This window comes from Pseudomonas sp. S2_A02, assembly GCF_054668495.1.
The window spans coordinates 6,030,441-6,145,783 of record NZ_CP162776.1 but is presented as its reverse complement, the minus strand read 5'-3'; the positions used below and the strand labels follow the sequence as shown (position 1 = coordinate 6,145,783).

The 115,343-nt window shown below is 58.0% G+C and carries 98 protein-coding genes and 10 pseudogenes (2 of these 108 cut by a window edge); 50 read left to right on the top strand and 58 right to left on the bottom strand.

Annotated features, from left to right (window positions below; all coding sequences use genetic code 11):
- Window positions 1–368: the 5' portion of a hypothetical protein gene (locus AB4O41_RS28045; protein ID WP_460145528.1), read on the bottom strand. It extends 103 nt beyond the left edge of the window; the window shows 368 of its 471 coding nt (coding positions 1–368); it begins with the start codon at window positions 366–368; its stop codon lies off the left edge, out of view.
- A gap of 409 nt (window positions 369–777) precedes the next feature.
- Here AB4O41_RS28045 and AB4O41_RS28040 point away from each other — a divergent pair, with 409 nt between their 5' ends.
- The gene (locus tag AB4O41_RS28040) at window positions 778–1,026 is read left to right on the top strand and encodes a hypothetical protein (protein ID WP_460148444.1); all 249 of its coding nucleotides are present in this window, start codon (window positions 778–780) and stop codon (window positions 1,024–1,026) included.
- 157 nt (window positions 1,027–1,183) lie between these two features.
- Window positions 1,184–1,414, top strand: coding sequence for a hypothetical protein (locus AB4O41_RS28035; RefSeq protein WP_460145527.1), 231 nt, complete (start codon window positions 1,184–1,186; stop codon window positions 1,412–1,414).
- Window positions 1,415–1,571: 157 nt separating this feature from the next.
- On the opposite strand, the gene AB4O41_RS28030 is transcribed toward AB4O41_RS28035, so the two are convergent.
- Complete coding sequence (locus AB4O41_RS28030; RefSeq protein WP_460145526.1) at window positions 1,572–2,150, bottom strand: hypothetical protein; 579 nt, start codon at window positions 2,148–2,150, stop codon at window positions 1,572–1,574.
- Window positions 2,143–2,775 (bottom strand): hypothetical protein, encoded by a 633-nt coding sequence (locus AB4O41_RS28025; protein ID WP_460145525.1) that lies wholly within the window; start codon window positions 2,773–2,775, stop codon window positions 2,143–2,145. The genes AB4O41_RS28030 and AB4O41_RS28025 overlap by 8 nt, the downstream gene beginning before the upstream one ends.
- 280 nt (window positions 2,776–3,055) lie before the next feature.
- Between AB4O41_RS28025 and AB4O41_RS28020 the strand changes: the two genes are divergently transcribed.
- Window positions 3,056–3,295, top strand: coding sequence for a DUF2789 domain-containing protein (locus AB4O41_RS28020; protein WP_007907886.1), 240 nt, complete (start codon window positions 3,056–3,058; stop codon window positions 3,293–3,295).
- 66 nt (window positions 3,296–3,361) lie between these two features.
- Here the strand turns inward: AB4O41_RS28020 and AB4O41_RS28015 are convergent, their stop codons facing one another.
- The 14 genes and pseudogenes from AB4O41_RS28015 to AB4O41_RS27950 form a co-directional block, all read right to left on the bottom strand.
- Complete coding sequence (locus AB4O41_RS28015) at window positions 3,362–4,585, bottom strand: methyl-accepting chemotaxis protein (RefSeq protein ID WP_460148443.1); 1,224 nt, start codon at window positions 4,583–4,585, stop codon at window positions 3,362–3,364.
- A gap of 632 nt (window positions 4,586–5,217) precedes the next feature.
- Window positions 5,218–5,622, bottom strand: a complete 405-nt coding sequence (locus AB4O41_RS28010) for a TraR/DksA family transcriptional regulator (protein WP_007907888.1) — start codon at window positions 5,620–5,622, stop codon at window positions 5,218–5,220.
- A 327-nt stretch (window positions 5,623–5,949) separates the two neighbouring features.
- The gene (locus AB4O41_RS28005; RefSeq protein WP_008012126.1) at window positions 5,950–6,972 is read right to left on the bottom strand and encodes an ABC transporter permease; all 1,023 of its coding nucleotides are present in this window, start codon (window positions 6,970–6,972) and stop codon (window positions 5,950–5,952) included.
- Between the two features lie 57 nt (window positions 6,973–7,029).
- Window positions 7,030–8,596: pseudogene (locus AB4O41_RS28000) on the bottom strand (sugar ABC transporter ATP-binding protein).
- Between the two features lie 69 nt (window positions 8,597–8,665).
- Window positions 8,666–9,592 carry a sugar ABC transporter substrate-binding protein gene (locus AB4O41_RS27995; RefSeq protein ID WP_460145524.1) on the bottom strand — a complete coding sequence of 309 codons (927 nt, stop codon included), beginning with the start codon at window positions 9,590–9,592 and terminating at the stop codon, window positions 8,666–8,668.
- 367 nt (window positions 9,593–9,959) lie between these two features.
- On the bottom strand, window positions 9,960–11,012 hold the full coding sequence (locus tag AB4O41_RS27990) for a Gfo/Idh/MocA family protein (protein ID WP_460145523.1): 1,053 nt from the start codon (window positions 11,010–11,012) through the stop codon (window positions 9,960–9,962).
- 134 nt (window positions 11,013–11,146) lie between these two features.
- Window positions 11,147–12,007, bottom strand: coding sequence for a sugar phosphate isomerase/epimerase family protein (locus tag AB4O41_RS27985; protein ID WP_460145522.1), 861 nt, complete (start codon window positions 12,005–12,007; stop codon window positions 11,147–11,149).
- Between the two features lie 142 nt (window positions 12,008–12,149).
- Complete coding sequence (locus AB4O41_RS27980) at window positions 12,150–13,175, bottom strand: Gfo/Idh/MocA family protein (RefSeq protein ID WP_460145521.1); 1,026 nt, start codon at window positions 13,173–13,175, stop codon at window positions 12,150–12,152.
- Between the two features lie 31 nt (window positions 13,176–13,206).
- A complete protein-coding gene (iolD, locus tag AB4O41_RS27975) occupies window positions 13,207–15,138 on the bottom strand; it encodes a 3D-(3,5/4)-trihydroxycyclohexane-1,2-dione acylhydrolase (decyclizing) (protein ID WP_460145520.1) in 1,932 nt (643 codons plus the stop codon).
- A 154-nt stretch (window positions 15,139–15,292) separates the two neighbouring features.
- Window positions 15,293–16,114 carry a TIM barrel protein gene (locus AB4O41_RS27970; protein WP_460145519.1) on the bottom strand — a complete coding sequence of 274 codons (822 nt, stop codon included), beginning with the start codon at window positions 16,112–16,114 and terminating at the stop codon, window positions 15,293–15,295.
- Between the two features lie 26 nt (window positions 16,115–16,140).
- Window positions 16,141–17,643, bottom strand: coding sequence for a CoA-acylating methylmalonate-semialdehyde dehydrogenase (locus AB4O41_RS27965; RefSeq protein ID WP_460145518.1), 1,503 nt, complete (start codon window positions 17,641–17,643; stop codon window positions 16,141–16,143).
- Between the two features lie 44 nt (window positions 17,644–17,687).
- Window positions 17,688–18,530, bottom strand: coding sequence for a 5-deoxy-glucuronate isomerase (gene iolB, locus AB4O41_RS27960; RefSeq protein ID WP_460145517.1), 843 nt, complete (start codon window positions 18,528–18,530; stop codon window positions 17,688–17,690).
- Complete coding sequence (iolE, locus tag AB4O41_RS27955) at window positions 18,527–19,420, bottom strand: myo-inosose-2 dehydratase (RefSeq protein WP_460145516.1); 894 nt, start codon at window positions 19,418–19,420, stop codon at window positions 18,527–18,529. The genes iolB and iolE overlap by 4 nt, the downstream gene beginning before the upstream one ends.
- A 199-nt stretch (window positions 19,421–19,619) precedes the next feature.
- Window positions 19,620–21,557, bottom strand: coding sequence for a bifunctional 5-dehydro-2-deoxygluconokinase/5-dehydro-2-deoxyphosphogluconate aldolase (locus AB4O41_RS27950; protein ID WP_460145515.1), 1,938 nt, complete (start codon window positions 21,555–21,557; stop codon window positions 19,620–19,622).
- A gap of 311 nt (window positions 21,558–21,868) precedes the next feature.
- Between AB4O41_RS27950 and AB4O41_RS27945 the strand changes: the two genes are divergently transcribed.
- Complete coding sequence (locus AB4O41_RS27945; RefSeq protein WP_460145514.1) at window positions 21,869–22,789, top strand: MurR/RpiR family transcriptional regulator; 921 nt, start codon at window positions 21,869–21,871, stop codon at window positions 22,787–22,789.
- Between the two features lie 90 nt (window positions 22,790–22,879).
- Window positions 22,880–23,491: a glutathione S-transferase gene (locus tag AB4O41_RS27940; protein WP_460145513.1), complete on the top strand. Its 612-nt coding sequence runs from the start codon at window positions 22,880–22,882 to the stop codon at window positions 23,489–23,491.
- A 153-nt stretch (window positions 23,492–23,644) separates the two neighbouring features.
- On the opposite strand, the gene AB4O41_RS27935 is transcribed toward AB4O41_RS27940, so the two are convergent.
- From AB4O41_RS27935 to AB4O41_RS27925, 3 genes are all read right to left on the bottom strand, one after another.
- Window positions 23,645–24,184: a hypothetical protein gene (locus tag AB4O41_RS27935; protein WP_460145512.1), complete on the bottom strand. Its 540-nt coding sequence runs from the start codon at window positions 24,182–24,184 to the stop codon at window positions 23,645–23,647.
- Between the two features lie 233 nt (window positions 24,185–24,417).
- Window positions 24,418–25,371, bottom strand: a complete 954-nt coding sequence (locus tag AB4O41_RS27930) for a hypothetical protein (RefSeq protein WP_460145511.1) — start codon at window positions 25,369–25,371, stop codon at window positions 24,418–24,420.
- A gap of 190 nt (window positions 25,372–25,561) precedes the next feature.
- The gene (locus AB4O41_RS27925) at window positions 25,562–25,882 is read right to left on the bottom strand and encodes a YdcA family protein (RefSeq protein WP_460148441.1); all 321 of its coding nucleotides are present in this window, start codon (window positions 25,880–25,882) and stop codon (window positions 25,562–25,564) included.
- 161 nt (window positions 25,883–26,043) lie between these two features.
- On the opposite strand from AB4O41_RS27925, the gene AB4O41_RS27920 reads away from it, so the two are divergent.
- Window positions 26,044–26,727 carry a response regulator transcription factor gene (locus tag AB4O41_RS27920; RefSeq protein WP_052966859.1) on the top strand — a complete coding sequence of 228 codons (684 nt, stop codon included), beginning with the start codon at window positions 26,044–26,046 and terminating at the stop codon, window positions 26,725–26,727.
- A complete protein-coding gene (locus AB4O41_RS27915) occupies window positions 26,705–28,099 on the top strand; it encodes a sensor histidine kinase (RefSeq protein ID WP_460145510.1) in 1,395 nt (464 codons plus the stop codon). Before AB4O41_RS27920 ends, AB4O41_RS27915 begins: the two co-directional genes overlap by 23 nt.
- 148 nt (window positions 28,100–28,247) lie before the next feature.
- Here the strand turns inward: AB4O41_RS27915 and AB4O41_RS27910 are convergent, their stop codons facing one another.
- Window positions 28,248–28,754, bottom strand: coding sequence for a DinB family protein (locus AB4O41_RS27910; protein WP_460145509.1), 507 nt, complete (start codon window positions 28,752–28,754; stop codon window positions 28,248–28,250).
- An 89-nt stretch (window positions 28,755–28,843) separates the two neighbouring features.
- Window positions 28,844–29,962 (bottom strand): NAD(P)/FAD-dependent oxidoreductase, encoded by a 1,119-nt coding sequence (locus AB4O41_RS27905; protein WP_460148440.1) that lies wholly within the window; start codon window positions 29,960–29,962, stop codon window positions 28,844–28,846.
- Window positions 29,963–30,413: 451 nt separating this feature from the next.
- Here AB4O41_RS27905 and AB4O41_RS27900 point away from each other — a divergent pair, with 451 nt between their 5' ends.
- The 6 genes and pseudogenes from AB4O41_RS27900 to AB4O41_RS27875 all read left to right on the top strand — a co-directional run bounded on the left by AB4O41_RS27900 (window position 30,414) and on the right by AB4O41_RS27875 (window position 36,932).
- The gene (locus AB4O41_RS27900) at window positions 30,414–30,710 is read left to right on the top strand and encodes a hypothetical protein (protein ID WP_460145508.1); all 297 of its coding nucleotides are present in this window, start codon (window positions 30,414–30,416) and stop codon (window positions 30,708–30,710) included.
- A 281-nt stretch (window positions 30,711–30,991) separates the two neighbouring features.
- Window positions 30,992–33,712, top strand: a complete 2,721-nt coding sequence (gene mgtA / locus AB4O41_RS27895; protein ID WP_460145507.1) for a magnesium-translocating P-type ATPase — start codon at window positions 30,992–30,994, stop codon at window positions 33,710–33,712.
- Window positions 33,713–33,907: 195 nt separating this feature from the next.
- Entirely contained in the window at window positions 33,908–35,563 is a 1,656-nt protein-coding gene (locus tag AB4O41_RS27890) for a Na/Pi cotransporter family protein (protein WP_460145506.1), read from the top strand.
- The gene (locus AB4O41_RS27885; RefSeq protein WP_460145505.1) at window positions 35,551–35,910 is read left to right on the top strand and encodes a DUF2493 domain-containing protein; all 360 of its coding nucleotides are present in this window, start codon (window positions 35,551–35,553) and stop codon (window positions 35,908–35,910) included. The genes AB4O41_RS27890 and AB4O41_RS27885 overlap by 13 nt, the downstream gene beginning before the upstream one ends.
- An 18-nt stretch (window positions 35,911–35,928) precedes the next feature.
- Window positions 35,929–36,534 (top strand): annotated as a pseudogene (locus tag AB4O41_RS27880) (hypothetical protein); the annotation flags it as partial.
- A gap of 101 nt (window positions 36,535–36,635) precedes the next feature.
- Window positions 36,636–36,932, top strand: a complete 297-nt coding sequence (locus tag AB4O41_RS27875; protein ID WP_008012177.1) for a DUF2388 domain-containing protein — start codon at window positions 36,636–36,638, stop codon at window positions 36,930–36,932.
- Between the two features lie 69 nt (window positions 36,933–37,001).
- Here the strand turns inward: AB4O41_RS27875 and AB4O41_RS27870 are convergent, their stop codons facing one another.
- Window positions 37,002–37,934, bottom strand: a complete 933-nt coding sequence (locus AB4O41_RS27870) for a pyridoxal-phosphate dependent enzyme (RefSeq protein WP_460145504.1) — start codon at window positions 37,932–37,934, stop codon at window positions 37,002–37,004.
- Window positions 37,935–38,205: 271 nt separating this feature from the next.
- On the opposite strand from AB4O41_RS27870, the pseudogene AB4O41_RS27865 reads away from it, so the two are divergent.
- Window positions 38,206–38,864, top strand: a pseudogene (locus tag AB4O41_RS27865) (methyltransferase family protein).
- Between the two features lie 122 nt (window positions 38,865–38,986).
- Here AB4O41_RS27865 and AB4O41_RS27860 read toward each other — a convergent pair.
- Together AB4O41_RS27860 and AB4O41_RS27855 are read right to left on the bottom strand one after the other, a co-directional pair.
- Window positions 38,987–39,655, bottom strand: a complete 669-nt coding sequence (locus tag AB4O41_RS27860; RefSeq protein WP_460145503.1) for an HAD-IA family hydrolase — start codon at window positions 39,653–39,655, stop codon at window positions 38,987–38,989.
- A 133-nt stretch (window positions 39,656–39,788) separates the two neighbouring features.
- Window positions 39,789–40,196: a response regulator gene (locus AB4O41_RS27855; RefSeq protein WP_460145502.1), complete on the bottom strand. Its 408-nt coding sequence runs from the start codon at window positions 40,194–40,196 to the stop codon at window positions 39,789–39,791.
- 202 nt (window positions 40,197–40,398) lie between these two features.
- On the opposite strand from AB4O41_RS27855, the gene AB4O41_RS27850 reads away from it, so the two are divergent.
- Window positions 40,399–41,337 (top strand): class I SAM-dependent methyltransferase, encoded by a 939-nt coding sequence (locus AB4O41_RS27850; RefSeq protein ID WP_460145501.1) that lies wholly within the window; start codon window positions 40,399–40,401, stop codon window positions 41,335–41,337.
- Window positions 41,338–41,495: 158 nt separating this feature from the next.
- On the opposite strand, the gene AB4O41_RS27845 is transcribed toward AB4O41_RS27850, so the two are convergent.
- Window positions 41,496–42,269 (bottom strand): helix-turn-helix transcriptional regulator, encoded by a 774-nt coding sequence (locus tag AB4O41_RS27845; protein WP_460145500.1) that lies wholly within the window; start codon window positions 42,267–42,269, stop codon window positions 41,496–41,498.
- 111 nt (window positions 42,270–42,380) lie between these two features.
- Between AB4O41_RS27845 and AB4O41_RS27840 the strand changes: the two genes are divergently transcribed.
- The 11 genes and pseudogenes from AB4O41_RS27840 to AB4O41_RS27790 all read left to right on the top strand — a co-directional run bounded on the left by AB4O41_RS27840 (window position 42,381) and on the right by AB4O41_RS27790 (window position 56,465).
- Window positions 42,381–43,484: a polyamine ABC transporter substrate-binding protein gene (locus tag AB4O41_RS27840; RefSeq protein ID WP_460145499.1), complete on the top strand. Its 1,104-nt coding sequence runs from the start codon at window positions 42,381–42,383 to the stop codon at window positions 43,482–43,484.
- A 165-nt stretch (window positions 43,485–43,649) separates the two neighbouring features.
- Window positions 43,650–44,782, top strand: a pseudogene (locus AB4O41_RS27835) (DmpA family aminopeptidase).
- 495 nt (window positions 44,783–45,277) lie between these two features.
- Window positions 45,278–47,035: an L-lactate permease gene (locus AB4O41_RS27830; protein WP_460145498.1), complete on the top strand. Its 1,758-nt coding sequence runs from the start codon at window positions 45,278–45,280 to the stop codon at window positions 47,033–47,035.
- Window positions 47,036–47,262: 227 nt separating this feature from the next.
- On the top strand, window positions 47,263–48,636 hold the full coding sequence (locus AB4O41_RS27825) for a glutamine synthetase family protein (protein ID WP_460145497.1): 1,374 nt from the start codon (window positions 47,263–47,265) through the stop codon (window positions 48,634–48,636).
- Between the two features lie 9 nt (window positions 48,637–48,645).
- Entirely contained in the window at window positions 48,646–50,037 is a 1,392-nt protein-coding gene (locus AB4O41_RS27820; protein WP_460145496.1) for an aldehyde dehydrogenase family protein, read from the top strand.
- A 3-nt stretch (window positions 50,038–50,040) separates the two neighbouring features.
- Window positions 50,041–51,201, top strand: a complete 1,161-nt coding sequence (locus AB4O41_RS27815) for an iron-containing alcohol dehydrogenase (protein ID WP_460145495.1) — start codon at window positions 50,041–50,043, stop codon at window positions 51,199–51,201.
- 157 nt (window positions 51,202–51,358) lie between these two features.
- Window positions 51,359–52,924: an amino acid permease gene (locus tag AB4O41_RS27810; RefSeq protein WP_460148439.1), complete on the top strand. Its 1,566-nt coding sequence runs from the start codon at window positions 51,359–51,361 to the stop codon at window positions 52,922–52,924.
- A gap of 306 nt (window positions 52,925–53,230) precedes the next feature.
- A complete protein-coding gene (locus AB4O41_RS27805; RefSeq protein WP_007906519.1) occupies window positions 53,231–53,419 on the top strand; it encodes a DUF1843 domain-containing protein in 189 nt (62 codons plus the stop codon).
- Window positions 53,420–53,460: 41 nt separating this feature from the next.
- The gene (locus AB4O41_RS27800) at window positions 53,461–54,105 is read left to right on the top strand and encodes a DUF1842 domain-containing protein (RefSeq protein ID WP_460145494.1); all 645 of its coding nucleotides are present in this window, start codon (window positions 53,461–53,463) and stop codon (window positions 54,103–54,105) included.
- Between the two features lie 54 nt (window positions 54,106–54,159).
- Complete coding sequence (locus AB4O41_RS27795) at window positions 54,160–54,741, top strand: DUF1842 domain-containing protein (protein ID WP_460145493.1); 582 nt, start codon at window positions 54,160–54,162, stop codon at window positions 54,739–54,741.
- Window positions 54,742–55,001: 260 nt separating this feature from the next.
- Window positions 55,002–56,465, top strand: a complete 1,464-nt coding sequence (locus AB4O41_RS27790; protein ID WP_460145492.1) for a GDL motif peptide-associated radical SAM/SPASM maturase — start codon at window positions 55,002–55,004, stop codon at window positions 56,463–56,465.
- 136 nt (window positions 56,466–56,601) lie between these two features.
- On the opposite strand, the gene AB4O41_RS27785 is transcribed toward AB4O41_RS27790, so the two are convergent.
- From AB4O41_RS27785 to AB4O41_RS27775, 3 genes are all read right to left on the bottom strand, one after another.
- Complete coding sequence (locus AB4O41_RS27785) at window positions 56,602–57,531, bottom strand: LysR family transcriptional regulator (protein WP_460145491.1); 930 nt, start codon at window positions 57,529–57,531, stop codon at window positions 56,602–56,604.
- Window positions 57,532–57,559: 28 nt separating this feature from the next.
- Window positions 57,560–58,534: a quinone oxidoreductase family protein gene (locus tag AB4O41_RS27780; protein ID WP_460145490.1), complete on the bottom strand. Its 975-nt coding sequence runs from the start codon at window positions 58,532–58,534 to the stop codon at window positions 57,560–57,562.
- Window positions 58,535–58,618: 84 nt separating this feature from the next.
- A complete protein-coding gene (locus tag AB4O41_RS27775; RefSeq protein ID WP_460145489.1) occupies window positions 58,619–60,034 on the bottom strand; it encodes an MFS transporter in 1,416 nt (471 codons plus the stop codon).
- A 128-nt stretch (window positions 60,035–60,162) separates the two neighbouring features.
- On the opposite strand from AB4O41_RS27775, the gene AB4O41_RS27770 reads away from it, so the two are divergent.
- Complete coding sequence (locus AB4O41_RS27770; protein ID WP_460145488.1) at window positions 60,163–61,056, top strand: LysR family transcriptional regulator; 894 nt, start codon at window positions 60,163–60,165, stop codon at window positions 61,054–61,056.
- 168 nt (window positions 61,057–61,224) lie between these two features.
- Here AB4O41_RS27770 and AB4O41_RS27765 read toward each other — a convergent pair whose 3' ends face one another.
- Window positions 61,225–61,596, bottom strand: coding sequence for a hypothetical protein (locus AB4O41_RS27765; RefSeq protein ID WP_460145487.1), 372 nt, complete (start codon window positions 61,594–61,596; stop codon window positions 61,225–61,227).
- 549 nt (window positions 61,597–62,145) lie between these two features.
- On the opposite strand from AB4O41_RS27765, the gene katG reads away from it, so the two are divergent.
- A complete protein-coding gene (gene katG, locus AB4O41_RS27760; protein WP_460145486.1) occupies window positions 62,146–64,434 on the top strand; it encodes a catalase/peroxidase HPI in 2,289 nt (762 codons plus the stop codon).
- A 96-nt stretch (window positions 64,435–64,530) separates the two neighbouring features.
- Here katG and AB4O41_RS27755 read toward each other — a convergent pair.
- The 3 genes and pseudogenes from AB4O41_RS27755 to AB4O41_RS27745 form a co-directional block, all read right to left on the bottom strand.
- A pseudogene (locus AB4O41_RS27755) lies at window positions 64,531–65,147 on the bottom strand (LysE family translocator).
- Window positions 65,148–65,572: 425 nt separating this feature from the next.
- A pseudogene (locus AB4O41_RS27750) lies at window positions 65,573–66,165 on the bottom strand (NADPH-dependent FMN reductase).
- On the bottom strand, window positions 66,162–67,016 hold the full coding sequence (locus AB4O41_RS27745) for a sterol desaturase family protein (RefSeq protein WP_460145485.1): 855 nt from the start codon (window positions 67,014–67,016) through the stop codon (window positions 66,162–66,164). The pseudogene AB4O41_RS27750 and the gene AB4O41_RS27745 overlap by 4 nt, the downstream one beginning before the upstream one ends.
- A gap of 67 nt (window positions 67,017–67,083) precedes the next feature.
- On the opposite strand from AB4O41_RS27745, the gene AB4O41_RS27740 reads away from it, so the two are divergent.
- From AB4O41_RS27740 to AB4O41_RS27730, 3 genes are all read left to right on the top strand, one after another.
- Window positions 67,084–68,046, top strand: a complete 963-nt coding sequence (locus AB4O41_RS27740; protein ID WP_460145484.1) for an AraC family transcriptional regulator ligand-binding domain-containing protein — start codon at window positions 67,084–67,086, stop codon at window positions 68,044–68,046.
- Window positions 68,047–68,326: 280 nt separating this feature from the next.
- Window positions 68,327–68,839 carry a type VI secretion system amidase effector protein Tae4 gene (locus AB4O41_RS27735; RefSeq protein WP_460145483.1) on the top strand — a complete coding sequence of 171 codons (513 nt, stop codon included), beginning with the start codon at window positions 68,327–68,329 and terminating at the stop codon, window positions 68,837–68,839.
- Entirely contained in the window at window positions 68,836–69,069 is a 234-nt protein-coding gene (locus AB4O41_RS27730; RefSeq protein ID WP_460145482.1) for a hypothetical protein, read from the top strand. Before AB4O41_RS27735 ends, AB4O41_RS27730 begins: the two co-directional genes overlap by 4 nt.
- A 69-nt stretch (window positions 69,070–69,138) precedes the next feature.
- Here AB4O41_RS27730 and AB4O41_RS27725 read toward each other — a convergent pair whose 3' ends face one another.
- Entirely contained in the window at window positions 69,139–69,513 is a 375-nt protein-coding gene (locus tag AB4O41_RS27725; RefSeq protein WP_460145481.1) for a tautomerase family protein, read from the bottom strand.
- A gap of 108 nt (window positions 69,514–69,621) precedes the next feature.
- On the opposite strand from AB4O41_RS27725, the gene AB4O41_RS27720 reads away from it, so the two are divergent.
- A complete protein-coding gene (locus AB4O41_RS27720) occupies window positions 69,622–70,515 on the top strand; it encodes a LysR substrate-binding domain-containing protein (RefSeq protein WP_460145480.1) in 894 nt (297 codons plus the stop codon).
- Between the two features lie 246 nt (window positions 70,516–70,761).
- On the opposite strand, the gene AB4O41_RS27715 is transcribed toward AB4O41_RS27720, so the two are convergent.
- The 6 genes from AB4O41_RS27715 to AB4O41_RS27690 form a co-directional block, all read right to left on the bottom strand.
- Window positions 70,762–71,412, bottom strand: coding sequence for a LysE family translocator (locus AB4O41_RS27715; RefSeq protein WP_460145479.1), 651 nt, complete (start codon window positions 71,410–71,412; stop codon window positions 70,762–70,764).
- A gap of 92 nt (window positions 71,413–71,504) precedes the next feature.
- Entirely contained in the window at window positions 71,505–72,386 is an 882-nt protein-coding gene (locus tag AB4O41_RS27710) for a phytanoyl-CoA dioxygenase family protein (RefSeq protein ID WP_460145478.1), read from the bottom strand.
- Between the two features lie 509 nt (window positions 72,387–72,895).
- Window positions 72,896–74,491, bottom strand: a complete 1,596-nt coding sequence (locus AB4O41_RS27705) for a DHA2 family efflux MFS transporter permease subunit (RefSeq protein WP_460145477.1) — start codon at window positions 74,489–74,491, stop codon at window positions 72,896–72,898.
- Window positions 74,488–75,585 (bottom strand): HlyD family secretion protein, encoded by a 1,098-nt coding sequence (locus AB4O41_RS27700; RefSeq protein ID WP_460145476.1) that lies wholly within the window; start codon window positions 75,583–75,585, stop codon window positions 74,488–74,490. The genes AB4O41_RS27705 and AB4O41_RS27700 overlap by 4 nt, the downstream gene beginning before the upstream one ends.
- Before the next feature lie 95 nt (window positions 75,586–75,680).
- A complete protein-coding gene (locus tag AB4O41_RS27695) occupies window positions 75,681–76,094 on the bottom strand; it encodes a cupin domain-containing protein (protein WP_460145475.1) in 414 nt (137 codons plus the stop codon).
- 82 nt (window positions 76,095–76,176) lie between these two features.
- Window positions 76,177–76,938, bottom strand: coding sequence for an SDR family oxidoreductase (locus AB4O41_RS27690; protein ID WP_460145474.1), 762 nt, complete (start codon window positions 76,936–76,938; stop codon window positions 76,177–76,179).
- Between the two features lie 244 nt (window positions 76,939–77,182).
- Between AB4O41_RS27690 and AB4O41_RS27685 the strand changes: the two genes are divergently transcribed.
- The gene (locus tag AB4O41_RS27685; protein ID WP_460145473.1) at window positions 77,183–78,772 is read left to right on the top strand and encodes a winged helix-turn-helix domain-containing protein; all 1,590 of its coding nucleotides are present in this window, start codon (window positions 77,183–77,185) and stop codon (window positions 78,770–78,772) included.
- Between the two features lie 131 nt (window positions 78,773–78,903).
- Here the strand turns inward: AB4O41_RS27685 and AB4O41_RS27680 are convergent, their stop codons facing one another.
- The 8 genes and pseudogenes from AB4O41_RS27680 to AB4O41_RS27645 all read right to left on the bottom strand — a co-directional run bounded on the left by AB4O41_RS27680 (window position 78,904) and on the right by AB4O41_RS27645 (window position 87,977).
- Entirely contained in the window at window positions 78,904–79,269 is a 366-nt protein-coding gene (locus tag AB4O41_RS27680; RefSeq protein ID WP_460145472.1) for a hypothetical protein, read from the bottom strand.
- Window positions 79,266–82,040, bottom strand: coding sequence for an RHS repeat-associated core domain-containing protein (locus AB4O41_RS27675; protein WP_460145471.1), 2,775 nt, complete (start codon window positions 82,038–82,040; stop codon window positions 79,266–79,268). The genes AB4O41_RS27680 and AB4O41_RS27675 overlap by 4 nt, the downstream gene beginning before the upstream one ends.
- Window positions 82,041–82,064: 24 nt before the next feature.
- On the bottom strand, window positions 82,065–83,597 hold the full coding sequence (locus AB4O41_RS27670; protein ID WP_460145470.1) for an RHS repeat domain-containing protein: 1,533 nt from the start codon (window positions 83,595–83,597) through the stop codon (window positions 82,065–82,067).
- Between the two features lie 452 nt (window positions 83,598–84,049).
- Window positions 84,050–84,208, bottom strand: a pseudogene (locus AB4O41_RS27665) (DUF6124 family protein); the annotation flags it as partial.
- Window positions 84,209–84,384: 176 nt separating this feature from the next.
- Window positions 84,385–84,954: a DJ-1/PfpI family protein gene (locus tag AB4O41_RS27660; protein WP_460145469.1), complete on the bottom strand. Its 570-nt coding sequence runs from the start codon at window positions 84,952–84,954 to the stop codon at window positions 84,385–84,387.
- Between the two features lie 265 nt (window positions 84,955–85,219).
- Window positions 85,220–86,648: pseudogene (locus tag AB4O41_RS27655) on the bottom strand (IS1182 family transposase).
- Window positions 86,649–86,846: 198 nt separating this feature from the next.
- Window positions 86,847–87,458: a hypothetical protein gene (locus AB4O41_RS27650; RefSeq protein WP_460145468.1), complete on the bottom strand. Its 612-nt coding sequence runs from the start codon at window positions 87,456–87,458 to the stop codon at window positions 86,847–86,849.
- A 48-nt stretch (window positions 87,459–87,506) separates the two neighbouring features.
- Window positions 87,507–87,977 (bottom strand): hypothetical protein, encoded by a 471-nt coding sequence (locus AB4O41_RS27645; protein ID WP_460145467.1) that lies wholly within the window; start codon window positions 87,975–87,977, stop codon window positions 87,507–87,509.
- Between the two features lie 525 nt (window positions 87,978–88,502).
- Between AB4O41_RS27645 and AB4O41_RS27640 the strand changes: the two genes are divergently transcribed.
- From AB4O41_RS27640 to AB4O41_RS27630, 3 genes are all read left to right on the top strand, one after another.
- Window positions 88,503–88,907 carry a hypothetical protein gene (locus AB4O41_RS27640; protein WP_460145466.1) on the top strand — a complete coding sequence of 135 codons (405 nt, stop codon included), beginning with the start codon at window positions 88,503–88,505 and terminating at the stop codon, window positions 88,905–88,907.
- Between the two features lie 161 nt (window positions 88,908–89,068).
- Window positions 89,069–89,563: a hypothetical protein gene (locus AB4O41_RS27635; protein WP_460145465.1), complete on the top strand. Its 495-nt coding sequence runs from the start codon at window positions 89,069–89,071 to the stop codon at window positions 89,561–89,563.
- Between the two features lie 547 nt (window positions 89,564–90,110).
- Window positions 90,111–90,377, top strand: a complete 267-nt coding sequence (locus AB4O41_RS27630) for a hypothetical protein (RefSeq protein ID WP_460148463.1) — start codon at window positions 90,111–90,113, stop codon at window positions 90,375–90,377.
- On the opposite strand, the pseudogene AB4O41_RS27625 reads toward AB4O41_RS27630, so the two are convergent.
- Both AB4O41_RS27625 and AB4O41_RS27620 read right to left on the bottom strand, forming a co-directional pair.
- Window positions 90,321–90,527 (bottom strand): annotated as a pseudogene (locus AB4O41_RS27625) (transposase domain-containing protein); the annotation flags it as partial. The gene AB4O41_RS27630 and the pseudogene AB4O41_RS27625 sit on opposite strands and share 57 nt — an antisense overlap.
- A gap of 174 nt (window positions 90,528–90,701) precedes the next feature.
- Window positions 90,702–90,995: a muconolactone Delta-isomerase family protein gene (locus AB4O41_RS27620; protein WP_095055732.1), complete on the bottom strand. Its 294-nt coding sequence runs from the start codon at window positions 90,993–90,995 to the stop codon at window positions 90,702–90,704.
- Window positions 90,996–91,102: 107 nt separating this feature from the next.
- Between AB4O41_RS27620 and AB4O41_RS27615 the strand changes: the two genes are divergently transcribed.
- The 5 genes from AB4O41_RS27615 to AB4O41_RS27595 all read left to right on the top strand — a co-directional run bounded on the left by AB4O41_RS27615 (window position 91,103) and on the right by AB4O41_RS27595 (window position 96,638).
- Window positions 91,103–91,987: a LysR family transcriptional regulator gene (locus AB4O41_RS27615; RefSeq protein WP_460145464.1), complete on the top strand. Its 885-nt coding sequence runs from the start codon at window positions 91,103–91,105 to the stop codon at window positions 91,985–91,987.
- 220 nt (window positions 91,988–92,207) lie between these two features.
- Window positions 92,208–93,248, top strand: coding sequence for an alpha/beta hydrolase family protein (locus AB4O41_RS27610; RefSeq protein ID WP_460148438.1), 1,041 nt, complete (start codon window positions 92,208–92,210; stop codon window positions 93,246–93,248).
- Between the two features lie 142 nt (window positions 93,249–93,390).
- The gene (locus AB4O41_RS27605) at window positions 93,391–94,131 is read left to right on the top strand and encodes a response regulator (RefSeq protein ID WP_460145463.1); all 741 of its coding nucleotides are present in this window, start codon (window positions 93,391–93,393) and stop codon (window positions 94,129–94,131) included.
- The gene (locus AB4O41_RS27600; RefSeq protein ID WP_460145462.1) at window positions 94,128–95,441 is read left to right on the top strand and encodes an ATP-binding protein; all 1,314 of its coding nucleotides are present in this window, start codon (window positions 94,128–94,130) and stop codon (window positions 95,439–95,441) included. The genes AB4O41_RS27605 and AB4O41_RS27600 overlap by 4 nt, the downstream gene beginning before the upstream one ends.
- Window positions 95,442–95,708: 267 nt before the next feature.
- On the top strand, window positions 95,709–96,638 hold the full coding sequence (locus tag AB4O41_RS27595) for an alpha/beta fold hydrolase (RefSeq protein WP_460145461.1): 930 nt from the start codon (window positions 95,709–95,711) through the stop codon (window positions 96,636–96,638).
- Window positions 96,639–96,949: 311 nt separating this feature from the next.
- Here AB4O41_RS27595 and mqo read toward each other — a convergent pair whose 3' ends face one another.
- From mqo to AB4O41_RS27575, 4 genes are all read right to left on the bottom strand, one after another.
- Entirely contained in the window at window positions 96,950–98,596 is a 1,647-nt protein-coding gene (mqo, locus tag AB4O41_RS27590; RefSeq protein ID WP_460145460.1) for a malate dehydrogenase (quinone), read from the bottom strand.
- Window positions 98,597–98,914: 318 nt separating this feature from the next.
- Entirely contained in the window at window positions 98,915–99,625 is a 711-nt protein-coding gene (locus AB4O41_RS27585; RefSeq protein ID WP_460145459.1) for a GNAT family N-acetyltransferase, read from the bottom strand.
- A gap of 60 nt (window positions 99,626–99,685) precedes the next feature.
- Window positions 99,686–100,255, bottom strand: coding sequence for a YceI family protein (locus AB4O41_RS27580; protein WP_460145458.1), 570 nt, complete (start codon window positions 100,253–100,255; stop codon window positions 99,686–99,688).
- 126 nt (window positions 100,256–100,381) lie between these two features.
- Complete coding sequence (locus AB4O41_RS27575) at window positions 100,382–101,713, bottom strand: aminotransferase-like domain-containing protein (protein WP_460145457.1); 1,332 nt, start codon at window positions 101,711–101,713, stop codon at window positions 100,382–100,384.
- Between the two features lie 88 nt (window positions 101,714–101,801).
- On the opposite strand from AB4O41_RS27575, the gene AB4O41_RS27570 reads away from it, so the two are divergent.
- Window positions 101,802–102,698: a DMT family transporter gene (locus AB4O41_RS27570; RefSeq protein WP_460145456.1), complete on the top strand. Its 897-nt coding sequence runs from the start codon at window positions 101,802–101,804 to the stop codon at window positions 102,696–102,698.
- A 145-nt stretch (window positions 102,699–102,843) separates the two neighbouring features.
- Window positions 102,844–103,388, top strand: a pseudogene (locus tag AB4O41_RS27565) (Hsp20/alpha crystallin family protein).
- 85 nt (window positions 103,389–103,473) lie between these two features.
- Here the strand turns inward: AB4O41_RS27565 and AB4O41_RS27560 are convergent.
- The 3 genes from AB4O41_RS27560 to AB4O41_RS27550 form a co-directional block, all read right to left on the bottom strand.
- The gene (locus tag AB4O41_RS27560) at window positions 103,474–104,391 is read right to left on the bottom strand and encodes a universal stress protein (protein WP_460145455.1); all 918 of its coding nucleotides are present in this window, start codon (window positions 104,389–104,391) and stop codon (window positions 103,474–103,476) included.
- Window positions 104,392–104,535: 144 nt separating this feature from the next.
- A complete protein-coding gene (locus AB4O41_RS27555) occupies window positions 104,536–105,774 on the bottom strand; it encodes an MgtC/SapB family protein (protein ID WP_460145454.1) in 1,239 nt (412 codons plus the stop codon).
- 43 nt (window positions 105,775–105,817) lie between these two features.
- On the bottom strand, window positions 105,818–106,060 hold the full coding sequence (locus AB4O41_RS27550) for a hypothetical protein (protein ID WP_460145453.1): 243 nt from the start codon (window positions 106,058–106,060) through the stop codon (window positions 105,818–105,820).
- A 320-nt stretch (window positions 106,061–106,380) separates the two neighbouring features.
- On the opposite strand from AB4O41_RS27550, the gene ftsH reads away from it, so the two are divergent.
- The 6 genes from ftsH to AB4O41_RS27520 all read left to right on the top strand — a co-directional run bounded on the left by ftsH (window position 106,381) and on the right by AB4O41_RS27520 (window position 113,991).
- Window positions 106,381–108,207 carry an ATP-dependent zinc metalloprotease FtsH gene (gene ftsH / locus AB4O41_RS27545; RefSeq protein ID WP_460145452.1) on the top strand — a complete coding sequence of 609 codons (1,827 nt, stop codon included), beginning with the start codon at window positions 106,381–106,383 and terminating at the stop codon, window positions 108,205–108,207.
- 129 nt (window positions 108,208–108,336) lie between these two features.
- A complete protein-coding gene (gene fnr, locus AB4O41_RS27540; RefSeq protein ID WP_460145451.1) occupies window positions 108,337–109,083 on the top strand; it encodes a fumarate/nitrate reduction transcriptional regulator Fnr in 747 nt (248 codons plus the stop codon).
- Between the two features lie 34 nt (window positions 109,084–109,117).
- On the top strand, window positions 109,118–110,101 hold the full coding sequence (locus AB4O41_RS27535) for a zinc-dependent alcohol dehydrogenase family protein (RefSeq protein ID WP_460145450.1): 984 nt from the start codon (window positions 109,118–109,120) through the stop codon (window positions 110,099–110,101).
- A 305-nt stretch (window positions 110,102–110,406) separates the two neighbouring features.
- Entirely contained in the window at window positions 110,407–110,970 is a 564-nt protein-coding gene (locus AB4O41_RS27530) for an N-acetyltransferase family protein (protein ID WP_460145449.1), read from the top strand.
- A 39-nt stretch (window positions 110,971–111,009) separates the two neighbouring features.
- Window positions 111,010–111,936: a universal stress protein gene (locus AB4O41_RS27525; RefSeq protein WP_460145448.1), complete on the top strand. Its 927-nt coding sequence runs from the start codon at window positions 111,010–111,012 to the stop codon at window positions 111,934–111,936.
- A gap of 237 nt (window positions 111,937–112,173) precedes the next feature.
- The gene (locus AB4O41_RS27520; protein WP_460145447.1) at window positions 112,174–113,991 is read left to right on the top strand and encodes a DAHL domain-containing protein; all 1,818 of its coding nucleotides are present in this window, start codon (window positions 112,174–112,176) and stop codon (window positions 113,989–113,991) included.
- 147 nt (window positions 113,992–114,138) lie between these two features.
- Here AB4O41_RS27520 and AB4O41_RS27515 read toward each other — a convergent pair whose 3' ends face one another.
- A complete protein-coding gene (locus AB4O41_RS27515; protein WP_460148436.1) occupies window positions 114,139–114,957 on the bottom strand; it encodes an aldo/keto reductase in 819 nt (272 codons plus the stop codon).
- A gap of 268 nt (window positions 114,958–115,225) precedes the next feature.
- Between AB4O41_RS27515 and AB4O41_RS27510 the strand changes: the two genes are divergently transcribed.
- Window positions 115,226–115,343, top strand: partial view of an alpha/beta hydrolase gene (locus tag AB4O41_RS27510; RefSeq protein WP_460145446.1) — the 5' end (the start) only. 671 nt of this gene lie beyond the right edge of the window; 118 of the gene's 789 nt are visible here — the first part of the coding sequence; it begins with the start codon at window positions 115,226–115,228; its stop codon lies off the right edge, out of view.

Here is a 115,343-nt window from a genome sequence, read left to right as displayed (position 1 = left end):
TGGGCCGCGAACACCATCACTACGCTATGACCTTCCTTGAACACAATGCCGTGGCCGTCTGCGGCGGTCACGAACGCGTAATCCCCCAGCCCATACACCGTCAGCTTGATTTCGCGGAACTTGATGTCCAGCTTGCCGCCTTCGCGACTGGGCAGTACGGAGGCGCTGAAATGATCGCCGACCTTGAGTTTAAGTCCTGGTTTGTCATCCACCACCAGCGCTGATTCAGTGTCGAGTTCGGCAATGTAAATGCCTTCGGCGTTCTGTTCGGTGATGTAGACGAAACGTGACTGAAACTGTTTAACCAGCTTTGCGCGCAAATCACCCAGTACAAACAAAGCATGCATATCGAGATTACTTACTGCCAAGGAAACATCCCCACATCTGAAAATGACGCCGTACGCGGGAAACGCGCACAGCAGAAAAAAGCGGCAATGCCGAGGTGTAGCCAAATGACCCGGGTCGAATCCTGGAATGAGCAGAGGGCTCATTCATCGCGAGGTTTGAGAAGATTACTGGAACATCCCTCACGTCGTCTTGCCTGGCGGTCGTCAGATGTTGAAGGAAAACGCCCTTCTGACGGCCAGAGAAAACCGGATTACCAACTTTAGGGAAAAATCTCTTTAAAAAAGCACTTTTCCGACATATCGCCAGTAAAAAATTGCTTTAGATGGGCATCAATCGCCAACCATTGATGGCGATTCTAGAGCAGCCATGCTCACCGAGACTACCCATAACAACGTACACACGTCGGTAAAACCACGAAAAGGACTTCATATGTGCACACTGACTCACTTTGCCCAGCTTCACACACGGCACACAAACGGCTCGTCACCTCTGCATTCGAGGGTGCTCCGCCAGCAGGACTTCCTGCCTGAAGAGCGTCTGCTCCCGCGTTTCCGGGTGATATTGGCCGGCAACGCCTTTTTCCACATCAGGGAAATATCCACCGGACGTGTAAGAGGTTTCCGCGGCAATCATAACGAAGCCTGCGCCCTTGCCCGCTCACTCGAGGCAAGCAGTTGAGGTACCTCCAGCATTCACTTCCATAGACGTTTCGTCACACCGGCGACTTAACTCAGCCGCCGGCAGGCAACTACTGCCATACTGCCCGACCAATGAAACCCGTCCCCAGGACGGACGGCATTCAACACAACAACTATTTCCAAGGGAAGACTGCTACGTGACGGAATTTGATATCGGTGAATTTTTTATCCGGGGCGAAGCCAGAGAGGTCGAAGGCGAATTCCAGGCAGTCATTATCATGCGCGCCAAACCGCCGTTGACCACTGTGACGTATCACCAGGTCGAAAAGGATCGCTGGTTCAAGACCGCGGATGTCGCGACCATCGCCGCCCAGGAAGCCGCGAAAGCCCTGAAGCTTGCCGTCGATGAAGGGGCATTGAAAGCCTGAGACGGATGTCGACGACGCTCAGGTACTAGCGGGGGCCAGCGCGATGTTCATGGTCGCCAGCGCAGCGAGTCAGGCCTGAACAGCCTACATCCCGGCCTGAAGTGTCTGCGGCGTGCCAGCCTTGCACAGATAGCACGCCTTTTATCTCGAAAATCGGTCAGATCAGCTTGCGCTTGACCGCTTCATCCAGCGTGCTTTGGGTCAGGTGCTTGAGCACCGTGTCCCCACGTTCATTGAACGGCAAGCCGACAATCAGCAAAACCTGCATCCAGGTACGAGTGCTCTCCTGCTTGACGATTTTGCCCAACACGTTGCCTTCCCGATCCTTGAACACTGTTTCCAGCGTGAAGGTGTTGCTGAACGTTGTCGGGATCACGAAGAGCGTGAAGCCCGTCAGCCAGGCACTCGCGACATTCCCCTGCTCGTTATTGGTCAAAGTACTCGTCAGGTACAGGCTCGAGTCGACCTTGTCTGTGGTCACGCTCTTGAACTGCCCGGACTCCTTGAAGGTTTCCAGCATCTTCTGCTCCACCAGCGCCGCATTGCCGACGCCACCCGACAGTTCGCCGTTGAACTGCTGCTGGGTGGTCACGTGCAGATAAGCACTGGGCTTGTCCTGCCTGGCCTGCGCTGGCGGCCATTGGTCCAACGGGGCCAACTCATGCTGGGAGTAGGAAATACAGCCTGTCAGGGAGCTGCTGAGCAAAATCAGCAAAACCAGAAGATATTTATTCATGTGCAGCCAGTTCCTTTGACGGAGTACGCAGTTGAGGGGTGGCACTGGCCAGCAAATGGGCGATCAGATCGCGCAACTGGGAACCCCCTAGACGCGGATTGAGGTAGTCGGCGTTCCACAAGCCGACATTTTTGTCGAGCTTGACCTGCTCGACCGACCTGGCCAGTTGCTTGCCCTGACGGTCTTCGATGATCAGTTCGCCGGCCAGGTCGTATTTGTCGACGTAAATCGGCCCATCGACCCAAATCCAGATAGTCAGCGTTACCAGCGCGCCGGGGATGTAAGCCGGGTGCACGGTACGTTTTCCTGCCAGTGAGGTCAGGTTGAACTTGAGCACCACGTCGTCTTCGCCAGCCTTGGCCGGGAACACCACGATTCGCTTGAAGTAGTCGCTTTTATCGACATAGGCGCTGACCTGCTCGGTCAGTTGTCGGCTGCCGGCGACACGCACCTTGTCGTCCAGCTCGGGGGCGGAAATCACCACCTCACTGATCTCGGCGCTACGATCGAGGGTGGAGGACGCGGGCTTCAAGGGCTCGCCAATGGGACCCAGCGGCGTGAAAGACACACAGCCGGTCAACGACAGGCCAAGTGCAATGGCCATCAGATAAACAAGACGCTTCACTGCATACATCCTTTTCATGCGGGATCGGGGGCGGGGCGAGTTGAAAGAGATCACGCAATGGATGGTCAAATCGGCACCGCAAGGCGCTGAGTCTGGGACGACAACATCCATGTACGGACACTTTTAATGGCGGCTTGGTGACGCCAAAAACGCGCGGCATCGTAATCGCTGGAACAACGACAGGCAATAGCTCATCGCTATCATCGGTGGCGAATCCGGAAAAAGCTGCTAAACCCCTATCGAACTCTTGGCGCGACAGATTATCTGCAAGGAGATGAAGATGGATTCACCCACACATGATTTGAAAGGCTTGTTCGACCAGCTCGGCCTGGACTCCAGCGAGAAGGCCATCGACGATTTCATTGCCCGTCATTCCCCCTTGGCCGATGACAAGAAACTCATCGATGCCGAGTTCTGGACCCCGCAACAAGCCGGCTTCCTCAAGGAACAACTGCGTGAAGACGCCGATTGGGCGCATGTGGTCGATGATTTGAACCTGCGCATGCACCAAATCCACTAGCTGAGTTCAATGCAGGCTGTCGGGCACTTCGACACCCAAGCGCCCGGTAAACAATCGACTGAGCTTTCAGCGAGGGCTTTCCGGCTTGTAACCCAGGCGCAAACCACCCCAATGCCGGCCCTTGAGCATGATCGGCACCGACAGGTCGTGCATCAGTTCACCGGTGTCGCGGGTGTAAGTCTGCAACAACACGGCCTGTTGATGGCTACCGCAGCGGATCCCGGTGCGGTCGGCGAATTTGCGCTTGGTGCGGTTTTGCAGGGTATCGACCTGCACATCACCGGTCAGCGGTTTGCTGAACACGGTGTTATGGGTCGGCACATAACCCTGCTGCGTGCAGGCGATGGCGAACACCAGGCCCTCATGGCGCGGCAACAACGGTTCCTGGATCGCCGGCAATACCTGATCGGTGTAGCGGTCGAAACGGGTCTGGTATTTGGCCGGGCTGGTGTTGGGGATCGTTTGGTAGTTGCGATCAAACAGGTCATCGAGGCTGATCCGGCCCTGATCGATATCCGCTTCGAAGCGTGCCGCGATCTGACTCGCGCCTTCGCGGGCCAGATCGTAAATCCGCTGGTGATAGTCATCCAGCCCGACTGCGGCGAGGCGTTCGCTGATGGTTTCGGCCTGCCCTTCCATTTGCACCGCAGCCTGGGCGAGCCGCTGAGTCTGCTGGTCGCTGATCGCCAAATCGCTGCGCATCTGTTCGATAGCGTGGAACAGACTGTCGAGTTGTTCGCGGTTGGTGTCCGCGCCTTGAGCGATTTCCCCGACCTGCCTTTCAACGCCAGCGGCCAGGCGCGCGATGTTTTCCAGGTGCTGTCCGGTGTGCTCGACTTGCGCAACACCGGTATTGAGATCGCTCGCCAGTTGACGAATCTGTTCCACCACTTGCGCCGTGCGTTGTTGAATGTCGGCGACCATCTCCCCGACTTCACCGGTCGCCGTCGCCGTGCGCGCAGCCAGCCCCCGAACCTCATCGGCCACCACCGCAAAACCGCGACCGTGCTCACCGGCCCGCGCCGCTTCGATGGCCGCGTTCAGCGCCAACAAATTGGTCTGGCTGGCGATAGACTGGATTACCAGCGTTACTCGCTGGATATCGTCGCTGCGCAGGCTCAGGGCTTCGATCAACTCGCGGCTGCTGCTGGCGCGCTGACTGAGTTGATGCATGCGCGCAATGGACTCGACCAGTTCCGTACGCCCGGCCGCGCTGCTCTGATGAGCTTCACTGGCTGCGCTCAAGGCTTCCCGACTGAGTTTCGATGTAGCGTGCTCGGTGGCGATCATCACTTCAGCGCTGCTGACAATCTGCGCCGCGGCATTGAGTTGCGATTGCAGTTTGTCTGCCAGTTGCTTAACCGAATAGGCCACGCCGGCGGCTGACAAAGCGTTATGACTGGTGGTGTAAGAGAGATCGCGAGTCAATCCGGCGATGGCGCTGATGCTGTCCGCAGCGGTTGCCTCAGGGAGAGTGCGCGAGCGCAGGCGCGGGAGCCAGATAATCAGCACGGCCAATGGCAGGCCAAGGTAAAGCGACCAGCCAGCCAATGCCATGCCGCACAGCAATAGCATCAGGGCGATGCTTTGCAGGGTCGGCGTCAGCCAAAGGTTTTTCGGCAAAAGTACTGGTGCAGGCATTGCCTCAACCAGAGATCCGTCCCTCGTCATCTTCGTCACCCCACGCGTCTTCTAGTTGTTGTGATCGCATTAAACGCCACTACAAAGCCATTATCCATGGTCCATTAGTAGTGGGGGGTTGAAGCAGATCAATAGAAGTGCGGGGGTGTTTTCACAGACGTCGAAAAGCAAAGATCGCAGGCTTCGGCAGCTCCTACAGAGGTTCGCATAAACCTGTAGGAGCTGCCGAAGGCTGCGATCTTTTCAGGGGCAACCAGTTATTAACTGGTTGCCCCACAGAATCAGGCCTGACGCTGGTGCTTGTCGATCTGCTCGTGACGCTCTTGAGCTTCGATGCAGTACTTGGTGGTCGGGCTGATCAGCAGGCGTTTCAGGCCGATGGCCTCGCCGCTATCGTCGCACCAGCCAAAACTGTCTTCCTTGATACGTTCCAGGGCTTGTTCCAACTGAGGCAGCATACGCTGATCGCGATCGATCGCGTTCACCAGCCAGGTACGCTCTTCTTCGACGGAAGCCGCGTCAGCCGGATCGGCCGGGGTGTCCAGGCTCTCGATGGCGATGCGATTCTGTTCGATGCGCTCATGGGTTTCGACTTTCATGTTCTGCAACAGCTCGGAGAAAAAAGCATGTTGCTCGGCATTCATGTAGTCATCCGCCGGCATGGCCAGCAACTTGTCCTTTGTCATTGATATCTCTATAAAAAAACGTGCATTAAGGCGAATTAGGGAGCGATCCGTTGAACCTGAAGCGGTCATTGGAAAGGCGCCGTTTATTCCAAGCGCCACCCGGCACTCAATTTACGAGGGGCGGCAGTCTAAGGCCGACTTGAGGCCTCAGCAACTGAAAAGACAGCAAATCTGTCCGACAAAGCCGTGAAAGTGAGCTACGGCAGGCTTTGAGCCGCTTATCGGAGTGCGTTTATAGCAAGAAATTCAGTCGAGCGGCTGTATATAGAAGACAAACGGCTGCGCCACGCGGGTCAGGCGTGGCGCATTTTCGCGTTTAGTCCGGCTTCAGCGCTTGAGTTTGCGCTTGTTGCGGTACTGGTCGATGACCACCGCCACTACAATAATCAGCCCTTTGATGATGTCTTGAATATAAGCATCAACACCGACAAAGGTAAAGCCGCTGGCCATGACCCCGAGGATCAACGCGCCAATCACGGTGCCGGTGATCCGCCCTACGCCACCGGCCAGGCTGGTGCCGCCGATCACTGCTGCGGCAATCGCATCCAGTTCATAAGACATGCCCATCCCGGCCTGCCCGGTCGCGGCCCGTGCCGACGCCACCACTCCGGCGAGGCCTGCAAGCAAACCGGCAATGCTGTAGACGATCACCAAATGCCGCTTGACGTTGATCCCGGAGGTACGCGCCGCCTGCATATTGCCGCCGATGGCGTAGGTGTACTTGCCGTACTTGGTGTAGCGCAGGGCGATGTGAAAGATCACCGCCACCACCAGAAAGATGATCACCGGCATCGCGCCGTGTCCGATGGCCGTGTAGGAATCCGAGAGCATGCTCACCGGCTGACCTTCGGTGTAATAGCGCGCCAGGCCGCGGGCCGAGACCATCATGCCGAGGGTGGCAATGAACGGTGGAATCCCGGTGATCGCAATGATGCTGCCGTTGATCGCCCCCGCCAGCAATCCCACCCCAAGCCCGACGATCACTGGAATCCACACCGGCAAGTCAGTCAGGGACGGAAACACCGCCCGAGCAAAGTCAGAGGTCTGGGCCAGGCTGGCGGCAATCATCGCCGACAGCGCCAGCACCGAGCCGGAAGACAGGTCGATACCGGTGGTGATAATGACCTGGGTCACCCCGATCGCCAGCAGGCCGATGATCGACACTTGCAGGATCATCAGCACCAGTCGCTGAGAGTTCATCAGGAAGCTCTGGTCCCGCACGATCCAGCCGAACATTTCGAAGACCAGGCCAATGCCGATCAGCACCAGGAAAATACTCAACTCGGTCGGAAAGCGCCGACGACTCTTGACCGGTGCCACCGCAGGCTTGTTTTCCAGTATCGCGTTCATAACCACTCACCCTTCTATTGCGTCGCCGACGGCGGCCAAGGCCACCACTGGCATCCATTAGTGAACCGCGGACATGCCCGAGGCCAGTTGCATCACTCGTTCCTGGGTCGCTTCGCTGCGGTCGAGCGTGCCCATCAGGTCGCCCTCGTGCATGACCATGACCCGATCGCTCATGCCCAGCACTTCCGGCAACTCCGAGGAAATCATGATCACTGCCATGCCTTCGCAGGCGAGGTAGGAAATAAGCCGGTAGATCTCGGCCTTGGCACCCACATCGATGCCCCGGGTCGGCTCGTCGAGAATCAGGATGCGCGGATTGGTCATCAGCCAGCGCGCCAGCAAGGCCTTCTGCTGATTACCGCCGGACAGCGTGTCGATGCATTGCTCCAGCGAAGGGGTTTTCACCCGCAGCTTCTTGCACATGTCTTCACACAACGCCCGCAGGGCTTTCTGCTGGATGAAACCGTTGCCGACGTAATGCGGCAAGACGGCCATTTCCATGTTCTCCAGCACCGACAGGCACGGGAACAGGCCGCTGAGTTTGCGATCTTCGGTCAACAGCGCGAAGCCCTTCTCGATCGCCATGTGCGGATCGCTGATGCGCACCACTTCCCCGTCGAGGCGGATTTCGCCACCATCGCTTGGGGTGATGCCGAAAATCGCTTCGGCGACGATTGGTCCGCCCCGAGCCCATCAACCCGGCGATGCCAAGGATCTCACCGGCGTGCAGGTCGAAGGAGACGTCTTTGAAAATGCCCTCCAGCTTGAGGTCGCGTACCGACAGCAACAGATCGCCGATCGGCTTCTCGCGTACCGGGAACAACTGGCTCAGCTCGCGGCCGACCATCATCGAGATCAGGCTGTCACCGTCCATGCTGTCGGCCCGTTGCAGGCCGATGTAGGCGCCGTCACGGAACACCGCCACTTCATCGGCGATGCTGAACACTTCGTTCATTTTGTGGGTGATGTAGATGATGCCTTTGCCCTGGCTCTTGAGGTCGGCAATGATCGAGAACAGATGCGCGACTTCTTTATCGGTGATGGCCGAGGTCGGCTCATCCATGATCAGGACGTCGGAGTCATAGGACACAGCCTTGGCGATCTCGACCATCTGCCGTTCGGCGATGCTCAGGTTGCCCACCAACTCTTCCGGGTCGAGGTTGATCCGCAGACGCTCCAGCAGTTTGGCGGTGCAACGGTGCATTTCGCGGTGATCGATCATGTGCAGACCGTTGAGCTGTTCGCGGCCGATCCAGATGTTCTCGGCGATGCTCATGTGCGGCATCAGGTTGAGTTCCTGGTGGATCATCGCGATCCCGGCCTGGAGCGCAGCCAGTGGTGTTTCAAAGACCACCGGCTTGCCCCGCAGGCGCAACTCGCCGGCGTCCGGCTGGTAGATGCCGGCAATGATTTTCATCAGGGTGGATTTGCCGGCGCCGTTCTCGCCCATCAGCGCCAGCACGGAACCGGGACGCACCCGCAGTTGTACGTTAGACAAGGCCACCACACCGGGAAACCCCTTGCTGACGTTGATGATCTCCAGCAGGTACGGCTCATCGACAGGTGTTGCAGTTGGCTGGACACCCATTAACGGGGTGCTCGAAGCAGTCGCTGAAGCGAACATGATCAGGTACTCCATCAGCAAGGTCGCGTTGCAACCTTGCGTGCTTATTGTTGTTATCGAACGGACGGACTATTTGAAGGTGTCGACGTTTTGCAGCGTGATCAAACGATATGGCACCCACACAGCCGGCTCGACCGGTTCGTTCTTGGCCATTTTCACCGCCGTGTCGATCGAACCGTCCGCCTGCCCCTTGGCGTCCTGGAACACCGAGACCAGCAGAGAACCCTTCTTCACCGCGTTCAAACCGTCGGGCGTACCGTCGACACCGGCGATCAGCACACTGCCTTTGGCGACGCCGGCCTGTTGCAGGGCCATTGCCGCGCCAATCGCCATCTCGTCGTTGTTAGAGACCACCGCGTCGAATTTGCGGCCTTGGGTCAGCCAGTCGTTGACCAGGGTCATGCCCTTGTCCCGCGACCAGATGCCGGACTGCTCTTGCTCGATCTTGATGTTCGGGTACTTGGTCAGCACCTCTTTTACGCCCTTGGTGCGGTTGGTAGTGGAGTTGTTGGCCAAATCACCGAGCAGAATCACGATGTCGCCCTTGCCGCCCATTTTGTCAGCCAGGTACTGCATCTGCATCTGGCCGGCCTCCAGATCGTTGGACGCGACAGTGACCACGCCTTTGGGCAGGTTCATGTCATCGGGACGACGATTGACGTACACCAGTGGAATACCGGCCTTGACCGCTGCTTCAGTGATTTTTTTGGTGGCGGCGGTATCGACCGGGTTGACCACGATGGCGTCGACCTTCTGGCTGATGAAGCTTTCTACCTGGCTCAACTGCCTGACCACGTCGCTGCGGGCGTCTTCGAACTGCAACTTGACGCCATCGGGATAGGACTTGGCTTTGGTGTCCATGGATTCGCGCAGGTAGGTCAGCCAGGTGTCATCGAACTGCGACATGCTGACGCCGATCTTCATGTCAGCGAGTGCGGCGCCGCTGGCGAACATCAGGGACAAGGCCAGCGAGGCGAAACGGATCTTGGTCTTCATGAAAAGTCTTTCTCCACATTCTTGTTGGTTTTATGGATAAGGCGTGACGATTTCAGTGAGTGGGCAAGCGGACAATCGGTGCACCCGGAATACAGCAGACCAGGGCGCCGTTGCGTTCGACGCAAAGCAAGCGAAAGAAGGAATGAAACGAGACGCGAGGCAGGTCGCGAGAGAGGTGCAGCGCGGAACGTAAAGCATGCAAAGCAGAGTTGAAGGTTTTCATCGACGGTACCTGGCTTTTGTTTCTTGTTTTTGGTGCGTCCTTCACCCGTTCAAGGCCTGCTTGAACGTGATCGGACGTTGATAGTCGGCAACCTGGAAATGACTTTATTGGAAAATAATTTCTATATCAACTCATTTTAGAATTTTATTCTGATTTTATTCCATGACTCTCGAACGGGCTCAGTGCCACCACTTGATGCCGCTCGAAACTTAGCCGCGCAGCGTCTAGTACGCGGGTGGTCGCCAGTGCATCACGGGCGTCGACCGGCAGTGGGCCACCGCTCTGTAACGCGGTTTGTAGCTGCAAATAGAACTGGTTCCAGCAGCCACGCTCGGACGGCACCCGCTCACGCACCTCGCCCTGCTCGAACCAGCCCCAACGCCGGTGCTCTTCGACGCCCCAGCGCTCGCCTTCGGATTTCGGCGTGAGCCCGGCAAGGGAAGACGCCTCCTGCCCATCCAGACCGTCGACGCTGTAGCAGCCCTGGGTGCCGGTCACGCGAAAGCGCGGGCCGGGGGTGTTTTGCAGGCAACTGCCGCCCAGGTGCGAGATCACGCCATTGGCATGGGTCAGGGCCATAAAGAAGCCGTTGTCGAAGGTCTGGCCTTTTTCGAGGTAATCCAGTTCGGCATAAACCCGGGTAACGGGGCCGAACAACAGGAGCGCCTGATCCACCAGATGGCTGCCCAGATCGCGCAGGAAACCGCCACCGCTGCCATTGTTCACCGACTGCGGCGAATAGCGCTCGATCCGTGATTCGAAACGGGTGACCTGACCCAGCGCACCGGACTCGATGAGTTTGCGCACGGTGAGAAAGTCCGAGTCCCAGCGCCGGTTCTGGTAGACGCTCAGTTGCACGCCTTGGCGCTCGGCCATGGTGATCAAGGTTTGCGCCTGTTGTGCATCAGCAGCAAACGGCTTGTCGCTGACCACCGCTACCTCATGTTCGATGGCGTCCAGCACCAGCGCCGGGCGCCCTTTGAGCGGCGTGGAGATCACCAACACATCGACCCCGGCTTCGACCAATTGGCCGATGCTATCGAAGGCCGGCACACCGGGATGGTCCACTGCCAGCAGTTGCCGGCGCTCGGCGGAACGGGTGACCACGCCCACGAAGGTCGCCGCCGGCAAACTGCTGATCAGCGGAGCATGGAAAAACCGGCCGCCATGGCCGTAACCGACAAGTCCGATACGCATGAATCAACTCCTCTTATGATCGTTCCCACGCTCTGCGTGGGAATGCCGCCATGGACGCTCTGCGTCCGCTTTGTGACGCAGAGCGTCACGGGATGCATTCCCACGCGGAGCGTGGGAACGATCGGTTACGGGGGTTATTGGCAGAGTTCTCGGGTCACGCATTCGAGCATCATGCGATTGGACTCGTCCGGCCGGTCTTCCCAGGCGAATACCGAGACGGTAGCGATGCCGTCGAACTTGATTTCGCGCAGGGTGCCGAAAAACGCTTCCCAGTCGACCTCGCCCTGGCCGATGTCCAGATGCTGGTGCACGGTGGCGGTGACGCCCGGCGGGTTGACGATGTAGCGCAAGCCCGAGGAAGCCTTGTGGTTGTAGGTATCGGCGATGATCAGGTGGCTCAGCTTTGAGCCGGCGTACTTGAGCATCGAGGCGATATCACCGACACCGTCGTCATAGAAAAATGTGTGCGGCGCGGCGTAGAGGTAGTTGATCCAGTCCCGGTCCAGACCGCGGATGATGTCGACCGACTCGTTATTGCGCTCGCAGAAGTCGTAAGGGTGGGCCTGGATATCGAGCTTGACGCCTTCGCGCTCAAACTCGGGGATCAGCTCGTCCATGGAGCGCATGAACTGGCTTTCGCACACCAGCGGGTTGTCCGACTGGCCGGTGAACTCGGTGTTGACCAGTTCGCAGTCCATCTCCACGGCAATCTGGATCGCGCGCTTCCAGTTACGCACGGCGGCCACACGCAAACCTTCGTCGGCAGCAGCCCAGTGGTACATCGGTAATAAGGAAGAGAGTTTGACCCCGGTGTCGCTCAGGGCTTTGCGGAATTCCTTGATCCGCGCCTTGTCGACCCGCGGGGCTTTATAAAACGGCAGGAAATCTTCCCGGGGCGACAGCTCGATGTGTTCGTAACCGAGTTCGGCAACCTTGTCGACCATCTTGCCCAGGGACAGGTTGCGGTACATGTAGGGGTCTAGTGCGATGCGCATTAGTGTTGTTCTCCTTAGCCAGAAATCGACACCGTCCCCGTAGGAGCGAGGCTTGCCCGCGAAAGCGTCGGCACATTCAACATTGATGTCGGCTGAACGTCCGTCTTCGCGGGCAAACCTCGCTCCTACAGGGGGATAGGGGTTAGCCGTAGAAGCGGGGGCGGTCTGGCAGGCCGACTTTTACGATCTGGCCATTGTTCTGCGCTTCGATGCAGGCATCCGCCGCCACCGCTGCCGCGAAACCATCCCACGCCGACGGCCCGCCGACCTGCCCGGCCCGCACGCCATCGATGAACGCCTGCAACTCGACGTCATACGCGGCGATGAACCGGTCCTTCCAGTCCATCAGAATCGCATTGGACAGTTTCGCCCCACTGCGCAATTGAACTTGCGACGGTTCCGGCAGTTTGGCGATGCCGGTCTCCCCCACCACTTCGCACTGGATGTCGTAGCCGTACTGGCAGTTGACGAACACCTCCACATCGATGCGCGTGCCCTTGGCGGTTTCCAGCAGCACGATTTGCGGGTCTTTCAAATGGGCATGGGCCTTGCTGGTCTTGCGCGGGAACACCACTTGCACCGACACATAATCGTCGTCGAGCAACCAGCGCAACACGTCCAGCTCATGGATCAGCGTGTCGGTGATCGCCATGTCGGTCTTGTAGTTTTTACCCACGGTCGGGTTGCGGTGGGCGCAATGCAGCATCAGCGGCTCGCCGATCTGGCCGCTGTCGATCACTGCTTTCAACGCGCAATAACCTTCATCGTATGGGCGCATGAAACCGACCTGCACCAGTCGTTTGCCGTGGGCCACTTCGGCCTCGACGATCTTGCGGCAGCCTTCGGCGGTGACCGCCAGCGGCTTCTCGCAAAACACCGGTTTGCCGGCGGCAATCGCCGCCAGCACGAACTCTTCGTGGCTCGGGCCCCAGGAGGTCACGAGGATTGCTTCGACTTCCGGTGCCTTGATCAGCGCATGACCGTCGGGATAGACCTCGGCAGTCAGTTTCAGATCGGAAACGACCTTGGCCGCTTGCTGCAAATTGATGTCGGTGACCGCGACGACCTGGCTGTTGAGCAAGGTCTGGCTGCAACGACGGATATGATCCTGGCCGATGGCCCCGGTGCCGATAACGCCGATCCGCAACGAATTGGAAAGCAAAGACATATAAACACTCCTGTGGGTTCGTTCAGGGCAATCAGTATTGACGGGCCTTGGCCAGTCGTTCGTTGAGGGTCTTGGCCACCGCGTCGGTGCGGGCGCTGGTGGAGACTTGCGCCACGCCGACCCGCCACCACGACAGGTATTTGTGAATCATGGTTTTGGGCAGGACCTTGATATCGATCAGCGTCGACACCGTCTGCAACCGCGCATCCGCCAACGCAGCTTGCAACGCTTCAACGGTGTTCACTTTGTAAGTCTTGCAGCCGTAAGCCGCCGCGCTCATGGCGAAATCCACCGGCACGAAACCGCCATCGAGCTTGCCGGTTTGCGGATTACGGAAACGGAACTCGGTACCGAAGCTGTCCATGCCGTGTTCCATTTGCAGGTTGTTGATGCAGCCGAAGGTCATGTTGTCCAGCAGTACCACGTTGATCTTGCGTCGCTCCTGGATCGAGGTCGCCAGTTCCGAGTGCAGCATCATGTAGGAGCCGTCGCCCACCAGTGCGTAGACCTCACGCTCAGGCTCGGCGAGCTTCACGCCCAGTGCGGCGTTCACCTCGTAACCCATGCACGAATAACCGTACTCGACGTGGTAAGTGTTCACGCCCTTGCTGCGCCAGCTGCGCTGCAAGTCACCGGGCAAACTGCCAGCGGCGGCGACGATCACGGCGTCATCGGCCAGGGTTTCATTGAGCACGCCGAGTACCCGGCTCTGGGTCAGGCAGGAACCGGTCAGCTCGATGAATTCGCGCAGCACCGCCGGGTCCATGTGGTCGTTGATTTCCGGGACGAAATCCTCGGTCTGATACTCAACCTGATAGATGCGATCCACTTCCTCATCCAGCTGCACCTTGGCCTGGCGGGGTTGATCGCCCCAGCTCGAGCGATAGTCGCCCAACACATCGGCCAGGGCGCTCAAGCCGGTTTTGGCGTCCGCCAGCAGCTGCATGCCGTCGAGTTTCAGTGCGTCACAGGGGCTGATATTGAGGTTGAGGAATTGCACCTCCGGATGTTTGAACAAGGATTTCGAGGCCGTGGTGAAGTCGCTATAACGGGTGCCAACACCGATGATCAAATCAGCATCCTTGGCCAACAGATTCGCCGCCAGGCAACCGGTTTCGCCGATCCCGCCGACGTTCAGCGGATGGCTGGACACCACCGCGCTCTTGCCGGCCTGGGTTTCGGCGAAGGGAATGTCGAAGCGTTCGGCGAACGCCTGCAACGCTACATTGGCGCCGGAATATTTGACCCCACCACCGCAGATGATCAGCGGTTTGCGCTTGCCTTTGAACAGCGCCAGCGCATCACCGAGCATCGCTTCGGTGGCCGGGCGGCGCTCGATGCGGTGCACGCGTTTTTGCAAGAAATAATCAGGATAGTCGTAAGCCTCGGCCTGCACGTCTTGCGGCAAGGCCAGGGTCACCGCGCCGGTTTCGGCAGGGTCGGTGAGCACGCGCATGGCGTGGATCGCCGCGGTCATCAGTTGCTCGGGACGGTTGATCCGGTCCCAGTATTTACTCACGGCCTTGAACGCATCGTTGGTGCTGATGCTCAGGTCGTGGAACTGCTCGATCTGTTGCAACACCGGGTCCGGTTGGCGGCATGCATAAACGTCGCCGGGCAACAGCAGCAAGGGAATACGGTTGGCAGTGGCCGTCGCGGCAGCGGTCAGCATGTTCGCCGCACCCGGGCCCACCGATGAAGAACAGGCGTAGATCTTGCGCCGCAGGTGTTGCTTGGCAAAACCGATGGCGGCGTGGGCCATGCCTTGCTCGTTGCGGCCCTGATGGACGATCAGGTCGCCGCTGTCCTGCTCCAGGGCTTGCCCCAGACCCAGCACATTACCGTGGCCGAAAATGGTAAAGATCCCGGCGACGAATTTGCTCTGAACCCCATCGACCTCGATGTACTGGTTATCGAGGAATTTCACCAGGGCCTGGGCCATGGTCAGTCTTGTTGTGGTCATGCTTGCACCTTTTTGTGAATGCAAATCCGATCAATGTGGGAGCGGGCTTGCTCGCGAAAGCGGTGTGTCAGGCGACTTCAATGTTGAATGTGCCGCCGTCTTCGCGAGCAAGCCCGCTCCCACAGTTGATCTCCATCAGTCCCGATAACAGTGGTCAGGCCAGGGATTTCTGCAGGTGATCCATGCTCGCGCCAATCGCCGTCTGGATATCCGCCAGGCCATGGACGCTGTCGGCGAACGGTTCGAACGACAGGTAACCGCTGTAGCCAGTAGCGAGCAAGGTTTCGATCTGTGCCGCGTTGCCGAGGATGTCGCCCTCGCCCACCAGCACCCGATGGCCGTCGCGGATGGTCGCCAGCGGTGCCTCGGCATCTTCGACGCCGGAGATGTGCACCAGCCCGGTCAGCTCGGGGAAGAACTCATGTTCGCTGGCCAGGTGATGGTGAAAGGTGTCATGCACCAGACGGAACACATCCAGCCCACCGATGGCCTTGATTGCATCGACCGCGGTGCGTTTGCGCCGCAGCGAGCATTCTTCGAACCCCAGCGGCTCGATGAAACCGAGGATGCCGTGATCACGCAGAATCGGCGCCAGTTCACTCAACGCTGTGCGCAGCCCGGAAGCACGCTGCGCCTCGGTTCGTAGATCGGCACGGTCGTTCAACGGGCACATCACTAAACCCTGCGCGCCGCAATCACGGGCATAAGCAGCAAGCTTTAGCGCGTGTGCGCGGCGCTCGTCATTCCAGACATCGAACGGATACAGCGCGTTGATCGACAGCACGGTGATGCCTTTGACCGCGCACAATTCACGGACGTATTCGGGTGCGGTGCCGTCCTCGATCTCGACGCCCTTGAGGTCGTTGCGGATCTCGATGGCATCGGCCTTGAGCGTCACCGCCAACTCGATGAACGCGGGCAGGGACAAACGTGGGGCAACCATACGGTTCAGGGCGAAACGCAGGGGTTTGCTCATTTTCTGTTGTTCTCCGCACACGTGGATTATTTGGCAGTCGGCATGCTGAATTCAGGGCCCTTGGCGATGCTGTCAGGCCAGCGCTGCATCACACTTTTGTAGCGGCTGTAGAAGCGAATGCCTTCTTCACCGTAAGCGTGGTGATCACCGAACAGCGAGCGCTTCCAACCGCCGAACGAGTGCCAGGCCATCGGTACCGGAATCGGTACGTTGATGCCGACCATGCCGACCTTGATGTTGCGGGCAAACGAGCGAGCAATGCCGCCGTCGCTGGTAAAACACGACACGCCGTTGCCGAACTCATGGGCATTGATCAGTGCCACGGCGCTGGCGAAATCCGGCACGCGCACGATGCCCAGCACCGGTCCGAAGATCTCTTGCTGGTAGATGCTCATCTCGGTCGTGACGTTGTCGAACAGCGTCGCGCCGACGAAGAAACCGTTCTCGGCCCCCGGCACCTTGAAGTTGCGCCCGTCGACAATCAGCTGCGCGCCCTGGGTCACGCCTTCGCCGATAAAGCCTTCGACCTTGGCCTTGTGCTCGGCGGTCACCAGCGGCCCCATATCGCTGTCGCCCTGCATGCCGTTGCCGACTTTCAGTTGGTCAATGCGCGGCAGCAGTTTGGCAATCAGTTGGTCGCCAACATCACCGACTGCCACGGCAATCGAAATCGCCATGCAGCGCTCACCGGCCGAACCGTACGCAGCACCGATCAATGCATCTGCCGCTTGGTCCAGATCGGCATCGGGCATGACGATCATGTGGTTCTTCGCCCCGCCCAGCGCCTGTACACGTTTGCCGCGCGAGGTCGCTTGCTGGTGGATGTATTCGGCAATCGGCGTCGAGCCGACAAAGGAAATTGCCTCGATGTCCGGGTGTTGCAGCAAGGCGTCGACCGCGCTCTTGTCACCCTGGACCACGTTGAACACACCGTCCGGCAAACCGGCTTCGGTCAATAATTTCGCCATCAGCAAACTGGCCGACGGGTCCCGCTCGGAGGGTTTGAGGATGAAGCAATTACCGGTGACCAGCGCGATCGGGATCATCCACAGCGGCACCATCACCGGGAAGTTGAACGGGGTTACGCCGGCACAAACGCCCAACGGCTGGCGCAGGTTCCAGTTGTCGATGCCACCGCCAATGTTGTCGCTGAACTCGGTTTTCAACAGGTTCGGCGCACCGCAGGCGTACTCGACGATTTCGATGCCGCGCGTCACTTCGCCCTTGGCGTCCGAGAACACTTTGCCGTGTTCGCGGCTAATGATTTCCGCCAGTTCGTTGTGATGGCGGTCGAGCAGTTCCTTGAACTTGAACATCACCCGCGAACGGCGTAGCGACGATTGTTCGGACCACGCCGGGAACGCCTTCAAAGCCGAGGCGACAGCTTCATCAATGGTCTTCTGACTGGCCAGCCCGACTCGCGCCTGAACGCTGCCGGTGGCCGGGTTGAAGACATTGCTGAACCGCTCGCTGCCGCTGTCTTGCACCTGACCGTCGATGTAATGGCCTATTACCTGGGCGTCGCTCATTGTTCTTGTTCTCCGTTCGAATGTGGGAATTCAGGCTTTTTAGTTCAGAGATCAAGCAGCCAACTGTGCTGCGGATCGTTATGGAACTGCCAGACGCGTTTCGGGCCGGCCATCACGTTCAGGTAATACGACTCGTAGCCGTAGGGCACGCTGACCGGGTGATAGCCCTTGGGCACGACCACCAGGTCGCTGTTTTCCACGGCCATGGCCTGGTCGATGCTGCGATCGTCGGTGTACACCCGCTGGAACACGAAGCCTTGGGGCGGGTTGATCTGGTGGTAATAGGTTTCTTCGAGAAAGCTCTGGTGCGGCAGATCGTCGGTGTCGTGCTTGTGCGGCGGGTAGCTCGACGAGTGTCCGGACGGTGTGCGCACTTCCACCACTAGCAGCGAATGGGCTGGCTCGGTGTCTGGCAAAATGTCGCAGACGTAACGGGTGTTAGCGCCCTTGCCGCGCATGCTGCGTTTCATGCTGTCTGGCTTGATCAGCCGTGGGCTGTAGGAGCTGCCGAAGGCTGCGATCTTTTCGCTTTTAGCTTCCGTAGTGGAGCCAGGCGCAGAGCAGACGGCAATCTGCACATCGCTGAGCGCGACCACTTGCGCCTGACTGCCCGGTGGCAAGTACGCGGCGAACGGCGATTTGTCTTCGAACACCGATTGGCGATCGCCGATGTTGTCCCAATCGAACGCACCCTGCCCCGGCGCTTCACCCTTGATGCTGACCCGGCCGCTGAGCAGCACCAGGCACAGTTCCTTGTCGTCGGCGCTGACCGGCAGGATTTCGCCGAGGCTCAGGCGGTAAGCGGCAAAACCGACGTATTCCAGCTCACCCTGCCCCAACTCGACCATGGTCCGACCGCGAGCATTGCTTTTGACCAACAGGCTCATTGCGCGGTCCTCTCGTTGAGCAAGGCACGTAAGGTGTCGTAGCCTTTTTTGGCGTAGACGTAACTCGGTGCCACCGCCGGATCCTGTTCGGCCTCGACCACCAACCAGCCGTGGTAATCGGCGCCCAGCAGGACGTCGAGCAAGGCGCCGAAATCAATGTCGCCATCGCCGGGCACAGTGAACGTGCCGTTGATGATGCAATCCGGGAAGCTCCACAGGTTGTTGCGCGCCAGTTGCACCACCGGTTTGCGCACGTCCTTGAAATGCACGTGGCAGATGCGTTCGATGTGTTTGCGCAACACCTGCAAAGGTTCACCCCCGCCCATGTAGCAGTGGCCCGAATCGAACAGCAGGCCGACTTCACTGCCAGTCAGCGCCATCAGTTTGTCGATGTCCGCAGGAGATTCGACGTAGGCGCCCATGTGGTGGTGATACGCCAGCCGCACGCCCTGGGACAGGGTGAAGCGTGCCAGTTCGGTGAGTTTGTCGGCGTATTCCTGCCACGCCTGCTCGGTGTGAGAACGCGGGCGCTCGACCAAGGGAATGCGCTGGCCTTGAATCGAGTCGGCGACTTCGCCATAGACCAGCACCTTCGCGCCGTTCTTCGCCAGCAGCTCGACATGGCTGGCGATGGCGTCGATTTCCTCGGCCACGGAACGGCGGGCCAGACGGCTGGAATACCAGCCGGAGACCAGCGCCAGGTCGTAGGGCCGCAGCACGTCGCCGACGCCTTTGGCATCCTTGGGGAATTTACCGTTGAGTTCGAAGCCTTCGTAGCCGATTTCCTTGCCTTCGCTGAGGGCGGTGCTCAACGGCGTCTCGCCACCGAGGGACGGCAAGTCGTCGTTGCTCCAGGAGATCGGGTTGATGCCAATTCGGATAGCGGGCATGGCTGCACCTTTTATGTTTTCTTAAAATGTTCAACCGATCACCTGTGGCGAGGAGCTTGCTCCCGCTCGACTGCGAAGCAGTCGCAAACCTGTGAATGCGGTTTACCTGATACACCGGGCCGGTTGATTTGGGACTGCTTCGCAGTCCAGCGGGAGCAAGCTCCCTCGCCACAAAAGCCCGATCAATCGGCCAATTTGTTCAGCTCCGAGCAGTGCGCCAGGCGTCGATCAATTCGACGAACGTGCCCTGCACCTGGCGGATCAGCGTTTCGTCGTCGATTTCACCGGCCATCCACGCGCGGCTCGGTTCCTGGAAAATCGTCCGGCCCACGGCAAAACCTCGGCAGGTCTGGCTCTGGCTAGCTTGCTGAAACCCTTCGGCCAAGGCCGCCGCTGGCGCATTCAGCCCCAGCAGCACCACGCCACGGCAATACGGATCGCGTTGTTGAATCAACTCGTCGAGTTGTTTCCACTCCTCGGCACTTTGCGCTTCGATCTTCCACCACGCTGGGTAGATGCCCAGGTTGTAGAGGCGTTTCAGCGCGCGATACAGCACGTCTGGATGGGTTGACGGGTGATCCTTGGGCGGAATGATTTCCAGCAGCAGTTCATGACCGCTGACTTGCGAGGCCTGATACAAACCCTTGATCTGCGCTTCCTGCTCCAGACGCAGCAGCGGCTCGTCGTCAGGATGGAATTGCACCAGGCATTTGATGATCTGTTCTTGCGGCCAGGCGATCAGGTTGCTGCCGATCGAGCGCCCATGTTCGAACGCCAATGGCCGCGAACCCTGCACTTCCACCGGCCGTGCCACCCACCAGCCGCGACCGGTGGCGGCGTTCAGCGCGTCCTGACCGAAGCGTTGATCGGCCAACAAGCCGACATCAGCCTCGACGCCCTGTTCACGCAGATCCGCCTCGACCCGCTCCACGGCTTTGATAAAGAGTTGTTTGAGTTCGCCAATAGCGTTCAGGTCGCGCCCGCCCTTGTGGGCCAGCTCCACCAATTGCCCGCGATGGTCGAAGGCGAAGATGAACAGTTGCTTCCACTGTTTGCGCGGCACGCTGACCTGATGCAGACGCTGCAACACGGCGTCCTGATCCGGCCGGGTGATCGGCACCGGGCTGTTGAATAGATAGTCGAGTTCGGCACGGGTCGGCATCGCCGGGGCGCAGGCATGGCGCGACACCACCAGACCGCCGCAGGCATTGGCCAACTGGCAGCAGCGTTCGTCGCTGGCGTCCTCCAGCCAGCCGCTGAGGAAACCCGACATGAAGGCATCGCCGGCCCCCAGCACATTCAGCACTTCGACGCGCACGCCGGGATAGATCGCGCCGTCTTCAAGACGCGCCGGAATCACCCCATGAATCACCGTGCAGCCTTGCGGGCCGAGCTTGACCACCAACGTCGCCGCGCTCAAGCGGCGGACGTTTTGCAATGCAGTGAGCAAATCTTCGGAACCACCGGCGATCAAAAACTCTTCTTCAGTGCCCACGATCAGATCGAAACGCGAGAGGATTTTCTGCACGTGCTGGCTGACGTTCTGATCGGCGACGAACCGGGTTTCGCCGTCCGCCTTGCCGGCCAGCCCCCAGAGCACCGGGCGATAATCGATGTCCAGCACCCGTTTGACGTTGTGCTTCTCGGCATAGTCCAGCGCCTGGATGCTCGCCTTGTAGACGCCGTCGGTGGAGAAATGAGTGCCGGTGATCAGCAAGGCTTTGCTGGAGGCGATAAAGGCTTCGCTGATGTCTTCGGCGCGCAACGCCATGTCGGCGCAATTTTCGCGGTAGAACACCAGGGGAAAGGTTTCGCGGTCCTTGAGGCCCAGCAGGACCATGGCGGTCAGGCGTTCCGGATCGACCTTGATGCCGCTGACGTCGCAGCCTTCACGGGTCAGCGATTCAACCAGGAAGCGGCCCATGTGGTCGTCCCCTACCCGGCTCAGCATCGCCGACTTCAGACCCAGCCGAGCGGTGCCGAAAGCGATGTTGGCGGACGAACCGCCGAGGTATTTGGCGAAGCTGCTCACATCCTCCAGCCGCGCCCCGACTTGCTGCGCATAGAGGTCGACGCCAAGGCGCCCCAGGCAAATCAGATCCAATTGACGCCCACTGGCAAAACGAGTCTGGCCCATGCTGGCTCCTGTTATTTTTATCAGCCTGCGTTCGGGGCGATGAAGGCGCCGAACACTCTTGGTGGATGCAGACTAAAACGACCCGGACCGAACAATCAATAATTATTCTAAATATTTTTTACGTGGAATATTTTTTCCAATAAACTTCTGCACAAGCGTTCCAGACACAGTGCATCGTTTCAGCAGACCCCATGACGGCCGCAAGCTCAAGATTTTATTCCGGCCTACCCTGTAGACTGCGCACAGCCCACCTATTGTCAGGGGATGACGCGACCTGTCATCTCTATAAGCACAAGCCAGAAGGATTCCTTATGTCCCGCACCGATCAGCCGGCTACGACCGGGAGCACGCCCGACAGCGATCTCGCCAGCCCTCCGATCAATGCCGAGCGTTTGTTGCAGCTGATCACCGATGAATACGAAAGCCTGCCGCGCCAGCTCAAACGCATCGCCAGCTACATGAGCCAGCAGAGCGACCGGATCATGGTCGACCGCATTAGCGATATCGCTCGTGAATGCGAAGTGCACCCGTCGGCCATCGTGCGGTTTTCCCAGCGTTTCGGCTTCAGTGGTTTCAGCGAAATGCAGGCGCTGTTCCGCGAGGCCTACACCCACAAAACCACACCGGTGCAGAACTACCAGCAACGCATCCGCAGCATGATCGCCAACAAGTCGCAGAAGGCCAGCGGCGGCGATCTGGCACGCGAATGCATCAACGCCACTCTGTCGGGCATCGAACGGCTGGGGCTGGAACTCGATGATCAGGCCTTCGATAAAGCCGTAGATTTGGTGGTGAATGCCGACAACATCTACGTGGTCGGGGTGCGCCGCTCGTTCGCGGTGGCCGATTACCTGGTCTACAACCTGCAACACACCAATAAGCGCATCCATTTGGTGTCGGGTCTGGGCGGCAGTTACCGCGAGCAGATGCGCAGCGTGCGCGCCAATGACCTGGTGATCGCCATCAGCTTCACGCCCTACGGCAAAGAAACCCAGCACTGCCTGCGCATCGCCCAGCACAATCAGGCGAAAACCCTGATCATCACCGACAGCAACCTCTCGCCGTTGGCCAAGCGCGCCAACACCGTGCTGCTGGTCAACGAAGGCAGTTCCTTTGCCTTCCGCTCGTTGAGTGCGACCTTGTGCCTGTGCCAGGCGCTGTTCATCGCCGTGGCTTATCGACTGGAATTGAAGGTCGATGAGATTCATGAGCAGGTCGGCTTCGAAGATTAGCCTTTGAGGATTAGCGCGAGGCCGTTTGCAGGTCGCTGAACCTCAGCTAAGGTTGTCCATCCCCCAAGGACCGTCTGAAGGAGAGGCTCAATGAAACTGATCGGCATGCTGGATTCGCCCTACGTGCGGCGCGTCGCCATTTCCGCCAAATGCCTGGGCATACCGCTGGAGCACGAGTCGGTTTCGGTGTTCAGAAACTTCGAGCAGTTCCAGCAGATCAACCCAGTGGTCAAGGCGCCAACACTGGTGCTGGATGATGGCGAGGTGTTGATGGATTCGACACTGATCATCGACTACCTCGAGGCTCTCGCCGCGCCGGGTAAAAGCCTGATACCCAACAATCTGGAGCAACGCTTGCGCTCGCTACGACTGATCGGTCTGGCGTTGGCAGCGTGCGAAAAGTCGGTGCAGCTTTACTACGAACGCAACCTGCGACCAGCGCAGATTCAGTACGCGCCCTGGGTGGAACGGGTCGAAGGGCAATTGGCCGCGGCGTATTCGGCGCTGGAGCGGGAGCTGGAAAAACAGCCGCTGAAGACCGACGGTTCGATTGCGCAGGACGGGATTACCCTGGCGGTGGCCTGGAGTTTTACCAACCTGGTGGTGCCGGATCAGGTGCAGGCTGCGCAGTTTCCGCGGATCAGCGCGTTCACAGAGTATGCCGAGGAGCTTGAGGTGTTTGTCGGTACGCCGATCGATTGAGAATTGCGGCGCCAGTACCGAAGTCTTCGCGGGCAAGCCTCGCTCCTACAGGTAATCAGTGCCCGATGATCGGCGCGTAACCTGTAGGAGCGAGGCTTGCCCGCGAAGGCGTCCTCAAGCCATTTCCTTTTCTGCCGCGCTCGGCACCGATCTTCAGCTGGAAAACACGTAGTGCCCTTTGACCTTCTTCGAACCCAGAAACCCCAGATCCGGGAACAACAGCGTTTTGAGGTAAGCGACAAAAAACACCATGCCCAAAGTGATTCCGGCACCGACGAGCGTCAGCAGCGGATCCTCCTCAAACCCCTGGAACATTCGCGGAAACTGGCTCAGAGACAGGATCACGTAAATGGTGTAGGCCTGCGCAACGTTCTTATAAAACCCCCAGGCGAACAGCAGCGGCACCACGGCGGCAAACAGAGTGAAAAACACGGCGGCACCTGGCCCGATCATCGAGCCGAGGAAGAACCCGAGGACTGCACCGAGCAACGCTTGAGCAATCGTCAGGAAAAGTAATGTCTTGATCTTGCCGGAGTGCCGCTGACACAGCGCGGGGTCAGCATAAGCACCGATCCAGTATGCCAGCACCCGATCCTTGACCTCCCCTCCGGACAGCGTCTTGAAAATTTCGCTCTTCGAATGCCCGCTTTCGAGCATCGCCACCAGTTGCCGTTTGCTTTCCTTTTTGTTCAAGGTATTTCTCCCGTGAAGCAACACAACATTAAAAGTGGAAGCGGATGTGCTCCCGCTGAGGCGATTCTCGCTGCATCAGCGGCGCAAAAGCAAAACGCCGCTTCTACTGCAGTAAAAGCGGCGTAAACAAAGGCCACAAGGAATCAATGCGTGAACAGGGCAATCAGAATGATGATCGGGATTGGTACGCCGAGAAGGAACAGCAATATTGAGCGCATGATTGTTCTCCTGGGTTAGCGAACAGGTGGCAGCGTCGTGGTTGTAGTGGTGGTGGTCACGTAGGCATCGGTTTCCAGGTACTCCACGGCATCCCGACGACGACCGCCGAAAATCGCGGCGAGGCTGGCAAAAAATGCCCCGGCCAGCAGCGCGACGAACATCCACAACGCCGTCAAGGCTGCGACTTTGGCCGCGGTGTCAGCCGCTTGTTGCGCGGCCAGTTTGGCGTCGGCGACGGCTTTTTGGGTGCGGGCATAGACTTCATCGACACGACGTTCGGCGTCCGCTTGAGTGAGGTTGGTCCGTTGGGCGACCAATTGTGCCAGATAGGTCCGATCCTCGGGCGCCAGTTGACCGTCGTTACGCAGGCTGCGCGCGAAGATCCGGGTGACGGTGCCATTGACGGCGTCCTCGCTGATGGCGACTGGCCGATCATCGCGAAACAGGCTGTCGACGAAGTAACCGTAAGGGTCACTGTCGGTATTACCGATAGCGCTGCCGGCAGCCTGGGTCATGGCGCTGGCGGCACCGCCGGCGACCGTGGCCCCGGCCTGCACGCCGCCACTGACGATGTTGCTGACCGAGCCGACCACCAGGGTTGCGGTCACCAGCGTCGCGAGACACCAGGCCAGGAAGCCATGGGCCGTGTCGCGGAAGTAAACCTCATCGCCGTGCATGTAAGCCCATCTCACCCGCAGGCGACCGGCGATGTAGCCGCCAAGCCCGGAAGCCACAATCTGGGTAAAGGCCAGCCAGACAATCGTCGAGATACCCAGGCCCTTGGCACTGACGCCTTCATGGGCCCATGGCGACACCGCCGAAAAACCCAGACCGAACCCAAGCAGCACGAGGATCAGCGACAACGCCGCAGCCGCCGCGGCCCCGGCGAAGATAGCGGCCCAAGACACGCCCGAGAGCGTGCTGAACTCATCTGCGACAGGATAAAAACCATCAGAGGATCTGTTCATAGTTGTAGTGCTCCAGGCAGGTGTTACAACTCGTCAAACGAGCAATTGCAGTCAACGTGCCAGTCGCACTATTTAAACAAATCGTTCTATTTCAAATAGTTGAAAACAATGAACTTCTCAGGGTCATGCAGTTTGCAAGGAGCCGGCCCTGGCGGCGGGTTTTATGCATTGCATTTTGACCGCAAACGAACTACTTGCGCTTGTAACTCTTGTTGCCACTGGGCGTCAGGCAATACACCCCGCCTCTTGGCCCGGTGCAAAACGTACCGGTGCCGCAGGCGCAGCCGCCGGCATCTTGCAACAACGTCTGCGGTCGCGCTTGGTCTTTACTGCCAAACATCGCCGAGCAACTTTTCTTCGAACCACTGATGGAGCCGTCATTGCACAGGAACAGCTCGCCGTCGCAACGGTCGATGCCGCCCTTCTTCCCCGAACATGGCATGTTGGCAGCCCAGGCGGAGGAGTCGAACATGCACAACAGCAAAAACATCGGCATCCAGCCACGAACCATTAAAGTGCGCACAGTGCAGCTTCCCTTTAGAGTTATGGCCGGATGATATCAACGTTCGCGCCAGGCTCACGAGGCAACATGAAAGTTAATTTAAAAAGCGGCGCGTAATTCTTGGCAAAATGAGCCCCACTTCGAATTGAACCGATTATCAGGCAAGCCCTATGACCCGCATCTTGACCATCGAAGACGACGCTGTGACCGCCCGGGAAATCGTCGCCGAACTGAGTAGCCACGGCCTCGACGTGGATTGGGTCGACAATGGCCGTGAAGGCCTGGAGCGCGCGGTCAGCGGCGACTACGACCTGATCACCCTCGACCGCATGCTGCCGGAGCTCGATGGTCTGGCGATTGTCACCACCCTGCGCACCATGGGCGTGGCCACGCCGATCCTGATGATCAGCGCCCTCTCCGATGTCGATGAACGGGTTCGCGGCCTGCGCGCCGGCGGCGACGATTACCTGACCAAACCGTTCGCCACCGATGAAATGGCCGCCCGGGTCGAAGTCTTGCTGCGCCGGCAAAACACCGTGACCGCCCAAGCCACCACATTGCGCGTGGCCGATCTGGAGCTGAACCTGATCAGCCACGAGGCCAGCCGCGACAGCCAGTTGCTGACGCTGTTACCCACCGAGTACAAGTTGCTGGAATTTCTGATGCGCAACACCGGGCAGATTCTGTCGCGGATGATGATTTTCGAAGAGGTCTGGGGTTATCACTTCGACCCTGGCACCAACCTGATCGACGTGCACATTGGCCGTCTGCGCAAAAAGATCGACCCGCCAGGTAAAGTCCCACTGATTCGGACGGTGCGAGGCTCGGGTTATGTCATTGCTGAACCCCTCTAAAGGCTGGCGTTCCTCCAGCAGCCGCTTGCTGGCGCTCTACAGTTCGCTGTTCGTGGCCTGGAGCGGGATTCTCATGGGGGTCATGTATTACGAGGTGTCCAGCTATCTGGACACCCTGGCCAAGCATTCGCTGATGCAACGTCAGCATCTGTTTTCACGCTTCCAGGGCGAACAACTGGAGGATGCCCTCGCCGCCAGCGTGACCTTCGACATTCGCGGCATCGATGCCTATGGCCTGTTCGATGACCAGCAGCGCTACCTCATCGGCCCCTTGCGCCAAATCCCCCAAGGCCTGCCGCTGGACGGCAAGATTCACATCCTTGGCGACTGCGTCGACGCCGACGACCCGACCCTGCCCGCCGACAGTTGCGACGCCGTGGCGACCCGGACCCTGGACGGGCGCTGGCTGGTGCTGGTGCGGGACAACGGTTCGCTGTTTGCCGTGACCCGGATCATCCTGCACGCGCTGCTGTGGGGCGTGTCGCTGACCATTCTGCCCGGCATCGCCGGCTGGCACTTATTGAGACGGCGACCGCTGCGGCGGATCCGGGCGATCCAGGCCAGCGCCGAAGCCATCGTCGCCGGTGACCTGACCCGACGCCTGCCGCTGTCCAACCGCCGTGACGAGCTGGACATGCTCGCCGCCATCGTCAACGCCATGCTCGAACGCATCGAGCGCTTGATGAACGAGGTCAAGGGCGTGTGCGACAACATCGCCCATGACCTGCGCACACCGCTGACGCGCCTGCGGGCGCAGCTGTACCGGATTCAGCAGCAGGCCGATGACGGTTCGACGCTGGCCGTGCAACTGGATTCGGTGCTCGGCGAGGCCGATACCTTGATGGCGCGTTTTCGTGGACTGTTGAGGATTTCCGAGCTGGAGGATCGCCAGCGCCGTTCGGGCTTCGTGCAACTGGACCCGGTGCCGTTGCTGCAAGAACTGCATGACTTTTATCTGCCGCTGGCGGAAGAAGGCGAACTGACCTTTGAACTGCAACTGCCCGAGTCCCTGCCCCGGCTCAATGGCGACCGGGCGCTGCTGTTCGAAGCCGTGGCGAATTTGCTGAGCAACTCGATCAAGTTCACGCCGCCGGGTGGCAAGGTGATTTTACGTGGGATGAATGACGCCGGGCATACACGAATCGAAGTACTCGACTCCGGCCCCGGCATCGCGCTGGCCGAACGGGAGGCGGTGTTTCAGCGCTTCTATCGCGCCGAGGGCGGTAACCCGAAAAGCGGATTCGGGCTGGGCCTGTCGATCGTCGCGGCGATTGTCAGCCTGCATGGGTTTACGCTGGAAGTGGGCAGCAGCGAACTGGGTGGTGCGCTGTTGGTGCTCGATTGCCGACAGAGTTTGATTCCTCAGGCCTGACCCAAATCTCCTGAACTGATACATAACCTGTGGGAGCGGGCTTGCCCGCGATAGCGGCCTGACAGAGAAAACTATGTCGCCTGACACTCCGCTATCGCGGACAAGCCCACAGGGGATTTGTTTGGGGCGGGAATTGGTGGAACTCGATTCAGTACCCCGCAACCTCGCGCAGAAACACCGACAAGTCAGTGATCGGCGGCAGGGCCGGAATCTCGACGTACATCTGGACCACCCAGCCTCGGTGATAACTGGCGTGGTTGACCACATGCAACAGCATCGCGCCGGCACTCATGACCCCGCTGTCCCCCGAGACGGAGGTGAATTCGATGGGTTGATCCAGCGAATCGTCGGTCTGGGCCGAGGCCCATCCACAGAACCATTGATCGATCTCCTGTTGCGCCATTCGCAGCTCGGGGAGTTCGGTATGGAGCAGGTCATGGGAGGTTTTGAAGTCGTGCCCTCGGCCCTCCAAATGCGCTTGCCAGATGCAGTCCACCATGTAGATGTGATTCAAGGTGCCGATGATGTTGCTGAACACCGACACCCGTTTGCGGTTGAGCTCTTCCGGTGGCAGCGCCATGAGGCTGTCGAAGAGTCGCTGATCGGCCCAGCGCCTGTAATCGGCGAGCATGCGGGCAGTGCGTACGTTGATCATCTGAGGTCTCCCATGAGGATGGGCGCATTGCCAAGAATAGCCCTCGCGGTGAATGGCATCACAGACACTGATAACCGGCACCTTCGCTGCTACAAGGAATGCGGAGCGGCTAGTATTTCCACCACCCGTTCAGCCAGCGCCAGGCAACTGGTCAGCCCCGGAGATTCGATGCCGAACAGGTTGACCAATCCCTGCACACCATGCACATCCGGGCCACTGATAACGAAGTCGCTGGCCGGCTCGCTCGGCCCGCTGATTTTCGGGCGAATACCGCTGTAGGCCGGTTGCAGGCTGCCATCGGGCAACGCCGGCCAGTAACGCCGGATCGCCTGATAGAAACTTTCGCTGCGGCGGGGATCGACGCGGTAATCGACGTGCTCGACCCATTCGACATCCGGCCCGAAACGCGCCTGACCGCCCAGGTCCAGGGTCATGTGCACACCCAGCCCGGCGCTTTCCGGTGCCGGGTAAACCAGATGCCGGAACGGCGCCGGACCGCTGAAACTGAAATAGCTGCCCTTGCACAACCAGGTCTTGGGCGCGTGCTGCGTTGGCAAGCCTTCGATCCGGCTCGCCACTTCAGGCGCGGACAATCCCGCGCAGTTGATCAACTGACGACAGCTCAACGTCATCGGCTGAGCGCCGCCCATGTGCAGCTCGAAACCGTGCCCGGTACAACGGGCCGATTCCAATGGCGTGTGAAAGACTATCGAAGTACCGCACGCTTCAGCATCTGCCTGAAGCGCCAGCATCAGGGCATGGGAATCGACGATGCCGGTGGACGGCGACCAGAGCGCGGCAACGCAGGACAATGCCGGTTCAAGCGCCTGCGCCTGCCCGGCATCCAGCCACTGCAGGTCATCGACACCGTTGCGCCGCCCCTGCTCCAGCAATGCCTGCAAGGCATGGCATTGACGCTCATCGGTGGCCACGATCAGCTTGCCGAGACGCTGGTAATCGACGCCGCGCTCATCGCAGAAGGCGTACAGCCGCTGCCTGCCCTCCACGCACAACTGCGCCTTGAGACTGCCACTCGGGTAATAGATGCCGGCGTGGATCACTTCCGAGTTGCGCGAACTGATGCCCACGCCAATGCCCTCGCCCGCCTCGACCAGAATCACTTCCCGCCCGGTCCGGGCCAGGGCCCTGGCCACTGCCAGCCCGACCACACCGGCCCCGACCACCACGCATTCGATATCGACGCTCACCTGCCTTCCGCTCATTCAAGCCATCCCTGGCTCCCGATAATCGACCACACTGAAGATTATCGCCAGCATGACCACGAAGATCCCATCACTTGCATACGGTCCGTTCCATCCAACAGTCATCAAAACGACAACTAACTGTCAATTAGCTGAACCACTGCATACTTCAATAACCGAACCCCGTATAACCGGCCATCAAGTGCACTTTTACGATTGACTTCACCCGCCTCGCTCAGTAAATTGCCCGGGCCGGTAACAACGGCCTTTTATCAACTCACAAAAGAATCCAATGGACACAGTATCTAGTCGCTGTCGGATGACTGCAGATATGCAGGATCTGGCACATAACCCAGACAATGACGGGACTCGACTTTTCGGTCGGGTGAGCTGCGCTAGAGCCTGAGGCTCCACCGTAACTTGCCTCACCGGAATCAGTCCGGCCCAGAGGCATGTTATGAACTTCAAAACCACTGTAATACCAGGCGTACGCGCCTTTGCATTGACCATGCGGGTCAAGCGTTGCCGTGAGCGTCTGTTGACGACCCGGCCCAGTGCCCCGTTTTCCGCCCCTTCTGCCCACGCCAAGGCACAACCTCGTGCCTACTGGCGCGTCTGCCCGACGACGGGCCGGCTTCGGCAACGCTGGAGCTTCGACGAAAGCCAGGAACCACCGAGTCGGCGCATCGCGCGCCTTTTGCAGCAGGCGAGCCTGATGCTCGGCCTGTACGTCGGGGCACGCACTTTCAATTGATTTCAGGCACTTTTAAAGTCCTTCCTGAACGGTTTTCTTAAAATGAAATCCGACAACTTCCTATTGCCTGTTAAAAACAAATTTTATTGGAATTAGTTATGGACGAAGCCAGTAGTCGGTTCGCTGCCTATCACTTATTAGTTGATGGTCAGCGAACGTTAAAACATCAAAACACAATCATCCGACTCGATCGCTTATTTGCGGCTCGACATACGTGCGCTCGTCTTTGATTAGCTGAGTACCTGTGTGTCGTGCCGCAAGCCTGCGGCAGGAGCACAGCAATGACCCTTGTAAAAACCGCAAAGAAAACCACCCGCGGCACCTCCAGCGACAACGCCAAGCTGTCGATGCGCGCCGCCCGGGAAGCGCAAAACGGCCTGGCCGTGACCCTCACCAACCTCAACGCCACCGCTGACGGTTTGACCGAACTCGAAGCCGAAGGCCGCTTGGTGCGTGGTGGCCACAACGAAGTCGCCCACGACAAGCCGCCTCACGCCATCGTTCAGCTGTTCAAAGCCCTGAACAATCCCTTCATCTACGTGCTGCTGACCCTGGCCGGTATCAGCTTCTTCACCGACTACTGGCTGCCGATCAGCCAGGGTGAAGGCGACGACGCTGACCTGACCAAGGTCATTATCATCATGACCATGGTCAGCCTGAGCAGCCTGTTGCGATTCTGGCAGGAATACCGCTCGGCCAAGTCCGCCGAAACCCTCAAGGCCATGGTGCGCACCACCGCCACGGTCCTGCGTCGCCCACAAAAGGACCGCCCGCCGGTGCTGCGCGAAGTACCGATGCGCGAACTGGTGACCGGCGACATCGTGCAGCTCAGCGCTGGCGACATGATCCCGGCGGACATTCGCCTGATCGAATCCCGCGATCTGTTCATCAGCCAGGCCGTGTTGACTGGCGAAGCCTTGCCCGTCGAGAAGTACGACACGCTGGGGGACGTGGCACAAAAATCGGCCACCAGCAGCGCAGCCAATCAGTCCAACCTGCTCGACCTGCAGAACATCTGCTTCATGGGCACCAACGTGGTCAGCGGCACCGCCAAAGCGGTGGTGGTCGCTACCGGCTCGCGCACCTACTTCGGCTCACTGGCCAAAGCCATTGTCGGCTCGCGGGTGCAAACCGCGTTCGACCGAGGGGTGAACAGCGTCAGCTGGCTGCTGATCCGTTTCATGCTGGTCATGGTGCCGATCGTGTTCCTGCTCAACGGTTTCTCCAAAGGTGACTGGAGCGATGCGTTCCTGTTTGCACTGGCAGTGGCGGTCGGCCTGACCCCGGAAATGCTGCCGATGATTGTCAGCGCCAACCTGGCCAAAGGCGCCATGGCCATGGCCAAGCGCAAAGTGGTGGTCAAGCGCCTCAATGCGATTCAGAACTTCGGTTCGATGGACGTGCTGTGCACCGACAAGACCGGCACCCTGACCCAGGACAAGATCATTCTTGAGCACCACGTCGACATCAATGGTCAACGCGACGATTCGCTGCTGGAGCTGGCCTGGCTCAACAGCCATCACCAGAGCGGCCTGAAAAACCTGATGGATCAGGCGGTGGTGCAGTTCGCCAATCGCAACGCGACATTCCGCGTGCCGTTCGCCTACAGCAAGGTCGATGAACTGCCGTTCGACTTCGTGCGTCGGCGCCTGTCGATCATCGTCAAGGACACCCGCGACGATCACCTGATGGTGTGCAAAGGCGCGGTCGAGGAAATGCTGACCATCGCCAGCCACGTCAATGAAAACGGCACGATCGTGGCGTTGGATGATCAACGTCGCCAGGCGCTGCTGGCGCGGGCCTTTGAGTACAACCAGGACGGTTTCCGGGTGTTGTTGGTCGCTACCCGCGAGATCCCGAAGGCACAGACGAAAAACCAGTACGCAACCACTGACGAACGCGAACTGGTGATTCGCGGCTTCCTGACCTTCCTCGATCCTCCGAAGGAAACCGCCGGCCCGGCGATTGCCGCGCTGCGCGACATGGGCGTGACCGTCAAGGTGCTGACCGGCGACAACGCCGTGGTGACCTGCAAGATCTGCCGCGAAGTCGGCCTGGAACCCGGCACGCCGCTGCTCGGCCAAGACATCGAGAATATGGATGATGCCACCCTCAAGGTGCGGGTCGAGGAACGCACGGTGTTCGCCAAGCTGACGCCACTGCAGAAATCCCGGGTGCTCAAGGCGTTGCAGGCCAACGGTCACACCGTGGGCTTCCTCGGTGACGGCATCAACGACGCCCCTGCCCTGCGAGATGCCGACGTCGGCATCTCGGTCGACAGCGGCACCGACATCGCCAAGGAATCGGCCGACATCATCCTCTTGGAAAAGAGCCTGATGGTGCTCGAAGAAGGCGTGCTCAAGGGCCGCGAAACCTTCGGCAATATCATGAAGTACCTGAACATGACCGCCAGTTCCAACTTCGGCAACGTGTTCTCGGTGCTGGTGGCCAGTGCATTCATTCCGTTCCTGCCGATGCTGTCGATTCACCTGCTGCTGCAAAACCTCATGTACGACATCTCTCAGCTGGCGCTGCCGTGGGACAAGATGGACAAGGAATTCCTGCGCAAGCCGCGCAAGTGGGACGCGAAGAACATCGGCCGTTTCATGCTGTGGATCGGGCCGACCTCGTCAGTCTTCGACATCACCACCTTCGCGGTGATGTGGTACGTGTTCGCCGCCAACAGCGTGGAAATGCAAGGCCTGTTCCAGTCCGGCTGGTTCATTGAAGGGCTGCTGTCCCAAACCCTCGTGGTGCACATGCTACGCACGCAGAAAATTCCGTTCTTCCAGAGTACTGCGGCGTTGCCGGTGATCCTGATGACCGGGCTGGTGATGGTGCTGGGCATCTACATTCCGTTCTCGCCACTGGGCACGCTGGTCGGTCTGCAACCGCTGCCATGGGCGTACTTCCCATGGCTGGTCGGCACCTTGCTCAGCTACTGCGTGTTCGCGCAGATCATGAAAACCCTCTACATCCGCCGCTTCAAGCAATGGTTCTGATGGCCTGAACACCGCAATCCATGTGGGAGCGAGTCTGCTCGCGATAGCGGACTGGCAGGCAACACAAGTGTTGAATGTACAACCGCCATCGCGAGCAGGCTCGCTCCCACAGGTTTTTGTGTTCGCCGCATCTTTGCACCATCCTCCGGCTCCCGGGTCGTCAATAAATGCAACACGTAAAAAGGGAGAGTCCTCATGTCGGGAACTACTCTACTGATCAACCTCGCAGGCTCCATCGCCTTGTTGCTGTGGGGCACTCATATGATTTCTTCGGCGTTGTTGCGCGGCTTCGGCACGCCATTGCGTCAATGGCTGGGCCACAACCTGAATAACCGCTGGATGGCTTTGTTGTCCGGCATCGGCATCACCGGGGTCCTGCAAAGCAGCACCGCCGTCAGCCTGATGGCGACTTCGTTCACCGCTGTCGGGACGCTGGGACTGGCGCCGGCACTGGCGGTGATGCTCGGCGCCAACATCGGTTCAACCCTGGTGGTGCAACTGCTCAGCGCCGATGTGTCGATGCTCACACCCATTGTTTTGCTGACGGGCCTGATCGTCTTTCGGCTGCGTGATGACTCGCGCTACGAAAGCGTCGGTTGCGCGATGATCGGCCTGGGGCTGATGCTGCTGGCCCTGCACATGCTCGGTTCGACGCTGGCGGAAGTCGAAGGCACACCGATCTTCCAGCTCATCATGCAGAGCCTCGAGGGCGACCTGCTGATTGCGTTGCTGGTGGCGCTGATCCTCACTTGGCTCTGCCACTCCAGCGTGGCCGTGGTGCTGCTGATCGTCTCGTTGGCCACGACCGGCATGCTTTCGTCCAGCACGATTGTCGCTCTGGTATTGGGGGTGAACATTGGCGGTGCGCTGCCTTCGGTCATCAATGCCGGCTCGAGCATCGGCCGACGCCTGCCGCTGGGCAATCTGCTGGTGCGGACAGTTGGTGCCCTGGTGGTCTTGCCGTTTGCCGGATTGCTCGCTCAGGCGCCGCTCGCGCCCTCGACCCTGGTGGTGTGCCTGCACACCGGTTTCAATCTGCTGTTGGGGTTGGTGTTCATCGGCCTGACCGATGTGCTCGCCAATACCCTCACCCGACTGCTGCCGGCGCCTGAGCGGGATGTCGACCCCGGTATGCCGCGTTACTTGGATGAGGCCGGTCTGGAAGTGGCCAATATCGGCTTGTCGAATGCCGCCCGCGAAGCCTTGCGCATGGCTGACATGCTCTCGGCCATGCTCGGCCGGATGCTCCAGCTGCTCCACACATTGCTACCGGCCTGCGCCGATGAAGTGCGGCGGATCGATCAATCCCTGGACCTGCTCAGCGCGGCGATTCGGGCTTATCTGGCCGACATCGGCAAGGAAGGCATCAGTGACAGCGATGCCGATCGCTCCCAGGACATCCTCACGTTCGTGATCAACCTCGAACATGCCGCGGACATTCTTTCCAGCAGCCTCGCGCAGTTGGCCAAGCGCCGCTTGCGCCGGGGTGAACAATTCTCGGCTTTCGAACTGGGCAACATCGCCCCGCTGCACGACGCCGTGCTGGACAGTTTGAGCCTGGCGATCACCGTGTTCCTGCGCGAAGACATCGCCACCGCGCACCAATTGATCCAACGCAAAGAGACTGTCAGAAGACTCGAAGCAGAAGCCAGCCGCGAGCACTTTCGCCAGTTGCAGGAAGACAAAAATGCCTGGGCGGAATCCGGAGATATTTTCCAGCGGGTGCTGCGTGATTATCGGCGTGTGCATCACCACATCGCAGCACTGGCGTATCCGCTGCTCGAACGTGCCGGTGAGCGCTCGATCGAGAACATCGATCTGGTGAAGGAGAACCCGTCATGCGCCTGCTGATCTGCGCCGGGCGTCATTACGCCGATAAACGTCTGTGCCGACAAGTACTCGACGCCTTCCAACGCATGCACCCGGTGCGTGTACTGATTCATGGCGGTAACCGCTTTCTGGGCGGTGAAATAGAAGAGTGGGCCCGGGAACAAGGCGCCGACATCGTGCGCTACCCGCCCAATTGGCAGCGACACGGCAAGTCAGCCGAACGCCTGCGCAACCACTTCATGCTGCGCGACAGCCGACCGGACGTAGTGATCGCCCTGCCCGGCGGCGAAGACACCGAAGAACTGGTCGCCCAAGCCCGGGCGGGCGGTTTGCAAACCCTATCGGTAGGAGATCGGGGCTGCCCCTGATGCCGGTCAATCAAGCACGACGCCGCGATCAATGCGCCGGGCGAATGCAACATCGACGCCTGGTACCAGAGCGGTCGGCATAATCACTCATCCAGCGACGCAGTGTTGTCCCAGGACTGCACACTCAAGGGGCTGCCCAACCTGCAACTTGGCGCGGCCATACAGCACAGCCGCGATGACGGGGATTCGGAAACTCAATTGAGCCCGCAATTCAAAACCCTACTCTTCTCCCGCGAAGACCTCGGCATTCAATTAGCGCTGGCAGGGTCAGCGCATTTTGCCTTCAATCGTGACCACACCTTCGATGGCGCCGACCTGAACCTGCCATTCACCTATCAACCGATCGAAGCATTACGCCTGAACGTCACCGCCGGCTGGGCCCACGCCTACGACGACGGCGAGCAAAACCATCGCTGGACCTGGGGCACCGGCGTCGAATATGACCTCGCCAAGTCCTTGACCCTGATCGCCGAACGCTATGGCCAGCAAGGGGGCGAACAGGCCTGGCAGGCCGGGCCACGTTTGCACATCGGCGAACGGATCGATGTCGATCTGGTGATGGGGCGCGGCCTGACGGGCGAGCGTGATCAGTGGCTGACGACCGGGGCTACCGTGCGGTTCTGAGCGGTCGACTGTGCATATATCGAATCAGCAGGGAACTCCTGAGCGCTGCCAGGCATCCTAAATTATGTGTTACTTCCTTTACGCTTTCGGAGGACGCCGTCATGCGCCGTCTGTTGCTCATATCTTCACTAGTGCTTTGTTTGCCCGTTGGTTCGGCCATGGCCGATGTAGATGCAAAAGATGTCGCCACTTCGGCCGGGGTCTCCGCATCGCTGTACTCGACGTTCAAGGATGACAAAATCGTGATTCCAGCGCGGGATGATGCCTCTAGCTTCGTGGCGAGTGGCGGTACGATTCGCGGCGTTTATCTGGAGTCGGTGTTAAAGGAAATTCGACAAAATCATCCCGACCTCAAGGCCAGCGACGAGGACTTGGCCAAAGCGATCCTCGCTCAATAAGGTCCATTCAGTCGCTGAAACCTGTAAAAGTCAGCCGTGGGGCTCGCAATACTGGATAGTGTTCGGGCCCTAGGTTGCTTGCGCCCCGGCGGACAGGCGCGCCCAGCCGGCGACCAATTGCGCGCTGATGCTGACACCGCCGCACACCACAATCACCACATCATGGGCCTCGGCAATCGCTGGATGGTCCAGGTACGCCACCGCCAATGAAACGCCACACGCCGGCTCGACCAACTGACGCAGGTCGTTGGCGTAACGAACCACGCCCATGATCGCCTCATCATCGCTGAGCACCACGCACTCGTGCGCAAAGTCGAGGATGTGCTGCACCGGCCAGGCCGCCACCTGCGCTGCGCCAAGTGACGTGGCGACGGTATCGATGCGTGGCAATCTGACCGGGTGGCCGGCACTCACGGCGGCGGCGAAAGACGCTGCGCCCTGGGTTTCGCAAGCAACGATTCGACAATCCATGCGCTGATGACGGATCAATCCAGTGAGCAGGCCCGCCAGCAAACCGCCGCCGCCCACCGACGTCACCAACACATCGACCTGAGGACAGTCCTCGAGGATTTCATCGATCATCGTGCTGTGCCCTTCCCACAACACCGGATGATCGAAGGCCGGCACGTATTCGGTATCCGCGCCCTTTGCGAGTTCTTTTGCCCGTTGATTGGCTTCGTCCCAAACCTTGCCGTGGACGATCACTTCGGCACCGGTTTTCCTGATCCTGTCGCGGGTGGTTTGCGGGGTGGTGTTAGGCACCACGATGCAGGATTTCAACCCAAGACTGGCGGCGGCCACGGCGGTGGCCAGCCCGGCGTTCCCCCCGGAAGGACAGACCACTTTGCGCTTGCCCTGCTCCGCCGCCTGACTGCACAGCAGCCCCATGCCGCGCAGTTTGAACGAGCCGCTGGGTTGCAGGTTTTCCAGCTTGAGCCAGATTCGCCGGGCCGGGGTCGACAGGCCCGGGTGCAGAATCAGGGGCGTTCTGATGTGAAGCATTGTGTGCTCCTTGTGGCGCTCCCGGCTCGTCGAGATTTTCAATGAGCCGGGAGTAAACAGATAGAATCATCCTTATCCAAAGCTTAGTTCACCCAGCCCCCCGGTTACCGTCATGGCGATCACACGGCATTGCGTCGAATGACCGCGCAGGAGCTGCCGCAGGCTGCGATCTTTTGATTTTTGAGCGATATTGATAGGGTCAAAGTCAAAAGATCGTCCGAACGCGGCCCGAGCCTTCGGCAGCGCCTACATATCCTTTGCGAAGTCAGTCATGAAAATCTCGGCCAAACTCGCGTTTTTCACCCTCGTCAGCACCCTTGCCTACCTCGCGCTTGCGGTGTTCGGGCTGGGCGGGTTGACAGCTTTTTCTCGCATCCGCCGCTGGTGGTCATTGCCCTGGCAACCCTGGTGATGGCGATCGTGTCTTTGTTCAGCGAGGGCAACCTGAGCTCCGGCGAGCGTGAAGACAGGGCCAATCGTTGGGTGTTGCCGGTCTTCGGGGTGCTCGGATTGTTGAGTGGGTATCTGCCGGCCTACACCGACCGGATCGACTTCTGGACCTTCGGTGGCGAGGGTGTGCGTTGGCTGGGCGTGTTGCTGTTCATCGGCGGCGGCGCACTGCGGATGTGGCCGGTGTTTGTGCTGGGCAAACGCTTCAGCGGCCTGGTGGCGATTCAGCCGGGCCACCGTCTGGTCACCGACGGGATTTATCGGACCTTGCGCAACCCCAGCTATCTGGGACTGCTGATCAATGGCGTGGGTTGGGCGCTGGCCTTTCGTTCCGGGGTCGGGTTGCTGCTGGTGGCGCTGATGTTGATCCCGCTGATCGCTCGCATTCGCTCCGAAGAAGCGCTATTACGCACGCAGTTTGGCATTGAATACGAGGCTTACTGCACCCGTAGCTGGCGATTGATACCGGGGATTTACTGAACCCACCACAACTCTATGGTGGGAGCGAGCCTGCTCGCGATAGCGATCTTTCAGTCACATCGATGCTGAATGTGCTGACGCTATCGCGAGCAGGCTCGCTCCCACATTAGCTCGCTTGAACTTCAGATTGTGTACAGGCTGATCTGGCTGTGGAGATCCACTCGCACCTCGACCGAGTCATAACCGGCCAAAGTGGCATGCGGGGTCTGGAGCGGATGAACGTGCGTCGCGGTGATGACCATGACGTTGGCACCCGCCGCTTCACCTGCGCGAATCCCCACGGCGGCGTCTTCGAAGATCAGGCAATCGACGGGCTCGACCCCTAACCGACGAGCGGCCAGCCGATAGCCCGCAGGGTCGGGTTTACCGGCACTGACGTCTTCGGCGGTGACCATCACGTCAGGTTCGGGAATGCCTGCCGCCGCCATTCGGCGCAGGGCCAGCGCCCGTGGCGCCGAGGTGACGATGGCCCATTGTTTGGTGGGCAGCGACTTCAGAAAACTCGCCGCGCCGGCCACCTCGACAATCCCTTCCACATCCTCGATTTCCGCCTCGGTGATCCACGCGGCTTCTGCTTCAGCGTTCACCCCGGGCAAGGCCAGACGGGTGATGGTGTCGATAGCGCGAACGCCGTGGATAGTCGGCAGGAAGGTTTCTACATCGACGCCGTGGCGCAAGGCCCAAGTGGTCCAGATCCGCTCCGCGGCAGCGATGGAATTGAGGACAGTTCCGTCCATATCGAACAGAAAGGCGCGGTATGAGGTGTTGAACACGGATGCTTGAACTGACAAAGGACGATTTCCAGACCCAGGCGAATGTTGTCAGGCAATGTACATCACCCGCGTAGGAGCTGCCGCAGGCTGCGATCTTTTGATTCTCGCTTTATTAAAAGCAAAACCAAAAGATCGCAGCCTGCGGCAGCTCCTACATGGTCCGGTTCGAATGCAAGGCGCTTTGCACACAATCGAGCAACTGCCCCACCGCCCAAGGCTTCTTGATGAACGCAACCCGATGTTTGACCCCGGAGCTCTTCGGGGTTTCGAAGCCGGACATGATCATGATCGGTTTGTCCGGCCAACGGTCGCCGAACTGATTGGCCAGGTCTGCGCCATTGAGCTTGCCCGGCATGGTGATGTCCGTCAGCAACAGTCCAACCTCCGGCGCATGCTGCTCCAGAAACTGCGACGCGGCGTCCGCGCTGACCTGCGGTTCAACCGCAAAGCCTTCCTCCTGCAGAATTTCGCAAAGAAACTCCAGAATCAGCGGGTCGTCCTCAACCACAAGAATCAATCCGTCAGACAAGTGCCCGCCCGCCGTCGATACTGGACCCATGACTGTGCCACTCCCTGATTGCATAAATGATTTCGCGGGCTCAAATCCGCCACCTACAGGTATGAACATCGGACTTCGTGGAAAATTCATTTTTGATACACCTGACATGGACATTCGCCGTCCAGGCTGACAAATACGACCGTTTGTCAGCGCATAATTGTGGTTAAAATGCCGCCCCCCCATGCATGGCCGACTTTGCCCGATGAACCCAGATGCCCTCTCCGTCCTCCACGACCATTTGCTGACTGCGCTTGCGGCTGCGCCCGCAGAAACCCGCCGGCTGTTCCACGGCCGTGGCCGCTGCTGGCCGGGGCTGGAGCAATTGACTGTCGACTGGCTGCAGGGCGTGTTGCTGGTCTCGCTGTTCAAGGAACCAGACCCTGCGCAGCTGGAGGATTTGAAGCGGTTGCTGATAGAGATCACGCAGTCGCCAGAGTGGAAACAATCCGGCGCGCGCACCTTGCTGCTGCAACATCGCTATCTGCTGCAAAGCACCACCGAATGGCTGCTAGGGGAGCCAATCGAGGAGATGACGATCACCGAGGGCGGCCTGCATTATCGCGTGGACCTGGGCCGCAAACAGAACACCGGCCTGTTCCTCGACATGCGCTACGGCCGTGATTGGGTGCGGGCCAATGCTCAGGGCAAACGCGTGTTGAATCTGTTCGCCTATACCTGCGGCTTCTCGGTAGCGGCCATCGAGGGGGGCGCGTTGCATGTGGTCAATCTGGACATGTCCAGCCCGGCCCTGAGCCGTGGCCGCGACAATCACCGGCTCAACGGCCATGACCTGAGCAAGGTCAGTTTTCTCGGCCATGACCTGTTCAAATCCTGGGGCAAGGTGATAGGCAAGGGTCCATACGACCTGGTCATCATCGACCCGCCGTCCTTTCAGAAAGGCAGTTTTCTGCTGACCAAGGACTATCAGCGCGTGCTGCGCCGCCTGCCCGAGTTGCTCAGCCCTCAGGGCACGGTGCTGGCTTGCATGAACGATCCGGCTTTCGGTGCGGACTTCCTCATCGACGGCGTCACCCGCGAAGCGCCGAGCTTGCGGTTTGAGCAGCGGTTGGAAAATCCGCCGGAGTTTCCCGATGCCGATGTTGAATGCGGGTTGAAGGCATTGGTGTTCAGGCAGGGTTAGATCAAAAAATCAAAAGATCGCAGCCTTCGGCAGCTCCAGAATTTGTGTTCGACCGATATTTCGCGGGTGGACACGATTCCAATATTCGCCCGACATTGCACGGGTGGACGCAATTCCAATGTAGGAACTGGCGCAGCCTGCGATCTTTTGATGTTGATTCAACGCGGCTGCAACACCAGCGCAAACAACTCGCCATGCCCACTCACATTAAGCTTGTGATAGAGATTGCGCCGATGCACCTTCACCGTTTCCGGGGAAATACCCAGTTGCTGGGCAATGGCTTTACTGGAAAAACCCTGGAGAATCAGCCGCGCCGTTTCAACTTCGCGCACCGACAAACGCGTATCGAAACGATCCAGCAGACTCGCCAGATCGCCGGCCACGGCCTCGGCGGCAGGCCCTTCCGGGGGCATCAGTTGCAAGTGACGGCGCATGGCCGCCAGCACCCAGTCGCGCACGCACAGCAGACGGCCCTGCTCCTCAAGGGTGAACGCCGTCGAGCGCCCCAACGATAAACCGAGCACCGCGCCGTCGACGTTGACCATGAACTGCAACTCGTCGCGACCCACCACCGAGCGGAAGTAGCTCAGGTAATACTCGCTCTGCTGAAACTGGTCGGGAGCCACGGCGGCCAGGCTGTGCAAGCCATCGGCAATACCGGCACAAGCGGCCTGGTAGAACGGATCGAGCAGGTACATGCCAGCGCTGTAGTCCGCCAGTTCTTCATCCTCGTCGGCGCCGCCCTTGGCGTCGAAATCAATCAGCAGCCGTGGCACCCGCCCCGATCGCATTACCGCGACCAACGCGTTATCCAGCGGCACCAATAGCCGTAGCGTGTCCACCAGCGCACGCCAGAACCCGTCCTGACCCAACGCCGCAAAGACCCGCGCCAACCCCTGGTGCACCGGCAATTCTTTGAGCAACGCGTCCACGCCCTACCCCTTTCGAGTAACCCATGATGGGAATGGGTGAGTCCCCCGCCTGCCGATACGCTGCAAGCACCTGATCATCACCGGCCTGCAGCAGGCCAGGAGTGCCGCATCATGAATTGTCATCGCTCGCCTATCAACCTGGGATTGGGCGCCTGTTTGTGCGTTTCGCTTTCGGCGGTCGCCGCTGACGCCCCCACCGTGAACGTCTACAACTGGTATGACTACATTGGCCCCAACACCTTGCAGGATTTCAAGCGCGACACGGGGATCCAGCCGGTTTACGACACCTTCGACAGCGCCGAAGTCCTGGAAGGCAAACTGCTGACCAGCCGCAGCGGCTACGACGTGGTGGTGGCCAGCAACTTCAGCCTGCCGACGCTGATCAAGGCCGGGGCGCTTGCACCACTGCCTCGCGCGCAAATGCCTGACTACAAAAACATGGACACCGCGCTGCTGGCGAAACTGGCCAACAACGATCCGGGTAACCAGTACGCTGTGCCGTATCTGTGGGGCACCAACGGCATTGGCTACAACGTCGACAAGGTCCGCGCCGCACTGGGCGACAAGGCGCCGGTGGACTCCTGGGAGCTGGTGTTCAACGAAGCGAACCTGGCCAGGCTCGGCGAGTGCGGCGTGGCGATGCTCGACTCGCCTTCGGAGATGCTGCCGGTCGCGCTGCATTACCTGGGCCTGCCGCCCAACAGCACCAACCCCGAGGACTACAAGAAAGTCCAGGCGCTGCTGCTCAAGCTGCGCCCGCACATTGCCTACTTCAACTCTTCAAAATTCATCAGCGACCTGGCCAACGGCAACATCTGCGTGGCGGTGGGTTGGTCCGGCGCGATGCTGGAAGCCAAGACCAACGCCGAACAAGCGGGCAATGGCGTGAAGATCGCCTACAGCCTGCCGAAGGAAGGTGCGCCGGTGTGGTTCGACACCTTGGTGCTGCTCAAGGACGCGCCGCATCCGCAGCAAGGCCTGGCGTTCATCGACTACTTGATGCGCCCCGAAGTCATCGCACCGGTCTCCGACCACCTGTCCTACCCCAACGGCAACCGCAGTGCGACCAGCCTGGTGGCCGAGACGACTCGCAACAACCCCGCCGTTTACCCACCGGCCGAAGCCATGGCCAAGCTGTTCACCCTTGAGCCTCTGCCCAAGGCGACCGAGCGCGTGCGCACTCGCGTCTGGAGCACGGTGAAGAACGGTCAGTGATTCCAAATGCCACCAGCCAAGCGCAATCCCATGTGGGAGCGAGCCTGCTCGCGATGGGGCCATCAGATTCAACAATGGCGGCGACTGATCCACCGCTATCGCGAGCAGGTTCCGCACCTGACTGGCATTTGTCAGTAAGCCCCTTTTTTCTGCCACGAATTGAAGATGAGAGAAACGATGAAACCACGAGCCCGAGACCTGAACATTCAGTTCGGCCAACTGCAACCCGGCCCCCTCAACGCCATCACCGATGTGCCCGGCGTACGAGTCGGCCACAGCAATGTGCGAGGACGAACCGCCAGCGGCCGCGACATCTACACCGGTGTCACGTTGATCGAGCCACGCGCCGGTTCCGCCAATCAACAGCCATGCTTCGCCGGCGTCCATGTGCTCAACGGTAATGGCGACGCCACGGGGCTTGAGTGGATTCGCGAGGCCGGTCTGCTGACCAGTCCGATCGCCTTCACCAATACTCACAGCCTGGGCATAGTGCGCGATGCGCTGATCGCTCTGGATCGTCAGGAGCAACCCGACGACGGGCGCCTTTACTGGAACATGCCCGTGGTGCTGGAAACGTTCGACGGTTTGCTCAACGACATCAACGGTTTTCATGTACGTCCTGAACATGTGGCCGAAGCGCTGCGCACAGCCGTCGGCGGCCCGGTCATCGAAGGAGCTGTGGGCGGTGGCAGCGGGATGATCTGTCATGAATTCAAGGGCGGGATCGGCACCGCATCGCGACGGCTGAATGGTGCTCAAGGAGGCTGGACCGTCGGCGCAATCGTCCAGGCCAACCACGGCATTCGTCACGAATTGCGCGTCGACGGTTACCCGGTGGGGCGTTATATGGAGCAGGTCGACTCGCCTTTCCTCAAGGCCTCCCTGCCGCATCCAGGCATGGGCTCCATCGTCGTCTGCCTGGCCACCGACGCCCTCTTTTGCCACACCAATGCACGCGCCTCGCGCAACGTGCCAGCCTCGGTCTGGCCCGCACCGGCGGCGGCAACGAAGACCACAGCGGCGACATTTTCGTCGCCTTCGCCACCGGCAATCAGCACGTGCCGCCGGCCGCTTACGAAGGCAAAGGGGCGCCCACCTGCGACCACCTGAGGATGGTCAACAACGACCACATCAGCGAACTGTTCCTGGCCGCCACCGAAGCCGTGGAAGAAGCCATCATCAACGCCCTGCTGGCCTCGAACACCACCGAAGGCAACGGCCATACGGTGCCGGGCCTGGATGCCAAAACCTTGCTCAAAACACTGCGCCAGGCAGGCTGGCCGGGAGGATTAGACTAATGGTACTTGAGTACCAGCCACCGGCTTCTTACGATGGTTATACGTAGCGGTTGGAGGTTAAAGCCGTTGCGTAGGTGGTGAGTGAACTGAACCCCAATAAGCTCACCACTTGTTTCATGCGCATCTTGAGCCTCTGGGCTCTACTTCCTCCCCATCAAAGAGCTTCGAGGCTCTTTTTTTGCCTGTAAGAATCCCACGAACCATTAAAGCCCGGGATTGGACCGCAATGCTGTTCACTTAAAGCTCGCTCACCAGTCATACCTACCTTTGTGGCGAGCAAGCTCCCTCGCCACAGGCTTCTCTGACTCAAGATTCTCTTAAGTGAGCAGCATGGCGGCATCCGACCGGATTTTCTCATTCACATTGCCGACTGCAAAACAGCCCGTTCAGAGTGAAATAAGCCCCGCCAGGACAGCAGCGTAATGCCACCTATACTACAAACCACCTTCCCCCACGGGGGTCTGCGCTACCAACAATAAAAAGCAGAGGTGGAACATGGTCTGGCAGCAAATCTACGACCCCTTCGGCAACCCGTTGCTATCAACCATCATGGCGGCGGTGCCGGTGGTGGTGATGCTGGTCTCCCTGGCGTTTTTCCACATCAAGGCGCATCTGGCGGCGTTGTTGGCCCTGGGCTCGGCCTTGCTGATTGCGATCTTCGCCTTCGGCATGCCGGCGGACATGGCGGGCTCGGCCGCACTCTACGGCGCCGCCAACGGTCTGCTGCCGATTGGCTGGATAGTGCTCAACATCATTTTCCTGCACCGGCTGACCACCGAGAACGGCTCGTTCAAAGTGCTGCAGGATTCCCTGGCGCGCATCACTGACGATCGACGTCTGCAACTGCTGCTGATTGCCTTCTGCTTCGGTGCTTTCTTCGAAGGGGCCGCCGGTTTCGGCACCCCCGTGGCGGTGACCGGGGCCATTCTGATCGGGCTGGGCTTTTCGCCCCTGGCCGCGTCTGGCCTGGCGTTGATCGCCAATACCGCGCCCGTGGCGTTCGGCGCTTTGGGCACGCCCATTATCACCTTGGCCAAAGTGACCGGCCTGGATGAAATGGAACTGTCGATGATGGTCGGCCGGCAACTGCCGTTTTTCTCGGTGATCGTGCCGTTCTGGCTGATCTGGGCCTTCGCCGGCTGGCGCAAGATGCTGGAAATATGGCCGCCGATTCTGGTCGCTGGGGTGAGTTTCGCCATTCCGCAATTTCTCGTATCCAACTACCACGGGCCGATGCTGGTGGACGTGATCGCCGCGCTGATTTCCATGGCCTGCCTGACCGGTTTCCTCAAGGTCTGGAAGCCGGCCACCGTGCATACCTCCGCCGCCTTGTCCGGCCGGGCCGACAACTCCATGGTGGAGGCGGACCCGAACGAGAAACCCAGCGCAACCTTTGCCCGCGACGCTAAACCCGCCGTCATGCGCGCATGGATGCCGTGGATCATCCTCACAGTCTTCGTCTTTGCCTGGGGCACTCAAAGCTTCAAAAACCTGTTCGATACCCGCCCGGTCATGGATCCGCAAACCCACTCGGCCAAGCTCGATCCCCAAGGCAAGCCGATGCGCGAGGCCAATCCGATCTTTGCCCCGACATTGACCTTCGCCACGATTCACCAACAGATCGAAAAAGTCCCGCCCGTGGTACCCGTGCCTAAAAAAGAGGACGCGATCTACAAGTTCACCTGGCTCACCAGCACCGGTAGCGGCATCTTGCTGGCGGCGATCCTCGGCGGGCTGCTGATGGGTTATTCGATCCCGCAGCTGCTGAACCAATACGTGCGAACGATATGGGTGGTGCGCTACTCGCTCATCACGATTGTGGCCATGCTCGCTTTGGGTTTTATCACTCGCTACTCGGGCCTCGACGCCACGATGGGTCTGGCCTTCGCCGCCACGGGCATTTTCTATCCCATGTTCGGCACGCTGCTCGGCTGGCTGGGCGTTGCCCTGACCGGCTCGGACACGGCCTCCAACGTGCTGTTCGGCGGCTTGCAACGGGTAACGGCCGAGCAATTGGGCCTGAGTCCGGTGTTGATGGCCGCGGCCAACAGTTCCGGTGGGGTCATGGGCAAGATGGTCGACGCCCAGTCGATCGTGGTCGCGTCCACCGCCACCCGTTGGTACGGCCATGAAGGTGAAATCCTGCGCTACGTGTTTTTCCACTCCGTGGTGCTGGCGATTCTGGTCGGCGGGCTGGTGACATTGCAGGCGTATGTGGCGCCGTTCAGCCATATGGTGGTGGGCGGGCATTAATCGAGGCGACTGCTGTTGGCCATGGCCCGAGTTCGCCACCCGGGCCATGGTTCAGGCCAGATAACCGCCGTTCACATCAGGCTGAAACTTGCGCATAGCAACAGTAGGCTAAGCTTTCAGCAGCTTATTGCTCACGATGCTCGATTCTGCAGGTTTTGGTTTGTTCTGGAGAGCGTCTGCAACAGCTATTTCAGACAGGCCCAAACCTTTCACGCAGGATTGACGTGATGACCGAGCCCCTCCTCAGCTTTGATGCACTCAAGCGCGCCGCTGCCGCAGGCGAGATCGATACCGTGTTGGTCTGCATGGTCGACATGCAAGGGCGACTGGTCGGCAAGCGATTCCAGGTCGAATTTTTCATCGACAGCGGCCACGAAGAAACCCACTGCTGCAATTACCTGCTAGCCGACGACATCGACATGGAACCCGTGCCGGGCTACGCCGCCGCCAGCTGGAGCAAAGGCTATGGCGACTTTGTACTGAAACCCGACATGGCCACCTTGCGTCGCGTGCCTTGGCTGGAATGCACGGCGCTGGTGCTCTGTGACGTGCTCGATCATCACCACCGAAGGGACCTGCCGCATAGCCCGCGGGCGATCCTGAAAAAGCAGATCGAGCGCCTGCGCGAACGTGGCTATACCGGCATGTTCGCCTCGGAGCTGGAGTTCTATCTGTTCGACGAAAGTTACCAGGCGATCCACGAGCGCAACTACCACAATCCGAAGACGGCCGGCCATTACATCGAGGATTACAACATCCTGCAGACCACCCGCGAGGAGCCAGTCCTGCGGGCGATTCGCAAACACCTGCAGGCTTCCGGCATTCCAGTGGAAAACTCCAAGGGTGAATGGGGGCCGGGGCAGGAAGAGATCAATATCCGCTATGCCGACGCCCTGACCATGGCCGATCACCACGTGATCATCAAACACGCCTGCAAAGAGATCGCGCAACTGCAGGGCAAGGCGATCACGTTCATGGCCAAGTGGCGCTATGACGCCGCCGGTTCCAGCAGCCATGTGCACAATTCGCTGTGGGACAAGAATGGTAAAAAATCACTTTTCTTCGATCCCAAAGCCGAGTTCGGCATGTCGAAACTAATGCGCTCCTGGGTGGCCGGGCAGCTCAAATACGCCAACGACATCACCTGTTTTCTCGCGCCCTACATCAATTCGTACAAGCGCTTTCAGGCCGGCACCTTTGCCCCGACGCGGGCCGTATGGAGCCGGGACAATCGCACCGCAGGCTTTCGTTTGTGCGCGGAAGGCAGCAAAGCCATTCGCATCGAATGCCGCATCGGCGGTGCCGACCTCAACCCCTATCTGGCCTTCGCCGCTCTGATCGCCGCGGGCCTTGCCGGTATCGACGAAAAACTCAGCCTGGCGGCGCCCTTCGAAGGCGATGCCTACGTCGACGAGCACTTGCCTGAAGTGTCGAAAACCCTGCGCGAGGCCTGCGCCGCGCTCAAGGCGTCGAGCATGTTGCGCGAAGCGTTCGGCGATGAAGTGATCGACCACTACGTGCATACCGCTGAGTGGGAACAGAAAGAGTACGACCGGCGAATCACCGACTGGGAACTGCAGCGCGGCTTCGAGCGTTATTGAGCACACACCATGACTGAGATCGTTCAACTCATCTCCCCGGTCGACGACCGGGTCTACGCCGAACGCCGCCGTGCCGATGCAGCGCAGCTCGACCAGGCTCTGGAGGCGGCCGCAACCGCCCAGCCGCAATGGCAGCGCCGGCCACTGAGCGAACGCGCCGCGTTTTGCAGCGCCGCCGTGGACGCGATGCTGGCGATGAAGGCCGAGATCGTGCCGGAACTGGCCTGGCAGATGGGCCGCCCGATACGCTTCGGCGCCGGCGAACTGCGCGGTTTCGAAGAACGTGCGCGGCACATGATCGCCATTGCGCCTGAGGCATTGGCAGCGATTGATCCTGCGCCCATCGCCGGTTTTCGGCGCTGTATCAAACGGGAACCGCTGGGTACGGTGCTGGTTGTCGCACCGTGGAATTACCCCTATCTGACGGCGGTGAATACGATCATTCCGGCGCTGATGGCCGGCAACAGCGTCATCCTCAAACACGCCACGCAAACGCTGCTGGTGGGCGAACGGTTCGCCGAGGCCTTGCGCCGCGCCCATCTGCCCGAAGGCCTGTTCCACAACTTGCTGCTCGATCATAAACAGACCGCCGCGATCATCGCTTCAGGACGCGTGCACCAAGTGAACTTCACCGGTTCGGTCGACGCCGGCAAGGCCATGGAAAGCGCCGCTACTGGATGCTTCCTCGGCATGGGCCTGGAGCTTGGCGGCAAAGACCCCGCCTACGTCCGGGCAGACGCCAACCTTGAACAAGCGGTAGAAAACCTGGTGGACGGCAGTTTCTTCAACTCCGGACAGAGTTGCTGCGCCGTCGAACGTATCTATGTCGATGAAAAAATTTACCCGGCCTTTGTCGAGCGCTTCGTCGCCTTGACCCGCCAATACGTACTCGGCAATCCGCTGGACGAAGCCACCAGCCTCGGCCCGCTGGTCACGCCGAGCGCTGCTGAATTCGTTCGCGGACAGATCGCCGATGCAGTGGCAAAAGGGGCCAGGGCGTTGATCGATCCAAAGGACTTTCCCGCCGACGCACCGGGCAGCGCCTACCTCGCGCCGCAGGTATTGGTGGACGTCACCCACCAAATGTCGGTGATGCGCGAAGAAAGCTTTGGCCCGGTAGTCGGCATCATGCCGGTGGCCAGCGACGACGAAGCTATCGCGTTGATGAACGATAGTGAGTTCGGGCTCAGCGCTTCCATCTGGACGCAAGACCTCACCGCCGCCGAACGCATTGGCGACGAGATCGCCACCGGCACCGTATTCATGAACCGCTGCGATTATCTGGACCCGGCCCTGGCCTGGACCGGGGTGAAAAACAGCGGGCGCGGCGTAACGCTGTCGCGCCTTGGCTATGAACACCTGACCCGCGCGAAATCCTTCCATCTGCGCCACGAGATCTGAGCCATGAGCCTGACCGCGAACTGGAACTACCCCACGAGCATCCGCTTTGGCGTCGGCCGCATCGCCGAACTGGCCGAGGTCTGCCGCAGCCAAGGGATCCAGCGACCGTTGCTGGTCACTGACAGTGGCCTGGCGCGTGCCCCGATCACCACGGCGGCGCTGGAATCGTTGCGCGCTGCCGGCCTCGGTGTAGCGCTGTTTTGCGACCTAAAGCCGAATCCGATTGAGGCCAATCTGGCAGGAGGACTCGATGCCTGGCGTGCTGGCAATCACGATGGCGTGGTCGCCTTCGGCGGTGGCAGCGGTCTGGATATGGGCAAACTCATCGCGTTCATGAGCGGCCAGACCCGACCGGTTTGGGATTTCGAAGACATCGGCGACTACTGGACACGCGCCGACGAAAGCAGCATCGCCCCGGTCATTGCGGTGCCGACCACCGCAGGCACCGGTTCAGAAGTCGGCCGCGCAGCAGTGATCATCGACGAACGCACGCACACCAAACGCATCATCTTCCACCCGAAAATGATGCCACGGGTGGTCATTAGCGACCCGGCCCTCACCATCGGCATGCCGGCAAAAGTCACCGCTGGCACCGGCATGGATGCGTTTGCCCATTGCCTGGAATCGTACTGCGCTCCCGGTTTTCATCCGATGGCCGAAGGCATTGCGGTGGAAGGCATGCGCCTGGTAGCCAATGCCTTGGTACGCGCCGTACACATCCCCTCCGACCTCGACGCGCGTGCACAAATGCTCGCGGCTGCCGCGATGGGCGCTACTGCTTTCCAGAAAGGTCTGGGCGCAATTCATGCGCTTTCGCATCCGGTGGGATCCCTGTACGACACCCATCACGGCATGACCAATGCCACCTTCATGCCCTATGTGCTGAAGTTCAATCGCCCGGCCATCGAGGAACGTATCACCCGTCTGGCGGCTTATTTGCGTCTGCCCTCCCCGGGCTTCGACAGCTTTCTGGCCTTCGTCCTCAAACTGCGCAAAGACATCGGCGTGCCGCATACGCTGTTTGAACTGGGGGTGGATGACAAGCAGGCCGATCTGATCGCGGACATGGCGATTGTCGACCCCTGCGCCGGTGGCAACCCGTTGCCGTTGACCCGAACTGGCGCGGCAGAAATTTTCGACGCGGCGTTTCACGGCCGTCTCTAGAACAATTGTCTGTCCATGGCCAACGTGTGAGCACGCAACCTGGATGGGTTTCAACCGTTAGAGGCAGGAGCAGTACGACAGGGGGTTGAAGACAAACCCATTCGGCAACGCACCACGCGGATGGATGTGGATCAAAACCTGAACAAGAGCACATATGATGACTCCACTAAGCCAACCCGGCGCCACCGCGCCGCAAGACGACGACCTCAAGGTGTTACACAGCATGGGCTATGCCCAGCAACTCTCGCGACGCATGGGCGTTTTCTCCAACTTTGCCATCTCCTTTTCGATCATTTGCATCCTCTCGGGTGGCATCAACTCGCTGGCCCAGGGCACCTCGGGAGCGGGTGGTGCGGCCATCGGTATCGGCTGGCCACTCGGCTGCCTGATCTCCGGAGTTTTCGCAATGGCCATGGCCCAGATTTCCTCGGCCTACCCCACCGCTGGCGGCCTCTATCACTGGGGCTCGATTCTCGGTAACCGCTTCACCGGCTGGCTGACGGCCTGGTTCAACCTGTTGGGGCTGATCACGGTGCTCGGCGCGATCAACGTCGGTACTTACTACTTCTTTTTCGGTGCCTTCGGACCGGCCCTCGGCATGGAAGACACCATCACCACACGGATCACTTTCCTGGCGATCCTGACCGGCCTCCAGGCTTTGTGTAACCACTTCGGCATCGGCCTGACCGCAAAACTCACCGACTTCTCGGGCTACCTGATCTTCGCCACGGCGCTCGCGCTGACCATCGTCTGCCTGATCGCCGCACCCAGCTATGAGTTCGCCCGGTTGGTGACCTTCGGTAACTATTCCGGCGAGGCCGGCGGCAACGTCTGGCCACAGGTTTCGAACGGCTGGATTTTCATGCTCGGCCTGCTCTTGCCGATCTACACCATCACCGGCTATGACGCCTCGGCGCATACCTCCGAAGAAACCCATCAGGCATCCGTGTCGGTACCGGTCGGGATGGTCAGCTCGGTGGCCTGGTCGTTGCTGTTCGGCTGGGTCATGCTCTGCTCGTTTGTACTGATGTTGCCGAGCATGGACGAAGCGGCGAAGCACGGTTGGAATGTGTTCTTCTGGGCGATGGACACTCAGGTGAACCCGTCGATCAAGATGGCGCTTTACCTGGCGATTTTCATTTCGCAGATTCTCTGCGGGCTGGCGACCGTGACCTCGGTTTCACGCATGATCTTCGCGTTTTCCCGTGACGGCGGCCTGCCCTTCTCGAAAGCATTGGCCTCGGTCTCACCGACCCATCGCAGCCCGGTGGCGGCGATCTGGACCGGTGCCACGCTCGCGGTGCTGTTCGTCTGGGGATCATCCCTGGTATCGATCGGCGAAACGCCGGTTTACACGATCGTGGTCTCCTGCACGGTGATCTTCCTGTTCTTCTCTTTCATCATTCCCATCGTGCTGGGCCTGTTTACCTACGGGACCCCGAAGTGGCCACATATGGGGCCATGGAACATGGGGCGCGGGTTGTACTCGTTGTTCGCCATCCTCTCGATTCTCTCGATGGTGCTGATCTTTGTCATCGGCATCCAGCCGCCGAACGATTGGGCGCTGTACATCACCCTCGGTTTTCTGATTCTGACGGCAATCGTCTGGTTTGCCTTTGAAGCCCGACGCTTCCAGGGCCCGCCCGTGGGTGAAATGATCATCAAGCGTCAGGCAGAAATCGCAGCGGCGGAAGAGGCGTTGAATAAACAAGCTGGGAGTTGATTGCCATTAAGGGTAAATATAGGAGCCAGCGGTGCGGCAAGTCGGATCGCCGCACCGCTGGCGCCTACGATTAATCAAATACGAATAATGGCGATAAGGAACTTACCGCTTATGAGGAAGTAACTGAACAGGTCTTCCTTCATCGCCAAACTTAATATTGAACACATCGACCCCTAACCCATCGCGATTAACAAAATAATATTAAACATTAGACTTCCATTGTTCATTGCATATTTATCCGCGCCTGCTTAACTGCAAAAACTGCTGATGACAGCAGTGCCCGTAAACACCACGAAAGGAATCGTCATGAGCAGTTCAACTCGCCATAGCATGCCCCCCTATGGGGTGGCCATCCAAAGCGCGATCAAGGCAGGCAGCCTGCCGGAAATGAAGACGCTATTGAAACAACGCGATGCATCCACACCAGAAAACAAAGAGCTAAGTACTGCTTACGAGCAGTTGGCCAAGGAAGTCGCACGCCTGGAAAAGCACTAGCCGCTATTTCCGCTCCCCTTATTGCAATGGAGGCAATAATTATGTCTGGTTCTAATCAACAACTTGTTGGCTTATTCCCGCTTGGCTACCGAATTGGTACTTCGATGCCGGGTGCACAAAGTCTGGCACTCAATCTTCTGGTCTTTACCCCTGATGAGACGGTAAACGGCACCGCTGCAATCACTCAGGCGACCAACCCGCCGCTGGATGTGCATTCCGATGTCTGGGGCGAATACACCTACCTGACGGTCATGTCACCCGGCGTCAGCAAAATCCTGATCACCGCACAAGGCAATCATGGCGGCTCAGGCTCGAATTCCATCGTGAATTTCAAGTTGCAACTGGTGGTGGGCACCGACTGGAAAGAAGGCGTCGCCAACTACTCGTACTTGAATGGTCAGCAGTGGGTCGAGGTCAACAATGCGCCCGCCCATCTCATTGAGGCGGTGCCGTCCCACGTCTCCCCGCTGCCGTTGGAACCCGGCCCGGTGATTCCGCCGGAATCATCGTATCCACCCATCATGCCGCTGTACGCCGCACCGATCCAAAGTGCAATGGCCAGCGGTGACCTGGCCCAGATGAAAAACCTGGCACGCCTGGCCCAGCAACAACTGGATCAGCAACCCAAACTGCAGAGTGCGCTTGAAACGGCCAAGGAAGAAATCAGCAAGCAGGAACGCCGCTGACTCGACCACGAAACATGCCCGACTTGTCTTGAATACAAATAAGGGAGTAGCACCATGTCAATCGGACTTTTTCATACCCGCCTCAATGTCAGCAATCACCTGCTCGGCGCACCCGTTTTAACCCTCGATCTGCTGGTGGATACCGCAAAGAAAAAAGTCAGCGGGATTGCGAGTATCTTCCAAAGCACTTATCCGCCTCTCAACTTCCGTGCCCGTGTATGGGGTGAGTACTCCGAGGCCAAACTGGTTCCAACGGCCGAGAACCACATCATCCTCACCTTGGCTGGCAGCCCGAGCGGCCCTCTCAGCCAGATCGCCCAGACCTTCGGTTTGAAGGGCATTTTAGGCGGCGATTGGGCGAGCGGTTATGCCGACTACAAGTACGAGAATCAGGGCCAATGGCATTACGTGAAACACGCAGCGGTCAGCCAGGCTCCCATTATTGTGCGCCCAGAACATCCGCATCATGCGGTGCCGCTCTACGCCGTCGCGGTCCAGCAAGCGCAAACCAGCGGTGACCTGGCGCAACTGAAAGCCGTGGTCAGCCAGGGTGAACAGCAACTGGCCCACAGCGGTGCGCTGCGTAATGCACTGGATCAGTTGAACGTTGAAATCGCCCGACTGGAGGCTCGCTAACCCCGGGTAATACGGGTCAGTTACGCGCAATCCATGTGGGAGCGGGCTTGCTCGCGAAGGCGGCAGCACAGTCAATATTGATGTCGCCTGACACACCGCTTTCGCGAGCAAGCCCGCTCCCACAGGGTTCCGCGCTTAACTGACTGGCCCCGGCTCATTTCAACAACATAAAGGTAAATCCGGTCGCGCCACTGACACAGGGAAGGCGCGAACACTTCGATGGATTCGTGCCGCGCACGCGTTGTGCGCAAGGATTTTCCATGTCAGACAGTCGCCCTGCCCGCTACCTCAGTGAAACCGACCTCAAACGCTATGTGCCAGTGCATGTGGTCTGGGAAATCACCCTGGCCTGCGATCTCAAATGCCTGCATTGCGGCTCACGTGCCGGCCATCGACGCCCCGACGAATTGAACACCCGGGAATGCCTGGACGTCATCGATTCCCTGGCCGCCCTCGGCACTCGCGAAATCACCCTCATCGGTGGTGAAGCCTATTTACGCAAGGACTGGACCCAACTGATCCAGGCCATCCACGATCACGGCATGTACTGCGCCATACAAACCGGTGGACGCAACCTGACGCCCGCAAAAATGCAGGCAGCGGTGGATGCCGGGCTCAATGGCGTCGGTGTTTCACTGGATGGATTGGCTCCGCTGCATGACGCGGTGCGCAATGTTCCGGGCTCGTTCGATAAGGCGGTGGATACCCTGCGACGGGCCAAACAGTCCGGGCTTGCGGTGAGCGTCAACACACAAATCGGCGCCGCCACGTTGCCCGATCTGCCCGAGTTGATGGATCTGATCATCGGCCTCGGCGCCACTCACTGGCAGATCCAGCTGACGGTCGCCATGGGCAATGCCGTCGATCACCCGGAGCTGTTATTGCAGCCTTATCAACTGTTGGAAGTGATGCCGTTGCTAGCGCGCCTCTACCGCGAAGGCGTCGATCGCGGCCTGCTGATGAACGTGGGCAACAACATTGGTTACTACGGTCCTTATGAACACATGTGGCGTGGTTTCGGCGACGAGCGCGTACACTGGAGCGGCTGCGCCGCCGGCCAGACCGTGCTGGCGCTGGAAGCCGACGGCACCGTCAAGGGTTGCCCGTCATTGGCAACGGTGGGGTTTTCGGGCGGCAACGTACGCACCATGAGCCTGCATGATATCTGGCACTACAGCGAAGGCATGCACTTTGGCCGACTGCGCGGCGTCGACGACCTGTGGGGTTACTGCCGAAGCTGTTACTACAACGATGTCTGCCGTGGCGGCTGCACCTGGACGTCACACTCCCTGCTCGGTAAACCCGGCAATAATCCCTACTGCCATTACCGCGCGCTGGACCTGCAAAAACGCGGGCTGCGCGAGCGCATCGTCAAACTCGAAGACGCGGCAAAGACTTCCTTCGCCGTCGGACGTTTTGACCTGATCACCGAACGCATCGACACCGGCGAGAAGGTCAGCAGCGTCAGCGACAGCGGCCAGGTGATCAAACTGGCCTGGACGAACCAGGGCCAGAAATCACCGGACGAAGGACGTATTCCACCGCAACTGGCGCTGTGTCGCGGTTGCTTGCAATACATCCATGCACACGAAGTGACCTGCCCCCACTGTGACGCCGATGTCGCCACCGCTGAAGCCGTGCACCAGACAGACCGTGCGCGGCAACAAGCGATTATCAACACCCTGACCGGGCTGCTGGGGATGCCGCAAAATACCTTGATGTAAGGGAGTAATGGCGCAATCCATGTGGGAGCGGCGGTGCGACGATTCGACTTGCTCGCGAAGACGGCGGCACAGTCAACACTGATGTCGCCTGACACACCGCTTTCGCGAGCAAGCCCGCTCCCACAGGTATCGCATCTTAACTGGCTGGCATTTGCCAAGGCGGGCCTTGCGCAAATCTGGCCTCCAGCCATTCCTTGAATGCCATGAGCGTTGCCGGTGTGAACGCGGCTGATGCTCGCACCAGATAGATCCCGCCCTGGGCATCCAGGTCCCACTCCGGCAGAACGCGAACCATGTGGCCGTTGGCGATCTCCCGGCTCATCAGCCACTCGCCAGCGCCCAAAATACCGACGCCGGCCTTGGCCGCGGCAAGCAACGCCTCGCCGTCGTTCGAGGTCAAGGTTCCCCTGGTGATGACTCTCTCCTGCCGATCACCCTTGGACAAACGCCATTCAGGAAACGCCGCAAGGCCGGTAAAGCCCAGGCAGTTGTGCTCGGTCAGTTCTTTCGGACTGGCCGGTAAACCATGCTGCTCTATGTAACTCGGTGAAGCGCAGAGAATACGGCGATGATCGCTGAGCTTCTTCGCGACGAGGCGGTTGTCGTTCAATTCGCCAATACGAATCGCCGCGTCGAATCCTTCACCAATAATGTCGACGACACGATCGCTGTAATCCACCTCGATTGAGACCAGCGGATGAGCCGCCAGAAATTCCGGCAACATCGACGCCAGCCACAGGCGCCCCATTGCGGCGGGAAAAGCCAGGCGCAGGACGCCACGAACCTGCGCCGCGCCCAGTGACGCTTCCTGTTCAGCCTCGATGATCAACCCCGTGGCGGAGCGCAGGCGTTCAACGAGGCGGTTGCCGGCATCGGTCAACCGCACTTGTCGCGTCGTACGCTCCATCAGCCGCACACCCAAGCGCTTTTCCATGGCCGCCAGGCGTTTTGAAATCACCGTCGGATGGCGTTGCAGCAACCGTCCGGCAGCCACGAACGAATGCGCCGAGGCGACCGCAAGGAGTGCTGCAATTTCATCGATGTGGCGACTGTCCAGTGGGTTCACAAAACACTCTTCTTCAGATAACAGACGATCAAGGCTTGAGGACGATCGCTCCGCGAGATTGGCCGCCTTCCAGATCGGCATGAGCTTTGGCCACATCGGCCAATGCATAGCGGCCCCAGATGCCGGGCTTGATTATGCCCGCCTCCACCGCGGCCAGTACATCCTCGGCCCGTTGCCGGTATTCGGCGATGTCCGTGGTGTGCGCGGCGAGTGAAGGACGGGTCAGGAACAACGAGCCCTTGGCATTGAGCGTGCCCACCTCGACCGCCGTCGGTGCACCGGAGGATGCCCCGAAAGACACCATCAACCCACGCGGCCGCAAGCAGTCGAGCGACGCTTCGAACGACACCCGTCCGATGGGATCGTAGACCACATCGGCCTTCTTGCCGTCGGTGATCTTCGCCACATCCGCAGCCAGTGTCTGGGCATTGAACACCAGCACCGCATCGCAGCCCAGCGCCTTGGCTGTCTCGACACTCTCGGCCCGGGACACAATGCCTATGACAAAGGCCCCCAAATGTTTGGCCCACGTCGCCATGATCTGCCCGAGGCCGCCCGCTACGCCATACAGCACCAGGGTGGTACCGGGGCCGACCGGATAAGTCGTCTTCAGCAGGTACTGCGCGGTAATGCCTTTGAACAAAACGGCAGCGGCCTCTTCAGCCGTCAACGCGTCGGGAATCGCCACCAGCCGGGCGGCCGGAAACAGCCGCGCACTGGCGTAAGCGCCAATAGGCCCTGTTGCGTAAGCCACCCGATCACCCACCTTGACGTTGCTCACCCCCGCGCCGATGGCGGCAACCCGGCCCGCCCCTTCAAGGCCCAGACCCGACGGCAATGGCAGCGGCACGGCGCCCTTGCGCTGACTCACATCGAGGAAGTTGACGCCAATCGCCTCCTGCTCCAGCCAGACTTCACCTGGCCCCGGCTCACGCGCCGACACTTGCTCGATGGTCATCACCTCAGGTGCGCCGGTGTGTGCGATACGAACGACAGAAACCATTACCTGACTCCTTCACTGCAGCGCAGCCCATCTGCGCCATTTGCGGGAAGTATCGGCATTCGATTTCAGGTGAGCAATACAGCTTCACTGCAGTTCATTACTGCATGCAGTGCAGCAGTGTGAGATGCGCAGCGTCAGTGCGACAACAAGGGCCAGGACGATCAAGACTACTGCGACGGCAAACGTTATTCGCATACCGTTGGCGATGGCTGCGGGAGAGGTGATGTCTGCCGTCGCTGAGGCAAAGGCGAACACCGCGCCCATGACCGAGGCCCCGGTGATCAGCCCAAGATTGCGCGACAGGCTAAGCAGGCCGGCAATCACGCCACGCTGGTCCGGGTGGATGTCGGTCATGATCGCGGTGTTGTTGGCCGCCTGGAATAACGCGTAGCTGGCAGTGATCACCGCAATGGGCGCGAGGTAGCCGAGGAGGCCGAAACCCGCCGACATCATAGATAAAGCCCCCGTGCCGAGCGCCATTGCGGCAAGCCCGACGAGGGTCATGCGCCGAGTGCCAAAACGGTCCACCAGGCTTCCGGCCGGCACCCCGGTCAGCGCAGCCACCAACGGGCCGACCGACAAAGCAAGACCGACAAGCGCCGTACCGAGGCCAAGCGCACCCGAAAGATAAAACGGCCCGACCACCAGCGTCGCCATCATCACCGTCGAAACGAGCGTGCTCATGGCCAGGCTTGCGCTCAATCCCGGCTCCCGAAACAGCGCCAATTCAATCAATGGTGATGCAGCCTTGGCCTCAGCAAATATGAAAATCCCGGTGCCGACAACAGCCGTCAGCAGCAGCGCGATATTGAGCGGACCCAAATCACCGTGCCCGATCGTCATGGCCAGCGCATACGCCCCGAGCGTCAATCCCAGCAGCAACGTACCTGCCTTGTCGAAACCCACCCGCCCCGCTTTCACCCGCGCAGAATCCGCCGGCAAATAGCGATACCCGAGCCAAACATTCAGAACACCCAGCGGCACGTTGAGCAGAAAAATCGCCTGCCAACCAAAGCCGGAAATCAACATCCCGCCCACCGACGGCCCCAGCGTGGTACCGACCGCCGACATCGTTCCGAGCAGCCCCATAACGCTGCCGGTCTGCGCTTTCGGCACCGTCTCGCCGACAAACGCCATGGTCAGCGCCAACATGATCGCCGCCCCAAGGCCCTGCACTGCCCGGGCGCCGACCAGCCACCCGAGCGACGGCGCCACACCACAGGCCAGCGATGACAGGGTAAAAATGCCGATGCCAGCCAGCAGCAAACGCCGACGACCGACGAGGTCACCGAATCGTCCGACGCTGACAATCAGCGTGGTGATCGCCAACAGATACGCCAGAACGATCCACTGCACTTGCTGAAAGGAAGCCTCGAACGCCTGGGCCAATGTCGGCAAACCTGCGTTGGCGATGCTGGTGTCGAGTGAGGGCATCAACATCGACAGCGAAAGGCTCGCGAGCGCCCAGCGAGCAGAGCCTGATTGAGTGATAAGTTTCATGGTTTGGCCACATCTGAAAGGTAGATCAGCAGCGTATGCCCGGGTGTGATATGGCGGAAGACGCACCACTTGCACTTGATAGTTGCGTTTGACGCCATGTCACCCACACGCCGTGCTAACGTTGGAGCATGACGACTCCTGACCTGAATTTACTGATTACCCTGGATGTGCTGCTCGCCGAAGGCAGCGTCGCCCGCGCCGCTCAACGACTGCGCCTGAGCCCGTCGGCCATGAGCCGGGCGCTGGCGCGATTGCGTGAAACGACGGGCGACCCGCTGCTGGTCCGGGCCGGACGCGGTCTGGTGCCGACGCCCCGAGCACTGGAACTGCGCGAACAGGTCAGTCGATTGGTGCAGGACGCAGAAGCGGTTTTACGCCCCGCCGAACTGCTCAATCTCAAGCAACTGGTTCGAACATTCACGCTGCGCACCAGTGATGGTTTCGTCGAAAATTTCGGACCGGCGCTGATTGCCCGCGTCAGTAAGCAAGCACCCGGCGTGCGCCTGCACTTTGTACAGAAGCTGAACAAGGACAGCGCCGCACTTCGCGACGGTTCCGTCGACCTGGAAACCGGTGTGGTAGGCGACACGACAAGCCCGGAAGTACGCACCCGGGCGTTGTTCGAAGATCGCTTCATCGGCGTCGTGCGCACGGGGCATCCGCTGAGCCAGGGCGAGGTCACCGCGTCCCGTTATGCCACTGGCAGGCACATCCTGGTCTCACGTCGCGGGCTCGATAAAGGGCCGATGGATGATGCCTTGGAAGTGCTGGGACTGGAGCGCGAGATCATCACCATCGTCGGCGGATTCTCGGCCGCGCTGGCGCTGGCTCGCGCTTGCGACCTGATCGCCACCGTGCCCGCGCAACACACCCGAAACCTGCGCACCGGCCTGCACAGTTTTGACCTTCCGTTCGAGCTACCACCGATCACCATTTCGATGCTCTGGCACCCTCGGATGGATGCCGACTCAGCGCATCGATGGCTGCGTGAATGTGTTCGGGAGGTGTGTGGGCTGCCCTAGGGTTTCCAGGACGGTGGATCGCCAAGATCGCAGCCTGCGGCAGCTCCTACGCCGACCTAGTACCCCCGTTAAATCGACGTCGTACGCAAATCCGTAGATACCGTCTTAAACCTCACCACTCAACTGGCAAATGGAAACACACGGATTTTCGATGTCCTTGGCCACGTTTCAACCCCGCGTCGAGCGTTTGGGCGCCAGGCGTTGCTGCCAGTTGCCGGCATTGGCGCGCTGACATTGTTCTTCAGAATCAAACTGCACATGGGCTGCTACCGGGCTGACGCGAACGTCCGCTTCGCTTAACGCCACGGCCGTCAGTTCGACCATGCGCTCGCCCTGCCCGCTCGCCAGTGCCTGATCCTTGTTGGCCTGCGTATCGAAGACCCAGATCACCCGCAGGCTGGAAGGAAAGACCGCGTAATCGACTTCGTGGGTCAGCCAGCAGAACCCGACTATTTCCGCTTTGGCGGTTTCACACGCCTCGGTCAGGGTGGCGACCAGGCGACGTTCGATGTGTGCCTGATCGCGTTTGTTTAGAGACATCGGGGAAGGGTCCTTGGGTGGCTGTCGACAGAGGGGACTCATCATACGATACCGTTGTTCGGGCTCGTCCGAGAGCTGCTGTGTCTGTGCTGCCGTCTTCGCGGGCAAGCCTCGCTCCTACAGATTTTGTGTTGTTTGCATGATCGTGTTTCAACACAAAACCTGTAGGAGCGAGGCTTGCCCGCGAAGAGGCCCAAACACCCACCACAAATCCCAGCCCTGGAAACGCTGGCGATGAATATTGCGAGGAGCCAGATAAAAGAAAATGCCTATCACCCCCCAATACTCCACCTATTAGCTGACTGCTTTATAGGCGTCTAACCTTATTGGAGCGCTGGCGTTAGCCGGCCGGTTGAGACTTGATAAAAGATACGAATGAGTCAGAAGCGTACTAGGCTTGCCGTGGGCCACCGTGCTGGCAACTCGATTGCTGCTCTCCAGACTTCCCGTGTGACCACGACGATCAATTGATCGAACTGCTGGCCCTGCAGCCTGTGTCATTGATTTCGCTCGTCGCTATTGCGCGCCCACCCCGGGCCGGATAGCCGGATGAATACGACCAAAGGTAGCGCACACATGGCAAATGAATCGAAATGCCCGTTCAATCACGCCGCCGCGGGCGGTGGTACGACGAACCGCGATTGGTGGCCGAACCAACTGAACCTGAAGATCCTGCACCAGAATTCGCGGCTGTCCGACCCTACGGATGAGGGCTACAACTACGCCGAAGCGTTCAAAAACCTCGACTTTCAGGCGCTCAAGCAAGACCTGCACGCGCTGATGACCGATTCGCAAGACTGGTGGCCGGCAGACTTCGGTCACTATGGGCCGCTGTTTATTCGCATGGCCTGGCACAGCGCCGGCACGTACCGCACCGGTGACGGTCGTGGCGGTGCCGGTTCCGGTCAGCAGCGCTTCGCACCACTCAACAGTTGGCCGGACAACGTCAGCCTCGACAAGGCGCGTCGGCTGCTTTGGCCGATCAAGCAAAAGTATGGTCGCAACATCTCTTGGGCCGACCTGATCGTGCTCACCGGCAACGTCGCGCTGGAGTCCATGGGCTTCAAGACCTTCGGCTTTTCCGGTGGCCGGCCAGACGTTTGGGAGCCGGATGAGGCCGTCTACTGGGGCTCGGAAAACAAGTGGCTGGGCGGCGACACCCGCTACGAAAAAGACAAAAAAGAACCCATGCAAGAACCCGGCGAAGGCCCACTCGTTGCTGAGCCAGGGGAAAATGAGGACAGCCGTACCGACGGAGGACGCAACCTGGAAAACCCGCTCGCCGCGGTGCAAATGGGCCTGATTTACGTCAATCCGGAAGGTCCGGAAGGCAACCCGGACCCCGTCGCTGCTGCGGTGGACATCCGCGAGACCTTCGGGCGCATGGCGATGAATGACGAAGAAACCGTCGCGCTGATCGCCGGAGGCCACGCCTTCGGCAAGACCCACGGCGCCGGCCCTGCCGACAACGTCGGCGCCGAGCCCGAAGCCGCTGGCCTCGAAGCTCAAGGCCTGGGCTGGAAGAGCACCTTCGGCAGCGGCAAGGGCGGCGACACCATCACCAGCGGCCTGGAAGTGACCTGGACCACCACACCCACCAAGTGGAGCAACAACTACCTGGAAAACCTGTTCGGCTTCGAGTGGGAACTGACCAAGAGCCCGGCGGGCGCCCACCAGTGGACGGCGAAAGGCGGTGCTGGCGCGGGCATCATTCCAGATGCTCACGACCCGTCGAAGCGGCGTAGTCCGACCATGCTGACCACGGACCTGTCTCTGCGATTCGACCCGATCTATGAGCCGATTTCACGGCGTTTCCTGGCGAACCCGGACCAGTTGGCCGACGCATTCGCCCGCGCCTGGTTCAAGCTCCTCCACCGCGACATGGGCCCCCTCTCCCGCTACCTCGGCCCGGAAATGCCCAACGAAGAACTCCTGTGGCAAGACCCGATTCCGGAAGTCGACCATGCCCTGGTCAACGACAGCGACGTCGCCGCACTCAAAGGTAAACTCCAGTCCTGCGGCCTGACCGTCTCGCAGCTCGTATCCACTGCCTGGGCAGCAGCCTCCACCTTCCGTGGCTCCGACAAACGCGGCGGCGCCAACGGCGGACGCCTGCGTCTGGCCCCGCAGAAATTCTGGCAGGCCAACCAACCCGAGCAACTGGCGAACGTACTGGCGAAACTTGAGAGCATCCAGAACGAGTTCAACAGCGGCGGCAAGAAAATCTCGCTGGCAGACCTGATTGTGCTGGCCGGTTGCGCCGGTGTCGAACAGGCGGCAAAAAATGCCGGCCAGACCGTGACGGTGCCTTTCACACCGGGACGGATGGACGCCTCGCAAGAACGAACGGACGTTGAATCCTTCGGGTTCCTCGAGCCCGCCGCCGATGGCTTCCGTAACTACCTCAAAACCCGCTACAGCGTACCGGCCGAGGCCTTATTGATCGACAAGGCGCAACTGCTGACACTCACCGCGCCAGAAATGACCGCGCTCATTGGTGGGATGCGCGTGCTCAATACCAACGTCGGACAAACCCAACACGGCGTCTTCACCAAACAGCCAGAAGCGTTGACCAACGACTTCTTCAAAAACCTGCTCGATATGAGCGTGGAATGGAAACCGGTGTCGGAGGCCAATGAAGAGTTTGAAGGCCGCGATCGGAAAACCGGCGACCTTAAATGGACGGGTACGCGTGTTGATCTGGTGTTTGGTTCGAATGCGCAGTTGAGGGCGTTGGCTGAGGTCTATGCCTGCGACGATGCGAAGGAGAAGTTTGTGAAAGACTTCGTTGCGGCTTGGGTCAAGGTGATGAATCTGGATCGGTTTGATCTTAGGTAACGCGAACGGTACTGCTGAAAACCCGCAACGCCTCCCTATGTGGAGGCGTTGTGCTTTTTGCTGATTTATCGGCCAGGATAGAACTCAATCGTGGACTTATTGAACCAGCTGCCGAATCCCCAGAGACAAAATCAAACCGCCGCACAGTCGATCGATAGCTTTTTTCTCCTTCGATACGCTGAAGCGATTGCAGGTTGCGAAAGAGCGATTGCGACCACTCCATACCAAATCATCGAAACCACCACTACGACTGCCAGCATCGACAAAAACGTGCCTGGTGAAACATGGGTGGGGGCTGCTGCTGAGAAAATAGCTGCATAGAAGGCCATGGATTTAGGGTTGCCAATGTTCGTGACGACCCCCTGAATGAATGACTGCCGAAAGTTTCCGACGACAGCATTGTTACAGGGAGCAAGCGCGCTCTTCCCGGCCTTGAGCAGCAGTTGGAATCCAAACCACATCAGATAGGCTGCCCCCAGAACTTTTACGATCAGCGCCGCCCAAGGGAACGCAGCAAACACAACGCCGATACCTGCGATTGCACAGGTGGCCCAGAATAAATTGACCAATACGATGCCTGCTACCAAGGCCAAAGCTTCTGACCGCGTAGCAGCCACCGCTTTGTGGACTACAGCAACGAAATTTGGTCCTGGAATAACGACACCGGCCAGGTAAACCAAAAAGACTGTGAAAACGGCGGGACCATCGATCATCTGCATTCCTTGCGAGTGTTGTGGCTAGGGACAGTCTTTCAGATCAAGGCCGCCCGCGGACTCAACGTACAACGAAATAATAATTCGATATAGGGCTTTTCGCTGCGCAACTCGCTGGAATATGGGCAACTCACCTTCTCCCTACACCGGAGAAATCGTGGCAAGCGCGCCAATCAAAATGGTCAACACCAGAAATCCACCCAGGAAAATTGCCATCTTGCCCATGGGGCCTCCTACGTAATGAGTTTGCGGCGCAGCGGCTACCACAACTGCCGACCGTGGCGTCATTGTGAGCCGGAGCCTGATCCCATTACAGATGCAGCTAGCCCAAAAAAATACAGATCAGAACGACACCAAACCCGAACTTCCTGCCCCCGTAGGAGCTGCCGAAGGCTGCGATCTTTTGATCTTCAGCATCCGTGGCTTTACATTCCGGTAGAGAACTCTGGCCGATGTGCGATTGCCGGTCGTATGGTGCGTAAAGCTGCATCGTATTGACAAAGTATCTGCAGAGCCCAGTCGGCACGTGCCCGAATGCGACTATCACTTTCATCTGAAGGCTCTTCGCTGTTCAACATCGACTCTACGTTTCTTATGATGAGTTGTTCAGGCAAATACAGGATCCGGCTATTTTTGTAGCTCGATGCACGCAACTCGGCAATTGGATATGCCCCTCCAAGCCCTGCCGAAACGCCTACCAACAGCGCAGGCTTATGCCCAAGTTCACCGAGCCCTGCGTACAAAAAAAGTTTTTCAGGGCTGGGCAAGCCATGCCATTCCACTCAGGGCTGATCACAACCAGTGCCGTCGCTTTTTTGAGGATGGATTGCTGGGCATTCCAGACTTTGTCGGTGTCTTCTTCTGGCCAAAGCGGTAGCCGACTAGACGCCAGGTCTATCAGTTCGCTTGAGTCACACAGCTCAAGTTTCTCTAATCGGTCGCGCAGATACCTGGCGACCTTGATTGACTGACTGTTTGATCTGTTCGATCCAGACAGCAGAACAATATGACGACTCATCGCGCCACCTTCTGGTTAGCGTTTACCTTGGGTGCGGAACGGCGGGAACGCACGACGGGCCAGAACAATTCTTCTTTCCAGCTTATCGGTGACAAGTGTTCGATTCCGTAGGCTGGCGGACGCCGACGGGTAATTTTCGCTGTTCCGAACAGTACGTCCCAAAGAAATAACAGGTTGCCGAAATTGCCTTTGTAATGCGTTACGCCATCCTCGGCAGTCAAACCGTGATGCGCAGAGTGAGTGGAAGGTGTGGAGAAGGTTCGCTCCAGAACCCAAACAAGTGGGCGTAACGCGGGGATGCGATAAAGTTTGTCGTCCCACGCAACGCTGCTGTGTGCAGCGAAGATCACGGTCATTTTCAGAATCAAATAAACGTAATAAATGGGCGCAAGCCCAAGATATATCAGCATGCCAGATAGCCAGATACCGGGCATCAGAAGATAGTAGAAACTGTTGTTGCGATAAACGATGCGTACACTCATGTATGGCGCGGAATGATGTGCACGGTGCAATGCATAAAGTGCGGGTACCCGGTGAGTCAGACGATGCCACCAATATTGGGTCATGTCATCCAGCAGTAAAAACAATACAAATCCTGCAATCCACGGGATTCCGGCCAACGCGTCCTTCATATCCGGTACAGCCTGACTTAGTATCTTGCCGCTTAGCCACATGACTAAAGGGAATGTCATCGCCACCAGTATGCCGGAGCCAACGACTTCAATGAGTACGTCACGTTTACCGCCTGACGACTGACGAAACGAGGAGCAAGCAAGCTCTAGCAAAATGAAGGCAAGGAAAATCCCGGCCACTATTACAGCAGGGTTATTGGCGAGCATTGTTATATTCATGGCACTCTCGATTTAGGCCCTTGCGGGCAATGCCATGTCATTAGAAACCCAGGAGTCAGCCCTCCCAATGCGCGAAATGGACAGAATTGAGCTAGAACCGGCCAATCGCGCGCCACAGCGCTTTCATCGAGGCAGGCTGGGCCAAGTGCTGGAGCGCTTCCTTGACAGCCAGGTTTCCCGAAGAAGCACGGATTACAGCCTGATCGAACTGGATCAGCTTTGGCGCGAGGCGGCGCGCATTGATCCGGCGATCGGGTTAAAACTGTTTGCGCTGTTCACGCCTCAGGACTGGCACGTCCTGGCTTATCTTTGCCTGTATAGCCCCGATGTTTTGTCATCCATGCACCTTTGGGCTCGGTACGCACCGCTCGCATCGGACACAGACAATGTGAGGTTGGTGAATGACGAAAACGGCGTCGGAATCGAGCTGTGCGTCGACGCGCCAGGAGAGTTGGCGCGGTATGTCATCGAACACTACGGTGTGATGTCCATCGCGCAATTGCGACGTGGAACGGGGCAGGATGTACAGCCGATTCTGGCAAAATTCATGCATTCGCGTCCGTCGTATTACAAGCAATATGCCCAGTGGTTTGGAGACCGCATCGAGTTTGACTGCCCGGTTAACCGCTTCTATTTCCATGCGCAAAGCTTGAGCCTGCCGATGCAGACCCGTCATCACGGTATGTTGGAGTTATTGACTCAGGAACTGGATCGACGGATTGCCGCGCATCGCAACTTCAGCGGTTGGTCAGCCAAGGTTGCCGAAGGTGCGCGACGATCTCTGGCGAGAGGTGAAACTCCAAACCTGGACAATCTTGCAAAGGCGCTGCACCAGACGCCCAGAACATTACGCAGACGCTTGGAAGAACAAGGCACTACCTTCAGGCAATTACTCGATCAGATTCGGGCGGAACTGGAACTGCATCTTGAGTTGCAAGGCGAGTCGTTAACAGAGATTGCGGCTCAATTGGGCTACAGCGATTTGACTGCCTATCTCCATGCGCGAAGTCGATGGCGTGACGCTAAATAATCGGCATTTGCGAAACCGCTGAAAATCAAAAGAGCGCAGGCTTCGCCAGCTCCTACGCCGACCGCATGCACCTCTGGGGGACGTCATCTCCGTAGGAGCTGCCGCAGGCTGCGATCTTTTTTAACCGTTCGATTACTACCGTATCGACTATCCGATCGGCATAGTCTTCATTGGGGCAGGAACCTTCCGATTTTCCATGGACATCTGAGAGGTCTCTATCAGGCAATATGCCCCTCTGCTAGGCTAGCCGTCAGGATTAGGGCCACAGGGAGAAGGCAAGATGCTCACATTCGACAAGTTATGGAAAAGCCACCCAGAAATATTTGGAGACGCCGCTCCCTGCAGAACCAACGGCGCCAAGAATTTCAGTGATCAGTGTGCTATCAATCTCGGCGTCGCACTACGCCGGGCTGGTGCCGATCTCGGCAAACTCAAGAATGTCCGCCACTGTTGGCAACACCCCAAGAGCGAAGGACATGTATTGGCAGCAGAAGAAATAGCGCAGGCGTTAAGCCAAGCCAAAATTCCCGGCCTGCATGCCGTAAAAAAGATAACACCGAAGGACTTCGAGGATGATCTTGAAGGGCAGCAAGGCATCATTTTCTTCAAGGACTTCTGGCGCCGAGGAAACGAGACCATCGGCAATCGCAGCGGCGATCATATCGATCTATGGAACGGGCGTAGACTTACGGACTGGCTGAGCTACCCTCGTATTCAGTTGGGATTTTCCATTGAGGGCAGTTTCTCCGACTATCACGAGTCGAAGGAAATATGGTTTTGGAAGGTCATATGAAAATTGTTAAAGGGATATTGTTCGTCATCCTTATCGTTGCCTTGGCCGTCGGGGCGTTCAATTTGATATTCGTGGCAGTGTCTGATTACTTTGGGCCGTTCTACGAAGGTGATACGGACCAAAGTCGAAACTTTGCAATTTGGTTTTTGGGTAATCTGGGGGTTGGGGTGCTTTCGGTTGTTATGGGTGTTGTTTTATATCGGCGATATCTACGCAGGGCATCTGTTTGAATGAACGACTTCGGCACCGATGGTGGTGAACGACCGGTGCCCTCGTGCTGTTGCCCACCTGATAGAAAACTAGTTGCCCCGTCCGCCCCCAAATGACCATTCATCTGCCGCGGTAGTGGTAATCACCACCATGACGTCCTCAGAGTCGATACCCGGCGCTCGACTCAGTCTCTCGACCAGGTTGCGATAGAAACGCTGTTTCGTCTCGATGTCTCGAGGGCGACCGGCAGTAATCGCAATCAGCACAAAGTCATAGCTGCGCGGACCGCCCAGGTAGCCGGGATCAAATATCAATTCGCCCACTTCATGTTGGTGAATAACCTGGAACCGGTCGGCCATCGGCACTTCGAAACTTTCTACCATCGCGTCGTGCAGCCCCTCTGAGAGGGCCTGTAAATACTCGGCAGACTTTCCCCGGTGCAATGAAATACGTGCAAATGGCATAACGGTCTACTCCTGAAAAACCCACTGACAGGAGAAAACTATCAAGTCGCGATAATTCCGAATATCCGATTTAATGGCGACCATAGTCCTGAATTAGTGGATGATTCGATGCGCCGTCCGACCTTCGATCTTGATGTGCTGCGTACTTTCGTGACCGGTGTGGAATTCAACAGTTTTGCCAAAGCGGCGGATCGGCTCAATCGCTCGACGTCTGCCGTGAGCGCACAACTCAAGAAGCTTGAGGAACAGATAGGCACGCCAGTGCTGTCCAAATCCGGACGAGGGCTGGTGTTGACGCCGGCGGGTGAGACCCTGCTCAGCCATGCCCGCCAACTGCTTGAAATGAACGACAGCATTTTCCAGACCCTGCACGAAAGCCAGACCGCCGCAACAGTACGTCTGGGGCTGCAGGAAGACTTTGGCGAACACTTTCTCAGCGACATTCTGCGACGCTACGTCAAGATGTACCCAAGGGTGAGCCTCGAAGTCAGGATCGCGCGTAATACCGAATTGCTTGCATTGATCGACAGCGGTGGCCTGGACCTGGCCCTGACGTGGGACACAGGGCACAAGTCGCCTTATGCCACGCGCCTGGGTGAAACGCAGATGCACTGGATCGGGTCTCGTGACATGCCATCGCTCAACTGCGATGTAGATTCTCCCCTGCCATTGATCATGTTCGACGCCCCTTGCGTGTTGCGCAGCGCGGCAACCCAGGCACTGGATGAGGCGCGGATTCCATGGCGAATAGCGCTGACCAGCCCCAGCGTTGGTGGAATCTGGGCGGCCGTTGCCGCCGGTTTGGGCCTCACGTTGCGAACCCGCATTGGGCTGCCAGGACATCTCGCCGTCATTGCTGGCCTACCCACACTGCCGACCCTCGGCTATGTGCTTCACCGTGGAGCAGAATACCTGCCGCCTGCCACCCGACAACTGGCTGCGTTGATACAAACCAGACTGGAAGAGCAGGCGTTTAGTATCGCTGGAGGCGCTACCGTTTGATGCTGTCTACAGTAGGTCTGCTTCTGGCCGATTTCCCGCCGCGAAGGGCTGCGACCATAGCGGTCGCTTTGGGCGGCTTTATTGGTGTGACTGAAAAATACAGAAAAACCTGGTACGCAGTAAATGCCGTAACCAGGTGATATAAAGCGTGTATTGCTTTGATCCGTTTCTCTCTGTTGCGAGATAAAAAAGTCACCTGAATGAGATTAGAAATTTATATCTCGAAGCAGACAAAATCCGAGGATTTCACACGCTGTCGACCATTAAGCTAAAGTTGATGGAGAAAATAAGGGCTGCCGAGAAGCAGATAAATACAACTCCCCCAATTCTATTGACGATCAAAAAGCCCCTGCCAAGAGAAACTTTTTGTCGTGCTGAGGTGGCAATATAGCCATAGGTGAAGTGAATCAAGAACACCAGTGCGCAAAACGTGGACGCCAACAATGTGAATTGAGGAACGAACGGTTGGTCTGCCTTTATGAATTGCGGAAAAAGAGCCATGAAGAAAACGATTGGCTTGGGGTTAAGCATCGAAATGAAAAAACCCTGCCTGAATCGGGCTATCACACTGGGGGTGTATTCAGAGTGTGTTATTTCAGTGAGGTTATTTTGAAGTTTCGGCTTGGATCTCAGGAGCTTTAATCCAAGGTAGATCAGGTAACCCGCTCCCATTAGTTTAACGACGTTCATCATCCAGGCAGAGCTGGAAATAATCGCCCCCACACTGCTTGCCGCAATGATAGAAATCCCCCCCATACCAAGGGTCACTCCAAGAATTCCAGGCAAAGCATTCTTCAGTCCATAGGTGAGTGAATTAGTTAATGTCAGTAACACCCCAGGGCCCGGACTGGCGATCGTCAAGCATGATATCGTCACGTAAAAAAGATACTCTTCCACTGTTTATCTCCACGCAAAACAAAAGAAGGGCACAAGCCCTTCTGATTATTCAACTTGTTTTTGAAATTTTTAACGAACGGTATTTTTGACCTTCAAAGAACGGACTGTCCACAAGAAGTTCGCCATGTTCCTTTGCGACTTCTAAGTGAAAGCGCGTCGGCCCCGAGTATTTGAAATGTTCGCGGGGGAATTTCAAGGTCATGAGCGCGACGATAGTCATAGGTACTGGTGTCGCAGAAGAAGCGCATGACAAACGCTGCGCGAGAGCTTACGGGGCCTTCCTGCAGCATGATGCTTCGGTGAATGACATTCTTGTCGAAAATGAGCGCATCACCCACCTCGAATTCGTCCTCAACAGCAAAGTGATTCAGTAGCTTTTTAATTGCTGGGTCATTCAAAGGACCATCACGAAGGTGCACGAACTCATCGATGGTGGTCTCCTCGCCTCGCTCAATACGTTCCGAAAGGAGTTGAAAAATCGAAGGATCGACGTGTTCATACATGAACGCACCCGATACGGCGTCTTTTGGGACATACGCCATACCGCCTCGTTGCCCTTTAGGGTCGATATTTACCAAAGGAGCCCAGATTGTGCAGCCATAATCTTCCGCTTGGTGATAGCCGAAACTTTGCGTACCGATATGCCAAGGGAAACCCTTGTTTTTCATCTTTTCAAGCTCGAAGGAAAGAGCTTGGGCAAAAAACATGGTTTTACCCGTCAACATTTTCATGACATGTTTGAAGTGATCATCTTGAATAACGCTGGCAATCATCGGATCGCCATCATACATATCAAATGCCAAACGGCTAAAGCCGCTCTGATATTTATCAGTAGGCGTGGAGATTCGATCACCAATGGTTGACGTCAAATAACCGGTTATGTCTCTATTGTAAAAACCTTTGAGAAAAAGAAAGCCCTGCCTCCGAAACTTCATCACCTGATCTTCGGTTACTTGAAAACTTTCGTTGATCATTACAACTCCATGATGTGGTACAGGACATTTTCGTGTGCTATTAAATCCTACTGATTTTCCATTCCCTCAGGCGCCGCGCACTGTAAAGTGCCCGCAGGGATGCGGGATATAAAAAATCAGGTAGAAAATTTTATTGCCAGAATTCTAGGGTGTCTGAATAGCGGCAATTAGCATATGAGATGTCATTCCTTTCACTGATACAGCTCCCTTAATGAGAAGTTCCTCTTCTCATTAAGGGAAAGCCTAATATGCTAAAAATGTTTTGTAAACATTTTCTGAATACAAGATTCACCGGAGACTCGTCCCAAAAGCAATCTGGTACTAGCTGAAACAAGTGTTCATCGCCCCAACGGTCCCGCACCACCAGCTTTGGACATCGAGATAAAGCAAGCATGAGCAACCCAGCGGTAAAAGCAATCCTTGCAAAATCAGGACTCATTGAAAAGTACGGAATCCCCTACGGTAATTGGTGACTGTAGGGGCTGTCGAAGCTCGGGCCGAGGTCTGTCTTATGTGAAAGGTCCCAAAACGCGCACTTTCTCGTATCGCGAGAAGCCGACCTTGATGCCGACCAGAACGGGGGCAGCGATTACAAAAAGCAGAGCCACTGCGATGAATCCTGTGTCGAAGGCAATCACCGTGGACTGACTTGTCACTGACCGGCCCAGAAGGCTCGTCGCTGCCCGGCCAGCGGCCACTGCATCCATTCCTTTCGCGTTCAGCATGGCTGTCGTGGTCATCATTCGTTCGATGACCGCAGCCCCGCCTGGGGTGACGTTGGCGCCGAGGACCACGGCATTGGTGACGACGTTATGGTCGATCAGTGTCTGGAGCCCTGCGACGCCAATAAGGCCACCTAACTGGCGACCCGTATTGAAGAGGCCTATTCCGCACGCGAGGTTTCGGCTGTTGAGGTGGCTGAAGGCGATCAACGTGATCGATAGAAACAGGAAGCCAAGCCCCAGGCCGCGCAACAGGATGGCTGCCATCATGTCGTCCGCGCCGCTTTCGCTGGTCGAACCGGACAGCATCCACATCGCAACCATGATCATCAGGATGCCAAAGGGCACCGTGGCGAACGGCGCAACACGGCGGGCCTGCATGAGCCAGGCAGATATGAGCAGCGCGCCGACAAAAAACGCGCCGCTGGGCAACAGCAGCTGACCGGCATCGGTCGGCGTGAACCCGAGGACCGACAGGGCGAACGCCGGAATCAGGAACGCGCTGCCGAACAAAGCGGCGCCGGCGACAAAACTGACGATAAAGGCGAAAGAAAAATCGCTCGATTTGAACAGAGTGAAGTCGAGCATCCCCTGCCCTTTGGCCAACACTTGTTGGCCGAGAAATGCCAGCAGAGCGGCTACGCCGATCACGGTTAGCCACAGGATGCGAGGCTCCTCGAACCAGTCCCATCGACTGCCTTGGCTGAGAACGTAGGTGAAACAGAACAGAGTGGCAGAGATCAGCGAGAAGCCGATCCAGTCAAAAGGACGGTGCCGGACTTTGGCGGGCATTGGGCCGTCTGCGATCAGCACAAGTCCGGCAGCCGCCAAGGCAATCGGCACAACGCTGAAGAAGATCCATGTCCAGGATTGACTATCGATCAACCACCCTTGAAGCGCCGGGGCGAGCGTTGCGGGCGCGACAACGGAGCCCATGGCAAACAGCGCTTGAAGGATGGGTTGATGGGACCGCGGGTAAGCGCGAAAGATGATCGCCTGCCCCCCGACCAGCAAGGTGCCGCCGGCGAAGCCCTGAATAACCCGAAGTGCAACCAGCAGATCCAGCCGAGCGGTGATGGCGGCAATGCCGCACGCCAACCCCATGACCAGGGTCGAACTGATGATCACATGACGCGCAGCGAAACGGTTCATCAGCCAGGGAGCGGTCATGAACCCGATCAGCTTGAGCGCGATGTAGCCGATATCCAGCCAGGCAAATTCATCTGGCGTTGCATAGGTGTCGCCGATGATGTCACTGCGTCCGAGCGACAGAACGGTGCTGGCAATCGCTTCCGTCAGCGTGGCAAGCACGATGCCGGCAATGAGCAGGACACCAGTCGTAGCGTTGGCGTTGCTCCGCGTGGCGCTGGCAACCGTGTTCATGAGCCCTCCCCTTGCGCAACCTCGACACGCGCGGACAGACCAGGGACGATACGACCCGGCAACGGGTTATGGGCAAGGAGGATCTTTACCGGAACCCGCTGCACGACACGCACAAAGTTTCCTGTTGCATTGTCTGTGGGGAGCAAGCTGAACGCCGACCCGCTACCCGGCGCAAAGCTGTCGACCACGCCTTCAAGCGCCTCGTTCGGGTAGCCGTCGACCGTGATGCGCACACGCTGACCGGGCCGGATATGTTCGAGCTGGGTTTCCTTGAAGTTCGCCACGACCCACACATCATTGACCGGCACGATATCGAGCAACGAAACACCCGGCGTAACGAACCGGCCGACGCGGACCTGACGGTTACCGATAACACCATCAACAGGCGCGTGTACCACGGTGCTGTCGAGATCGATCTGGGCCAGATCGCGCGCGGCCTGTGCCTGCGCCACAGCAGCAACGGCAGCTTCTCGCTGGGCCACAAGGACGGCGATGCGTTGCTGTTGAGCCTCGACCGTTGCCGAAGCGGCCGAGACCGTCGCCTCGGCTCTGGAACGTGCCGTGCCGGTTTCATCGACGAGGGCTTGGCTGACCGCGTTGCTGACGATTAGTTTGCGGCTACGCTCATCGGTCTTGGTCGCCAGATTCATCTGCGCGGCGGCCGAGCGTCGCTGGGCTTCGGCCTGTCGAATCAGGGCACGCTGAAGCTGGGTTTCGGCATCGACATGGGTCAGGCGAGCCTCGGCAGCGCTGACATTGGCCACTGCCTGCGCAAGCCGTGCGCGATAGTCCCGATCGTCAATCCGGAACAGCACGTCACCCGCCCGGACGGTCTGATTGTCGTCCACTTCTACCGCCGTGACATAGCCGGCAACCTTGGCCGCGAGCGAGGTGAGGTCGCCGCGCACATAAGCGTTATCGGTGGAGGTCGCACCGCTCGAAAGCGCCAGGGCCCATCCGCCAGCCAAGACCACCACGGCGCCGATGCACAGCAGGATGCCGATCATCTTTCTCTTGCTTTGCCGCACCACCATGACAGGGATCTCGGCGCTTGCGCCGGTGGCAATGGCGGCCTTGTCCTGAAGCGCGTTCATGTTCTTGTTTCCTGTTCAAAGCCTGGGACTACAGCAGCCACGGGCGGTAGTGGCCTGCCGCCGGGCTGTCGAGCATTCATGAGCGCGTGATCGGCTTACTTTTTGATAGGTGTAACGAGCGTCTTTTCATCGGTGTCGAGGACGAACACGGCCAACAGGCGTGCGGGTTGTGTGTCGCTGGCATTGGCGCTGACTTCGTGCACGGAGCCCGGCTCCTCTACGAAGTTTTCGCCGACGTTGTAGATCTTTTCCGGCTCGCCTTTAACTTTGATGCGAAACGAGCCCTCAAGCACCGTTGCATAAATGAAGGCCGTTTTCGGATGGGTGTGGGACGGCGACGCGGCGCCCGGCCCGTACTCGACCACCACGCCCTTCATGCTCTTGCCAGGGATGTTGGGAATGGGCCGGTCGAATACGACCGTCACCTTGCCTGCGGGCGGCTCGGCGGCCGACGCTGCGCTGATCGACAGCGCTGCGAAGGCAGCGGCCAGAAGATATCGGGTAAACATGGCAATGCTCCTTTATGCGTGTGTGTTGTGATGGCTCGGCCCGTTACCGAGCCGACGCTTTCCTGATGTGTCTTGGTTAGCCTCAGCGCCCCGCTTGGGCCGTCGACTGACCGAGCCAGTCCTCGAAGCGGATCGCGCCCAAGCGCGGGTTCTTGCCGGGTGTCAGCGATTGATCGTCGAGCACCGAACCGAAGTAGCGCGCGTGCACGTCCGGCACGACCTTGCGCGTGTCCTGAGTGGCCCGTAGGAAGCGCCTGACCAGTTCGTCGAGCGGCATGGCCTCAGGACCGGCGACTTCGACCGTGCCATTGACCGGCGCTGCCAGCGTGACCTCGGCGAGCGCCGCCACCACGTCGTCGGACGCCATCGGCTGGATCAGCGCCGGCGACAGGCAAATCTCCTCGCCGACGGTGGCCGCCTGTGCAATGCCGCCGACAAACTCGAAGAACTGCGTGGCACGCAGAATGGTGTAAGGAATGCCGGACGCCTTGATGAGGTTTTCCTGTGCGACTTTGGCCCGGAAATAGCCATTCTCGGGGAGCCGTTCACTGCCGACGATCGACAGGGCAACGTGATGGCGAACGCCAGCAGCCGCCTCGGCAGCCAGTAGGTTACGGCTCGACGTTTCGAAGAAATCGAGAACGGCCTGGTCTTCCCACGAAGGCGCGTTCGCCACGTCGACGACGATATCGGCGCCATCCATCGCCTGGGCCAGGCCCTCGCGGGTGATGCTATTCACGCCCGTGCTGGGGGCGGCTGCGAGCGCTTCATGACCGCGCTCGCGGAGGATATTCACAAGTTTCGATCCGATGAGGCCGGTGCCTCCAATGACGACGATCTTCATGGTTTCTCTCCGCTTCTCGACGACAACCATTGCCGTCGATGTAGATCGAGAGTGCCAGCGCGTGCCAGGAAAGTCCTTGTGCCGGCCTTGGGTTTGCCTTCAAGGAAGCTTGGTTTTTCGTCCAAAGACTGGCGTCCCTCGCTGGACGGTGCAGCGGATTACACGCTGTCGTATTATTCGATACCACTCACTAATCGCCCGCTCGGACACGGAGTCGGGGGCACTCGACCAGGGGATTCTCACCTTGCCATTCGTGTTTGAAGACTACGTGCTCGATCAGCAGCGCCGGGAACTGACCTTGCGCGGGCAAGTCGTGGCCATCGGGCCGCAGGTCTTCGACCTATTGCTACAGCTCGTCAGCAACAGTGATCGCGTCATGAGCAAGGACGACCTGCTCAACGCCGTGTGGAGCGGTCGGATCGTGTCGGAATCGACCATCACCAGCCACATCAATGCGGTGCGCAAGGCCATCGGCGATACCGGCGAGGAACAGCGCCTGGTGCGCACGGTTCCCCGCAAGGGCTACCGCTTCGTCGGCGAGATCAAGGTGGATGAAGTCGGGGAAACGCGACAGCCTGACATCGAAGAGCCCACGCCCGTGGACCTGAAGCAAACGGCTCCACCCACGCTCGTCCTGCCGGACAAACCCTCCATTACTGTCTTGCCCTTTCAAAACCTGAGCGGCGATCCGGAGCAGGAGTATTTCGCCGACGGCATGGTGGAGGACATCATCACCGCCCTGTCGCGTATCCGCTGGCTGTTCGTCATCGCCCACAATTCAAGCTTCACCTACAAGGGGCGGGACGTGGACGTCCAGGGCGTCGGGCAGACACTCGGCGTGCGCTACGTGCTGGAAGGTAGCGTGCGCAAGTCCGGGAACAAGGTACGCATCACCGGGCAGCTCATCGATGCGACGACCGGGACGCATATCTGGGCCGAGCGCTTCGAAGGCATGCTCCACGACATCTTCGAGCTGCAAGATCAAATCGCCGAAAGCGTCGTCGGCGCCATAGCACCGCAGCTGGAACGAGCGGAAATAGAGCGCGCCAAGCGCAAACCGACAGAAAGCCTGGACGCTTACGACTATTACCTGCGCGCAATGCCGAAACTGCACAACGGCACCCGCGACGCCATCGAGCAAGCGCTGCCGTTGTTCTACAAGGCCATCGAGCTCGATCCAGAGTTTGCATCGGCCTACGGCATGGCAGCCTGGTGCCACTTCTGGCGCAAGTTGAATGGCTGGATGACCGATCGGCCTCGAGAAATCGCCGAGGGCGCACGACTTGCGCGTCTGGCAGTGGAACTCGGCCGGGATGATGCGGTGGCGCTGACGCGAGGCGGACATGCACTTGCCCATCTCGCCGGCGATGTCGATGGCGGCATTGCCCTGCTCGACAGGGCACGCCTGCTCAACCCCAACCTCGCCCCCGCCTGGTTCCTCGGCGGTATCCTGCGCGCACTGCGCGGCGAAACAGACGCCGCCATCGAGCATCTGACCCATGCCGTTCGCTTGAGCCCACTGGATCCGGAAATGTTCAGGATGCAGGTCGGGATGGCGCTCGCCCACTTCGTCGCCGGGCGCTTCGATGTCGCTTCAGCCTGGGCGGAAAAGGCGCTGGGTAACCTGCCCTGCCTCCTCGCATCGGTTGCCCTGATCGCGGCCAGTCATGCGCTCAGCGGACGCATGGACAAAGCGAAGCAGGTGATGCAGCGTTTGCATGAGCTGGATCCGTCTTTGCGTGTTTCTAACCTGAAGGACTGGCTGCCAATTCAGCGGCCTGAGGATTTTGCGCGGTTTGTTGATGGGTTGCGGCTGGCTGGGTTGCCTGAGTGAGCCCATGGATCGCTTACTAACTAAGCACTCAGCAATTATTTAGCGAGATAGCAAAGTAAGGATCCATTGTTACGCGCAGAAGTGTTAGAGCCAAACACATAGATATATTGGCATCTAATATTTCAATACTTTCACTCTTTACAACTTGCAACTATCATATCCTCAAACTCACTTATTGAGATCATATAATATTTTTCTCCGTACCGCACAACCCCATCCCGATCAATAAAAATCGGGCGCCCCAAATAGGATATTTCAACCCTCGTATTGTTCGGCTCATATTCAATTTTTGCTACCTGCTCACTGGTGAGCAACGACTTTATCCCGGCGACCGATATAAAACCTTGCTTATGAGCACGATGCGCGATAGTTTTTTCACTTTCCGGACCATATAGCTCCCGATCAAAAGGGATATAGCGCACTTCCACGCACTCCTGCGCGAAAACGCTAATACAACACAACATTCCGAAGAAAAAAATAAATGGCTTAAAAATCATAGCAACCCACCTTCTGGAGCAAGTTCATATTTTGTACGTCTTGGCAAATGCAGTTGTTCGCGGATTGGATTTTCATTTTTATTAATATTGTTCATTCTTCCCAGACCATCATCCCAGGTCTTTGTGGCTGCATGACCAATTTCATGTCCCAGGATTGTTACGGGATCGGCCCTCATTATCCCTTGTTCTGTATAAATCAATGGGCTAAAGCCAGGATCAATCCTGATAGTTCTTCTCGAGCCTTCATAGAACGCAGAACCTCCTGCATCAGTTGTAGTAATCGTATACGTTTCAGGGCGCCGCTCCAAAGTTTGGCATATTTTTTTACCGTGCTTGGCCGCCCTCAATCTGTCATACATATTTTTTACTTTCTGAATATCTTTTGCTTGATCATCAAACAAGACCTTTAACCCATAAAAATCAAAGTATTTAAGGGGATTATCTGCCACATACACATACGTATTAACCCCACCATTGAGTCCGATCGGATCGGTCTGCACATAGCGGCCCAAGTTAGCATCGTAGTCCCGAAAATAATTGTAATACAGCCGTGTATCCTCATCGTATAACTGCCCCGGCAGTCGCAGGGGAATATGTGTCGCGTTACCATTACCATCCACGTCTTCGTTGGGTGACGCAAAACCATAGGCGTCGCTGTTCCAACTCCAGACCACGGTCTTCTGATTGGTAGCCAGACGTGGTGTGTTCAGATGGTCCGGGTGCAGATACACCATTTCCCAAGTGCTGGACACTCCTTGGCTGAAGCCTATTTCTACTTGTGCCAGAGGTAATTCATCCAGCCAAATCCAGTAGCGTGCCCGCTGCCGCTGTCCCGTGGAGTTATAGTCTGATTGACCTGACAGCTCGCCGTTCGGGCCATATAGATAACTGCTTGTACTCTCTAACACGCCACTGAGCGGGTCATATGCCAGTTTCAGAGTTCGCTGGCCTAAGTCGTTGTAGTAGTAGTCTGCGACTTTCTGAGTGTCTGCTTGATAGACGGAGCTCATACGTCCGTTGTCATCGTAGACATAACGCAGGCCATTGGCATGCTGCAAGATATTGCCGGTCGAGTCATAAACCAGCGGCAAGTTATTGACCGTATCCAGACGATTACTTTGCACAGCGACTATGGCTTGTTGGGTGTCACTTACCGTGCCGGTCACAAGATCGGTGGTAATTCGTTTAATGCGGTTGCCGACTGCGTCAAGGACGTAGTCCTTTTGTGTATCAACGTTCCGCTCGCGCGTCAGGCGATTCAGGGCGTCATATTCATACTGCCTGGAGCCAAGCACGTTGCTCTGCTTGCTAGTGACGTTGCCGACTGCATCATATACGTACTGGGTTTTCCAGTTACCCATAGTTTGCGCCGATAGCTGGTAATCCTGATCATAGGTACGGGTTAGACCCCAGTCGTTACTCCAGGTCAGCTGCTTGATCGGGCCAAAAGGCATGTAAACGATGTCATTAGCGACGTTGTATGACTGCCCCCTAAACGTGAGGTCGACCGCAACTACCTGGCCATCAGCATTACGGCTATACACCACCGAAAGCTCATCGGGGTAATCTTGCTGGATAACCCGACTGGACTTATCGTAAAAGTATGCGAGGACATCGATTGAAGTCAGACCTGCTTGGTTCAATGTACGGTCTTGCGAAACTAGACGGCCACTATCATCGTAACGAAAGGTCACTGTCCCCACAGCGTCGTGCCGGGATGTCAAGCGGCCCACCCCCTTATTGCCGCTTACGGTCTGATCGTAGGTGTAGGAGACGTTCAGTGCCGGAGTTGCCGGATACGATTGGGCGATCAGTCTATTTAGTGCATCGTAACGATAGGCGGTTATCACCCCTCGGGCATCAGTCTTTTGTGTGACATTACCGGCTTCGTCGTAGGTAAAGTTAGACGTGCCTTGGTTAGGGCTGCGCGCCTCCAGCATCCTCCCTTGGCCGTCATAAGTGTATTGTGTCGTAACACCTCGAGCGTCAATCAGTTGCTGAAGATTATCGTCCGCGTCGTAATTCAATGCAGTGATACCGCCCAGTGCATTGGTGACTTGTGCAACACGCCCCAAGGCGTCAAAAGCCAAAACCGAGCGCCGTCTCCGGGCATCGGTTCTCAGGGTGAGCTGATCATTGAGGTCATAGCCATAACGGGTTATTTGCCTGTTGGCACCGACTGAAGTCAACAGACGGCCTAATTCGTCATAAGTCCGCTGTTGCTGACGGGCAAGTTCACCATTGGCATATGTGGTGGACGAATATGTCCGATTGCCCATGGCATCCAACGTGTAAGACAGGGTTTCACCCAGACTGTTGGTCACACCGACCAGTCGTCGAGCATCGTCGTAAACGTAAGCCAAGTAGCTGGCGTCCGGTGCTGTGACAAGGGTGACATCGCCAACGGCATTGTAGGCATATTGCGTCGTAGCGCCGGCCACATTGCTAGACGCCAGCCAGCCTTGAGGGGTGTAGGTCAGAGTGGTCACCACCCCGTTCGGATCTGTGATGCTTTGCGGACGGCCAAAACTGTCAAAGTTGGCAAGCATCGTCACCTGTCCAAGGGCATTGGTGACACGGGAAAGGTTGCCCTGTGCATCGTAGGTATAGCGGGTAATATCTGCGACGTCGGTTCGAGGTCCGTCAACGCTGGCCACCTGCCCCAAGGCGGTATAAGTGTAGTTAATGGTAGTTGCATGCGCGGACAGCACCTGCAAGGTACAAGCGAAAGCCGTCGACATGATGCCGATGCGCAACGTGGAAAGGTGCATGATCAGATCCTTCTGATAGTGCTATCAATGGGAAGTCGTCTGCCGACTTAACTCTCGTCCTCGGTCGTCGTAGCTGTACAACGTAGTTCGAGTAGGCTCTATAACTCGGGTTGGTAAAAAGTGAGTCTGATCCCACTCGGTCGTAATGGTGCGGGCCAGACTGGTGCCACTGGCCTCGGTGCGACTAGTTTCCAAACCACGATCGTTATAGGTATAAGTGGTGATTAGACCTAAAGCATCAGTCCTGGAAAGTATCTGGCCACGATTGTTGTATGTGTAGCTGGAGTTGCTAGACGGGCAGTTTGCAGACTTCAACCCTTTGACACTAATAACGCGCCTTAATCCAGCAATTATTTCATAGCTATACTTGACGCTCCTGCCAAACTCATTAATCACCACTGATGATTTGCTGGTGTATTTTAATTGCGTTTTCCCAACCCCGCCGATGTGCTCACTTGAAATTGCTCTACCCTTCTCGTCATATGACCAACTTGCGAAGCGCACACCTCGCTCATCGGTTATCCCAGTCAATAATTTTTTATTTCGTGTATCTTCGTAGTGATAAGCGCGCATTGATTCATGCCCGTCATATTTCTTCCTAACGGACAATAGCGTTTGCGCAAAATCATATTCATAAACAATCTCTGTCAATCCAGAGGTCACCTTTAATGGCTGATAAGGGGGGAACTTAGAAAGCTGCACATCCACGGAGTCACCTATAGAAGTGACCACTTTCAACTTATTCGAACCCACATAACTTATTATCTGCTCCACTCCTAAATACGGCCAGAGCTTTATTAGACGACCGTTATCATCGAAGGTGTATCTATCGTTGGTATGATTAGTGTATTGCCACCCATTCTCAACCCTTACAATGCGACCCAACTCAGTTAACTCAGGAGAAGCCGTATCTGCCACCCTATGGAATATGGCCTGGCGACCGTCTGACAACGTAAGTAAAATCTGAGTGTTAGTAATATTTAGCGTTGAGCTGTATGTATTTAACCACAAGCCAGACAAGCCATTATAATATCTTTGAAAAACCATTGACCTCCCAACATAATCAGTCTCAAATTGAAACTTATTCCCATTAGAAATATTTATTGGATTCCCCACCGACCCAGCCGGACCGTTACAGTTGATTTCGTTATCAGGCTCACCTAACTGCTTCCTGACAATCAATGAATTCGACTGCTCGCACTCACCAAAATAAGCATTTAACGATTTACCTGCGTCACAACTTGTGCCTTGTCGGTTTGTTTGTAGTAACCCGGAAGGAAGCACAAGCATCTGGCCAGCACTATTATAGTAAGTAGCGGAATTGCATGAATACGTACGAGGAGTGCCGTCAGAAGTCGCATTTAGCTCCTGCAAAACTATACTGTTTTCGACATATGTATTATCCGTATTAGCCATTTGGTGCCGCGCGGCGGCTTCGCAAGCAGTGTACGCATCAGAAAACTTTGGAAAATTCGAAGATTTCACCGGCCTGCCATACACGGCATTATAGAACGAAGTCCAATAATAATTTTCAGCATTGCTACCAAAGGAAACCAAGCATAGTGCCATACATGTAAAATTGCATCCTATCAATCTCACAGCCACCTCCACCCAAATAAAAACGCTAGCATTTAAAACGATCAATACAAAATCTGATTTTGTATTGATCTGTTACTAGAGCGAGTCAGGCACAGCTCAGCATCATCGCGAAACAGTTATATCGTAATCAAGGCTTGCGGCTTTTCCTGCGCGCGTCTTATGAAGTTAATCAACCATCTCCAACTTGTCGTGCCGCACTCCGCCAAGAAACCAATCAGCAGATCACTACGAACTTCCAATATGCCACTATTTTTTTCCTGCGTGAGCTCGGTTCATTACACGTAAACCAAAGGAAAATCTGGATAAGTTCAATGACTTGACGATATCAAACCCAATCAAATAAAGCCCACTGACTGTGACTGGTCCAGTGGGCCTTTTTACTGCGTGACGCGTTGAAACAACTCCCTCACCTATTCCTGCGGATCTACCTGATCCAACACCCGATTCACCGACAACTCTGCCAAGGAAATCATCTGCTGGATGGTTAGCGCCATGTTACATTGCGGGCCGGTGAGACTGAACGCCAACTCAATGGCTATTACGTTGGCGGAAGCGAGGGTTTCGCAGCTGCAAAAAAGGGGGCCAAAAAAAGGATTCCCTACTGTAGGAGCTGCCGAAGGCTGCGATCTTTTGATCTGAAAAAAACCCCCGCCCTATCTAAATGGGACAGAGCGTCTTACTACACATCACGCTGAAACAACCCCCCTCACCTACTCCTGCGGATCTACCTGATCCAACACCCGATTCACCCGTGTTCCGCTGCCAACATTGACCTGAACTGAGAAATGATCTCTGAAGATAGTCCGGCAGCTTCGAACACTGCGCAGGTGAAGCTAACGGGCGCAGGGCCTGGAGCAGTTATGATGCGGTCTGCAATCACAGCTACTGGACTGCTTCGATAAAGCGCGTGCCCTTCATAACCTACGACATTCTGTTGTAAGAAGTCAGCGCTGTTCGAGGTATGAGGAACCGTGTCGAGAAGCCCGGCCCTCGCAAGTGCCAGCGTTCCCCCACAGATACCGGCAATTGTCGCTCCACTTGAACGACTCGCATGAAGAAAGTCCCGAATGTCCGGTGCATCTGCATGCTCCCAGATCATTCCACCGATAACGACGACAACGTCCGGCTTCCAGTCCAGGCATTGTTGCAAGTTGCTATCCACTGTTACAGCCAGTCCCCCCTGCGAGCGAAACTGCCCCGTAACAGAGGCGAAAAACCTGACGTCGATCCCGTAAAACGGGGACGCGGTCCCTGCAATGAAAGCGTATTCCCAGTCCGCAAAACCGGGTGTCAGTATCAAGCCCACACGTGCCATCAGTCAGAATCCTCCATGAATGCCAATAACATATGGCGACAACAAACAGACATCAAGAGCTGCATTGGGTCGCTTTCTGACGGTCGTCGTGACAGGCAGCTATCGGCCCAGAGTGTGTAAAAACGCTCATGGCCTCATCGTCTTGGATCATCGACGTTCGTGGCTGAACGATCGCAAGGCAAATGCTGCGTGTCGCATCAGTCGCGACTTGGAACACGTCAATGCTGTTTTTACAGCCTCTGGGATGGGCCAAAATCAGCCTTTTTTAGGCCGACAACGCCTTCATCAAACCGTTAGCACCGATGATTTTCATGACCCGTTTCATGTTGTAGGCGAGCACATTTAAACTCATCTCCGCACCCACCCCGGCCAGCTTCCGCGTCAGGAAGTGCGTCGCACCCATCCATTGTTTGAGCGTCCCGAAGGGATGCTCAACAGTCCGTTTTCGGACTCGCATCATCTCCGGTGCATTGCTCAGCCGGGCCTGCATTTCCTCTAGTACAGCTTCATGTTCCCAGCGTCGAATTCGTCGTTCCGTGCTCGGGGTGCACTGCGATTTCAACGCGCAGCCCCGGCATTTCGAACTCCAGTAACGATGCACCTTCAGGCCTTTTTCAACGTAGGAATAGTGCCAGATCAACGCCTCTCCAGCCGGGCAAATGTATTCGTTTTTTGCCGCATCATAGATGAAGGCATCGTTATTGAAACGCCCGTCAGCCTTGGCTCCAGAGGTCATCGGTTTGGGCACATAGGCGGTGATGCCGGCGTCGTGACAAGCGAAGATTTGTTCGCTTTTGAAATAACCTCGGTCAGCCACTACCGACAGTATCTGACGCCATCGCCTCGCGGGCCTGCTTGGCCATTGAGCTGAGTTGATCGCGGTCGGAACCGACGTTGGTCACCTCATGCGCAACGATCAAATGGTGCTGCGTATCGACCGCTGTCTGCACGTTGTAGCCAACGATTCCCGTGCCGCGCGTCATCATGGAGCGGCTGTCTGGATCGGTCAGTGAGACCTGTTTATCCGGCGATTCATTGAGCTGGATTTCGATCGCCTGAAGCTCTTTCATTTGAGTTTTAAGCTTGGCGATTTTCTCTTCCAGCCGCACGGCACTGGGCTCGGAAGCTGTTGGTTCTTGCCGATCGGCAGCATCGAGTGCCGTCAGGTAACGATTGATACTCGATTCAATTTCTTCCATTCGCCGCTTCAGTTTGGCGCTGGTGAAATTGCGGTCGCGGTTGTTGACCGCTTTGAATTTGCTGCCATCGATGGCGACCAGATGTTCTCCGAACAGTCCCAACTGCTGGCACAACACAACGAACTGGCGACAGACGCCTCGGATGGCTTTGCTGTTGTCTTTTCGGAAGTTGGCGATCGTCTTGAAGTCCGGCATCAAACGCCCGGTCAACCACATCAGTTCGATGTTGCGTTGGGCTTCTCGCTCCAAACGTCGGCTCGACTGGGTGCGGTTGAGATAGCCGTAGATGTAGATCTTCAGCAAGATCGCGGGGTGGTAAGCAGGCCGGCCAGTATCGGCTGGAATGACACCTTCAAAACCCAGAGTGACCAGGTCGAGTTCGTCGACGAAGACGTCGACTACGCGGACCGGATTGGTATCGCTGACGTAGTCGTCGAGGCTCTCGGGAAGTAAGGTGCCTTGGCCTCGATGTTCACCTTGGATAAAGCGCTTCATGGGCGATCCCTGCGATGAAATCCTCAGAAATCATAGCAAGGGTTTGCGGAGGCGTTTTTACACACTCTGGGCCAGAAGCGGTCATCCGGAGGCTTTCACGAAACCAGGGGCAATTCACCGCCTGTTTCCAGCGTTTTGTACCATTCATCGGCTGCAGTTGCGGTCCGTTGGCGGCGGACAAAGCCACATCGTCCGGTGTTATTGCACCCTGCACAGCCCTTTTCCAAACACATCCGTGGCCTTTGTATTGGGCCAGCCTGGAAATTGCAGGTCATGGGACAGGTTCGTTATCGCCACGTTGGCCAGGAATGGGTGAGCCTTTTTGATATCGATAACGGCCTTTGCAAAGTCGTCACGATTGGAAAGACACATCGTCAGCGAGTTTGCGTGGAAGTTGCCAATATAGACGGCGTCCCCAGGCTTGACGCTGAAGACCAGCGGTTTTTTCTGATCGGCACTGAACCCGTCATAAAAACGGTAGTACCAGTGGGTGACTTCATAGGTGCCCGCAGGTACTTCGTAAACGAAGGTGTTGCCCATGATATGCGTGGTGCCACGAATTTCGTTGTTCTGGTCCAGCGTAGTAAGTGCGATGCGCGTCGCTTTCGCTTGGGGGGCCGGATCGTGGTATTTGAGCAGTACATTCAGTCCGTGGGGCTGAGTGAGAAACCCCTCGGAAACAAAACCGACAACAATGGCTTTTTGGGGATCGATGGGCTTATGTTCATCAGCTCGATCAATCATGTTAGAAGCGGTGACGCAGCCGCCCAGCGATAGAATCGCGGCGAGCGCCAATATCCACTTGTTCATCCTTTATTTCCTTGTGGTGAAATTGCGATCCGGCAGGGTATGCCTTGGTCAATCGTTGGTAAGAAACACGGTGGTCTGCTGGCCTTCTTCGACAACGATTCGTCTTGTCAGCGAATTCATGTCGACCACGCTCCAGATGAAGTAGGCGCCTGCCGGTATTGCGTCAAATTGGAATTCGCCTGAGCTGTTGCTGTGTGTGCGACGGGTGAGCAGATCAATTCTGGGGTCAAATCGATCCGGCAATCGAATACCATCCCGTTCGGCCTGTTGCCGCTTTTCTGTGTAGGGCGTTGCCGGCCACAGCAGCATATTGCTGTTGTTGCCATAGCGTATTTGGCCTCTGCGGTCCGTGAAGAAAAGCTTCCCTGAAATAGACCCGGTACCTGCTTCTGATTGCGCCAGCATCAGTTGTGCGTATTCGACTTCGGGCATCGGGGAGATGGGTCTGAGTTCATTGTTTGTAGCGCATCCGGCCAAGGTCAGTGCCAGCAAGGCGATGGTAAAGCGGCGTGCAGCCATCAGAAAGCTCCATTTGTTACACGACTGATCGTGCTCGGTACTGTTCAGTTTCGGAGCGTTTTGCTGTGTGAGTCAGGGGATTAGTACCGGCATCCGCAACGGCGTCACCGGACGTGCCTGCTTTGCCACCCTCCACTTTAGGAGCTACTGCGCCGCACCCCGCAACCATTAACGAAATGGCAATAGCGACGCTGAAAATCAGCCAACGTATATTTTCAGTTTCTTGAGTTTTCGAATCGAATAATCTTATCGCGAGCGGCCATTAGCCATCAAATTAATTAAGTATAAAATCTGAATGGGCTGAATGGATCAAAGGTGACCGGCCGCTGTGGGTCGACTTCTGCCCTTCGCGACAGGCAGAAATCGGCCAAAAGCAGTCCGTCGCGATCAGAAACGTTTGACGACAACGCGTCGCTCTCGCACTCTGTTTTGCCCCCTATTTCTTCACTAGGCTTCCCTATGTCATTCGCGACCGTAGTACTGCTCAACTCCTGGCCACAGCCAAGTTCGTCGCCCGAACCCGTCGTGTTCGCCACGGACACGCAACTATGTTTACGGTATTGCACCGCCGGGGAAGAAATAGCTGTAATCCATTTCCCCCTAATAGTAAAAATTCAGTTCGGCTTACCAAACGACGAGGCTTTGGGCGGTCATCCGCTTATTGGACTTGGCCTCAAGTATTACCAAGTTCATCGAATAGATAATTCGCCGTGGCTAGCGGAGCTTGAGCGAAGAAACGCCATTCATCCGCGACACGATAAACAGCGGTTTCTTAAAGATGCCATCCATTATGTCTTTACGTTTCAGGACTCCACCCTGGAATGCGTCGTAATTGAGGGGCAGTTCCGGCATCCAAAAATACAAGTCTTTACCTCGGAGCAGAAGGCAAGGGATGTCTGGCGCCAACTTATGAATGAGGTGGACGCATGATCCCTAATACTCGGGTGTGGATGACGGCTAGCCGCCCTTCGTGGAGGGCTGCAATCGATCACTGTCGGTAAATATTGCCTTGGCCATTAAGTCTGCTCCGTGCCGGTCGATAACAGATTCAACTATCTATTTTTTCTAATTTTCTTGATTTAGGTGCCAATTTGATTAAGCCCATTCAGATCGGGTGTCTAGTTTTATTGAGCGGCTGCGTTGGTCATTACCAGCAACCAGCGCCAGCAGCGGCGCATGCGACACTGGACGCAAAGTGGGGTAATAACAATCTTATGAATGGAGGCGTCCAAGCCTACTACGCATTTTATGATAGCCATTGCCTCGACACAGAAGAAACTGGCGTGCTGGGTGCAATTTCAGCGTCGAAACCGGAAGTTAATCAATTTTTTGTCAAGCCAAATAGGCGCATCTATTTACACGCCTTCAGCTCGGGAATAGTAAACCGCAAGACAACTGATGAACCAGTATTTAGTAGGAGCTGTTTGAGCATTGGTAGTTTCATCCCCCAAGCCGGAACAACCTATCAGATTAGCCACTCAGCCCCAGACTCCGGTTGTTCTTTAAAGGTGATCGATAATAAAACAGGGATAGCTCCTGATACCTATATTGTCGAACCAGTTACAAAAGAATGTGGGTTAAACTAGAACGGGCTTATGGGGCTCTAGGCTAACCCACATAAAAATAGGCGTTCACTAGGATGTATCCGACGGGCTGCTTAGGGTCGGTTAGCGACCACCACGCACCGTGACTGATCCACCCTTGTCCTCCCTCAACGTGGAGGACAAACCATGAAGATCATCCTGCATCGGCAACCTCTCTACGAAAGTCGTTAGGTTCAGCGGTTGTTACGGAGTGCCCATTGGTTCGCGCAAATGGACGGAATCCGTGTGTCAGTCCGCACTTGGCCGTTTTTGACTATCGGCTAAAAGCAGTCATTGGCACACCAGGTCAAAGTGAAAGTAAGCGGTAGGCCATCACACCTTCTCAACTAGCAACAGCTGGTATCGTTGGTCGATCCCGCTATGATGCTGGGCTTAGATCACGACTGTAGATAAAGCTATGCCAAGGTTGTCATTCGCCGTCAGAGTTTTGTTTGCGTGTTGCCTTTTTGTCGCCACCGCTAATCACATCCGTGCAGATGCTTTACATGGTTTGCTCTGGGACTACGGATACGGGCCTAGCGCTTATTTGGTGAGCCGTATTTTCTGGGGGGGGCTTACATTTTTTGACCCGCTCGCAGCTCTGCTCCTGTTCCTCAAGCCAAGAGCCGGAATTGTGCTTACGGCAGCGATCATCTTGGTCGACGTAGCTCATAACACTTTTTACGTCGCATTGAAGCAGCAGTGGCTGGAGCCGTTCTACCTGTCCCAAGTGGCGTTCCTTATCATTGTATTCCTGCTGTCACCCATCGCTTGGCGCAGCCCTATTCGAGACGCTGCAATCACCAGTCCAGTTTGAGCGTGATTCACTCCACTGATGCGGCGGCAACTGATCTATTTCACGCGCCCGCTGCGTCGGCAGCCGCGTCAGCACGTCCTTCAGATACGCATACGCATCATGACCATTCAGCCGCGCAGACCGGATCATGAGTTTGATCCTGTCGGCGCGGCTCAACGGGCGCCTACCGACGCAACGGGCAAGTGATATTGCGCAGCTGCTGCCGCATAGGTGGCAACCGGTTTAGTGACGCAAGACGGGAGGCCCGGACGCATACCCTAGTTTGACGAATTGCATCGAGTGCCTCCTTGGGCTCTGTACTAAATATTATCGGACGAAGAGCGGTTACTGAATTCTTGGGCCAAATCCACCATAAGGTTTCAACGGTACAACAGAAGTAACTTCCAGCATCCCGGAATTTACCAGTGGCAGCGTTGCCAGCTTTTCCCGAACGGCAGTCTCGTTTTCAGCTTCAACCAGTAGGCAGGCGCCACCCATGTCACCACGGTGCCAGATGTTACGGATAAATCCCTCCAGATAGAGAGCCCTGGCACGCTGAGCTTCGGCTTCGAGATGAGGCGCAAAATCCGCATCGGAAAAACGCTCCGAGACTCGACGCGAAAGCGTGATGAACTGCATATATATATCCCCTTCAAGGCGTTCGTCGTTTAAACAGTTCACGGATAATTGCAAAAAATACTATTCTGGTCCAAGACGCGTTCTACATGACTTGAGACCCGATTCACATGACCTTAGATCTTCGATTGCTTGTTGCGTTTATCGCTGTCGCTGAAACTGAAAATGTCGGTCAAGCCGCCAGCCGTCTACATATCTCGCAGTCGCCTTTGAGTCGGCAAATCATTCAGCTTGAAGCGCAGCTCGGCCTGAGGTTATTCGAACGCGCACGTCAGCGCATGCGCCTGACTGACGAAGGACGTCTTTTCCTTCAGGAGGCGCGCAGCCTGGTCGCCCATGCATCTGAAGTCGAAGCAGCGGCGCGCAGTATCGCTCTTGGTGAGACAGGCCATATTGCCGTGGGTTATGTCGAAGCGGCCATGCACTCCAATGTATTACCGCGTGCCCTTGCGGGTCTGCAATCAGGCCATCAGGCTGCTACCTTCGAACTCCGTCCCATGGGCTCCTCAGAACAATCCGAGGCCCTGCTCGGTAGAGCGCTCGATTTCGGGCTGGTTTATTCAGTTCCTGAGAGCGCAGACCTAGAGTCCATGGAGGTTTCAAGCGAAGCGCTACTGCTTGTTCTGGGAAAAAGACATGCTATGGCCACGCAAGCGAGCATTGCTCCTCAAGACTTGAACGGGGAGCGTTGGGTTGCCTTGGCCCGGTCAAAAAATCCTGCGGCCCGCCAGCGTTTTCTTGAGAACTGCTCCGCTTGCGGTTTCTTGCCTGACATCAAGGTAGAGGCGGATGACCTGCTGGCAGCCTTGCGGCTGGTGGCCTCAGGTTTGGGCATTACCTTTGTCCAGGCGAGTCTTCGGGATTTTCTTGCAGATAGCGTCATATTTCGCGAGCTGCCCTGGTTTCCTTCACGGGTCAGGGTCTATGCCATCTGGCGCAAGGACGACCCCAAGCCGCTTGTCGCGACGCTCCGGCAGGCGCTCTTGGCGGCCTAGCATTAATTCTGCAAGGACTAGATTCAACTCCATCTCCACATGAGGACTTGCGTGCCTGCGTGTTGGAGCCAAACGCACGCATTGGCCGTTTTGCCGTAAGCGCCCGCCGAAGGCATCTTGGCTAAGCTATTACAGAGTTACTGCCGCATAAATGGGCGACCGTTTAACTATGCAAGGTGTGTTCCGCGGACGCTTACGTTCAATCAAGGAAGAAACGACATTGAAAATTGCTTTCGGCGCCCTATTGTTGACCTGGCTGACGACTCTCGCATTCGCTGACGAGAACCCCGTCGGCTTCCAATCTTCCACTCTGCCAGACTCGCACAATGACCGCTCACTGGAGATGGTCGTTTGGTACCCCGGTGCAACTGCCACAGCCACGCATTTGATCGGCGATGATGCGGTGTTTGTCGGTGCTTCTGCTATTCGTAACGCGCCGCCAGCTGCTGGCAAGCACCCATTGTTGGTGCTCTCCCACGGGTATAGAGGCAACTGGAGCAACCAGATCTGGCTTGCCAGTGCTCTGGCCCATAGGGGTTATATCGTCGCTGCAATCAATCACCCTGGCACCACGACCCATGACCGTAGCCCTCAAGCAGCGGCGCAGTTGTGGCTGCGGCCCGTTGATGTGCGTCGAGCCATTGATGCGGTCACGACTCAACCTGAAAAATTCGGCTTGGTCGCCAATGGCCGAATTGCAGTGGTGGGCCATTCACTCGGCGGCTGGACTGCCCTGGAGATCGCCGGTGCTCGTTTCGATCCAGACCGCTTCGCCCATGACTGCAAAGCCCACCCGCAGTTATCAAGTTGCACCATCTATGAAAAGATAAACCCCGCCAGCACCTCAGAATCAAAGGCCGCATTGGCCGCCGATTTGCGCGATAAACGCGTCACTGCGGTGGTTACATTGGACTTGGGCCTTTCACGAGGCCTGACCGATGAAAGCCTGGCCGCGCTGCCGGTACCAGCGCTGGTGATCGCTGCCGGCGCACCGTCGCGCGAGCTTCCCGCCGAGTTGGAGTCTGCCAACCTGGCCAAACGCCTGCCTGCGGCGTCAAGCCGTTACGTCGAAATTAGCGACGCCAGCCATTTCAGCTTCTTGTCGGTGTGCAAACCTGGCGCGGAGCTAATGCTTGAAGAAGACGTACCAGGCGATGGCATCATTTGCCGGGATGGCGACAATGCTCGCTCGCGTGGGGTGATTCAACAGCAGATTGCATCGCTGATAGCGGAGTTTCTTCAGTCCAGAAGCGAACTGTAGACAGATAGCCGATACAATCGCCGCCGTTATTGCGTGCGTCTGGCTAATGCCTTACGCCCGGACAGACTTACGAAGCCCTACGGACAGGCGCCGGGGCATCGCCACTCTGCGCAATCGACGCGCACACTTCGGAGCAAAAGGAATGGGACACATCGATCACGTACTGATCGTGGATGACGATCGCGAGATCAGGGAGCTGGTCGGCAACTACCTGCAGAAGAACGGCCTGCGCACCACAGTCGCCGCGGACGGGCGCCAGATGCGGGCCTTTCTCGAAACCAATCAAGTCGACTTGATCGTGCTCGACATCATGATGCCGGGCGACGATGGCCTGCAGCTGTGCCGGGAACTGCGGGTCGGCAAACACAAGGCCACGCCCGTGCTGATGCTCACTGCACGCACCGATGAGACCGATCGCATCATTGGTCTGGAAATGGGTGCCGATGACTATCTGGCTAAACCATTCGCCGCCCGCGAACTGCTCGCGCGCATCAATGCGGTGCTTCGGCGCACCCGCATGCTGCCGCCCAATCTGCTCGTCACCGAGAGCGGTCGCCTGCTCAGGTTCGGCCGTTGGCGTCTGGATACCACGGCCCGTCATCTGCTCGATGACGACGACACCCTCGTCGCCCTGAGCGGCGCGGAATACCGGCTGCTTCGCGTGTTCCTCGATCACCCGCAGCGTGTGCTCAGCCGCGACCATTTGCTCAACCTGACCCAGGGTCGAGAAGCGGATTTGTTCGATCGCTCCATCGACCTGCTGGTCAGCCGCCTTCGCCAGCGCTTGCTGGATGATGCCCGTGAGCAAGCCTATATAAAAACGGTGCGCAGTGAAGGTTATGTCTTCACCTTCGCGGTAGAAATGCTTGAGGAGCAGGTATGAAGTTCGCGTTGCATTGGCCGCATACGCTGGCATCGCGGTTGTGGCTGATTTTTCTGGCCGGTCTGCTACTCGCTCAGGCACTGACGTTCGGAGCGCAGTATTACGAGCGTTACCAGAGTACGAAGACGGCCATGCTGGGCAATTTCGAGCATGACACGGCGACCTCCATCGCCATCCTCGACCGCTTGCCCGCCCCTGAGCGCCAGGAGTGGACCAAACGCCTGCAGCGTCGCAACTACGATTATCTGCTGCGCGAACATGACGCCGGCATTCCGCTCGCCTCGAACGATCTCGCCGCGATAGCCGCGCAATCGCTCGAAGCCTCTCTGGGTCGCGACTATGACCTGACCTTCGTCCAGATCCCTGGCCCACGCGAACATTTCCAGGCCCAGCTGCACCTCGCCGATGGCAGTCCGGTCACCATCGATGTACGCCCCTCGGTCAGGCCGCTGTCGCCCTGGCTTCCCTTTGTGCTGTTCGGTCAGCTCATGCTGATGATCGCCTGCACCTGGCTCGCCGTTCGGATTGCGACCCGCCCGCTCAGCCGCCTGGCCGAAGCGGTCGAGAATCTCGACCCCAATGCACACCCCGTGCATCTGGATGAAAACGGCCCCCGTGAAGTGGCCTATGCGGCCCGGGCCTTCAATACCATGCAAGCACGGATCGCCGGATACTTGAAGGAGCGCATGCAACTGCTGGCGGCGATTTCCCATGACTTGCAGACGCCCATCACCCGCATGAAGCTGCGCGCTGAGTTCATGGTCGACTCCGTGGAGAAAGACAAGCTGGGCAGCGACCTCTACGAAATCGAGCACCTGGTCCGCGAAGGCGTCGCCTATGCCCGCAGCGTTCATGGCGCAGCTGAAGCCAGTTGCCGCATCAACCTGGACTCCTTTCTCGATAGCCTCGTGTTCGACTATCAGGACACTGGCCATGAAGTCAGCCTGCGCGGCAAGAACGGCGCGGTCATCGAGACACGCCCCCATGCCCTGCGGCGCATCATGGTGAATCTGGTTGATAACGCACTCAAATACGCTGGCAACGCTGAAGTGGAAATCGCCGGCAATGCCAGCGCGGGCGTTTCGATCAGCGTGCTCGACCGCGGCCCGGGCATCTCAGAGGACGTTTTGGCTGAAGTGACGAAGCCGTTCTATCGCGTGGAAAGCTCACGTAACCGCAACACCGGCGGCACCGGCCTAGGCCTGGCCATCGCTCTGCAACTGGCCGTGGCCATCGGCGGATCGCTGAGCCTGCGCAACCGCGAAGGCGGGGGTCTGTGCGTCACTCTCAACCTCGGGTCCAATCCGTAGGTGCTTCTCGACCGTGCAATCCCTACCGATGGGCCTGCACGAGCAGGGTTTTGTAAGCGACTGTATCCAGCGCCTTTCCATACTCACAAATATTAGAAACGGCCGGTTCTGAACACAGCCGGTATACATTCCCCTGCAAGAATTCTCCCTGTCGACTCGCCATCGGATAGCCGGATGGCAGTGATCTAAGCGGCGCTCCACAGCACGCTTACTCTCTCCAATATTTTTTTAAGCGATCATTCCGCTTGCTCAACCGAGGAACCTTAAATGAGCAAAATCACCAACACACTTCTAGCAATCAGCGCGGCATTTGCAACTTTGGCGGCAGACTTCAGCCTCGCAGAGACTCCAAAAACCCGTGGCAACAGCTACATAACGACCCAGGATGGCGTACAGCTTTACTACAAGGACTGGGGTCCGAAAGATGGACAAGTCGTGACGTTCAGCCATGGTTGGCCGCTGAATTCGGACAGCTGGGAATCGCAGATGATGTTCCTGGCGGACAAGGGCTACCGCGTCATTGCTCACGACCGGCGCGGCCATGGTCGCTCCAGCCAGCCGTGGGAGGGCAATGATATGGATCACTACGCTGACGATTTGGCCACTGTGATCGAAACGCTCGACCTGAAAGACGTAACCCTGGTCGGTTTTTCAACCGGTGGCGGTGAGGTTGCCCGCTACATTGGCCGGCACGGTACCGGGCGCGTGAAAAAAGCAGCGCTCATCAGTGCCGTCCCGCCGATGATGCTCAAAATCAATGACTACCCAGGCGGCCTGCCGATTGAAGTCTTCGACGGCCTTCGCAAAGCGTCGCTGGAAAACCGCTCGCAGCTGTATCGCGACATCGCCTCCGGCCCGTTTTTTGGCTTCAACCGCAAAGGGGCAACACCCTCGCAGGGGCTGATCGATTCGTTCTGGGCCCAGGGCATGCAAGCGGGCCACAAAAACACCTATGACTCGATCGCCGCGTTTTCAGCCACTGATTTCCGCCCGGATCTGGCCAAATTTGACGTGCCCACACTGATCGTGCACGGCGATGACGATCAGATCGTACCGATCGCTGCCTCGGCGCATGCCGCAGCCAAGCTGATAAAAAAATCGCAGTTGATTGTCTATCCTGGCGCACCCCACGGCTTGGCAGATACACACAAAGAGCGGCTCAATCAAGATCTGTTGACGTTCCTCCAGCAAAAGTGATTATCGAGCCCCGCGCAAGCGGGCTTCTTATTGGTGCGCCAGGTATGGCGCGTTGCGCGCAAGCGCAACCAGCTTGGCTGAGCAATGAGTCCTGCCCAAGGCAATCTGCAGCGCACCGATACTGACACCAACATCGCATCGATCAAAGCCGAGCTGAAGGCGTAAATGGCCTGGAATAAGCAACCGGCCGCAAGTATGCAGTGACCCAAACCGAGCGCAGGCGTGCCGAGGTGCCCTTGCAAAAAACCGATCCCCACAAAAAAGCCCACTGACCGTCACCGATCCAGTGGGCTTTCCGATTACGCTTCTAGCTACAGAGCCATATCAGTCGCAGCATTAGCCTTCGGCGCCTTAGCCGGAGCGGCCGGAGCAGCAGCCGGAGCCACCGCCTGACCAATCACCGGCGGCGGAGTCAGCTGCAATACCTTAGCGGTATAAGCCCACTCTTCCGCAACCTTCGCAGGGTTGCTGTTCAGCTGAGTGCCATAGCTCGGCACGATCTGATGCAGCTTTTCCTGCCAGGCTGGCGAGGCAACCTTGTCCTTGAACACTTTCTGCAGCACGGTCAGCATGATCGGTGCGGCAGTCGATGCGCCCGGCGATGCACCCAGCAGACCAGCAATAGTGCCGTCAGCAGAAGCAACGATCTCGGTACCCAGTTTCAGCACGCCACCGGCAGCTTCATCACGCTTGATGATTTGCACGCGTTGGCCGGCTTGCCACAGGCGCCAGTCTTCGGCTTTGGCGTTCGGGAAGTATTCTTTCAGGGCGTTGAGGCGGTCTTCGTCAGACAGCATCAGCTGGCCTGCAAGGTACTCGACCAGCGGGTATTCCTTGATGCCGACCTTGGTCATTGGCCACACGTTGTGTGTGGTGGTGGTGGTCAGCAGGTCCAGGTACGAGCCTTCTTTCAGGAACTTGGTGCTGAAGGTCGCGAATGGACCAAACAGGATGACGCGCTTGCCGTCCAGCACGCGGGTGTCCAGGTGCGGAACCGACATTGGCGGTGCGCCAACGGAGGCTTTGCCGTAGGCCTTGGCCAGGTGTTGTTCGGCGATGGTCGGGTTTTCGGTCACGAGGAACGAGCCGCCAACCGGGAAGCCTGCGTATTCCTGGGCTTCAGGAATGCCGGACTTCTGCAGCAGGTGCAGTGCACCGCCGCCCGCGCCGATGAACACGAACTTGGCGTCGGTTTCGGTTTTGGTGCCGTCTTTCAGGTTTTTGTAGCTGACGCGCCAGCTGCCGTCTGCGTTCTTGGTGATGTCTTGCACTTCGCTAGACAGTTTCAAGTCGAACTTCGGCGTGGTTTGCAGGTGCGCGACGAACTGGCGGGTGATCTCGCCAAAGTTCATGTCGGTGCCGATCGGGCTCCAGGTGGCCGCGACTTTCTGGTTCGGGTCACGCCCTTCCATCATCAGCGGAACCCACTTCTTGATCACAGCCGGGTCTTCGGAGTACTGCATGCCGGCGAACAGTGGGCTCGCTTGCAGGGCTTCGTAGCGCTTCTTCAGGAACTTGATGTTGTCATCGCCCCACACAAAGCTCATGTGCGGCGTGGAGTTGATGAACGAACGCGGGTTCTTCAGCACGCCTTGCTGAACTTGCCAGGCCCAGAACTGACGGGAGATCTGGAAGGCTTCGTTGATTTCAACGGCTTTAGCGATCTGGACATTGCCCTTATCGTCTTCCGGGGTGTAGTTCAACTCGGCCAGGGCGGAGTGACCGGTACCTGCGTTGTTCCAGCCGTTGGAGCTTTCCTGGGCGACGCCGTCGAGGCGCTCGACCATTTCCATCGACAGGTCAGGTTCCAGCTCATTGAGCCAGACACCCAGCGTTGCACTCATGATGCCGCCGCCAATGAGCAGCACATCGACTTTCTTTGCCTCTTCCGCGTAGGCGGACGTGATCCCCATCGACAAAGCCAGCCCCAGCAGGGCCGTGTTCAGTTTCTTAAACATCTGTAGCACCTATGATAAACGTCTTCCGCCCCCAATCCTCAATCATGAGCAACCCAGGTGTACGGGTACGCAGGCAGCGCGCCGTGGGTTCCTGCATCTACAAGGATTTGAAGGTGGGCACACAAGGCCGACGTGACTCCATCGACCTCAGTTATATGTCCCTCGCGTACTGATTTTTATCATTATTGGCTCAGCTACTTTGAGCGACATTGATTCTGTCGGACGTCTGTAGACGTACGAACCGAATAAGTCAAACCAAGTTAATGCGACAGAATATCACGCCTCGGCCAGCCTGCGCGCCCGAAAGGACTCAACAGTCTAGACGAGACGAGGCCCGCGATCGGCGTCTTTGCTCAAACGATCCAGCACAAACGCCTTGGCGTTGCGCGTCATCTGGTCGAGATGCCGGTCGCGCTGCTTCTCTGCATCGATCATCGCCCGCTTGCCGTGTTTCTGCAGCAGATACGTATGTATCTGCCGCACCTCCAGAGAACTGTAGATCGATGTGACATCCAGTAAGCCCATCAAGCCTTCGGTACCGTGATCACGGGTGTTCATCAGCACTTGCGTGCCACGCACGCCCAGTACCTGAAAGCCCATCGATTCGAACCAGGGCACCTTGGCGACGGTGCAGGTGAGTTCTGCATGCGGATAGCGGCCGAGCATGTGTTGCAGCATCGCCCGGGCGACGCCCCGCCGCCGATGGCTGGCCTGCACCGCCATATACGCCACGCCGCACGCTTCGGGATCGTCCTTGACCGGCAGGTACAGCAGAAAACCGGTGACCGTCTCGGGGTCTTCGTCATCCGTTGCAACGATCAGTTCGACAGCAATGCCTTTGGCGCCGCTGAGCGCTTCTAGGTAGAGATGAACCTCGTAGCCCACCGTGTATTGATAGACGTTGTACAACGGGTTGCTCGGCGCGATGCCCACCATGCTGATGTCGGTTAAATTGTCGACGACCATCTGCAGAATCTGGCTGTTGATGGGCTCCGGGCACGGGGTGGCAAAGTGGGTGAGCTGGGGCATTGGGTTTCTGACTCCGGGTTAAGCCCGCTATTGTCACAGATCGAGCCCCTCACAGGAAAATCACCGCTCGGGCGCGACGATGCGGAAGCGGATGTTGATGTCGTTGGAGACAACCGTGTCACCCCACTCCCCTTCTCCGATCTTGAAGTCCCTGCGTTTAACAACGATGTCGCCATCGAAGATGCCGATGGCTTTTTCCGGCTTCAACTGCACCTTCACCTGCAATTCGCGCGTCATGCCCCTGAGCGTGAGATTGCCGGTGATCAAGTAGCGGTGCTCGCCCAGTGCTTTCACCCCGGTCGATTCAAAGGTCGCCACCGGATAGTCCGCCGTGTTGAACCAGGCTGGCTTTTGCAGTTCGCTGTTGGCATCGCTGCCCCCGGCGTCGATGCTGGCAAGGTCGATGGTCAGCCTGGCGTGGGCCGCCGTGGGGTTCGCCGTGTCGAAATCGAGCGTGGCGTCGAACTTGCCGAAGGTGCCGTACGCCCGGGAGCCGAACTGGTTATAGGTGAAAGAGATCTTGCTGGCGGTGGTGTTGACCTGGGTGTACTCGACGGCGTGGGCGCACGGCAAGGTGCCGAGCGTGAGGATGGCGAGCAACGCGGCGAAACGCGTGAATCGAGGGGTCATGGGATTCTCTGGTTGAAGCGCCCTTCAGGGATTAAGTACCACACCCGTATGGCTGCGATAGCTGGACTTAAGCAAATATTCGCGGGTTACGCTAGCTGTCGGGATAAACACGATCTGTAAGGCTGACTACGAATAAGCCCCAATCATCCACTTCACTTTTTCCAGCGCCTCGCGCAATGCGCCCATCTCCACCGAGCCCAGCGCCAGGCGAAATGCATGCGGGACGTTGGCCGAGGTGGCAAACGGTTCAGCGGTGGAAACCGACACGTTTTGGCGCATCAACGCCATGGCAATCTGGTCGGCCCTGGCGTCTTCCGACAATGGCAGCCAAAGAAAATACGACGATGGATGGCGAATGCAGCGCAGCCCCGCCAGTACCTCGCCGGCCACGACTTGCCGGGCCTGTGCGTCCTGGCGCTTTTCCGCTTCCAGTTGCAGGACGGTGCCGTCGTCGAGCCATGCAGTGGCAATTGCCGTCATCACACCCGGGGTGTTCCAGGTGGTCGCTTTGATCGTGCGCTCCAACGCGGGCACGTGTTCAAGGGGCGCGACGACGAAGCCGACGCGCAATCCAGTGGCCACACTCTTGGAGAGCCCTGACACGTAGAACGTCCTCTCGGGGGCGAGTGCCGCCAGCGGTGCGGGGGGATTTTCTGCCAGGAAAGCGTAAGCGGCGTCCTCAATGATCAATAGTCCGTGCCGACGCGCAATCGTCACCAGGTACTCGCGTTGATCGGCATTCATCACCCATCCCAGCGGATTGTGCAGGGTCGGCATTGTGTACACGGCCCGCACGCGCCTATGCCGGCACAGGTTTTCCAGCGCCTCCAGATCAGGCCCGTGATCGTCCACCGGAATGGGCACGATTTCAAGGTGCAGTGAGTCGGCCAGGGCCTTGAATCCTGAATAGGTCAACGCATCCGCCGCAATCACGTCACCGGGTTGCAACAGCGCCATCAGGGTCACGGCCAGCCCTTGCTGGGCACCGTTGACGATCAGCACCTGCTCCGCCTCGACCGTCAAACCCCGGACGCGCAGATGACGCGCCACAGAGGCGCGTTCATGCGGGCGTCCTGCGTGTGGCTGATAGCGCAGCAGCGATTCCAGATCGCCGGCCGATGCGAGCTGGCGCAGGGCATTTCGCAGCAGTTCTGCCTGCCCGGGAAGCGCTGGATAGTTGAAGTTCAGGTCCGTCATGCCAGCGGCAACGGCATGCTGGTCGATAGCCTGGTTGGGTGACCACGAGGTTTCCCTGACGAATGTCCCCCGCCCCGCTTCCCCGCTGACCAGCCCCATGGCTTCCAACTCCGCATAGACCCTGGTTGCCGTCACCAGAGCCAGCCCTTCGGTTGCCGCCAACTGACGGTGCGTCGGCAAACGCGTGCCCGGCAACAATCGTCCGGAACGGATACCCGCCGCAAATTCATCCACCAGTGATTTGTAGCGTGAACGAGGCATGCGCAAGTGTATCCATGACAATATTTTGATTGTATTGAGTTTCGTCCATACGATGCCTCCCATGCAACCTGCATAAAGGGAGTCGCCAATGGAACGCACATCGAACCTGCAACACCACACCACGGAAAAAGCCGCGAGCGGCTGGCTCAACGGGTTCATCGGTGTGCTTATCTTCAGCGGCTCGCTGCCCGCAACACGGGTGGCTGTCCTGGAATTTGACCCGGTCTTTTTGACGGTTGCCCGGGCCAGCATCGCGGCCATTTTGGCGTTGTGCATGCTGCTGCTTTTCAATGAAAAGCGACCGGCCAAGCGTCAGCTTCTCTCCCTGGCAATCGTGGCGCTCGGCGTTGTATTCGGGTTTCCGTTGCTGACGGCGCTGGCGCTGCAATATGTGACGTCTGCGCATTCCATCGTCTTCGTTGGCCTGTTGCCACTCGCCACGGCAGCCTTCGGGGTGTGGCGCGGTGGCGAGCGTCCCCGGCCGGTTTTCTGGTTTTTCTCGGTATTGGGAAGCCTGCTGGTGGTGGGGTTTGCCGTCTCTCAAGGCCTGACCGCTTCTCCGGCGGGGGACATCCTGATGTTACTGGCCATCCTCGCCTGCGGGCTGGGCTATGCAGAAGGTGCGAAGCTTTCAAGAACACTGGGCGGCTGGCAGGTGATTTCCTGGGCACTGGTTCTATCGCTGCCGGTCATGATTCCGCTGACTTGGTTCCTGGCCCCGCCTTCGCTCTCGGGAATAACGCCGACTGCATGGTTCAGCCTGGCTTACGTCTCGCTGTTCAGCATGTTTCTCGGCTTCGTGTTCTGGTACCGCGGGCTGGTCCAGGGCGGGATTGCCGCCGTCGGTCAGCTTCAGTTGCTACAGCCGTTTTTTGGCCTGGCGCTGGCGGCTACATTGCTGCATGAGCACGTCAGCCTTGGCATGTTGGGTGTAACCGTTGCGGTGATCCTTTGCGTGGTCGGCGCACGCAAGTTCTCGAAGTAGACGGCTAGCAGTCAGAAACCGACTGTTGGTCGGTTTTAGAGCCGCAGGAATACTAACCTTTTAAGGTAAGGCCTGAATCTGTCGTGGTGGACCGGCCTCCAAGCTGTTCCCGGCCCACTGCAGTACTCGATAGGAGGAATGAAAAATGGCCAATGTCGAGAAGAAAATGCCGGTACACACCGACGACGAGAAAACCAATCAGCAACCGATGGTGACGGACCCTTGGCGGCCCTTGGATAAACTGCGCCAGCAGGTCGATCACCTGTTCGAAGACTTCAATCGTGGTTCAGGGCTGATGCCTTTCCGACGTGGGCTGTTCGATATCGAACCGCTCTGGAGTCGGGAATTTATCGGCCGTAGCCTGCCGGCGGTGGACATTACCGAGAAGGATGAAAGCTTCGAAATCACTGCTGAACTGCCGGGCATGGATCAGGACAATATCGACATCAAATTGTCCAACGGCAATCTGATCATCAAGGGTGAAAAGAAAGAGGACAAGGAAGAAAAAGAAAGGGTTATCACTTGTCAGAGCGACACTATGGCTCCTTCCAGCGGGCATTCAGCCTGCCCAAAGGCGTGGATGCCGACAAGATCGAAGCCAACTTCAGCAAAGGCGTGCTAAGTATTTCGCTACCGAAGAAGCCCGAAGCCATGAATGCGGACAAAAAGGTGCAAATCAAATCAAGCTGAATCGCCCTTCGCGCGACAGAAAGCCCCTTGCCGGGAAACCGGCCGGGGGCTTTTTTGTGGTCGCGAGGGAGCCCGGCAGAACCTGTCAGTCGACCCGGGGTAATGGCTTGACGACCGTCAGACTGGAGGGCGACCGGCTCAGCACACTTTCGGCCGTACTGCCGATGAATCTATCGATCCCGCGATGGTAAGTTGTCCCCAGTACCACCATGTCGAAGGCATGTCGTTGTGCAAAATGTGCGATCACCTCAGGGGGGATGCCAGGCAGTAAATGTTGCTGTTGTTTCTCGATTCCGTAGCGTTCGGCAAGCGCCTCAAAGGCCTCCAGCTGAGCATCGATGACCGCGTCTCTCAAACTGCCATCCAGTGTCGCTGTCGGCACGTTCACCTCAGATTCCCCCAACTCCGACCAGCCGTCGACATTTAGCAGGTGCAAGGTGGCGCCGCAGGACTCAGCCAGCGTCGAGGCCACGTCCAGAATCTGGTCATTAAGCCCTTGGGTCAGCGCCTCCAGATGGGACAGGTCGACGGTGGCGAGTATGCTCAACGGGTTTGGATTTGCGGCATCGGTGACCAAGTGCAAAGGGGCTGGACAGTCGCGCAGCAACTGCCAGTCCAGAGGTCGGTGAAAGACGCGATCGAGTGCCGGCACGCGGTGTGTGTCCTTGATCACCAGGTCCGCATGGAAGTCATTCACGTACTCAAGCAGATGCGCCAGGCTCGGTCTGGCCCAGACCACTTCGGTGGTCACCTGCAACCCCTCGTATCGTTGAAACCGGGCTTGCTGTTCCAGCCAGTGACGATGCACCTGCAAGTAACCTTCCCGTGCCTGGGCCATTGCGTCGTGGTCAAACAGGCCGGCCACCGCCAGTGCCTGGACATGATCGAAAGCGACGATGTGCAGCATCGCACCGGTTGCACAGGCCAGCGCTCGCGCTCGATCGAAAGCCGGGGTGCGGACCATTTCGGTCGGGGCAATCAATAGCAGACGTTGAATTTTCACCCTTACCCACCTCATCCCGGAAGCGCTTTATCCACATGGCGCACCTCGGCGCACGGCCATTTCGATGCAGCGGCTAGAACTACAGAGTGATCGCTCCAGATTCGGATGATTTGATCTTTGTCAGCTATAGGGCTCGGATGCGCGTCAGTGCAGCAAGATGCCCGCCCACATTGCCAACGTCAGCAAGACCTGGCCGGGGATGACATACGCGGCGAACCGTCGCCCGCCGCTGACCCACGCCACCAGGCATTTGCTCAGAGAGTTACTGCTGACAGCGATCAACACCGGCTCGGCAATTGCGTCGAATGGCAACAGCCCGGCCTTGGCCAGGGAGGCAATGGACGCCGTCGAGGAATGGGCATCGGCGAAACCGGTGAGCGTCGCCGTAACCATCACGCCCACTTCACCGAAGTGGCTGAGTACCATTGATGACAGGAAGGTGATGCCGGTCATGGCCAGCGCCAGGCCCAGCGCCAGCTTGAGGTTGAACGCACCACCGACCTTGATCGGTTGGTGGGTGCCGCTTGCAGGTTTGGGAAACATCAAGCCCAAGCCGTACAGCGCCGTGGCGGCGAGACCACACAACAGCGGTCCCCACATGTGCCGCAACAGACCGATGTCGACCGCCCCCAGGATCAAGCCGACCTGAGTGACCGTGGCCAGATTGGACAACATCGCGGCCGCGCTCAGGATTTTGACGTTGTCTGGTTCCTTGGTAGCAAGGTGTCCCATGCTGGCGATGGTCACGATGCTGGAAGCAAACCCGGAGGCGATAGCGCTGACCGTATAGCCGTAACGGACGCCCAAGTTACGAACGGCGACATGCCCTATCGCCCCTACTGCCATCAGCAATACCGTCAGGGTGCAAATGGTGCGCAGATTGATGGCGGCATACGGGCCGATAAAGCGGTCCGGCGCCAGTGGCAACACCACCAGCGCGGCGACCAACAGCACCAGGCCGTCGCGCATTTCCGCTTCGGTCAATTGGCTGCGCGCAAAGTGGTGCAGCTTTTGGCGATAAGTCAGCAGCCCCGCCACCACCACACCAATGGCGATGGCCAGCTCGGGAGCGGTGCTACACAACGCCCCCAATACCAACACCGTGAATAACGCCACTTCACTGGTTACGCCAGGATTAGTGCCCAGGCTTCGCCAGTAAGCCGCGGTGACCAGCAAGGCCAGACAGATCGCCATGATCCCCACCAGCAGACCGCCACCGACCTGCATCGCCACATAACCCAACAACGCGGTGATCGCAAACGTGCGCAATCCGGCACAGGCACGACTGTCCCCCCGCCCCTTGTGCCGTTCACGTTCAAGGCCGATCAGCATGCCGATCCCCAGCGCAGCTGCCGCCCCTGCCAGGCCCAAGATGTCGTTCATGCGATTCCCGTCCGGGTAAGCCTTGCCATCCTGGTCCGACGTGTCATTTCACGAGGTCGGTGCGAGCCTTTTGATCTGTGGCAGACGTGATGCGATGGTCAGGTGTCGGTCGCGCAAATGCCGCCAGGCCACTAGTCATCGGCCATTCGTGCGGCGCCTCGATACGCGCCTTGAGTTGGCCAACGAATACCTTCGCGGCTTGCAGACTGTTGAAGTTCACTTTCAGGGCATCCATCTGCACGACCCAGCCATGGGTTGTCCGCTCCTCTTTGATGTCAATGATCATAGACAACCTCCGTTAAACCTCGAGAGTCTCCCTGACACGCCATTGCGGTGTAATCGCAACACCCTCCAAGACTGCACCGGTATGACGGAAGAGACGTTGATAATGGTCAATATTTGCGGGCATCTGGCATTAACCAGATGGCTCCACCCGCGAGGGAAAAGCTGAAGCAGTCTATCTTTATTAGACGGGTCGGCCGCAGACCCACAAAAACAGGATTGCTGTAACTCAATGATCTTTCAGCGCCCGGACGAAGAACAACCCTGACCGGGCGGTCGCGGCCCGTTGCAAACGACCCTGCGTTCCCACTCTGAGCCAAGGCCATGAAAAAGAACGACCAGTGGAACCTGTCCTACTTCGCGATCGCTTTTATCGTGCTGAGCCTTATGCAGATATTCTTTGGCGAGCGCCAGTCCGTGCAGCCCCTCCCCTACAGCCAATTCCTGCAACTGTTGAACGAGCAAAAAGTCAGTGATTTGCGGGTCGATAAGGAGCAGATCAGCGGCAAGTTGCAGGAGCCCATCGACGGACGCGATCGGTTCTCCACCGTGCGGGTCGATCCGGCGCTCGCGACCGAACTCTCTCAATCGGGCGTCGGCTTTACCGGAACCACCGAAAACACCTTTATGAACAGCCTGTTGGGCTGGTTGTTGCCGTTTGTCCTGATCATGGTGTTCTGGAATTTCCTGTTTCGCGGGATGGCGGACAAACAAGGGCTTGGCGGGCTGATGAATGTCGGTAAGTCCCGGGCCAAGGTGTTTGTCGAACGCGATACCGGCGTGACCTTCGCCGATGTCGCCGGCATCGACGAAGCCAAGGCCGAACTGGTGGAGATCGTCTCGTTTCTCAAGAACAAGGAGCGATACGCACGCCTGGGCGCGCACATTCCCAAGGGCACCTTGCTGGTCGGCCCGCCAGGCACCGGCAAGACGCTGGTGGCCAAAGCCATCGCCGGTGAAGCCGGTGTGCCGTTTTTCTCGATCTCCGGCTCCGAGTTCGTCGAGATGTTCGTCGGGGTCGGTGCGGCCCGGGTACGCGACCTGTTCGAACAGGCACGGCAAGCGGCGCCCTGCATCATCTTCATCGATGAACTCGACGCGCTGGGCAAGATGCGCGGCGTCGGTACACTGGGCGGCAATGACGAAAAAGAACAGACCCTTAACCAGTTACTGGCCGAGCTGGATGGCTTCGATCCCCGTGAGGGCGTTGTGTTGCTGGCCGCGACCAACCGGCCAGAGGTCCTCGACCCGGCGTTGTTGCGGGCCGGGCGCTTCGACCGGCAGATTCTGATCGACCGCCCCGATCGCAAAGGTCGAGAGGCGATCCTCAAGGTTCATCTGCAGAAAATCACCGTGGAGCCAGGGCTCGATGGCGCGCGTATCGCCGAGATCACCACTGGTTTCACCGGTGCCGACCTGGCCAATCTGGTTAACGAAGCAGCCATCGTCGCCACCCGACGCGGCGCCGAGGCGGTCAGCCTGAACGATTTCACCGCGGCGGTAGAACGCCTCATCGCGGGGCTCGAACGCAAGAGCAGCCTGCTCGATCCCGACGAGCGCCGGGTCGTGGCCTATCACGAAATGGGGCATGCCTTGGCCGCCAGTACGCTGCCGGCGATGGATCCGGTGCATAAAGTGTCGATCGTCCCCCGCGCCATCGGCTCGCTTGGCTATACCCTGCAACGACCGACCGAGGATCATTTCCTGATCAGTTGCCAGACCCTCAAGGACCGGATTGTCGTGCTGATGGCCGGGCGCGCCGCCGAGGACCTTGTCTATGGCCAGATCTCCACCGGCGCCGCCGATGATCTGGGCCGCGCGACTGATATCGCCCGCCAATTGATCACCCGGTTCGGCATGAGCGCCGAACTCGGACAATCGGTGCTGGAGCGGCAAAACGCGACGTACCTGGGAGACCGCATGGCCACGGTGGGCGAGAAGGATTATTCGGAACAGACCGCCCGGGAAATCGACCTGGGTATCCGCGCCCTGCTCGATGAAGCCTACCAACGGGCCAAGGCATTGCTGGCGAGTCGTCGGGCCGACCTGGATGAGGGCGCCCGTCTGTTGCTGGAAAAGGAAACCCTCACCCCCGAGGAGTTCCCGCCTCTGCTGCCGTTGAAGCCAGCCCCGGCATTACCGCGGCTGTGACGCACCGATCAATCGTTGGTCGGCGCAACAAGGACACGCCTTTTCCCGCTCGTCGATTGCCCCCGTAAACGCCCGATTGAAACTGCGATCCGAACTATCCTTTACCCCACTGTCAGGGGGCTACAAGCGATGCCCGAAACCCGGCCATACCAGCATCATTATCTGAAGGCCGCGTGCTCCAATTGCAGCGTCCTGGAGTTATGCCTGCCGATCGGCTTGACCGGCCAGGAGGTCGAGCAGCTGGATACCCTGATCGTTCAGCGGGTAAAGGTTAAAAAGGGCACGGCTTTGTACCGGGCCGGTGATCCGTTGTGCTCGTTGTATGCGGTGCGCATCGGTTCATTCAAGACCAGCATGCTGTCCGTCGACGGCCGTGAGCAGGTGACCGGTTTTCAGATACCCGGCGAGATGCTCGGTCTGGACGCCATTAGCGACGACCGGCACGCCTGCAGTGCCTTTGCCCTGGAAGACAGTGAAGTCTGCCCCTTGCACTACGCACAACTGGAGAAACTCGCCCAGGAACTGCCCTCACTGCAACACAACATGAACAAGCTCCTGAGCCGGGAAATCGTGCGTGATCACAGCATGCTCATGATGATGGGCAACATGAACTCCGATGAACGCCTGGCAGCCTTCCTGCTGAACCTGTCGCAACGGCTGAGCATTCGGGGTTACTCCTCCCGAGACTTTGTGCTGAAGATGCGCCGTGAAGAGATCGGCTCGTATCTGGGCCTGCGCCTGGAAACCATCTGCCGGGGCATCGCTCATCTGCGGGATCTGGGGTTGGTCGAGATTGCCGGGCGTAACGTCAAAGTCCTGAATCTGGACGGGCTCAAGCAACTGGTTGCCGGCTGTCACCGGCAGACGTCCCTCTGACGCTTCATGGTGCATCGGCATTTGGAGAATCCTCATGCGCGCGATGGTTCTGCATGCCCCCGGCCAGCCGCTGCAACGGGAGGAGCGTGCCATCCCGATACCCGACGCACACCAACTGTTAATCAAAGTCCTGGCCTGTGGCGTGTGCCGCACCGACCTGCATCTGGTGGACGGTGAATTACCGCAAGCGGTGCTGCCGCGGGTGCCGGGCCATGAAATCGTCGGTGAGGTGACGGCGGTGGGTGCCGACGTTGCGCCCGATTGGGTCGGCAAGCGCGTCGGCGTTCCCTGGCTCGGCTGGACCTGCGGGGAGTGCACATTCTGCCGCTCGGGCCGGGAGAACCTCTGCGATCGCGCCCGGTTCACCGGCTGTCACCTGGATGGCGGTTATGCCGACTACACCGTTGCCGACGCCCATTTCTGTTTCCCCATTCCAGATGCGCTCTCGGCCACTGAAGCCGCACCGCTGCTGTGTGCCGGGCTGATCGGTTTTCGCGCATTGCAAATGGCCAAAGGCGCGCGTCATCTGGGCCTTTATGGCTTCGGCGCGGCGGCGCATCTGGCGATTCAGGTGGCGCGGGGCCGGGGGCAGCAGGTGTATGCCTTCACCCGACCGGGCGACAACGAAGGCCAGGCCTATGCCCGGACCCTCGGCGCCGAATGGGCAGGCCCCTCGGATCAACCGCCGCCTCATCCGCTCGACGCCAGCCTGATCTTCGCCCCCGTCGGCGCGCTGGTGCCGTTGGCGCTGGAAGCCACCGTCAAGGGCGGCTGTGTGATTTGCGCGGGCATCCACATGAGCGACATCCCCGGCTTCCCTTATCGACTGCTGTGGGGCGAGCGCAGCATCCGTTCGGTGGCGAACCTGACCCGCGAAGACGGCACCGCGTTTTTTGCAGAGCTGCGGCATACGCCCGTGCACAGCGATGTCACCTGTTTCGCCCTGGACGATGCCAATCAGGCACTGGCAAGCCTGCGAGCCGGTCAGGTCAAAGGCGCGATCGTGCTCATTCCCTGACGAGCGACTCCGGCTGCTTGACCGCCAGAATACTGCCCGGAACCCAGTCGGCGATCAGCAACACACGTTGATATTGACCCATCACACACCTCGATTCGGTGCCGGTCCAAAGCGCCGGCATGTTTCCAGACTGCTCTCGTTGCCCCCTACCCCGGTTGATTTACATCAGATGCGAGCGTTTGAACCTGCCTGTCACGAGTGTCTGATCCAGATCAGATTCAAGCGCCACCACCGGCGTAAAAAGAAATGAACCGCGTGGTTCGTTGCGACGCGCGAGCCTTTCAACCCGGATGGAGAATTGCACCATGCTCACTGTTAAAGACCACAACGACAGAGCCGCTGCCGCCTACGCTGCCGTTACCGGACAGTACTGGATTGAAGCGCTCAGGGACGGGCGCCATGTGCTGATCCGACCGCTGGCGGAAAAAGACCGCGAACGTGAATATGACTTTATCAAGCGCCTGTCCCCAGAGTCGCGGCACATGCGTTTTCTGGCGCAAGTCAACGAGCCCGGCACGGCCATGCTCGACCAGTTGATGGATGTCGACGGCAAGAACCGAATGGCCTACATCGCCTTGATCCACGACAACGGCAAACTGGTCGAGATCGGTGTCAGCCGCTATGCCGCCACCGCCGACCATCAGTGTGAATGCGCCGTGACGGTTGCCGATGAGTACCAGCATCTGGGCCTGGGCTCGGCGCTGATGGAGCACTTGATCAAGTCCGCGCGCAAGAATGGTTTTCGTCAGATGTATTCCGTCGACGCCGCCAGCAATGCCCCCATGCGTGATTTGGCAAAAGCCCTGGGCTTTGAGACCCGCCACGATCCCGATGACAGCCGTCAGGTCATTCACTGCCTCTACCTGTAAAAACGCCCGCGTCTGTGCAGTTATTCACGGAGAGATGTCATGTCTGAGCAATCACGTTTCATGCTGGTCGCCTCGCCCCTGATGGAAAACAGCCCCGCCTTCGACCGGGCCGCCGCGCTGACCAAGGCTGAGAACGCGGCGCTGCACATCGTGGCCTTCGATTACCTGGAAGGCCTGGCAACCGCCGGCATGGTTAACGAAAAAGCCCTGGAACAGATGCGGCTGGGGTACGTCGAGCGTCATCGCCAGTGGCTTGAAGAACAGGCCCGGCCCTTGCGCAAGCTGGGTCTGCACGTCACCACTGAAGTGGTCTGGGTCCAACGGCCCCTGGAGGAAATCCTCATTCACCTCAAAGAACAGCCGATGACCGCACTGATCAAGGCGCTGGGGCATGAATCGGTGCTGTCACGACTGATGTTCACGCCCCTCGATATCCATTTATTGCGCGAATGCCCGGTGCCATTGCACCTTGTCGGCCATGTGCAGCACGCCTTGCCACGCAAGGTTGTCGCAGCGGTCGATCCGTTCCACCGCGAGGGTCAGTACGAAGGCTTCAATGACCGGATCCTGCGCGAGGCGGTGAAATTGGCGACGGCCTGTAACGCCGAGGTCGAAGTGATCTATGCCTATGACCTTTCATCCATCAGTTCAGATGAATGGGACATGGGCAGAGGTCCTGCATTCTTTTCTTCAGGCATTGCCAAGAGCCTCTTCGACGCCCAGGGCGACGCGTTCAACGCACTGGCCGAGCGCAACGGCATCCCGCCTGCGCAACGGCACATGATCATGGGTAACCCGGCCAAGGTTTTGGCAAGTTACGCCGATGCCTACAACGTCGATGTCATTGTCATGGGCAGGGTCGGCCATCGCGGCTTGGGCCGGTTGATCGGCAGTACGGTGGAGCAGCTGTTGTACAAAATACCGTGCAGTCTGTGGGTGGTTTCACCCGAGGAGCTGGCTGAATGATTTGAGCCTGCAGCCATACCAACACGCCCCCTCTTGTCTGCAGCGCGTGCGGCGACCGTACTCGCCGAAGGTCTTGCGCGTTGCCCGTCACGGGGTATTTTTTCCGACGCTATCCGCCAACAACGCTAGGCTTACGAATAATGTGGTGATTATTCGCCATTTTGCAGGGAGCGCAAAAATGGAACTCATTAACCGTTGGCAGTCTCTCTCTCAGGATGGCCCAGGGAGGAATGCCCAATGAAGCTTTCCAATCATTACAAATGGACTGCCCTGGGCGCCATTGCGCTTACGCTTTTCAGCGTACTGATATTTTTGCTGATCAAATCATATTCCTACGACACATCGACCTACTTCGAGTCCCGCGACTTCGTTCGCCAACTCAAGCAGTTCGATGCCAATTGGAACGTGAAGATTCTGAGAGCCAAAATCGGCCTGAACGATAATTTGTTTCTGGGGGCGCCCGCTGAAGCAGAGCAGCGATGGGCGCAGCTCGACAACCTCAATGCGACCGGCCCCCTCTCGAACCTTTGGCAAACTCGACGCCTGGGTTATCTGGATGCGGTAGAAAACAAAACCCGGTTGGTTGAGCAATTCAAACAGCACAACATGGCCTTGCGAACATCATTCGATGCCTTGCCTGAGCTGGAAGATAACATTCGGGGATTGCTGGAAGATTTCAACGACAAACTCCCGAAGGTGGATGCTGTGGCGGGCTCAGTGGTGTTCGATCTGACGTTGGACACCCTTGAATACGCCCTCTATGTCTCCAGCGAAAGGGCTGAGGAAATATCCGGACATCTGAAATATCTGAATGAATACATCAATCAACTACCGCCTGAACGACGTCCGCCTTTCTCTGCCTTTGTAGACGCAGTGAATGCCATCGTTCAAGAGCAGCCCATCGTCAATGACCTGCTTGATCGCATCAGTGTAATTCCAGTCGCACGGCAGCTGGACAGCATCAACGAGTTATTGAACGAGACGCAACGGCGCACCGGCGCGACAGACCGCCAATATCATCTTTATCTCGGAATATGTGCCGGCATCATGGCGCTGCTGTTGTTGTACCTGGCCGCCCGCCTGATTCGCAGTTATGCCCTGATCAACAAGATGAACAATGAGTTACAAACGGCAAACGAACGGCTGGAACAACGCGTCGAGGAACGCACCCGCGAACTGCTGGAAGCCGAGCGCGAACTGGTCGATGCCGCGCGGATGGCCGGCATGGCGGAGATCGCGACCAACGTGCTGCACAACGTCGGCAATGTGCTGAACAGCGTTAACGTCTCGGCAGACTTGATTACCCGCAAATTGGCGGCCAGCAAAACCCTTGGCCTGGGTAAAGCGGTGAAAATGATGAACGAGCATGCCGAAGACCTGGGGCAGTTCATGACGTTCGATGAAAAGGGCAAATTGCTTCCCCTTTACCTCAATCAATTGGTCGACTCCATTGCGGCCGAGCAATCGAGCATCGTTGACGAACTGTCACAACTCACCAAAAGCATCGATCACATCAAGGACATCGTTGCCACTCAACAGGCCTATGCCGGCGCCGCCAGGCTGGTCGAACCATTGAACATCGTCGATCTGTTCGAGGATGCGTTACGCATGAATTCCGGCGCCTTGAGTCGGCACCATGTCGTAGTCACCAAGGATTACCAGGACACGCCGACGATCATCGGCGACAAACACCGACTGCTGTTGATCCTGATCAACCTGATCAGCAATGCCAAATACGCAATGTCCAAGGTCAGCGACCGCCAACGCCATATGACGCTGGGCATCAAGATTATCAATAACACAACGCTGCGCCTCAGCGTGGAGGATCAGGGCGAAGGCATCGCTGCCGAGAACATGACCCGCATCTTCAATCACGGCTTCACCACACGCAAGGAAGGTCATGGTTTTGGCCTGCACAGTTGCGCGCTCGCGGCGGTAGAGATGAACGGGCATCTTCGCGTTCATAGCGATGGACCAGGTCATGGCGCGGTTTTCACGCTGGAGATACCGCTGGAGACTGCGCATGTGCCGGCAGCCGGAATGCCGGTCAGTTAAGGCGCAAAACCTGTGGGAGCGGGCTTGCTCGCGAAGAGGGAGTGCCAGTTAATATTAATGTTGCCTGACACACCGCCTTCGCGAGCAAGCCCGCTCCCACAGGGATTGCGGTTGTACCCACTATCATTAGTCGTCCCGCCAACACGACTAACCAATCAGAGCCATCAACTGTTGGCGCTGCGCATCGGTGAGCATCGGGCCGAAACCTGCACCGGCGTTTTCCGCCATGTAGCGCGGGTTGACCGTGCCGGGGATGACGCAGGTCACCGCCGGATGAGCCAGCAGGAACTTGAGCGCCAGTTGCGCCCAACTGTTGATTCCCACTTGCGCAGCCCATCCCGGCAGCGGTTTGCCTTTCAATCGAGCGAGCAAGCCGCCGCCGCCGAAAGGCCGATTGCAGATCACCGCCACGCCGCGTTCGCGACACAGCGGCAGGATTCGCTTCTCGACACCGCGGTCGTCCAGGGCATAGTTGATCTGCAAAAAATCCAGCGGCTCGGCTTTCAACACGGCCTCCACTTCGTCATAGGCCGACGCCGTGTAATGGGTGATGCCGATGTAGCGGATGCGCCTTTCTGCCTTCCATTGGCGCAGAGTGGGCAGGTGGGTTTTCCAGTCCAGCAGGTTGTGAATCTGCATCAGATCGATACGGTCGGTCCGCAATAGCTTGAACGACTGCTCCATCTGCGCGATGCCTTCTTCGCGACCCTGAGTCCAGACCTTGGTGGCCAGAAACGCAGGCGAGCGAGGCCGATGGATCGACAGCAACTCACCGGTCGTCTGCTCGGCGCGACCGTACATGGGCGAGCTGTCGATCACCGTGCCGCCCTTCTCGAACAACGCGATGAGCACGGCGGGCAGTTGCTTGTAGGCCGCGTCGGAAGGCGCGACATCAAAGCCGCGATACGTGCCCAACCCGACCATGGGTAACGGCTCGTTGCTGGAAGGAATGGCTCGGGTCAGCATGTTCTTGCCTCCTGTTTCCGTCGACGGCGCCGATGCGGCAATGGCCGGATCGAAGGTGAAGACTGCCGAAACACCAGCAGCCAGAGTGAGTAGTTTTCTGCGGCTGAAAACAATCATAGGCAAAAGCCAATGCCAGTCAGTGAAGCCCGCTCCCACAGGTTCCTCACCTTAGCTGACTGGCATTGGCACCTCTCCTGTACAGCTGAAATTGCTGTACTACACTCTGGCGGCACTCAAGCAATAGCTGTCTCAAGGCGCAAAGCAGTCAATGTTGTCCACTAAACTTAGCCGAATGTCGCGAACCCTGGTGTTTCTCTTCGCTTTCATTGCCATTGCGTACCTGCTGCTCTGCGTCGCGCTGTTCGTGTTTCAACGCGCCCTCATCT

Coding starts and splice junctions, on each gene's coding strand:
- AB4O41_RS28040 (WP_460148444.1), top strand. CDS start 778: ATGTGCACACTGACTCACTTTGCCCAGCTTCACACACGGCACACAAAC.
- AB4O41_RS28030 (WP_460145526.1), bottom strand. CDS start 2,150: ATGAATAAATATCTTCTGGTTTTGCTGATTTTGCTCAGCAGCTCCCTG.
- AB4O41_RS28020 (WP_007907886.1), top strand. CDS start 3,056: ATGGATTCACCCACACATGATTTGAAAGGCTTGTTCGACCAGCTCGGC.
- AB4O41_RS28015 (WP_460148443.1), bottom strand. CDS start 4,585: ATGATCGCCACCGAGCACGCTACATCGAAACTCAGTCGGGAAGCCTTG.
- AB4O41_RS28010 (WP_007907888.1), bottom strand. CDS start 5,622: ATGACAAAGGACAAGTTGCTGGCCATGCCGGCGGATGACTACATGAAT.
- AB4O41_RS28005 (WP_008012126.1), bottom strand. CDS start 6,972: ATGAACGCGATACTGGAAAACAAGCCTGCGGTGGCACCGGTCAAGAGT.
- AB4O41_RS27995 (WP_460145524.1), bottom strand. CDS start 9,592: ATGAAGACCAAGATCCGTTTCGCCTCGCTGGCCTTGTCCCTGATGTTC.
- AB4O41_RS27990 (WP_460145523.1), bottom strand. CDS start 11,012: ATGCGTATCGGACTTGTCGGTTACGGCCATGGCGGCCGGTTTTTCCAT.
- AB4O41_RS27985 (WP_460145522.1), bottom strand. CDS start 12,007: ATGCGCATCGCACTAGACCCCTACATGTACCGCAACCTGTCCCTGGGC.
- AB4O41_RS27980 (WP_460145521.1), bottom strand. CDS start 13,175: ATGTCTTTGCTTTCCAATTCGTTGCGGATCGGCGTTATCGGCACCGGG.
- iolD (WP_460145520.1), bottom strand. CDS start 15,138: ATGACCACAACAAGACTGACCATGGCCCAGGCCCTGGTGAAATTCCTC.
- AB4O41_RS27970 (WP_460145519.1), bottom strand. CDS start 16,114: ATGAGCAAACCCCTGCGTTTCGCCCTGAACCGTATGGTTGCCCCACGT.
- AB4O41_RS27965 (WP_460145518.1), bottom strand. CDS start 17,643: ATGAGCGACGCCCAGGTAATAGGCCATTACATCGACGGTCAGGTGCAA.
- iolB (WP_460145517.1), bottom strand. CDS start 18,530: ATGAGCCTGTTGGTCAAAAGCAATGCTCGCGGTCGGACCATGGTCGAG.
- iolE (WP_460145516.1), bottom strand. CDS start 19,420: ATGCCCGCTATCCGAATTGGCATCAACCCGATCTCCTGGAGCAACGAC.
- AB4O41_RS27950 (WP_460145515.1), bottom strand. CDS start 21,557: ATGGGCCAGACTCGTTTTGCCAGTGGGCGTCAATTGGATCTGATTTGC.
- AB4O41_RS27945 (WP_460145514.1), top strand. CDS start 21,869: ATGTCCCGCACCGATCAGCCGGCTACGACCGGGAGCACGCCCGACAGC.
- AB4O41_RS27940 (WP_460145513.1), top strand. CDS start 22,880: ATGAAACTGATCGGCATGCTGGATTCGCCCTACGTGCGGCGCGTCGCC.
- AB4O41_RS27930 (WP_460145511.1), bottom strand. CDS start 25,371: ATGAACAGATCCTCTGATGGTTTTTATCCTGTCGCAGATGAGTTCAGC.
- AB4O41_RS27925 (WP_460148441.1), bottom strand. CDS start 25,882: ATGGTTCGTGGCTGGATGCCGATGTTTTTGCTGTTGTGCATGTTCGAC.
- AB4O41_RS27920 (WP_052966859.1), top strand. CDS start 26,044: ATGACCCGCATCTTGACCATCGAAGACGACGCTGTGACCGCCCGGGAA.
- AB4O41_RS27915 (WP_460145510.1), top strand. CDS start 26,705: ATGTCATTGCTGAACCCCTCTAAAGGCTGGCGTTCCTCCAGCAGCCGC.
- AB4O41_RS27910 (WP_460145509.1), bottom strand. CDS start 28,754: ATGATCAACGTACGCACTGCCCGCATGCTCGCCGATTACAGGCGCTGG.
- AB4O41_RS27900 (WP_460145508.1), top strand. CDS start 30,414: ATGAACTTCAAAACCACTGTAATACCAGGCGTACGCGCCTTTGCATTG.
- mgtA (WP_460145507.1), top strand. CDS start 30,992: ATGACCCTTGTAAAAACCGCAAAGAAAACCACCCGCGGCACCTCCAGC.
- AB4O41_RS27890 (WP_460145506.1), top strand. CDS start 33,908: ATGTCGGGAACTACTCTACTGATCAACCTCGCAGGCTCCATCGCCTTG.
- AB4O41_RS27885 (WP_460145505.1), top strand. CDS start 35,551: ATGCGCCTGCTGATCTGCGCCGGGCGTCATTACGCCGATAAACGTCTG.
- AB4O41_RS27875 (WP_008012177.1), top strand. CDS start 36,636: ATGCGCCGTCTGTTGCTCATATCTTCACTAGTGCTTTGTTTGCCCGTT.
- AB4O41_RS27870 (WP_460145504.1), bottom strand. CDS start 37,934: ATGCTTCACATCAGAACGCCCCTGATTCTGCACCCGGGCCTGTCGACC.
- AB4O41_RS27855 (WP_460145502.1), bottom strand. CDS start 40,196: ATGGGTCCAGTATCGACGGCGGGCGGGCACTTGTCTGACGGATTGATT.
- AB4O41_RS27850 (WP_460145501.1), top strand. CDS start 40,399: ATGAACCCAGATGCCCTCTCCGTCCTCCACGACCATTTGCTGACTGCG.
- AB4O41_RS27840 (WP_460145499.1), top strand. CDS start 42,381: ATGAATTGTCATCGCTCGCCTATCAACCTGGGATTGGGCGCCTGTTTG.
- AB4O41_RS27830 (WP_460145498.1), top strand. CDS start 45,278: ATGGTCTGGCAGCAAATCTACGACCCCTTCGGCAACCCGTTGCTATCA.
- AB4O41_RS27825 (WP_460145497.1), top strand. CDS start 47,263: ATGACCGAGCCCCTCCTCAGCTTTGATGCACTCAAGCGCGCCGCTGCC.
- AB4O41_RS27820 (WP_460145496.1), top strand. CDS start 48,646: ATGACTGAGATCGTTCAACTCATCTCCCCGGTCGACGACCGGGTCTAC.
- AB4O41_RS27815 (WP_460145495.1), top strand. CDS start 50,041: ATGAGCCTGACCGCGAACTGGAACTACCCCACGAGCATCCGCTTTGGC.
- AB4O41_RS27810 (WP_460148439.1), top strand. CDS start 51,359: ATGACTCCACTAAGCCAACCCGGCGCCACCGCGCCGCAAGACGACGAC.
- AB4O41_RS27805 (WP_007906519.1), top strand. CDS start 53,231: ATGAGCAGTTCAACTCGCCATAGCATGCCCCCCTATGGGGTGGCCATC.
- AB4O41_RS27800 (WP_460145494.1), top strand. CDS start 53,461: ATGTCTGGTTCTAATCAACAACTTGTTGGCTTATTCCCGCTTGGCTAC.
- AB4O41_RS27795 (WP_460145493.1), top strand. CDS start 54,160: ATGTCAATCGGACTTTTTCATACCCGCCTCAATGTCAGCAATCACCTG.
- AB4O41_RS27790 (WP_460145492.1), top strand. CDS start 55,002: ATGTCAGACAGTCGCCCTGCCCGCTACCTCAGTGAAACCGACCTCAAA.
- AB4O41_RS27780 (WP_460145490.1), bottom strand. CDS start 58,534: ATGGTTTCTGTCGTTCGTATCGCACACACCGGCGCACCTGAGGTGATG.
- AB4O41_RS27775 (WP_460145489.1), bottom strand. CDS start 60,034: ATGAAACTTATCACTCAATCAGGCTCTGCTCGCTGGGCGCTCGCGAGC.
- AB4O41_RS27770 (WP_460145488.1), top strand. CDS start 60,163: ATGACGACTCCTGACCTGAATTTACTGATTACCCTGGATGTGCTGCTC.
- AB4O41_RS27765 (WP_460145487.1), bottom strand. CDS start 61,596: ATGTCTCTAAACAAACGCGATCAGGCACACATCGAACGTCGCCTGGTC.
- katG (WP_460145486.1), top strand. CDS start 62,146: ATGAATACGACCAAAGGTAGCGCACACATGGCAAATGAATCGAAATGC.
- AB4O41_RS27745 (WP_460145485.1), bottom strand. CDS start 67,016: ATGAATATAACAATGCTCGCCAATAACCCTGCTGTAATAGTGGCCGGG.
- AB4O41_RS27740 (WP_460145484.1), top strand. CDS start 67,084: ATGCGCGAAATGGACAGAATTGAGCTAGAACCGGCCAATCGCGCGCCA.
- AB4O41_RS27735 (WP_460145483.1), top strand. CDS start 68,327: ATGCTCACATTCGACAAGTTATGGAAAAGCCACCCAGAAATATTTGGA.
- AB4O41_RS27730 (WP_460145482.1), top strand. CDS start 68,836: ATGAAAATTGTTAAAGGGATATTGTTCGTCATCCTTATCGTTGCCTTG.
- AB4O41_RS27725 (WP_460145481.1), bottom strand. CDS start 69,513: ATGCCATTTGCACGTATTTCATTGCACCGGGGAAAGTCTGCCGAGTAT.
- AB4O41_RS27720 (WP_460145480.1), top strand. CDS start 69,622: ATGCGCCGTCCGACCTTCGATCTTGATGTGCTGCGTACTTTCGTGACC.
- AB4O41_RS27710 (WP_460145478.1), bottom strand. CDS start 72,386: ATGATCAACGAAAGTTTTCAAGTAACCGAAGATCAGGTGATGAAGTTT.
- AB4O41_RS27705 (WP_460145477.1), bottom strand. CDS start 74,491: ATGAACACGGTTGCCAGCGCCACGCGGAGCAACGCCAACGCTACGACT.
- AB4O41_RS27700 (WP_460145476.1), bottom strand. CDS start 75,585: ATGAACGCGCTTCAGGACAAGGCCGCCATTGCCACCGGCGCAAGCGCC.
- AB4O41_RS27695 (WP_460145475.1), bottom strand. CDS start 76,094: ATGTTTACCCGATATCTTCTGGCCGCTGCCTTCGCAGCGCTGTCGATC.
- AB4O41_RS27690 (WP_460145474.1), bottom strand. CDS start 76,938: ATGAAGATCGTCGTCATTGGAGGCACCGGCCTCATCGGATCGAAACTT.
- AB4O41_RS27680 (WP_460145472.1), bottom strand. CDS start 79,269: ATGATTTTTAAGCCATTTATTTTTTTCTTCGGAATGTTGTGTTGTATT.
- AB4O41_RS27675 (WP_460145471.1), bottom strand. CDS start 82,040: ATGCACCTTTCCACGTTGCGCATCGGCATCATGTCGACGGCTTTCGCT.
- AB4O41_RS27660 (WP_460145469.1), bottom strand. CDS start 84,954: ATGGCACGTGTGGGCTTGATACTGACACCCGGTTTTGCGGACTGGGAA.
- AB4O41_RS27650 (WP_460145468.1), bottom strand. CDS start 87,458: ATGAACAAGTGGATATTGGCGCTCGCCGCGATTCTATCGCTGGGCGGC.
- AB4O41_RS27645 (WP_460145467.1), bottom strand. CDS start 87,977: ATGGCTGCACGCCGCTTTACCATCGCCTTGCTGGCACTGACCTTGGCC.
- AB4O41_RS27620 (WP_095055732.1), bottom strand. CDS start 90,995: ATGCAGTTCATCACGCTTTCGCGTCGAGTCTCGGAGCGTTTTTCCGAT.
- AB4O41_RS27615 (WP_460145464.1), top strand. CDS start 91,103: ATGACCTTAGATCTTCGATTGCTTGTTGCGTTTATCGCTGTCGCTGAA.
- AB4O41_RS27605 (WP_460145463.1), top strand. CDS start 93,391: ATGGGACACATCGATCACGTACTGATCGTGGATGACGATCGCGAGATC.
- AB4O41_RS27600 (WP_460145462.1), top strand. CDS start 94,128: ATGAAGTTCGCGTTGCATTGGCCGCATACGCTGGCATCGCGGTTGTGG.
- AB4O41_RS27595 (WP_460145461.1), top strand. CDS start 95,709: ATGAGCAAAATCACCAACACACTTCTAGCAATCAGCGCGGCATTTGCA.
- mqo (WP_460145460.1), bottom strand. CDS start 98,596: ATGTTTAAGAAACTGAACACGGCCCTGCTGGGGCTGGCTTTGTCGATG.
- AB4O41_RS27585 (WP_460145459.1), bottom strand. CDS start 99,625: ATGCCCCAGCTCACCCACTTTGCCACCCCGTGCCCGGAGCCCATCAAC.
- AB4O41_RS27580 (WP_460145458.1), bottom strand. CDS start 100,255: ATGACCCCTCGATTCACGCGTTTCGCCGCGTTGCTCGCCATCCTCACG.
- AB4O41_RS27575 (WP_460145457.1), bottom strand. CDS start 101,713: ATGCCTCGTTCACGCTACAAATCACTGGTGGATGAATTTGCGGCGGGT.
- AB4O41_RS27570 (WP_460145456.1), top strand. CDS start 101,802: ATGGAACGCACATCGAACCTGCAACACCACACCACGGAAAAAGCCGCG.
- AB4O41_RS27555 (WP_460145454.1), bottom strand. CDS start 105,774: ATGAACGACATCTTGGGCCTGGCAGGGGCGGCAGCTGCGCTGGGGATC.
- AB4O41_RS27550 (WP_460145453.1), bottom strand. CDS start 106,060: ATGATCATTGACATCAAAGAGGAGCGGACAACCCATGGCTGGGTCGTG.
- ftsH (WP_460145452.1), top strand. CDS start 106,381: ATGAAAAAGAACGACCAGTGGAACCTGTCCTACTTCGCGATCGCTTTT.
- fnr (WP_460145451.1), top strand. CDS start 108,337: ATGCCCGAAACCCGGCCATACCAGCATCATTATCTGAAGGCCGCGTGC.
- AB4O41_RS27535 (WP_460145450.1), top strand. CDS start 109,118: ATGCGCGCGATGGTTCTGCATGCCCCCGGCCAGCCGCTGCAACGGGAG.
- AB4O41_RS27530 (WP_460145449.1), top strand. CDS start 110,407: ATGCTCACTGTTAAAGACCACAACGACAGAGCCGCTGCCGCCTACGCT.
- AB4O41_RS27525 (WP_460145448.1), top strand. CDS start 111,010: ATGTCTGAGCAATCACGTTTCATGCTGGTCGCCTCGCCCCTGATGGAA.
- AB4O41_RS27520 (WP_460145447.1), top strand. CDS start 112,174: ATGAAGCTTTCCAATCATTACAAATGGACTGCCCTGGGCGCCATTGCG.
- AB4O41_RS27515 (WP_460148436.1), bottom strand. CDS start 114,957: ATGCTGACCCGAGCCATTCCTTCCAGCAACGAGCCGTTACCCATGGTC.